This is a genomic window from Burkholderia sp. BCC1999, assembly GCF_905339975.1.
Lineage (GTDB): Bacteria > Pseudomonadota > Gammaproteobacteria > Burkholderiales > Burkholderiaceae > Burkholderia.
Genome location: NZ_CAJPHP010000008.1, coordinates 227,505 through 322,396, shown reverse-complemented (window position 1 = coordinate 322,396; position 94,892 = coordinate 227,505). Strand labels below are relative to the sequence as shown.

Genomic DNA, 94,892 nt, shown 5'->3' with positions numbered 1-94,892 from the left:
ACGGTCCTGCGTGAATGCCTTGCCGCTGGGCTCGTGCTTGTAGCGGCCCGGATAGTCGTAGCGCGCGTAGCCGCGGCCCTGGTGATCGAGGTCCGTGCCCTCACGCGGATACTCGTGCGGGTAGCGCGGGCTCTTGAACGTGTAGTCGCGCTGCACCTGGCGCGCAGTGCGCACGTTCTCGGTGTACGCGAACGTGCGCAGGCACGGATCGGACTGGTCGCCACCGGGCGTGGGGTTGTACAGCACCGGCTCACCCAGCTGGCGACCGAAGATGAACAGGCGATCGCAGTGGATCAGCCTGTGGCCGTCGGCGCGGTGCTGGAAGGCGTAGAAGAAGCCTTCCTCGCGCAGGATGCGCTCGATGAAGTCGTGGTCGGTGTCGCCAGCCTGCACGCAGTACTCGCGCGCCAGATGCTCGTTGGTGACACGCTGTTCATAGTCCAGCGTTTGATGGTGTGCCTTGAGCACGGCTGTCGCGATCTCGGGCACGCTCAGGGTCTGGAAGATGCGCCAGTCGGAGGACAGCTTCAGGCGCGCCAGGCGCGGCTCAACGACCGCGGAGTACCGGGTACGTCGAAAGCCCGTGTCACGCTGAACGAACGATGAAATGGCGCCGTGCACGTAACGCACGGGCACGCCGCCCTGCCAGATCGTGAGCAGGCCGTTGCGGTCGAGCACCTGACCGAAGTCGATGGCGGCGTTGGCGCTGGCCAGCTCCACCTGCAACAGAAAAGTTTCGGACAACCCCTCATGCAGGGTGAACTCGACGACCTCGAACGACTCGTCGCCAGCGGTAAAGGTAAAGCGCAGGTCGGATTGCGTGGGCATAGTTGAGCTTCCTGCCAAGACAAGCCTATCTCGTCATTCGTCGACGGATAGATGGCGACGACTGAACGTCCACCGCACAAACCAGCTCAGAACTATCGCCAATCCGGCCCATCGCAGGGGACACATATGGATTTCCTACCTTTCCCCGCGGAACAACTGCTCGTATCAGCTGGGAACACTCATCTCGTACCGTGCAAATTTGTGCTCATCGTCTCGCGGATCATTCGATACGCTGCTCCACATGGATACGATCAGCATCGCTAATCTTCTGGCCTGTCTCGCTTCAGCAAGCAGCGCAATCGCCGTCCTGCGAGAGTTATTGACTACGCCTGACAGCGCGCGGCGAATGTCGAGTAGCAATGGTCAGCCACTGCGGCACTCACGTCTATGGGACGAATCTGAAAATTGATTGCTATACAAAACGAAGCACTATCCAACAGCAAATGAGCCCGTAGCGAGCATTTGCAGCGTGCTGTGGCCGTGAATCGATCGAATCGTCGGGAGGGGGAATTGACTGTCGGCAGGCTATCGGGAATGGTTGATCATCGACTTACACGAAACAAGAATCCGCACCGTCAAAAAAAGCGAACCATACTCGAATATTCCGAGACATCGGATTTTTACCTGCAACCAGCACCCACGCGCGTTGTGGATGGAGCACCTTGGTGTCAGGTCGGCTGCGCAATTGCCAGATGACGCCCCCAATCCGAGCTTAGTGTTGCGCTCTCTACGCTGCTTCAGCGATTTCAGTCGCCTAAGTCAGCCGCGAGGCCGTCACTGGCCTAGCCATCACGACCGCCGCCGTTCAGCGCCCCGTCGGCGCCGGCAGACGTCTGAACAGCGTCTCGTAATCGATCACGAGCCCGTCGTCGTCGATGTCCATCTCGGCGGTGAAATTTCGGAAGATGCCTTCGTAGCGGTAGCGGCGGCCCGGCTCGATGCACGCGTAAGCCTGCTTGACCGGCGTGACCTTCAGGTCCGGCGTCAAGATGTACACGACGTCGATCGGCCGCCGCTCGCCACGCACGAGCCCCAGGCGGCCGATCGGCAGCGAATTCGTGAATGGCGTCGCCGCGATGTCGATATCGATGCAGCCGTCGAGCTCCGGCAGCGCGCGGCCCGCGCCGTCGCGCCAGTGGCCTTCGCCGTCGCCGCGCAGCTCGAGCGTGCCGCCGCCCATCACCTTCAACACCGCATACGTCACGCGCCAGTGCGGGTCGCACTCGACGCGATACGCGAGCCCGTACGCGCGGCCGTACCGCTGGCCGACCACCGCGCTTTCGACGACGATCCCGCCGCCGCTCCGGTCGAACGTCAGATGTTCGACCCCGTCGCCTTCGAGCGACGCCCATCGCACTTCTCGCATCGTTGCACCTCCTCGGTTTCCGCCATGTCGGGCATCGTCGCACAGCGGTGCCTTGCGCACGTCAACCGCGTTCGATTCGAGATCAGCCGGAGACGGGCTCATGCCATCGGGCGACGCCTTCACGCCCTCTTGATTCCGGCACGATGCCCGCGCATGGCAACCTCCGCTACCCGCATGGCATCGCCGGGCCGACCCCGGTTCGATGGGCGATGAACGACCCGTGAACCACCTGCGTTCGGCCCGCTCGCATGAAGGTACCCTTGAAATCGACTCGCCAGGCATCGGGGCCGACCGCGCGAACCTTGAAATCGGCCGCCTTTCCCGGATCGCAGCCTTTGGCATCGCATAGATAAACGCTGCCTTTCCCGGGATCGGAGCGTCCGGGCGCCGATCCGGCGTCGACTTCGGCATCCGGCCCATTCAACCACACGCTCACGCCGTCCTTCCTGGTGGACGAAATGACACCCACGGGCGCATCGTTGGGACCGCATGCTTGTCCGATCAGCCCGTCCGGCCAAACCTCCGGGGTGTCGCCGGCCGAACATCCGCATGCCAGGAGCGCAAACGCACCGATCAGGAACGACACCAGCCGACGAAACCGGCGTGAACGCGACTCGACGTCGAATGGGTCGCTCCACGGGGATTGATCGGCAATGAGGCGTGTCATGACGATTGCTCCGTGCCCAAGCGCAAACCATGGACACTGCCATGACCATCGCGCGCCGCAAGCGTGTCGGCGTCGATTCCGGTGCTGGCGCGCGATGGACGGAACACATTCACGCTCACGTATCCTTCGTTCCCGAAAAAACGCGGCTCGTCATGATGCTCGCGGCAAACGCAATCAATATGGCCAGCCCGAATCGAATCGGATAGATATTGAATTCGCCCGAGACGATGGACCAGATCGACGCGCCGACCGTCGCCGTGGAGGCGACGACGAAGACGATCGTCGCCACCACGTTGCAGACGAGTACCGTGCGTGTCGTGGATTTGACGGCGCGCGCGAGCGCGAACGCACAAAGCAGCCACGCACCGGTCACGCATGAAATCAACGGCATGCCGGTCGGAATATTGATCGCCGCATCGATCGTGACCAGCGAAACGTTCTTCAATGCTTCCCAGATCAGATCGGTCGACAGCACCCAGATGAACGGCACGAGGAACGAGATGCCTGAAATCAGGGTCCGCGCAATCCACGAGCCTCGTAGGGTCGCGACAAGCGTGCTGGCCGGGCGCATTCATTCTCCTCGAGGTTGCATGCCGACCGGCGGCAACGCATGTTCGTCTTCGGCGCCGCGTTCGATGCCGACAAGCGCGCGTTGTGCGGCAGGCAGCTTCGGGTTGAGCGCCAGCGCAAGCCACAAATAGCGCCGTGCATCGCGCGCGTTGGCCGCTACGCCGTCGCCCGCCTGATAGGCCAGCCCCAGGTACAAGCAGCTTTCGGCATCGCCCAGACCGCACCCGCGAAGGAAGATCGGTATCGCGCTTCGCGGGTCGCGCACGCCGATGCCCCGCCCCGCCTGCCGCAGTTGGCCGAGATTACCGCACGCTTCGCCATGACTGCGATTACATGCGGACCGGTAATAGGACACGGCCTGGCTCGGATCGCGCGCGACGCCCTGGCCGGTGGCATATATCACGCCGAGATTGAAGCAGCCGAGCGGATCGCCGTCACTGCACGCGCCCTTGTACAGGAAGATTGCATGCTTGCGATCGCGACGCACGCCCAGCCCCTTCATATAGGCCGTGGCAAGGTTCGAGCAACCCGATGCGCTGCCGCGGCGGCACGCCCTGTCGAACAGTTGTGCGGCCCGCCGGGTATCGCGCAGCACGCCGTTGCCAAATTCGTACGCCAGACCGAGATTCGAGCATTCCGTGCCGTCGCTCAACGCACAGGCCCGTTCGAAGGCTTGCACGGCGGCAACCCAGTCCTTATCCACACCCTCGCCGTTCATGAGCATGATCCCCAGGCGCGTACAACTCGCGACATCCGAATTGTCGCAACCCCGGCCGTAGAAATACGCCGCATGATCGGACGCCTCCTTCGCGGCAGCGACATAGTCGAGCCCGACTTTCTCGCAGCGGCTCGGATCGGTGGTCCTGCAGGCTTCGACGCGTGCCTCTTGCGACATCGGCGCCGACGACACGGCTGAAGCAGCTGCGGCGGACGACGCGTCATCACCGGCCTTCAGGCGGGGGACATCGCCTTCGAACGGATGGAGCTCGGGGCCCGGACCGGTATCCGTCTGCGCTACGGCAGGCGTGGGGCCGCTTGCGGGGGCAGCCGCGCGCAGGCCGGCCTGACACGCGCTCAGACCGACGATCGATAGCGCAACGAGGAGATGCTTCATTTCGACCACGGCCAGCCTCGCACGGCACCGAGCAAACCACGCAGCCCCCTTCGCCCGCCGGCCAGCACCCGCAATTCGTTGGTCAGTTCCGTTCGCTGCGTATCGCTCAATTGTTGCGGCGGCAGCGCGAGCAATTCGCGATACATCGCCTCCGCCTTGTCGGGCTCGCCCGCAGGCGCATAGCTACGGGCCAGGCTAATGCGCGCCCTGGTCAACTGCGCGTTGATCTGCTCGTCGGTTTCGCCGCCGCACGCCTGCAGCAACCGCTCGCACGGGTGGAGTGCATCGGCATGGCGGCCCAGCTTGCGCAGCAGGATGCCGAGGCTGACCGCCGACATCGCGGCCTGCAGCCTGACGTTCGCCTCGCCGGCACCCAGATAGAGATTCAGCGCCTCACGATATCCCGCCTCCGAGGCGCCCGGATCGCGGTCGGCCAGCGTGTATGCCTTGCCGTACATCGCGGCAGCCACGCGCAAGCGCAAATAGGCGACGTCCGCATGCCGCCAGCGCTCGATGATTTGCGTATAGGCCCGCAGTTCTTCATCGTGACGGCCCAGCCGATTCAGGTCGATGGCCCTGTTCGACATGGCCAGCGCCACGTCCCTCTCGGCGGTCGTCGACAGATCGTCGCCGTAGCGCGCAATCACTTCCTCGTTGACCGCCAGCGACGCTTCGCGCTGGCTCAGACGCGCGAGACAAAACGCCTTGTTCGTCATGGCCTTGCGGCATTGGCGGCGCAGCTCGGGGTGCAGCGACTCGACGTGTTGCGTCAGCATCTGGTCGTACAGCGCGATCGCGTCGCGATACTTGTCTTCGTCTCTCAGTGCATCGGCGCGATCCAGCATGCCGCTGATCGCGTCACGCTGTTCCGGCGTCAGGTCTTCATACTGATCCCCATAGCCCACGGACGCGCCGCCGTCCCGCATCCGGTTGATGCAGGTCAGCCGGCTGGCCGCGCCCTTGGCCAGCGTATCGCGCAGTTTGGGGCTGGTGGCGCTCGCAAAGCGCGCCATCAGTGCGTCGTACAAGGGCAACGCGTCGCCGGGACGATCCAGTTCGTTGAGGAGCAGATAGGCCTTGTTGAGATACGCGCTCGCCACACGCGGCTCGATGGCGGATTCCGTGTCCGCGGCGAAGCGCTCCAGCAGCAGGTCGTAACTCGCCATGGCCTCGTCGAACCGCAAGCGTTCGCGCTGGTGGCACGCGAACAGGTACAACGCATCGGCGACCAGCGAACGTATGGACCCGTCCGTATCCGCATGAAAGCGTTCGTCCAGCGCATGCACGGCCCGTGCGTAGGCTTGCTCGGCGGGTTCAGGCGGCAGCTTTTCCGGCGACACGCCATCGGCTTTCGGCGGGACGGCATCGGCCAGGATGTCGATGCGCAGATCCATCGCGCGCGCCACGGTACGACGAAGCAATACGTTCGCGCCGAAGTCCTCCGGCTCCGCGGCACCCTCCAGACAACCCGGCTCCAACGCCCGCAGCGCCTCCTCCGGCCGCTTCATCTGACGCAGCAAATGGCCGCGCTGGACCTGGACGCGAATCCACAGCGCGGTCAAGGCCGGCTCCGTCGTGCCGGATACGGAGCCGCCCGGCGGCAACGTCAACGCATCGAGCGCCTGCTCGGGATGCCCCAGCGCGCGCAAGGCCCAGGATTTGAGCAGCAGGATGCGCATCAACTGCGGCGACACGACCGGCATGGATCCGTCGCGCCGCAGATGCCGCAACAACTGCTCGGCCCCGTCGAGCGTCTGCTGCGGGCCCTCCACGGCCTCGAACCGCTCCAGCATCGCATCGATCAGGACGGCCTGCACCGCGGCATCGGGATGATCGCGATAACGCGTCCATTGTTCGTCGGCGACCTCGTCGGCCCCGTTCAGGTCAACCTCGTCGTCCGCTGCCTCGGCGCGCCGGCGCAGTGCGCGCGCCTTGCGGCGCAGTGCGATATTGACGAGTTCGAGCACCGACGCATCGTGACTGTCGGCGTGGCTCGCGATCAGCGCATCGCACGCGTCGATCCATGCCGAGAGATGCTCGGCGTCGTTGCCGGCCTTGCCGGCCGCCGTCTCCGCCCATTCGAGCGCATCGAACCGGGCCAACGCGAGCGTGTACCGGGTGCCCGGATGCGTACTGTGGGCATACCCGGCGATCAGCGCCTGCTGATCGGCGCGCGCCTCTTCATCGAGATCGAACGTTTTGAGCAGACGCGAGCGTTCATGCAACGCATCGGCCGCCACTTCCTGCAAATCCGGATCGTCCGCCCCCGCGAGATCGGCGTGCAAGGTCGCGTACGCCTTCAGCGCATCGGCATCGTAGTCGAGTGCGCCCAGCAGCCGGGCCTGCTGCAGACGAATCCGGCCGACCAGCACGCGCGTCGCCGGCCAGTCGTCGTTGTCGAATCGTTCGACCAGGTGATGCGCGCGGCGCACCATGTCCACGCGCGCGAAGGTCCCGCCCATCGCGGTGCGGATCTTGATCTCCTCCAGCGCGGCGAAAGCCAGCCATTCGCGCACCGCCAGCGCCCGGGTGTGCTCGAAACGCGCCTGGACGGCCTCGGCGATCTCCAGCGCGTCCGCCAGCTCGCGTTGCGAGGCCAGGGCCACGACCTTGCGGCACGCGGCTTGAACCAACCAGGGCCATGCGGCCTCCGGCGTCGCGGCGCCCTGGTCGAAATATCGCGCCAAGGCATCGGCCTCGGCCGCCGCATCGGCATGCCGGCCCAGCGTTTCCAGCGCATCGACCTTGCGGAACCACGCGGCGGCCAGATGTTCCTGCAGTTCGACCGGCGCCGAGACAACCGGGGGCGCGGCCTGCAACAGGCGAACCCGCACCGCGTCGGCATCGGCCAACGTCTTCTCGGCGTTGTCTTCCGTCAAACGCATATCTCCTCCTCGACACCGTGTTTCACGTGCATGAATCCAGCATGCCGATGGGTCGCGACGCGCCCTCGCGACGTACTCGCCGGAGCGGCACGTCGGTCCGGGTGGCCGGGATACGTCCCCCGCGAATTCTCCGCCGAGTCGATGCAAATGACGAATTGCTCGCGATTCGACGCGCTATCGGCGATCAAGGCGATCGAATATGTCGAATCGTCAGACAATGCGGCGGCCGGTGTATCGGACAAGGACGTCCTCGTGTCGATGCACATCGGCCAGCGACGAGCGACCGTCCGCATTCCCCATTTCGGGGCACCAACGACAAATCCTGACTATCCAGAATTCCCTATTCCGGTGCATCGGATTGTGTCCTATGCTCGCGGCTCGTCCTGTTCCGCCGCCATCATGCCTACCGCCCGCCCCGCTTCGCCGTCGATCGACCTGCGTATCCTGCTGCGCGGCATCGGGCAGATCGTGCTGCAGGCGAATGCACTCACCGGCGCGCTGCTGCTCGCCGCGCTGGCGCTGACCGACCTGCGGCTCGCGAGCGCTGCGCTGGTCGGCTCGGCCGCCGCCAGCATGACCGCCGTGCTGACGGGCGCCGATCGCCGCGACGTCGAACAGGGGCTGCATGGCTTCAACGGCGCGCTTGCCGCGCTGATCGCCGTACTGTTCGCGCCCCATCAACTCGCCGCCATCGCGCTGGTGCCGCTGGTCTCGATCGGCGCGGCCCTCGTGCAGCGCGCGATGCGCGGGCCGCTCGCCCGCTGGCGCCAGTGCCCGTATTCGAGCCCGTGCCTCGCCGTCACCGCCCTGTGGCTGCCATTTGTCGCGCTGCAGCATGCGAGCGGTGCGGCGGTTGCCCCGGCGTTGACGCTTGCTTCCGCCACAGACGCCCTTCTTTCAGGCGTCGCGCAGACCACCTTCGCGCAAGGCGCATGGGCTGGCGTGCTGATCGCCGCGGGCATCGCCGTCGCGTCGCGCCGCGCAGCCGCGTTCGCGCTCGGCGGTGCGATCGTGTCGACCGTGCTGCTGGTCGCGCTCGGCGCAAACGGCGCATTGTTCGCCGATGGTCTCCTTGGCTTCAATGGCGCGCTCGCCGCGCTCGCGCTGATGCCGCGCGGCCCGCGCGCGGCGCTTGCCGCCGCCGCCTTCGCCGCGCTGATCCAGTGGCTCGCGATGCGCGCGGACATCCCCGTGTTCACGGCCCCGTTCGCACTCGCATCATGGGTGACCGTCTACGTCGCGCGCCGCTTCACCCTCGGAGAACCCGATGTCGTCATTCGCACACCGTCCTGAAGCCGTGAAACCCGGCGGCCCGATCTCGGACGCCGAACGCCAGATGCGCGTCGATCTCGCCGCAGCCTACCGGCTCGTCGCGCTCAACGGCTGGGACGACCTGATCTACACGCACCTTTCCGCGACCGTGCCCGGCGAGCCCGGCCACTTCCTGATCAACCCGTTCGGCCTGACGTTCGACGAGGTTCGCGCATCGAACCTCGTGAAGATCGACCTGGCCGGCAACCGGATCGGCGACAGCGAGCACGCGGTCAACGTGACGGGCTTCGCGCTGCATGCAGCCGTGCATGCCGCGCGTGCCGATGCCGTCTGCGTGATGCATCTGCACAATACGCCCGGCATCGCCGTGTCGATCCAGCGCGACGGGCTGCTGCCCGCGTCGCAGCACGCATTGCGCTTTCATGGCGACCTCGCGTACCACGACTACGAGGCGCTCGCGTTCTCGCCGGCCGAAGGCACGCGGCTCACCACGAGCCTCGGCGCGAAATCCGCGATGCTGCTGCGCAACCACGGCACGCTGACGGTCGGCCGCACCGTGGCCGAAGCCTATGTGCTGATGGATACGCTGATCAAGGCCTGCGACATCCAGGTGCGCGCGCAGGCAGGCGGCGGGCCGCTCGTGATGCCCGCCCCGGCCGTGGCCGAGCGCACCGCCGAACAACTGCGCGACGGCGGCGCGATCGAGGGCGAACTGGAATGGCCGGCGCTGCTGCGCCGGCTCGACCGGATCGATCCGTCGTATCGCGACTGACGCCGCCTGCCTCACCCTCATCATCATCCTGCCGAATCGTTCAACCTCAACCGGAGCATTGCCATGCCGACTTTCAATATCCAGCTGTTCGAAGGCCGCACCGTCGACCAGAAGCGCGCATTCGTCGAAGCAATCACGCGCGTCACGTGCGAGACGCTCGGCTGCGAGCCGGGCTCGGTCGACATCGTCCTCACCGACGTGAAGAAGGAGAACTGGGCGACGGCCGGGAAGCTGTGGAGCGACGAGCGCTAAGCGTCAAGGGCGCCGCCGCTTCGGCACCGCCCGCCCCGCGCTGATTCACACCGACGCTGCGGCGCCCGCGACGGGCGCTGCACGCGGCCGCTTCCGGCCGCCTGCGTTGTGCGCCCGCACATCGCTTTGTCACGCAATCAGCGCCATAATGCCGGACACACGCAGCAGCCATTGGCCACCCGACGAGGAGACCGCCATGGAAGCGAAGAACGAAGAAGTCGTCGCACACCTGCTCTCCGATGTCGTCGAATTCGCGCGCGGACGCTTGCCCGAAGCCACCTTCCGGATCGTCGAACCCTTCCTGCGTCACTACTACGATTTCGTCGACGCCGACGATCTGCAGAACCGCAGCATCGCCGACCTGTACGGCGCCGCGATGGCGCACTGGCAGACCGCCCAGAAATTCGTCCCCGGCAGCGAACGGCTGCGCGTGTACAACCCGATCCTCGAACAGCACGGCTGGCATTCCGATCACACGGTGATCGAGATCGTCAACGACGACATGCCGTTCCTCGTCGACTCGGTGACGATGGCCGTCAACCGCCTCGGGCTCGCACTGCATTCGGCGCTGCACCCGGTGTTCCGCATCTGGCGCGGCGCGGGCGGCGGCATCGAGCGCGTCGATGCGGGCGGCGCGACACCCGGCGACGGCCAGTCGCAACTCGCTTCCTTCATCCATTTCGAAGTCGACCGCTGCGGCGACGCCGCGCTGCTCGACACGCTGCGCGAGGATATCGCGCACGTGCTCGGCGACGTGCGCGCATCGGTCGAGGACTGGCCGAAGATCGTCGACATCGCCCGTGCGACGATCAAGGAAATGAAGGCGCGCGAATCGACCGCAGAAGACATCGAGGCGCGCGCGTTCCTCGAATGGATGGCCGCCGATCACTTCACGTTCCTCGGCCAGCGCGACTACGCACTGGTGTCGGACGGCACGGGCTTCGGACTGCGCGGCATCGAGGGCTCGGGCTACGGCATCCTGCGCGAATCGCTGCGCACGTCGGGCGCGCCCGACGTGACGCCGCTGCCGCAGGCCGCCGCCGACATCATCACCGGCGCGTGGCCGATCTTCCTGACCAAGGCGAACTCGCGCGCGACCGTGCACCGGCCCGGCTACCTCGATTACGTCGGCGTCAAACTCGTCGGCGCCGACGGGAAAGTAACCGGCGAACGCCGCTTCATCGGGCTCTACACGTCCACCGCCTACATGGTGTCGAGCGCCGAGATCCCGATCGTGCGCCGCAAGTGCGCGAACATCGTGCGGCGTGCGGGCTTCCTGCCGAAGGGGCATCTCGGCAAGTCGCTCGTGACGGTGCTCGAAACCTATCCGCGCGACGAACTGTTCCAGGCCGACGAAGACCAGCTCTACGACATCGCGCTCGGCATCCTGCGGCTGCAGGAACACCAGCGCACGCGGCTGTTCGTGCGGCGCGACCGGTTTGACCGCTTCGTGTCGTGCCTCGTGTTCGTGCCGCGCGACAAGTACAACACCGACCTGCGCCGCCGCATCGCGAAGCTGCTCATCGACGCGTACAACGGCGTGAACGTCGAGTTCACGCCGCTGCTGTCGGAATCGGCGATCGCGCGCATTCATTTCGTCGTGCATGCGGAACCGGGCACGATGCCCGACGTCGACACGCGCGAGCTCGAAACGCGGCTCGTGCAAGTGACGCGCCGCTGGCAGGACGATCTCGCCGACGCGCTGCTCGACGCATTCGGCGAAGAGCAAGGCAACCGCCTGCTGCAGCGCTATGCCGATTCGTTCCCGGCCGGTTATCGCGACGACTACCCGGCGCGCACGGCCGTGCGCGACATCGAGCTGATCGAGCGCGTGAAGGACACGGGCCAGCTCGCGATGAACCTGTACCGGCCGATCGAGGCCGAGCCGCGCGCGTTCCGTTTCAAGGTCTATCGCGCGGGCGACCCGATCGCGCTGTCGCGCAGCCTGCCGATGCTCGAGCATCTCGGCGTGCGTGTCGACGAGGAGCGTCCGTACCGGATCCAGACGCAGGACGCCACGCACGCGTGGGTCCACGACTTCGGCCTCGAGCTCGCGGACGATACCGAGTTCGACATCGAGCGCGTGAAAGGCCTGTTCGAGGATGCGTTCGACCGGATCTGGAGCGGCCGGATCGAGAACGACGACTTCAACCGCCTCGTGCTGCGCGCGCACCTGAGCGCGCGCGAAGTGACGATCCTGCGCGCGTATGCGAAATACCTGCGGCAGGTCGGCTCGACGTTCAGCGATGCGTATATCGAACGCGCGCTGACCGGCAATCCGGCGATCGCCCGACAGCTCGTCGAGCTGTTCCTGCTGCGCTTCGATCCTGCCACCGGCGACACGCGCGACGTGCAGGCCGAACGCCTGCTGAAGGCGATCGAAGGCGCGCTCGACCAGGTGCCGAACCTCGACGAGGACCGCATCCTGCGCCAGTTCCTCGGCGTGATCAACGCAACCGAGCGCACGAACTACTTCCTCGCCGACGCCAACGGCGAATCGAAACCGTACCTGTCGTTCAAGTTCAATCCGGCCAAGGTGCCCGGCCTGCCCGAACCGAAGCCGATGTTCGAGATCTGGGTGTATTCGCCGCGTGTCGAGGGCGTGCACCTGCGCGGCGGGCGCGTCGCGCGCGGCGGCCTGCGCTGGTCGGATCGCCGCGAGGATTTCCGCACCGAGGTGCTCGGGCTGATGAAGGCGCAGATGGTGAAGAACGTCGTGATCGTGCCGGTCGGCTCGAAAGGCGGCTTCGTCGTGAAGAACCCGCCGCCGCCGAGCGATCGCGAAGCGTGGATGCGCGAAGGTATCGCGTGCTACCAGACCTTCCTGCGCGGGCTGCTCGACCTGACCGACAACCTCGTCAGCAACGCGATCGTGCCGCCGCCCGACGTGGTGCGTCATGACGCCGACGATCCGTACCTGGTCGTCGCCGCCGACAAGGGCACGGCCACCTTCTCCGACTACGCGAACGCGATCTCGCACGAATACGGCTTCTGGCTCGACGACGCATTCGCGTCCGGCGGCTCGGTCGGCTACGACCACAAGAAGATGGCGATCACCGCGCGCGGCGCGTGGGAATCGGTGAAGCGGCACTTCCGCGAGATGGGCATCGATACGCAGACGACCGACTTCACCGTGGTCGGCGTCGGCGACATGTCGGGCGACGTGTTCGGCAACGGGATGCTGCTGTCGCCGCATATCCGGCTCGTCGCCGCGTTCGATCACCGGCACGTGTTCCTCGACCCGAACCCCGATCCCGCGACGAGCTTCGCGGAGCGCGAGCGCATGTTCGCGCTCGAACGCTCGAGCTGGGCCGACTACGATCCGGCCGCGATTTCATCGGGCGGCGGTGTATATCCGCGCACCGCGAAGACGATCCCGTTGTCGCCGGCCGTGCAGGCCGCGCTCGGCATCGACGCGCACGCGTTGCCGCCGACCGAGCTGATCCGCGCGATCCTGCAGGCGCCGGTCGACCTGCTGTACAACGGCGGCATCGGCACCTACGTGAAGGCCGCGCGCGAAACCCACCTGCAGGTCGGCGACCGCGCGAACGATGCGGTGCGCGTGAACGGCGCGGACCTGCGCTGCAAGGTCGTCGGCGAAGGCGGCAACCTCGGCTGCACGCAGTTCGGCCGCATCGAGTTCGCGCAGCGCGGCGGCCGCATGAACACCGATGCGATCGACAACTCCGCCGGCGTCGATTGTTCGGATCACGAAGTCAACATCAAGATCCTGCTCGGGCTCGTCGTGTCCGACGGCGAAATGACCGAGAAGCAGCGCAACGCGCTGCTCGCGGAAATGACCGACGAAGTCGGGCTGCTCGTGCTGCGCGACAACTACTACCAGACGCAGGCGCTGTCGATCGCCGGCCGTTATGCGGTCGAGCTGCTCGACGCCGAAGCGCGCCTGATGCGCTGGCTCGAACGCGCGGGCCGCCTGAACCGCGTGATCGAATTCCTGCCGACCGACGACGAAGTCGCCGAGCGGCAAGCCGCGAAGCTCGGCCTCACGTCGCCGGAGCGTGCGGTGCTGCTCGCGTACAGCAAGATGTGGCTCTACGACGCGCTGCTCGAATCCGACGTGCCCGAGGATCCGCTGGTGGCCGCGATGCTCGTCGACTACTTCCCGAAGCCGCTGCAACAGCGCTTCAGCGAACCGATGAGCCGCCATCCGCTGCGGCGCGAGATTCTCGCGACACACCTGACCAACGCGCTGGTGAACCGCGTCGGCTGCGCGTTCGTGCACCGGCTGATGGAGGAAACGGATGCGAAGCCGGGCGACATCGTGCGCGCGTGCATCATGGCGCGCGACGTGTTCGACCTCGACGCGGTGTGGCGCGACATCGACGCGCTCGACAACCGCGTGGCCGACGACGTTCAGGCGCGCATGTTCGTCGACGTCGCGCGGCTGCTGGAGCGCGCGGCGCTGTGGTTCCTGCGCCATCTGCAATCCGGCGCCGTGGCCGACGGCGGCGTCGCCGCGCTGATCGCACGCTGCCGTGACGCAGCGGAACGGCTCGCACCGCAACTGCCGTCGCTGCTGCCGGCCGACGATCTCGATGCGCTGTCCGAACGGCAGCGCGTGCTCGTCGAAGCCGGCGTCGACAGCGCGCTCGCGGTGCGCGTCGCGAGCGGCGATATTTCAGCCGCGCTGCTCGACATCGCCGAAGTGGCCGCAACCTGCAACCGCAGCCTCGAACTCGTGGCGGGCGTCTATTTCTCGCTGGGTACGCTGCTCAATTACGGGTGGATCAGCGAACGTGCGGCGACACTGCCGACGCCGACGCACTGGGACATGCTCGCGCGCGCGGCCGCACTCGCGGAAGTCGCGCGCCTGAAGCGCACGCTGACGACGAGTGCGCTCGCGGAATCGCCGGATTCGACGACGGTGGAGACGATCGTTGGCGCGTGGCGCGAGCGCCGCGACGCCGCGCTCGCGCGTTACGAGCACCTGCTGGCGGATCTGCGCGCGTCGGGGGGCGCGAGCCTGGCGGTGCTGCTCGTGGTCGTGCGGGAAATGGCCGTGCTCGAACGCGCGTGACCGGGCTGGCGGGCGCCCAGTGGATGAGCGTCGCCGGTCGGGCGTGACCGGAGCCGGCACGCGCGCCCGCTTGCGTGCGCGCGACGCTAGACCGTCGCAACCAGCAGTTCCTCTGCGTGGTTCGGCGGCCTGAGGCCGTCCGCACGATCCGCGAAATAGCGGCGCGTCAGTTCGGCCGCCGAAATGTGCTCGGTTCTCGCGAAGCCGGCCTCGTGCGCCAGTGCCTGGATCTGCGCCGGCATGAAGAAGCTGATGAACGGCGTGCCGCTTGCGCGTGCACCCTTCGCGGCCATTTCGAGCCCGGGACGCACGTCCGGATCCGCGTTCTCCAGCGGCAGCAGGAATGTCATTGCGAGCGTCGAGCCCGGCGCGAGCGACGCAACCTCGCGCAACGCGGCCGCATTCGCTTCGCGCGTCAGGTACATGCTGACGCCGGTCGACACCACGACGGCCGGCTTGCCGGCATCGAAGCCCGCGCCGACGAGCGCATCGCGCCACGACTCTTTCGCCTCGAAATCGACCGGCACGAAATGCAGCCAGTCGGGCACACCGAAACCGAGCTCGACGAGGCGGCGTTGCTTCCAGGCCTGCGGCGCCGGCGGATCGACTTCGAACACCGTCACGCGCGACGCCATGTCGGGCCGGCGCTGCACGAAGCTGTCGAGGCCCGCGCCGAGGATCACGTACTGGCTCACGCCATGCGCGGCCTGCTCGGCCACGAGATCCTCGATGAAACGCGCCCGCGCGACGATCGACGCGCGAAACGGCCGCGTGAACTGCGGATCCATGTCGCCGCGCTGCTGCCAGCCCGGTTCCGGCGCGAGCAGTTGCAGCCCGACCTCGTCGGCGAGCACGTGCGGCGGCGCATCGAGTTCGACGTGCAGCGCGCGCCACAGCGCGACGCGCGCGGCCGTGCTGTCGGGGGCGTCTTCGCGGATATCGGTCATGCCGGCCTCACGCGCCCTGCTTGCCAGGCGCCTGCAGGCGCCACACGCGACCGTCCGGATCGCGTACGGTCATGTCGCGCGTGCCCCAGTGCGTGTCCTCGAACGGCGTGACGACATCGACGATCGGCTGCGGCTGCACCGCCTGCTCGTCGGACACCTTGAGCACGACCTGCATGTCCGGCGTCTCGCCCGGCGGCACTTCGGCGATGAACAGGAACGGACCGTCGCCGCTGCGCAGTTGGCCCGAGCTGTGATCGGTTTCAAATTCCAGCCTGAAGCCCAGCGCCTGGAAGAACTTCGCGGACTTGCCCCAGTTGTGCGTCGTCAGGTACACGGCTTCGATTCGCTCGGATGACATGTCACTTCTCCTTGGTGGACGGTTCCGCGCCTGGCGGCGGCGCGGCCAGGTACGCGCGCAACGCATCGGCCACCAGCGCGGACAGCGACTGCTCCGTTTCGATGGCGCGATGCTTGACCTGCCGGATCAGGCCGAGCGGCAGGTACACGTTGAATTGCTTCACTTCTTCGTCGGTCATGAAGGCTAGTATGCTAGCAATCTAGCAAAAGTCAATCGGAAGTGCGACGGGATGAATGGCGAAAAACGGGCGCGGCCCGCATGCGGACCGCCGCTCGGCTATCGCGTGTTCGCGCTATTGCGCGGTGCGCGCCGCCAGCCGTGCAAACAGCGCGTCGAGATCGAACCCCGCCGTATCGATGCCGATCGTGTCACGCAGGCACGCGCCCCACTCGGTCGCGTTGTCGAACGTGACGGAGCGCCCCGCGCCCGCCGCGTCGCGCAGCGTCAGCGTGGTGTTGCGCAACGCAGCGCGGCCTTCCGGCAGCACGCGGCATGCGATCAGGTCGTTCACGAAGATCGATTCCGGGTACGTCGACGTAAACCAGTTCGCGGCGTCGTAATCGATCCACTCGACCGGTTTCAGCGAGAAACGGTAGGTCGTCTGCCAGCCGTCCGGGATCTCGAACTGCAGGTCGAATTCGCCGTCGACCGGCGCGTCGACCACGCGAAACGCGCCGTGCGGCGTCGGTTGCCGCTCGCCCGGCACGAAGCGCAGCGGTGCGGTCAGCGTCGCGCTGCCGAAGCCGATGTCCGCGAGCCAGACCGCGCCGTCGAGATCGATGCGCAGCACCATGTGCGTCTGCGCGGTGACGATCTCGGGCGGCAGCATCCAGCGCACGCGCGCGATCAGCGGCGTCACGCGAAAGCCGATCACCGTGAGCGCGGTGTAGAACAGCTTGTTGAGTTCGAAGCAGTAGCCGCCGCGGCGGTGCCCGATCACCTTGTCGACGATCGCGGGCAGGTCGAGCGCGACGCGCGCACCGGTCAGCGGATTGAGGTTCTCGAACGGGATCGCCTGCGGATGCAGCAGATGCAGCCGGCGCAATACGGCAAGCGTCGGCTCGGCCGGGCCGTCGTAGCCGATGCGGGAGAAATAGCGCGAGAGGTCGAACGAGTCAGTCATGAACCGGCACCGATAAAGGGATACGCCACGATAGCATCGCGCGAAACCCCCATGTTGGGCGGGGCGATTGTCCGCCGTCGCGCGATGCCGGCACCGCATCGCGCGCACCCGCATGACGTTACGGCAGCAGCTTCAGCGCGGACGATGCGACCGACGGCACCGAAATGCCCTGGCTCGTCGCGAACTGCACGGCCTGGCTGAGCGTCGCCGCGAGCGACTGCAGCTGGCCCGGCGCGCTTTGCGCGATATACGACGCGGCCTGCATGTTCTGCGGATCAAGGCCCGACTGCAGCAGCGACGCCGCGCTCGTCGAACCGAGATTGCCGAGCCCCGACTGCAACTGCGAATACTGCGTGAGGCCCTGCCCGAGCGACGCGAGGCCATTGCTGAATGCCTGCTTGTCGACCGGGCCGTGGGTTGCCCCGCCGCTCGCGAACGCCTGGCCGAGCGCCTGCGACACCGACTGCTGCGCGCCGCCCATCTGCGACAGCGCGGCCGGCGTCAGCGCATTGCCGCCGGACAGCTGGCTCGCAGCCTGCTGTGCCTGCCCGGCCGCACCGGTCAGCCCCATCGCCGATGCAAGCGACGACTGGCCGGTCAGCACCTGCTGGTTCGCGCCGACATAGGCCTGCAGCAACTGCGCGACCCCGCCGCCCTGCGCGGGGGCTGCCTGCTGTTGCTGCCCGCCGCCGAGCAGCGATGCGCCGAGCGACTGCAGGTCGAGCTGCGCGTGCGCGGCGCTACTGATCAGGATGCCGAACGCGATGCCTGCCGAGGCCAGGTGACGGCCCGTCGCGCGAATGTGCTTCATGTGCTTTCCTCGTGCCCGAATGATTGAGGCCGATATTGTCGAAGCGCGTCGCGCGGTGCCGCAACGACTGAAACACATGGAAACGAAATCACGGCGCGCGGCCGCTTGCAATTCCGCGACCGGCAGACGTCGTCACGTGAATTCGTCCACGTTTGCCGCGCGATGTCACGCGCGTACCGGCATTCGTTCTCCGGTTGCGGCAATGCAGGCGACATCCCGTCTTTGTGCGCAGCGCAGCAAAACGCATCGCCGCCGGGCGTCAGGTTCGGCGATCAACTCAAAACGGGCAGCTCGCGCCGCCCGCTTCATCGCCCTGCTACCGGCCAACGGCCGGCCGCGACGTTACGCGGCCATCCACGCCGGCAGCCGCTGGCCGACCCAGTCGGCCGCCTGCTCGTAACCGCGCGCGAGCTGCAACACCGCGAGATCGGCACGCGGGCGCCCGATCAACTGCATCCCCATCGGCAACCCTGCATCGTTGAAGCCGACCGGCACGTTGATCACCGGGCAGCCGGCCAGCGTCCACGGCACGACCGTCTCCATCCAGCGGTGGTAGGTGTCCATCGCGCGGCCCGCGATCTCCTTCGGCCAGCGCTGGTCGACGTCGAACGGGAACACCTGCGCGGTCGGCGCCGCGATGAAGTCGTAGCGGTCGAAGAAGCTCAGCACGGCCTGATGCCACGCGGTGCGCTCGACGCTCGCGTCGAACACCGCCGCGCCCTGCATCGCGAGCAGTCCTTCGACTTCGTAGATCGCCTCGGGCTTCAGCAGCGCACGGCGCGCCGGGTCGCGATAGTGCGCGAGCAGCCCGCCGCCGGACAGCAGATGCCGGTGCGCAAGCCACAGGCGCCAGATGCGATCGGGGGCGAACGCCGGCAATGCGGCATCGACGTCGCAGCCGATCTCGCGCAGCGTCGCGAGCCCATGCTCGCACTGCGCGAGCACGCCGGCCTCGGTCGCGAGATAGCCGTTCCAGTCGCCGACCCAGGCAATGCGCTTGCCGCGCAAGTCCGCATCGAGCGGCTGCGCGAACACGGCCGGGTCTTCCGCGAGCGACAGCGGATCGTTCGCGTCGTAGCCGGACTGGATCGCGAGCAGCTGCGCGACGTCGCCGACGGTGCGGCCCATCGGCCCTTCGATCCCGAGCTGCTGCACGAACACGTCGACGCCCGGCCAGCGCGGCACGCGGCCCTGCGACGGACGGAAGCCGTAGATGTTGCAGAACGCGGCCGGGTTGCGCAGCGACCCGCCGAAATCGCTGCCGTCCGCGACCGGCAGCATCCGCGCCGCAAGCGCCGCCGCCGTGCCGCCGCTGCTGCCGCCCGCGCTCTTCGTCAGGTCGTACGGATTGCGCGTTGCGCCATAGACCTCGTTGAAGGTGTGCGAGCCGAGCCCGAACTCGGGCGTGTTGGTCTTGCCGATGAAGATCGCGCCGGCCGCGCGCATCCGCGCGACGCCGACGGAATCGGCCTGCGGCACGTTCTCGCGGAAGATCGGCGAGCCGTACGTCGTCCGCAGCCCCTTCGTCATCGCCAGATCCTTAGGCGCCTGCGGCATCCCGTGCATCCAGCCGTGATACTCGCCGCGCGCCAGTGCGGCATCCTTTTCCGCGGCTTCGGCCAGCAACGCGTCTCGGTCGCGCAGCGCGACGATCGCGTTGACCGCGCCGTTCACGCGCTCGACATGATCGAGGTACGCGCGCATCGTCTCGACACACGAGACCGCCTTGCTGCGGATCGCCGCGGCGAGCTCGCCGGCCGACAGGCGCACGATCGGATCGACGGAAATGGAAGCGGGAGCGAGAAGCTGCGGGGCGCCGTACGGCATGCGGGGTCTCCTGGAATCGGAATGGAATGGCGGGCCGCGTGGCGGCGGCGGGCGCTCCCGGACCGGCCGGGAGAGGCCGCCGCCGCGGCCGATGCTCTACTCTACGCGACGCCGGATCGGCGACCTCCGATATTTTCCGTCGCGATTCATTGCGGATCCGACTAAATCGGGGCGATGCCCGCCGGGCCGCTCACGCCATCCCGGCCGATGAAATCGTTTATGCGCATAAACTTAAATTTCTTATATTTCTAATAGGCGTGTCATGCGGCGGCGCACGTTAACGACATTTTTACGCGGCCGCCCGATCTCTTTAGATTGCCCGCTCCGGCCGCGCGCTACGCTGGAAGCATCTCGTTCCCAGGACACCGTTCATGCTCAAGTTGCTGGTTCCGGTCGGCCACTCGCCGCGTTCGCTCCAGGCCGTTCGCCACGCGACATTCCTGTATCGCGAGCGCTGCGCGTCGGAAATCGTGCTGATCAACGTTCAGGCGCCACTCGAATCGACGCGGCTCGAGGCCTATCACCCGCTGTCGCGGCTACGCTCGATCGAGGAGAAATTCGCGTCCGACGATCTGGCGATGGCGGAGCGGATCCTGCGGGAGGCCGGTGTCAAATACACCGTCGTGATGAAGGTCGGCCCGGTGGCCGATACGATCGCCACCGCCGCAGCCGAGACCGGGTGCGACGAGATCGTGGTGGTCGCGCCGCGGCACGATCCGCTGCATGCGCTGATGTCGCTATTTCGCCGCAGCGTGATGGGCCGGCTGGTGCGCATTTCGAATGTGCCGGTGACGGCCGTGCAATGACGGGCGTCAGGCACGGCGGACGGCGTAGCTGAAGCCGGCCGCCTGACCGGCCCGCGGGCTTGCACCTGCGGCCGTCGAACGCGCGACGAGGTACGTGTGCGCATCGTGCATCGCGCGCGTACCCGCCATCAGGCAGCGCTCAGTCGATGACCTTGCGCCAGAACACGAAATAGGCGGCCGCCGAAGACGCCACCAGCAGAATGGCCCACATCGGAGCAAGACTGATCAGCACGGAAGAGACGTTCAACATTTGGATTCCTCACTATTTCGACAGCGATATTCAACACGTACCGGCTTGCCGGAACCGATGCATTCACCGGCCATCGCGTTCCGTCAAATCATGCATTCATGCTATCGCCTTGAACGGTCGCGCGACCGTCTCCTCCCGCCCGTACCCTGACATTCGTCAAACTCGCGCGCATCACCGCCGTGCCGGGTTCCGATGGAAAATCGGGACAGGGTCACCGCGCCCCGCCACCGTTTTCAGCAGACGTTTACCGGGGGAAGCCCCGAGTGCTTCGTCGAACGTGTCCAGTTACGCTTGAGCGACGAGGAGACGAATCATGAGACGAGCCGTACATATCGCTGTTTTCGCGCTGCTGGCCTATCTCATCGGCGATCGGGCAATCCTGCATGCGCAGGGCCGCGACGCCAGCCCGCTCGCATGCGAGCAAGGCGCCGCGCAGGTCAGGGCCGACGCGCTCGGCCGTGGTTTCGGCGACGCCGCCGCCGGCAGCCAGAGCGAGGCCTTCATGTCGGGCTGCCTGGTGACCGGGCGGGGCAACCAGGACGTCGCGATGGCGAACCGGTGACGCGCCGGCCGCGTTCAAGCCGAAGCGGCCGAACGCAAGTCGCGTGCGTCAGTTCCCGCTGTTGACCGTCATTTTCCCGATCGACGTCGTGACGGACATCACGGTCCGGACGCCATTCACGCTGAACGTCTGCTCGCGGTCCACATCGTTGGCGGGAAGACGCATCGACAACTGCGCCATCAGGCCGTCTTTCCCGTACTGACCGAACCAGTCGATCAACCGGCCGATGTAGCACGTGCCGCCGACATGCACCGGCATGTCGCCGACGATCTCGTACGAATAGTGACCGGGGCCATAGTTCGAATACGCGTCGCGGTCATCGCCCTGCACCGACGGCGGAATCGGGCATAGCGGCTTGTCGGCGCCCGCATCGCGCGCGGCACGGTCGCTCACGTCGTGCAACGCCTGTTCGAGCGCCGCATGCAGTGTGCCGTCGAGCATCGTCGAACCGGCCTTGCCTTCCTTGTGCTGCGCGATCGGCACCGACAGGCGGTAGCGGTAATGCACGGTCAGTATCGGCACCTGGTCGATGACGGCAAACGGCCGCAGCAGGTAAAACTCGTCCACGCCATAGTGGCTGTCGCGATACAGCGCGTAGACGCGCCCGCGCAGCCGAACCCAATCGGCCGCCTGATTCGCGCCGCGGCCGTTCGTCGTGTACAGGCTGCGGTCGATCGCCTCGTTCGACTCGCCGGCCGTCTCGAACTTGCCGCCGTTGCGGCGCAGGACGTCCACCGACGACCACAACCCCGTTCCGCTCGCCGCCGATTCGATCACCAGATCGCGCTGCCCGTTGCCATCGAGATCGATCAGCGTGTAGGTCGCACTCGACTCCGTGTCACCGCCGTCGGTGTGCGACGCCTTCAACGCTTTCCATTCGTCTGGCGTCACGCCGCCGGGCCGGACCGTCGGGAACGCCGCACCCTGCCCGTCGTCGGACGCGCTGGAAAACCGTGTGACCGCCGTCCTGATCCGCAGACGCGCGATCACGTTCTCGACCGGCGAGCTTGCATCCGTCTGGCGCGCCCGGTCGACGAGCGTACGCAGGTCGTCGAGCGCGGCCTTGTCTTCGGCGTCGGGGCGATAGGCGAGCACCGCAGCCAGTTGCGATTGCAGTTCGCCGATCCGCGCCAGATAGCGTTGCCCGAGGCAACCATGATCGGCGCCGCATTGATCGCGTGTCTTCAACCAGCCTAGCTGCGCGGTGCGCAACGTGGCGCGCCGATCCGGCGGCAACGCACCGGACAGCTTCCGGTAAAAGGACGACAGCCTGTCGTCGTCCAGATGCAGGTCGTTCGACGCGCAAACGGCCTTTTCCGTCGCGCTGGTCGCCTGCGCACAGTCGAGCCCTGCCGCGACGCCCGGGAATGCGTGCGTAAGCAGCACGAGCAGCACCGTGCGCCGCAACGGGGCTTCAACATGGAATGTCATGAATGGTTTCTCGACGGTCAACGCGTGTGCCCCGGTCGTGGCTCGACCGGCCTCCAGCGCGCGATTGTCCACCCATTGACCGGCTGGGGGAATCGCCGGCAAGCATCGACGCACGCAGCCGCGCCCGCCCGCCAGCCAGCCACGGCGCACCGGATTTCCGCTACAGTGGCTTGCCCGGCCTTCGACCTCAGGCCGCCACGTCGAGACTCCGCTTCATCTACAACGACAGCCAATCAAAAGATGAGCCATCCGAACACTGAATTGATCCAGCGTTTCTACACGGCTTTCCAGCAGCGCGACATCGACGCGATGCTCGCCTGCTATGCCGACGACGTCGTCTTCAGCGATCCCGCGTTTGGCGAACTGCATGGCGACCTCGCACGCGACATGTGGCGCATGCTCGTCGCGCGGGCGCAGGAATTTTCGCTGACGTTCGGCGACGTCGCCGCGAACGAGCAGACCGGCGCCGCCGAGTGGATCGCACACTACCGGTTCACCGCGACCGGCCGGATGGTGGTCAACCGGATCGACGCGCGGTTCCGGTTTCGCGCTGGCCGCATCGTCGAGCATCGCGACAGTTTCGACCTGTGGCGCTGGGCGCGTCAGGCGCTCGGGCTGAAAGGCACGCTGCTCGGCTGGACCCCGTTCATGCAACGCGCAATCCGCGCTCAGGCGCGGAAAAATCTCGACGCTTATCGAGCGAAGCGGAAATAAGTACGCGCCGCTATGGCTTCATCGTCGCGTTGATCAGGTCGTGGGCCATGTCCGGCAACACGCCGTCCGGGTTCTTGAGGCCGTTCTCGCGATACCAGCTCTCATCGGCCTCGGGATGCGGACCGGCGAGCCCAACGCGTCCCTTGCCGTAGCGGTACGTCGCGGCTGCGATATCGCGGTTCGGGTACGTCGCCAGTACGACACCGCCGGAGCCGGCCGGCACGGCCGGGAGCATCGCGCCGTCCTGATAGTAGATCCAGCGTTTCTTCCCGCGCCATACGACCGGCGTGACCGTGTCGGCGATGCCGCGCAGCGTCGAGCCCGGCCTGCCGACTTCGGAGTCGATGTCGCCGTCGACCAGCCGGAAACCCTGATCGCCCGCCAGGTACGCGCCCATGCAGAGCCCGAGGTAACGCCCGCCGTTCGATACGTAATGCCGCACGGCCTTGATTGCATGTTTCCCGATGCTGGCTGCCGCGGCGGGCACGTCCTGCCCGCCGCCGGGCTGCACATATAACGCCGCACCGGCCAGCACTGCGGGTGTGATCTTGAGCTTTTCCGCCGGGCCGACGTAGATCACCCGGAAGTTGTAGTCCGAATCCCGCAGGCGGCTGGCGATCGCCTCGGGGCAGCCATCACATGCGGCGGGACCGCGATAGACCAGCGCGACGGGCCGGCTGGCCTCGCGGCGCGTTTCGTCGCCGGTCGTCGCCGCATGAACGGCCGACGACGCGACGAGCGACATCACCAGGAAAATCGAATCTCTGGATCGCATGTTCTTGATTACCGGCGTAAGAAGGATCGCAGCCGCCCGGGACCAATCGACGGCCACGCGCCAATTTCCGCCCCGCGTTTTTGAAACCCGATCGCAAGCTGCGTGACAGGAAGCGTAGACGCGCGAAAGCGCCGCGTGTGTACCGTTTCCTGCGAGGTTGTGCAGAAATGTGCGGCATCGGGAACCTGATCCAGCCCCGCAGACAACCCACCGGGCCACGCCAGACAAGGCCGCTTCCACCATGCAGCCACGATTCCCGCCCCTTCGCGCGCCAACTCTTATATAAGACATAAGACATTTGACGTTAAAGAGCATTGAGATTAGAATCCCGCTCAAAGCAGTGCCTGGAATAGCCCCGGAGTGCCGGCAAGGCCTTCCCCTCAAACGCAATATCAGCAGGTCTCCCCATGCTTGAAAACTTTCGTGCTCACGTGGCCGCCCGCGCCGCGCTCGGTATTCCTCCCCTGCCGCTGACGGCTCAGCAGACCGCCGAACTGGTCGAATTGCTGATCAACCCGCCGGCCGGCGAAGAGCAGACGCTCGTCGACCTGATCACCCATCGCGTACCTGCAGGCGTCGACGAAGCCGCCCGCGTGAAGGCCGGCTTCCTGGCAGCCGTGGCCAAGGGCGAGACCGCCTGCCCGCTGATCTCGCGCGCACGCGCCACCGAACTGCTCGGCACGATGCTGGGCGGCTACAACATCCAGCCGCTGATCGAGCTGCTGTCCGACGAGGCAGTCGCTGCCGTCGCCGCTGACGCACTGAAGAAAACCCTGCTGATGTTCGACCAGTTCCATGACGTGAAGGAACTCGCCGACAAGGGCAACGCGCACGCGCAGGCCGTGCTGCAGAGCTGGGCCGACGCCGAATGGTTCACGAGCCGCCCGGAAGTGCCGCAAAGCCTGACCATCACCGTGTTCAAGGTAACGGGCGAAACCAACACCGACGACCTGTCGCCGGCGCCGGACGCCACCACCCGCCCGGACATCCCGATGCACGCGCTGGCGATGCTGAAGAACGCGCGCCCGGGCATCACGCCGGAAGAAGACGGCAAGCGCGGCCCGGTCAAGTTCATCGAATCGCTGAAGGAAAAGGGTCACCTGGTCGCCTACGTGGGCGACGTGGTCGGCACCGGCTCCTCGCGCAAGTCGGCCACCAACTCGGTGCTGTGGTTCACCGGCGAAGACATCCCGTTCGTGCCGAACAAGCGCTTCGGCGGCGTGTGCCTCGGCAGCAAGATCGCCCCGATCTTCTACAACACGATGGAAGACGCCGGCGCGCTGCCGATCGAGCTCGACGTGTCGCAGATGGAAATGGGCGACGTGGTCGAACTGCGCCCGTACGAAGGCAAGGCGCTGAAGGACGGCAACGTGATCGCCGAATTCCAGGTCAAGTCCGACGTGCTGTTCGACGAAGTGCGCGCCGGCGGCCGCATTCCGCTGATCATCGGCCGTGGCCTGACCGCGAAGGCACGTGAAGCGCTCGGCCTCGCGCCGTCGACGCTGTTCCGCCTGCCGCACCAGCCGGCCGACAGCGGCAAGGGCTTCTCGCTCGCGCAGAAGATGGTCGGCCGCGCCTGCGGTTTGCCGGAAGGCCAGGGCGTGCGCCCGGGCACGTACTGCGAACCGAAGATGACCTCGGTTGGCTCGCAGGACACCACGGGCCCGATGACCCGCGACGAACTGAAGGATCTCGCCTGCCTCGGCTTCTCGGCCGACCTCGTGATGCAGTCGTTCTGCCACACCGCCGCTTATCCGAAGCCGGTCGACGTGAAAACGCACCAGACGCTGCCGAACTTCATCAGCACGCGCGGCGGTATCGCGCTGCGCCCGGGCGACGGCGTGATCCACTCGTGGCTGAACCGCATGCTGCTGCCCGACACCGTCGGCACCGGCGGCGATTCGCACACGCGCTTCCCGATCGGCATCAGCTTCCCGGCAGGTTCGGGCCTGGTCGCGTTCGCGGCCGCCACCGGCACGATGCCGCTGGACATGCCGGAATCGGTGCTGGTCCGCTTCAAGGGCAAGATGCAGCCGGGCGTCACGCTGCGTGACCTCGTCAACGCGATCCCGCTGTACGCGATCAAGCAAGGGATGCTGACGGTCGCCAAGCAAGGCAAGAAGAACATCTTCTCGGGCCGCATCCTCGAAATCGAAGGCCTGCCCGACCTGAAGGTCGAGCAAGCGTTCGAGCTGTCGGATGCGTCCGCCGAGCGTTCGGCCGCCGGTTGCTCGGTGCACCTGAACAAGGAACCGATCATCGAGTACCTGAACAGCAACATCACGCTGCTCAAGTGGATGATCGCGCAGGGCTACCAGGATCCGCGCAGCCTGCAGCGCCGTATCGCGGCGATGGAGCAGTGGCTGGCCGACCCGCAACTGCTGTCGCCGGATGCCGACGCCGAGTACGCGGCCGTCATCGAGATCGACCTCGCCGACATCCACGAGCCGATCGTTGCATGCCCGAACGACCCGGACGACGTGAAGACGCTGTCCGAAGTCGCCGGCGCCAAGATCGACGAAGTGTTCATCGGTTCGTGCATGACCAACATCGGTCACTTCCGTGCCGCGTCGAAGCTGCTGGAAGGCAAGCGCGACATCCCGGTCAAGCTGTGGGTCGCGCCGCCGACCAAGATGGACCAGAAGCAGTTGACGGAAGAAGGCCACTACGGCGTGTTCGGCACGGCCGGTGCGCGTACCGAAATGCCGGGCTGCTCGCTGTGCATGGGTAACCAGGCTCAGGTGCGCGAAGGCGCGACGGTCATGTCGACGTCGACCCGCAACTTCCCGAACCGTCTCGGCAAGAACACGAACGTGTATCTCGGCTCGGCGGAACTGGCAGCGATCTGCTCGCGTCTGGGCAAGATCCCGACCAAGGAAGAGTACATGGCCGACATGGGCGTGCTCACCGCGAACGGCGACAAGATCTACAAGTACATGAACTTCGACCAGATCGAAGACTTCAAGGAAGTGGCCGACACCGTGCAGATGTAAGCACGCAGTCGGGCTGCGGCGGGTGGTAACCGCCACAGCGCCGCGCAATGGCGCCGCAGGCTGAAAGGCCGCGGCGCCATTTTTTCATGCGTCGCCGGCACCCGGCACGCGGCGGATCACCAGCTCGTTGAAGCCGGTGCCCGCGTCGGGTTCGCGCGAGAAACGATGCGCGGGAAGCAGCGCCAGCAGGATTTCGGCCGTCGTACGCACCACGCAACCTCTCGCGACATGGCCGCCCCACACGCGGCCGTGCGCGTCGGAAACGGACATGTGCAGGTGTGCGCCGTCCGGCGACACCGAACCGGCCAGCGTCAGGATTTCGAGGTCGCCGCGCAGTTCGGCCGGCTGGTCGACGCCGGCGAAGCGCAGTTGCGCGACGCTCAGGCTGCCGATGCCCTGGATCACGAAGGCGGCATGCGATTCGTGCTGACGTAATGCCGCCTCGATGGCGCCGCGCAGATCGTCGCCGGGGGAAAGACGTAGAGGATGGGCTTGCATGGTCGAGCACCCGCTGGTGAGCCGTGATGTCGACAAAGCGTACGTTCGACTCGTGAATCCGGCAAGTCACCGGCCCTTGAGGTCATGCGCGCCCTTCCGCCTCACCCGCGCCGATCGCTCGCCAGCAACCCGTACAGCGCGCTGTCCGACACTGCGTCGCCGACGATCCAGCGTTCGCGCAGCAGCCCTTCCCGCTCGAAGCCGAGCCGTTCGAGCAGCCGTGCCGACGCGACGTTGCGCGGATCGATATCGGCTTCGAGCCGGTTCAGGCACAACGTATCGAACGCATGCTCGATCACGGCCGACGCCGCTTCGCGCATGTATCCACCATTCCAGAATTTGCGCCGCAGGCTGAATCCGATCTCGGCACGCCGGCATTGCTCGTTCGCATGGAACAGCACGCATTCACCCAGCACGTCGCCGGTTTCCCGCAGTTCGAGCACGCACACGAAATCCTGCCCGCTCGCCGACGTCCGCAGGTTGCGCTCGACGCGTTCGATTGCCTGTTCGACGTGCGTCATCGGCGAGAACGAAAAATAACGCATCGCTTCGGCGTCCGACCACAGATCGAACAGCGCATGCGCATCGGATTCGCGCGGCGGACGAAGGACGAGACGCGGCGTCTCGAGCGTGACGGTGTCGAACATCGGCATGGCAGTAGCGGCGGTCGGAAATAAATGACCGGACGATTAGACCATGCAAACCGCCGAAAGCGAAAAAAGGCCCGGACGAAATCCAGGCCTTTTTCGCTTCACCTCAACCGTTGCGGCCGGCCGCGCTTACGCCTCCAGCGCCTCCAGCACCTTCCCCTTCGTCTCGATCCCGACGAAGTGCACGGTCACTGCCGCGATCAGCGGCACGATGCCGATCAGGTAGAACGCCGGCGCGAGGTTTCCACCGATGATCGCGTGCGGCACGACCATCGGCGCGACGAACGACGCGATCTTCAGCCAGGCGCTGCCGAGCCCGCAGCCCGACGCGCGGATGCTCGTCGGATACTGCTCCGGCGTGTAGACGTACGCGGTGATGAACCCCGACGCCATCAACCCGAGCGACAGCGAACAGAAGATCGCGACGACGTACACCGACGACGCGTGATAGACGCCCGCGAACGCCAGCGAAAGCGCACACAGCACGAACGACCATACGATCACCGGCTTGCGGCCGAGCTTGTCGACCAGCAGCGCGGATGCCAGCGACCCGAGCACGCCCATCACCGAGCCGACCACCGCGAGGTCCAACGCGAGCTGCAGCGGCGCGTGATAGAAATCCTTGTAGATCGTCGGCAGCCAGGTCGAGAGCCCGTACTGGATGAACCCGCAGGTCGCCCACAACGCCGCCACCGCGAGCGTGCGCTTGCGATACGCGGCGCTGAACAGGTCGCTCATCTTGCGCTTCGGATGCTGGCGCACCATTTCGTCGAACGCCGCCACCTGCGTGACGGGCGGCAGTTCGCCGCGCACCGACGCTTCGAACACGCCGACCGCACGCCCGGCTTCCGGGAGCCGCCCGCGCGAGGCGAGCCAGCGCGGCGATTCCGGCACGAGACGCGTGAGCACGAGCGACAGGATCAGCGGCAGCCCGCCGACGAAGTACATGATTTCCCAGCCGAAGCGCGGCACGAGCCACGCACCGAGCGCCATCGACACGAGCAGGCCGATCGGGAACACGATCTCGTACAGCAGCACGAAACGGCCGCGACCATGCGCACGCGTGATCTCGTTGATGTACGTCGCGGCGACCGGCAGCTCGCCGCCAAGCCCGAGCCCTTGCAGGATCCGCAGCAGCACGAACACTGCGAAGGTCGGCGCGAAGCCGCACGCGATGCTCGTGATACCGATCACGGCCGAGCTCCACGCGATCGCCTTCACGCGGCCGTGCTTCTCCGCCAGCGCGGGAAACAGGAACGCGCCGATCAGCTGGCCGATCGCGCCGGACGCGATCAGCATGCCGATCTGCGTCGGCGACAGCCCCCATTTGTGGATCAGCAACGGCAGCGTCGCCGCGATCGTGATCACGTCGAAGCCGTCGAAGAACGTCGCGGTGCCGATCAGCACGCGCGCACGGATCTGCATCGAGTTGGCCGGAAGCCGCTCGAGCCGCGCGATGATCGCGCCGGGCGTGGAGGCGGCAGCTTCCATCGTGGCGCGACCGGCCACGACGTTGTCGAATGTGCTCATGCGGGGTGTCTCCTGGTCTTTCGCCGGTCAGGCAAGCGCTTTGGTCGTGTCTGCCAGGGCTTCCGTATCCACTGCCCGGCCCTGGTTCATCCACTTGCGCGCGAGCTTCAGCTCACGTGCGTTGTTCACGGCGATGACACCTCTCACATGCCCGTCGCCCACAAAAAACAGCGTCGCACGGCGCGCGGCGAGATCGCCGCGCACGACGAGCTGCGCATCGGCCGGCAGATCGCCGAGGATCTGCAGGTTCACGTCGTACTGATCGGACCAGAACCACGGAATCTCCGCGTACGGTGCGCGCACGCCGAGCACGGCCTTCCCCGCCGCGATCGCCTGGTTCTGCGCGTTGGCCCACGATTCGAGCCGCACGCGCCGCTTCAGCCAGCCGTTGTGATGGTTCGCGACGTCGCCGCACGCGAAGATCGCCGGGTCGCTGGTCGCGCCGAATTCGTCGACGACGATGCCGTCGTCGACCGCCAGCCCCGCATCGCTCGCGAGCGACGCGTTCAGCGCGAGGCCGATGCCGGCCACCGCGAAATCGGCGTCGATCGTCGTGCCGTCGGCGAGCGTCGCGCGTACTTTCGATGCGTCGTCAGGCTGCGCGTCGAGCGACGCGAGCGCCGCGCCCGTGCGCACGTCGACGCCATTCGAGCGATGCAGGTCGAGCAGGAAATCAGACACGATCTGCGGCACCGAGCGGCCGCACAGCCGCGGCGCGCCCTCGACCACGACCGCGTCGACGCCGAGCTTGCGCGCGGTCGCCGCGACTTCGAGGCCGATCCAGCCGCCGCCGATCACGAGCACACGCTGGCTCGCACGCAGCTTCTCGCCGAGCGCCGCCGCTTCGTCGAGCGTGCGCAGGTAATGCAGGTTCGGCGTGTTGACGATCGCATCGGGCAGGCGGCGCGACGTGCCGCCGGTCGCGATCACGAGCCGGTCGTATTCGATTTCGCGGCCGCTTTCGGTCTTCACCACGCGGCTTGCGCGGTCGATCGACGCCGCACGCTCCGGCTGCCATGCCTCGACGTTCAGCGCGTCGAATTCGTCCGGGCGCACGACGCGCACCGTTTCGATGTCGGCATCGCCGGCCAGCACGGCCTTCGACAGCGGCGGACGCTCGTACGGCAGATGCGGCTCGTCGGCGATCATCACGAGACGGCCCGTGAAGCCTTCCGCACGCAGCGTCTTCAGCACCCAGCCGGCCGCCTGACCGCCGCCGATCACGACGACGGTGCCGGGCGCGGCCTGCTCTTGCGAGTTCGCTTCGCTCACGATTTGCGCTCCGTCATGAACTTGCCTTCCGGCGCCTTCGCGTTCTTCTGCCGGCGCGTGTTGCCGTCGAGGCCGCCGTCGACGGCCCATTCGGCGAACACGGTCGGGCCCGGCTCGAATTCGCGCGGCTGCCACTCGGGCGTCAGCACGTCTTCGTCCGCGTAGTACTCGATCAGCGCGCCGGCCGGATTCTGGAAGTACCAGAAGTACGCGGACGACACCGGATGACGGCCCGGGCCGAGCTGCGTTTCCCAGCCGCAGCGGTCGATGTGCATGCCGCCGCCGAACACTTCGTGGATGTCGCGCACGGTGAACGCGACGTGGTTCAGGCCGCGCTTGCCATTGGGCAGCGCGAGCAGGAACAGGTCGTGGTGGCCGCCGTGCGGCGCGCAGCGCATGAACGCGCCACGGCCCGGGTAGCGATCCGACGTCTCGAAGCCGAGCAGCTCGTGATAGAACGTCTCCTGCGCGTCGAGGCAGTTCGTGAAGAACACCACGTGCCCGACCTCGACCGGCTCCGCGCGCGCATAGATCGGGCTCGGCTGGTCGACCCGCGCCGTCTGGCCCCACACGTTCGACGGCGAACCGGTGATGTCGAGTGCGCGCTTGCGCGTCACTTCGACGCGGATCGCCATCCCGTTCGGATCGATGCAGCCGACCGCATCGTCCTGTGCGTAATAGCCGGGCTGGCCGGCCAGCTTCGTGCGCAGCGCATCGACTTCCTGCTGCGTGGCGACGCCCCACGTGACTTCACGCAGCGTCGGACCCGCTTCGAACGCGGGCGGCAGCGACGGATCGTCGGCCTTGACGACCAGCACGGTGCAGCCGTTCATCGTTTCGAAACGGGCGCGCGTGTCGTCGTGCGCGACTTCCTTCAGGCCCCAGTCGGCGAAAAAGCGCCGGCACGTCGCGAGGTCGTCGACACCGTACGTGATCTGCTCGATACCCAAGATGCTCATTGCGTCATTCCCCTTCGCTCAGTTTGCCCACGGCAGCGGCGCGTCGTTCAAGCCCCAGTAGAGGCTCTTCTGCTGCATGTACTCGCGGATGCCGAGACGCCCTTTCTCGCGGCCCATCCCGCTCTCCTTCCAGCCGGAGAACGGCGTGGAGATCGAGAACAGCTTGTACGTGTTGATCCAGACGGTGCCCGTCTCGAGTGCGCGCGCGGTGCGCCATGCGCGCTTGTAGTCGCGCGTCCAGATGCCGGCGGCCAGGCCGAACACGCTGTCGTTCGCCTGCGCGATCAGCGACGCCTCGTCGTCGAACGGCATCGCGACCAGCACCGGCCCGAAGATTTCTTCCTGGCAGATGCGTGCGCTGTTCGGCAAGCCTTCGAGAATCGTCGGCTGATAGAAGAAGCCGTCCTCGCGCCCGTCGCCCGACGGCCGCTCGCCGCCGCACAGCAGGCGGCCGCCTTCTTCCAGCCCGAGCGCGACGTAGCGCTCCACCGATTCGCGATGCTTCGCGGTGATCAGCGGGCCCATCTGCGTGTCGGGGCGCGTCGGGTCGCCCACGCGCAGCTTGCGCGCGCCGGCCACCAGCCGCTGCATGAATGTGTCGTACACCGCGCGGTGCACGAACAGGCGCGAGCCGGCGATGCATGCCTCGCCCGACGAACTGAAGATCCCGTACAGCACGCCGTTCACCGCGTGGTCGAGATCCGCGTCGTCGAACACGATCGTCGGCGACTTGCCGCCGAGTTCCAGCGACACGGGCATCAGCTTTTCCGCCGCGATGCGCGCGATGCCGCGGCCCACTTCGGTGCCGCCCGTAAACGACACCTTCTTCACGAGCGGATGGCGCACCAGCACGTCGCCGATCACCGAGCCCTTGCCCGGCAGCACGCTCAGCACGCCCTTCGGCACGCCGGCTTCCTCGCAGATGCGGGCCAGCGCGAGCGACACGAGCGGCGTGACTTCGGCCGGCTTGAGCACCACCGCGTTGCCGCCGGCGAGCGCCGGCGCGAGCTTCTGCGCGTCGGATGCGATCGGCGAGTTCCACGGCGTGATCGCGGCGATCACGCCGATCGGCTCGTGCACGCTCATCGTCATGTAATCGCCGCGCGACGGCGTCAGTTCTTCGTCGAGCGTTTCGAGGCACGCCGCGAAATAACGGAACGTGTTGGCCGCGCTCGCGACCAGCACGCGCGTCTCGCTGATCGGCTTGCCGTTGTCGCGACGCTGCAGGTTCGCGAGCGCTTCGTGGCGCTGCATGATCAGGTCGGCGATCCGGTACAGCACCAGCGCGCGCTGGTGCGGCTTGAGCCCGGCCCAGTCGGCGCGACGCCACGCGGCGTCGGCGGCCACGACGGCGTCGGCCGCGTCTTCCGCGTTCGCCGTCGACACTTCCATGTTCAGCGACTGGTCGGCCGGATAGATGCTCGCGTAAGGCGCGCCACGGCCGCGCCGCCACTCGCCGCCGATCAGGATGTCGCCGTTGGGTACGAGGCTCGTATCGAAAGGAGTCATGTCACAAGTCCCACAAATCTGTCTGTGCGCTGCCGCCCGCGCCGTGGCGCAGGCGGGCGCTCGATGGCCCGGATGCCGGGTTGGCCTGCCGTCCCGCTCAGATCACGCAGCGGGCCGCGCGATTGCGCAGCGCGCGGATCGCGCTGTACGCGGTCAACGCGGACGTCTTCGGGTTGTCGGGCAACGGCTTGCCGCTCATTTCGAGCGACATCTCGCCGAACGCGCCGCGCGCGGTGATGCGATGCACGTTGCGCGCGACGGCCGGATCGGCGATCAGGCGCACGCGCGTCGCATCGAGGCCGAGGCCCGCGAGCGCGACGGTCGCCGCGACGTTCGCATTCTTCGGATACAGCCGGGCGGCATCGCGCGCGGTGCCTTCGAAAATCACCTTCTCTTCGGTCATCGCGCGCAGGTCGCACAGTTCCTCGGCCGGCGTGCCGAGCCAGCCGAGCGGCGGCTTGCGGCCGACGTACAGCACCTCGTCGAGGCCGCCCTGCTTCGCCGACGCCAGCGCGTCGATCCCGCCGATCGCGCCGGACAGCAGCGTGAGCGTCGCGTCGCCTTCGTCGGCGGCCTGCGACAGCACGTCGAGCAGCGCGAGATCGGACAGCGCGCCGATCGACGCCACCGCGCAGTCGGTGCCGGCCTTCAGCAGCGGCACGACGTGATCGACGAGCGCGCTGTGACCCGCGCATTCGAGCGCGAACTCGGGGCGGCGGGCCAGCGCGTCGACCGACGACACGACCTCCACCGCGCCGCCGAGCTCGCCCTGCACCGCGGCACGCTGGTGTTCGGGAACGATCACGTGCGCTACGCGCAGCAACGCATCGTGCTCGACCGCGTGATACACCGCGGCACCGATCGCGCCGAAGCCGATCATCGCGACGTCGACGGGCGCGTGCCCGTGTCCGTGGCCAGGGTGGCGTCCGTTAAGCATATTGCCGCTCCGACGGCGTTTCTTCCTTCTTGACCGGCGGGCCCGCGAAATTCGACGCGAACGAGCCGACCGACAGCATGTCGACTTCGACCATCACCGGGCCTTCCTTCGCCATCCCGTCGCGCACGATCGCTTCGGCCTGCTCGAGCGACGTGATCCGGTAGTGCGTGAGGCCGAAGCTCGCGCAGAACTGCGCGAAGTCGGGCTGGTGCAATTGCACGAAGCAGCGGCGGCCGCCGTAGTGCGCGTCCTGGATGTTGCGGATCACGCCGTAGCACTGGTCGTTCATCAGCACGATCATCACGTTCGCGTTTTCCTGCACGGCCGTCACGAGTTCGCCGACGTTGACCATCAGGCCGCCGTCGCCGACGAGGCAGACGGTCTTCGCCGCCGCGCCCGCCAGCGCCGCGCCGATGCCCATCTGGATGCCCTGGCCGATGCCGCCGCCGAGCGCATGCACGCCCGCGCGCGGTTCGAAGATCTGCAGCAGGCGGTTGCCCCACGTGCTGTTCGAGATCGTCACGTCGCGCACCCAGTTGTAGTCGCGGCCCACCGCGCCCTGCAGCGTGTCGACGAGCGTCTTGTACGGGCCGAGGCCCTCCGCCACGCTGGCGACGGCCTGCTCGCGCGCAGCGGCGAGATCGGCGGCGAATTCCGGATCGACGGACAGGCGGCCTTCGAGGCGGTCGGCCAGCTCGGCCAGCACGCGCTTCGAATCGCCGTGCACGAACAGTTCGTTGCGATAGCCGCGGTTGTCGGCGAGCGCATCGGCGTCGACGCGGAACAGCGGCTGCGGCAGCGCGAGCTTGTACTTCAGCGTCTCGTTGCCGCGCAGGCGCGAGCCGACCACGACGAGTGCGTCGCAGGTCTTGTAGAACGCTTCGACGGACGAATGCACGTTGAACGCGCCGAGCGTCGCCGGGTGATCTTCCGGCAGCACGCCGCGGCCCTGCACGCTCGTCACGACGCCGAAGCCGAGCTTCACCAGGCGTTCGACTTCCGCACGCGCATGACGCGCGCCGCCGCCGAGCCACAGCAGCGGACGGCGCTTGGCCGCCAGCGCGTCGGCGAGCTTCGCGACGCGTGCATCGTCGTGCTCGCGCACCGCGACGTGCGCCGGCGCGAGGTCTTCCGGCCATTCGATTTCGGCGGCCTGGATGTCGATCGGAATCTCGACCGACACGGGGCCCGTCGGCGCGGTCTGCGCGATGCGCACCGCTTCGCGGATCGTCGGCAGCACGGTCTCGACCGTGCGCACGCGGAACGCGGCCTTCGAGATCGCGTCGAGCATCGTGAGCTGGTCCGGCGCTTCGTGGATGTACGCCAGATCCTGGTCGAGGTACGGCGTCTCGATCTGCCCCGTGATGTGCAGCAGTGCCGTGCCGGCCGTCAGTGCCTCGACCATCGCGCCGGCCGCGTTGCCCGCCGCCGTGCCGGTGCTCGTGAACGCGACACCGAGGCCGCCCGACACGCGGGCCAGCCCGTCGGCCATGTTCACCGCGCCCGCTTCGCCGCGCGCGCCGACATACCGGATGTTGCCGCGCGAGTTGATCGCGTCGAGGATCGGCATGTTGTGGATCGAGATGACACCGAATGCGGTTTTGACGTCGCACTGCTCGAGAAAGGCGGCAATCAGCTCGCCAACCGTGGTTTTTTCAGACATGGCGTGCAAAGCCTCCAGAAACGTCGATATGGCTGCCCGTCGTGTAGGACGACAGATGCGTTGCGAGATAAAAAAGTGCCCAGGCTGCCTCGTCGGGCTTGCCGAAACGGTTCAGCGGAATGTTCTTCTTGCGGGCGAGCGTGCCCGTCCAGTCCTCCCAGCTTTCGCCGGCCGGCGCCTGCGCTTCGTAGCGGCGGCGCCACTGCCCCGACTCGACGATGCCGATCAGGATCGAGTTCACGCGGATGCGCTGCGGCGCGAGTTCGGTCGCGAGCGACTTCACGAGGCTCAGCACGCCCGCGCGCGCCGACGACGTCGCGACCATGTGCGGCTCCGGCTGCAGCGCGAGCAGCGAATTCACGCAGGTGATCGTCGGCGCCTGCGCGTCGCGCAGCAGCGGCAGGAACGCGCGAGTCGGGCGGATGATGCTGAAGTACTTCAGTTCGAGCTCTTCGCGCCATGCGTCGTCGGTCGTGTCGGCGAAGGTCGACACGCGGCCCTGGCCCGCGTTGTTGACGAGCATGTCGGCGCGGCCGAAGCGGTCGGACACGGCCTGCGCGAACGCGGTCACGTCGGCTTCGTCGAGCACGTTGCAGCGCACCGCGAGCAGCGGCGCGCCCGGATATTTCTCGCCGAGCATCGCCTCGGCACGTGCGAGGCGTTCGCCGTCGCGGCCGCAAATCGCGACCGATGCGCCCGCCTGCAGGAACCGTTCGGCAGTCGCGAGGCCGATGCCGGACGAACCGCCCGTCACCACCGCCACCTGCCCGGTCAGATCGATCTGAATCATCGCAGTCCTAAAGCTTTGAGAAACGTGTGCTCGTCATCCGAGCGGTAATTGAGCCGCCGCGACAGTTCCGCCGCCGCGCGCTGCACCTTGTCGATCAGGCCGTCGGCGATCAGCGCCGCGTCGATCTCCGGCCGCGGCACCGTCACCGTGATGCACGCGACGATCCTCTGCGTGTCGTTGCGCACCGGCGCCGTGACCACCGAGATGCCCTGTTCAAACGCCGAGTTCCCGACCGCAAAGCCGCGCCTTGCGTGCCCGCGAACCACATCAAACAAGCTATGGACAGAATCCGGAGTCGTCTTTGTTAGACGTTCTAGCTTCCCTTCTGGGTACAACGCACTCATTTCCTTCAGAGACAGATCCCCCATCAGTACATGACCATGCGTTGATGCATGCGCGGGAAGCCGCGTACCAACATTTACCCAAATAGAACCAAAACCCGGGCGGTGGCTCTGCGCCTTCGCGACGAACACCACGTCGCGGCCGTCGCGGATCACGATGTGCGTCGTGAAGCCGGTCGCATCGCGCAGGCTCTCGATCACCGGCAATCCAAGATCCGTCAACTCGAGCGAGCTCAGATATTCGAAGCCGAGTCGCAATACGGCTATTCCCAATCTGAAATTTCGTTCCTTATCGACCCGCTCCAAAAAGTCAAGCGACTCGAGCGTCTGTAGTAGTCGATAAACTGTCGTGCGCGGAATGCCAAGCCGTTTCGACAGCTCCGGCGCGCCCAGCACCGGTTCCCGCGGCGAGAATTCGGCGAGGATCCGCAATCCGCGTTCGAGGCCAGGCACCAAATAGCTTGCTTCACCTTTCTCGCCATCGGTCTCATCTATCAACGGCTCGGTCATACAGTCTCCCGTCATCTGACCCATGGCAGCTGTCACCTTGGTCGACGACATCCGCCGAACCCGGACACCCGAGTCTTTCATATCGCGCCCTATTCCCGGTCACACTGGCGGCAGAACGTGTCGATCAGCGACGAATAAACCGCCGGCGCTTCCACGTAACCCGCATGACCGGCCTGCGGAATCACCTGCAGCCCGACGTGCGCGGCAGCGGCGATCCGCTCGCAGGCAGCCGGTGGCGTGATCGCGTCGTTCGCACCGACGGCCACGGCCGTGCGGCCGCGGAAGCCCGCAAGATCGGACGCGAGATCGGCGTTCGCGAGCAGATGCGTGGCCTGCGTGTAGCCGGCCGGCACGATGCGCGCCATGTTCCAGCGCACCCACGCACGTGCCTCCTCGTTCGCGAAACCGGACAGCATGTTGCCGCTGCGCTGCTCGGCGAGCCCGGCCGGGCCGAGTTCGTCGAGCATCGCGAGGCGTGCGTCGCGGCGCGATTCGCGCGTTTCGGCCGGTGCGCTGCCGTAGCCGCCCGCGGGCGACACCAGCAGCAGGCCGGCGATCCGCGCGGGCATCACGCGGGCGAGGCCGCCCGCGACGATCGCGCCGAGCGAATGGCCGACCAGCACGCAGCGTTCGATGCCGAGTGCCTCGAGCCACGCGTTCAGCGATGCCGCGTAATCGGCGGCCGCCGGCGACGCGCCGTGCACGGGCGTCGACACGCCGTAGCCCGGCGCATCCCACGCGAGCACGCGGCGCGACGCGCCGAGCGAGTCGAGCTGGCACACCCACGATGCGGCGCCCGAGCCGATCCCGTGCAGCAGCACGACGGGCAGCGCGTGGCCCGCATGCTGCGCGCCGGCCTCGCGATAACCGATCGTGCCCGCCGCGCCTGCTGCGCAACGCTGTTCGGGAAACTGCCCGAGCAGCGCGGCGAACGCCGCGGTGCGATCGCGTTCACGTTTGTCGATGACACGCATTGCTTGCTCCGCCCCGTCTCAGCGCTTGATCTTCGCGAGCGGCGAATCCGGCGGATACGTCGGCGTGACGGGCTTCGGCGAACCGAGCATCACGCACATCAGCGCGTCTTCCTCGCCGATGTTGATTTCCGTGCGGTACACGCCCGGCGGCACCGAGATCAGGTCGCGCTCGCCGAGGATCGCTTCCCAGGTCTCGCCGTCGCGCTCGCAGATCACCTTCATCTTGCCGCGCAGCACGAAGAAGATTTCCTCGACGTCCATGTGGATGTGGCTCGGGCCGATGTTGCCGGCCGGAATGACCATCGTCGAAAACGTGAAGCCGCCGGCCGGCACCGTATTGACGTCCTTCGCGACGCCCGTGCCGCCCGTGCCGACATAGCGCATCTGCGCACGGCGGTACTTCGGGTCGTAGTCGGCCTGGAACTTCAGTGCGTCCCAGTCGTAGCGCCGCGTCGCGTAGCGCGCGACACGCCCTTCCATCCAGTCGCCGAAGCTTGCATCTTCCGGCTGGTCCCACGACTTGCGTTCGAGATCGGCGTCCGCCATCGTCCTCTCCTTCATCAGAGTGAAAACTTCAATTCAATTCATTACGAAGCCGCCGTTTACCGGCAGCAGTTGACCCGTCACGAAGCGCGCGCCGTCCGACAGCAGGAACAGCACGGGACCCGTCACGTCATCGGGCACCTGCGTGCGCGTCAGCGCGCGGCCCTGCATGTAGAACGCGTGCCGCTCAGCCGGTACGTAGGCCGTCGCCTCGACTTCGGTCAGCCCCGGCGCGATCGCGTTGACCGTCACGCCGTGCGCACCGAACTCGCGCGCCTGCGCATGCGTCATCGCGATCACCGCGCCCTTGCTGGCGACGTACGCGAGCAGCTTCGGCGCGCCCCACAACGCGGTGTCCGACGCGAGGTTCACGATCGCGCCGCGACCCGACCGTGCGAGGTGCGGCAGCGCCGCATTGCTGACGAGCCACACGCCGCGCACGTTCACGTTCATCACGGCATCCCACGTCGACACGTCGAGTTCCGTCGACAGCTTGCCGCCCGAGTTCGTGATCGCCGCGTTGTTGATCAGCGCATCGAGGCCGCCGAGCACCGCCGCGCCCTGCGCGACGAAGGCATCGATGCTCGCCAGGTCGGCCAGGTCGAGCGTGAAGAAATGCGCGGTGTGGCCGGCTTGCGTGAGCTGCGCGGCCAGCGCGCGGCCCTCTTCGGCGAGCACGTCGCCGAACGCGACCTGCGCGCCCGCTTCGACGAGCGCCTTCACGAATGCGGCGCCGAGACCGCGCGCGCCGCCCGTGACGAGCACGCGGCGCCCCGGCAGCGCCACGACCGGTGCGAACTCAGCCATTCGCGGGCTCCGCCGCGGCGTGCGCCGCACGATGCGCGTCGAGCGCGGACAGATGCTCCTGCGCGCGCTGGCGCAGCATCCGGCGCACGCGCGTGATGCCGACGTCGTGCTGGTACAGATATTCGTGATCGCGCGCGTGCGGCGCGAGGCTTTCGAGGACGTAGCGGTCCTGCTCGAGCACATCCCAGTGCAGGCCCTCGAGGCGGTTGCGGTACATGAAGCGCCACACGTCGCGCTGCCAGCCGCTGACCTTGCGGGTACGCCAGAAGTAGACCTGGCAGTTGTCGCCGTCGACCGGCGTCGCGAAGCCGATGATCCCGAAGTTGCCGCCCGGGCCGAACTTCTGCTTGTACGGAATCGCGAGGCGCATCCACAGGCAGCCGGTTTCGCCGAGCTCGACCCAGTCGAAGTTCACGTCACGCTGGCCGATCTTCTCGAACATCAGGCCCGTTTCCGTCTTGCGCACGCGCATGTCGGCCTGCTTGTCGCCTTCGGCCATCGAGTGCGACGTCGCGTGCAGGTACGCGCCGTGCATCGGGTCCATCACGTTGTCGATCGCGTACTGGTAATTGCACTTCCAGTTCGACACGCACAGGAAGTGGCCGTATTCGTCGGCGACCAGTTCTTCCGGCAGGTTCAGCGGTGCCGGCTCGCCGTGCGCTTCGTCGCCGAACCACAGGAAGATCGCGCCGGCCTTCTCCTCGACCGGATACGACTTCACGCACTTCGTGCCTTCGAGCGGACAGTTCGCGACCGCCGGCACGCGATTGACCGTGCCGCCGCCGTCGACCTCGATGCCGTGATACCAGCAGGCGATGTTGCCGCCGAGGTTCCAGCCGAGCGACAGGCGCGCGCCGCGGTGCGGGCAGCGATCTTCCAGCGCGTGGACCTTGCCCTCGTGATCGCGCCACAGCACGATCTGCTCGGACAGGCGCGTGAGGCCGACCGGCGCGTTCGACACCTGCCAGCTCGGGGCGACGGGATACCAGTAGTTCTTGATGCCGCGGTCGAGGTAGTCGCGGACCGGGTCGTGTTGTATTTCGTGTTGTGCGGGGGACGTCATCAGTGTGCTCCGGATGCGGTTGTCGGGTCGGCGCTCAGGCGTGCGGCGCGGTCGGTGCGCTCATTCCGCCAGCGAGGCCATTTCGGCGCGGAAGCGCTCGGCCGTCCACGCCGTGCCGTCCGGCGCGCGGAAGCCGATGCGGTTCAGGCCCGCGACGACATCGTCCAGCTCGGTCGCGCCGCTCTCGAACACGCGTTCGAGCGCATCGCCCAGATCGTTCTCGTACTGCGTCGGCTCGGCCTTGCGGTTTTGCCAGATGCGGTTCTCGACCTGGCCCGGGATCTCGATCTGCCCCTTGCCGGCGACGTTGTTCGGCTGCGGCGCCACCCACGGCTTCAGGAAGGGATTGAAGTTGACGGTCGCTTCTTTCATGTCATTCCACCTTGATCTGGATTTCCTCGCCGGCCAGGCGCACCGCGTACTGCTTCAGCGCGCGCCCGCCCGGGCCCTTCAGGCATTCGCCCGTCTTGATGTCGAACACGGCCTCGTGCAGCGGGCATTCGACCGTGCCTTCGTCGACGAACCCCTGCGTCAGCAGCGCATACGCATGCGGGCACACGTTCTCGAGCGCATACACCTCGTCGCCGACGCGGTAGATCCCGATTTCGACGCCGTCGGTCCGCTTGAACTCGATCGGCGTGTCTTCCGACAGCGCGCCGGCGTGCCCGGCACAAACCCATTGTTCAGACATCTCACACCCTTCCTTCTGATCGACTCACGGTTCGCTCCGATTTTTCCTATACTCGAAACATCAATTCACGGATATTGATTGCAAATACCAAAATACACATAAGAACGACATTTCCAACTAGTTACCCATCAAAGCAAATTTAACTCAACATCGACGAAAAATTTATTTTTATCAACCCTCGCACTCCAGACATCATTAAAGCTCATCAATAAATTATTCGAATAATTTGCTCGCCATTTCACCCATTACAAACAACTCCGTTTATATGACATTCCCGCAGGCATCTATACGATAAGAATATGCAGCAAAGTGACGTGATCTGAACGACCGGGCAAGAACGTCGCCTATAGGCGCGGAATGTAGCATCTACTAATGGCGTTACTGAGAACGGCTCTCATGGCAAGACACGTCTGAGCACTGTCACGCCCCCAACCCGACACGTTGCACACCCTTATAAATCACCTACCCAACTTTGCGTTATTCCGCCTACTTTTCAGCTCGATCGCTTTATAGAAAAGGCTACGATCCCTGGAGAAAAAGCACGATCCTGTTATCGAATAAGAATCAATGAGATCACGCAACCGCCCTAAAAACTCCGTGCGGATCGATAACAAACTTCTTCGGCACACCGGCATCGAATTCCGCGTATCCGGCCGGCGCGTCGTCCAGATCGATCACATTGACATTCACGACGTTCGCGATATCGAGACGGTCCCAGAGAATGGCCTGCATCAGACTTCGGTTGTACTTCATCACCGGCGTTTGCCCAGTGAAGAACGAATGCGATTTCGCCCATCCGAGCCCGAACCGAACCGACAGGCTACCCTTCTGGGCCGCGGCATCGTCCGCACCCGGATCGTCGGTAACGTACAAACCCGGAATACCGATCTTGCCGGCGACACGTGTCACTTCCATCAACGAGTTCAGCACCGTCGCGGGGGCTTCGACCTGCGAACCGGCGTGCCCGTGTCCACGTGCCTCGAAACCGACGCAATCGATCGCACAATCAACTTCCGGCTCGCCAAGCAAGTTGGCAATCTGGTCGGCGAGCGACGCGTCCTCGGACAGATCGACGGTCTCGAACCCGACTCGCCGCGCATGCTCAAGCCGCTTCGGATTCACGTCGCCAATGATGGTGACCGCTGCGCCAAGGAGACGCGCCGAAGCCGCCGCGGCCAGCCCGACCGGGCCAGCACCCGCGATATACACCGTGCTGCCTGGCGCAACGCCGGCCGTAACGGCGCCGTGGTATCCGGTCGGCAGGATGTCCGACAGACAGGCAAGATCGCGAATTTTCGTCATCGCGCGATCACGGTCGGGGAACTTCAGCAAGTTAAAGTCCGCATACGGCACCATCACGAATTCCGCTTGCCCGCCGATCCAGCCGCCCATGTCGACGTAGCCATATGCACCGCCGGCACGCGCAGGATTCACGCTAAGGCACACACCCGTGTTCTGCGCCTTACACATCGGACAGCGCCCGCACGCAACGTTGAACGGTACCGAGACGAGATCGCCCTTCTTGAGCGTCAGGACATCCGAACCGACTTCGATTACTTCACCCGTGATTTCGTGCCCCAGCACGAGCCCGGTCGGCGCAGTGGTCCTACCTCGCACCATGTGCTGGTCGGAGCCGCAAATGTTAGTTGCCACGACACGGAGGATGACCCCGTGGTTGGCCTTACGACCGGCCGGGTCCGAAAGCTCCGGAAAGGCGATGTTACGTACCTCGACTTTTCCAGGCCCGACATAAACGACTCCACGATTTCCTGACATGACGTCTCCGAGTTCTATTGCTGCTTGATATCGAGAGCCGTCACCGCTACGACGACCCTGAGTCACAGCGATTGCGAAAGCACTGCGATTCCACCAACGTTCCGCATCATCCGAGTCGAGAAATCAGCCGTCAAAGCAGTTTTTCTGATCTATCGCATGCGGATTTGCATACACGTCTCCACTGGCCCTTCAACTCGGGTGCCTCCGTGTCGCATGTTGAGATGTATGAAATTGCGCATGATGGCAAGTGCATTCGGGCCTCCCGTGAACGAGCTACAGGAACGTTTCGTCAACGATTCGTCGCCAGCGCGACGTCGGTTGGAAAGCCATACGCTGGTACACAGCACCACTTCGCCACCCTCATGAGAATCTAAACTGGGGCCAATATAGGGCCCCCCATGCACCTCAAAAACTCATGCAGAACATCAGTTTTCATGGCTTGCACACCTTCGTGCAAGGAGGTCAAATCGGTTCGTCCATCCGTTCGCTTATTGCTCTAGAACCTAACTGATCACCACTATGCTGACGAACAGTCAACTCAACGCTCTTATCGAGTCTCGCGTGGCCGGCCGGTCGTTGCCTCAGCCGTTCTATACCGACAAGGCCGTATACGAACGCGACCTCGAACTTATCTGGGAGCGCCAATGGATCTTCGCTGGCGTTACCGCCCAAATTCCGAAATCGGGCAACTGGTTCACGCTGGAGATCGGATCCAGTTCGATCGTCGTGATCCGGGACCGTAGCAAAGCGATCCGCGCGTTCTACAACACGTGCCGTCACCGCGGTTCGCGAATCTGCGCCGGCGACAAAGGTTCGTCCGGCACGCTCGTGTGTCCGTACCACCAATGGACCTACGGCCTGGACGGCAAACTGATGTTCGCCAAAGAGATGGGCGTCGAGTTTGACGCATCGCAATACTCGCTCAAACCGGTGCACTGCGAATCGGTCGAAGGCTACATATTCATCTCGCTTGCGGCCACACCCGCCCCGTTTGACGAATTCCGCAAGCAGGTGTCGCCGTATATCAGGCCTCACGGGCTTGATAACGCAAAGGTTGCGTACGAATCCACTATTGTCGAGAAAGGCAACTGGAAACTTGTTCTCGAGAACAATCGCGAGTGCTACCACTGCTCCGGAAGCCACCCGGAACTCTTGCGCACGATTTCCGAGTTCGATGGACCGACGGACCCTCGATTCGGTGGCGAATATGCCGAAAAATGTGAGAAAGACGAGGCTCGATGGACTGCGGCCGGATTGCCTTTCAAACCTATTGAAACTTCCGAGGGCTATCGGATGGTGCGGGCCGCAATGGAGCGCGGCCTCTCCTTTACGATGAATGGCGAACTCGCCTGCAAGAAGCTGCTCGGTACCAATAGGGACGAAGACGTCGGTTCATTGCGCCTGCTGCGCTTCCCGAATACGTGGAATCACGTTCTCTCCGATCATGCCATCGCGTTCCGGCTACTTCCGTTGAGTGCTACAGAGACTCAGGTCACGACCTGGTGGCTGGTAAACGAGGGTGCCGTCGAAGGCGAAGACTATGACCTCGACAATCTCACCGCCGTCTGGAAGGCCACAAATGCGCAGGACCAGCGACTCGTCGAAGCCAATCAGCAAGGCATCAACTCGAAGGGATATCAGCCGGGGCCCTACTCCCCGCTTGTAGAGCGCGGCGTGACCGAGTTCATCGACTGGTATCTGGCCACGCTGAAGTCGGAGCTGACCAGCGCACCGAAGACTATTCCCGTGGAGTGCATTGCATAATGAACGGCGGCGCTTTCACTGACGCGGTTTGCGTCGATATTGCCCGCGAGAATTGGAACGTCAAGACCTTCCGGTTTTCGCTCGCGCAACCTCACGAGTCAGTCAGGTTCGAGCCAGGCCAGTATGTCACGATGGGTATCGATACCGGGCGTGAGCAGTTGTACCGGTGCTATACGATCTCGTCAGCGCCGGATGATCACGGCAACGCGACCTTTGAGATCACGGTTAAGCGCTCGCCTACGGGCGCCGTCTCGACCTGGCTTCACGATCGATTGACTGTCGGCGACCGCTTGCATGTCTCACGGCCTGCCGGCGACTTCGTATTGCCTGCCGATCCTGCCGAACCACTATTGTTCGTCGCGGGCGGCGTTGGCATCACACCGCTCATTTCAATGGCGCGTGCGGTCTACGCTCGAGGCGGGTACACCGACATCCAGTTCCTGCAATTCGCCCGAACGCCCGGCGATATGCTCTTTCACGATGAGCTACTGCGCATGGGTCATGCGTCTCGCGGCATCACACCGCATTTCTACACAGCGGATGAGGCCAATGCGGATTTCGAGCTCGGGATGCTTTCCACGGACGTGCTTGACCGCTCGGTCCCAGACTGGACGTCACGGCAAGTGTTTTGCTGCGGGCCTGACGCATTCATGTCGGTGATGCACAACCTGTTTCTGGAAAATGGGGGCGCCGAATCCAGCTTCCACCAGGAGCGATTTCAACTGCCGGAGCAAGCACCTGTACAGGTGCCAAGCACTGTCGGAGTATCGCGGCTCCGCTTATCGCAGTCGCTGGTCGAGCTTGACTGCGCGCCCGGAACAGCCATTCTCGACGCGGTCCACGCACTGCCGAATGGCCCCAGGATTCCCAATGCATGCCGATCCGGCGTATGCGGAACATGCAAACTTCGCAAACTGGACGGACAAGTCGAGATGAATCACGGCGGTGGGATCACCGATGAAGAGATCGGTGAAGGCTACATCCTTCCTTGCTGCTCCGTGCCGTTATCGGACGTCACCATCGAGTTCTGATTAAACGGCTGCCTCGTCAACACACCGTTTCAAGGCGTACTGCTAGACATGATCTTCGGATCTCTCACTCACACGTACGTCCTTAATGAAGTAGGAGCTGGCAACCGTTCGAGTTCCACGACTACCAGAACAGCTGGCCAGCGTCCCATATTCGGACATGGCCTAGTGTCCTGTTCCGCTGATTCGCGAACAAAGTCGGTGTAGCTTTTCGAGGATGGAATCGGCAGACGCGGTCCAGACGAATGGCTTGCAGTTTTGGTTGTAGTGGGAGACGAATTGATCGATACGCTTGATCAGTTGTTTGACCGGGCCGAACGAGCCTCTGCGGATCGCTTTGTTGGTGATCAACGCAAAGAAGCGTTCGACCTGATTGAGCCACGAACTGTAGGTGGGAATGAAATGCATGTGCCAGCGGGGGCGTGCAGCCAACCATGCCTTGACCTTCGGATGCTTGTGACTGCCATAGTTGTCGACGATACAGTGCACGTCGAGTTCGGCTGGCACGGCTTTGTCGATTTCGCGCAGGAACGACAGGAATTCCTGGTGTCGATGACGTGGCTTGCAGGTAGCGAGCACGGCGCCATTGAGCACATTCAGGGCGGCAAACAACGTAGTGGTGCCGTGACGGACGTAATCATGAGTGACGCCTTCGACGTAACCAAAACCCATCGGCAGCATGGGTTGCGTGCGCTCGAGCGCCTGACACTGGCTCTCCTCGTCCACGCACAGCACCAGGGCATTCTCCGGTGGGCTCAAGTACAAGCCGACCACATCGCGCAGCTTCTCGATGAAGAACTGATCGGTCGAGAGCTTGAAGCTTTCGCTGCGATGCGGCTGCAGACCCAGCAGCTTGAAGTAACGGTGCACGCTCGTTGGCGAGATGGCAGTTTCGGCGGCGATCGTGCGCACGCTCCAGTGGGAGGAGCCATCTGCCGGCTTCGTGTGCAGGGTCTTGTGAATCAGTTGAGCCAGTCGTTCGTCGTCGATCGCGCGTGGCTTGCCCGGACGTACTTCGTCATAGAGTCCGTTGATTCGCTGCTCCAGAAACCGCAGACGCCACTTTCCCACCGTGGCGCGCGTGAGTTGCAGGCGTTGCGCGATCGCGCTGTTGGGTTCGCCGTCAGCATCCGCCAGCACGATGCGCGCCCGCGCGACCAGCGCAGCCGAAATCGAACGAGAACGTGCTATCGACATCAGCTGCGAGCGCTCGTCTGCGCTCAGCACCAGTTCCGCCTTCGGTCGTCCCATCACCATGCTGACGTCTCCCGTTCCGTTGACGTCAACATGCTACGTGAACATAGATCGGTTAACAACGGAACAGGACACTAGTACGCCGCCGCGATTATCACCTCCAAGATCCAGTCCGGCTTCGCGTCTGCAGCAAGGGCTATCCTAAACATCCAAGCAAGGAAGCGTCTACGCCCAGACGCTTTCGTTCGCGAAGTTGATCAACCAGCTCAAGAATATCTTTGCGGGTGCACTAAGTTCCTCAGTGTCCGCATAGACGATGTACTCGCACAACCCCGTCTTGATGGAAACGTCAAGCGGCCGGACGAGGAGCGCCCCTCGATCTTCTAGAGGAACACCGTAGGCCCAAGCCAGCGCCACCCCTTTCCCGCTGCACGCGGCCCTGTACACGAGGTCGTAGTTTGACAGCGTCAGATTCTTTCTCACGGCGCCATGCTTAATTCCGGCCCGTTCCAGCCAACTATCCCACGAATTGGAATCCGCACTGTCTGAGTCGTATTCGATCAGTTCGCAATCCATTAGGTCCTGCACCGTCTTGATCTCATGTTCTCGCTGATAAGATGGCGCGCAAACAGGAAAGATCTCCTCTTCGAACAGCTTGACCTTCGCAAGGTTCGGCCAGTGTCCGTCGCCATATCGAATCGCGAGGTCGACTGGCTCATTCCACGGATCAACCGGCGAATTACTCGCAAGAACTCGGATATCGATGTTTGGGTGCTGCACGCGAAACTCGAATATCGCAGGCATCAACCAGAAATTGGCCATCGCATTGCTTGCCGCGATGGTTACCGTACTGGTATCAAGACTTTCGATCATCGTCACGGCCCGGCGGATGGTATTCAAGCTCTGCGCGATAGCCTGCTGAAATATAAGACCAGCACGCGTTAGTTGAATCTCTTTGTGCCGTCGCGTGAAGAGCGGCACCCCCATCCGCTCCTCCAACACCTGAATCTGTCGACTAACCGCCCCCTGGGAAAGGTGGAGCTCCTCGGCTGCCTTCGTGAAGCTCATCAACCTCGCCGAAGCTTCAAAAGCGGAAATTGTATTGAGCGGCGGCAGCCGCTTTCGGGGCGTAGACAACTTGAACTCTCCGGGGCGCACTTTGAGACAACTAGGCTCGAAAGCCTACGCTGGAGACTGTACTGCATTCAAAATTCGATGGCTATGGGTTCGACAACTAGTTAGAATAGGGCATACCCTAGATGCCAATGCCCCAACATGTATATGAGGTACGGGGGGCACCCTGCTGTTCACCCCCTAGTTCTTACAGTCCTTGATGCATTAGTAATCGCATGCATACTCATGGCAGCGCTGCGCGGAGACTGTGTATGAGCGGCAACTGACCGTGACGATCTCGCTGCGCTCACAAGGCGAAGACAAAGGGTTCAATCGGACTAGATCTGATGGGTATATGCGGCGAATGGAGCACGACGATGAACGCCGAACAGCTCAATCGCACCAGGTCTAGCGAGACGACGAGCCGACACTTCGCTCGGTTCGTTGCAGACGACGGAGAACAGCGCAGCCGCGCGATTTACGCTCAAATAAATCAGGCGATTGAGGCGAAGATGTTTCAGGCAATCCCGCACTAGCGCATCCGAGCGCGGTTCGGTGTGCATGGCGGAAAGCTCTCGGCTGGTTCAGCAGGAAAGACAGCAGCTTATCGTACTGGAGATCAGCGGTAGCGATGAATGCCGCCATGTATGCTGCACCAATGCTGGCAGCGCTATTTCAATCGATCTGGTCCTCGTCGCAGCGAGGCAGGCCAAATTCCGCGTGGTGATTGTGCTACCGAGCGCCGAGTGGAACTGCACTTTTGCCGTTAGCTTCGTCGCGCTGCGATATCGATCATGAAAGGTGCGCTGCATAGAGGCGCACCGCTCCACCTGTTCACATCGAGTCGAACGTATAGTCGCAGGCGACCCACTCGAAGTACGTCTTCAACGCCTGAACCAACGACACATGCGCGGGATGCGGCAAGTAGCGCTCGAGATCGTCCCGGCTGTCGAACGACGATTCCAGCACGTAGTCCCAGCAGATCGGCCGATCCAGCTCGTTTGCCGACACGCACCACTCGCGCACGAAGTCGATCTCGGCATCGAGCGTCGCCATGCGTGCAACGAGTTGCTGTTCGAGCTCCGGTTGCCGTGCGACGTCCGGCAGCTTCCGGAACAACACTATGTGCTTCATCATGACGAGAGTCCCCCGTGATTGGCTGAGATCGCCCATGCCGGCGCGTCCTGCATCGCCACCGGGCGCAGGAAGCGTTCGATTGCGGCATAGCCGACCGAAGTTGCCTGCGGGCTGGTGGACGCAGGCCACGGGCCGCCATGATGCTGCGCGTGCGCGACCGCCACTCCGGTCGGGACGCCGCCGAGCAGCACGCGCCCGCCGATCCGCTGCGCCACCCGCACCAATGCACGGTTGTCGCGCGTATCGGCACCGGCACCCCACAAGGTCACCGTCAGCGAACCCTCGACCGCATCGAGCACCGCGATCACTTGCTCGATCGAATTCACGCGCACGACAAGTGCTGCCGGACCGAACACTTCTTCATGCAGGCGCCCATCGCGGATGAACGTATCGGCCCCCACCTCGAACAGCCGCGGCGCAGGCCCTGCGCCAGTCGACGGCCGCTCGATCAACGGCCTTGTGTCCGCATGCGCGGCAAACCGCTCGACGCCGTCTTCGTACGCTCGCCGGATGCCTTCCGTCAGCATCCGATGCGGAGTCTGCGTGCCCAGCGCTTCCGCCAACTGTGCAACGAAGCGGTCTCCGGCCGCATCGTCGAAGACGCAGATGATGCCCGGGCTCGTACAGAATTGACCGCTCCCGAGCGCGATCGATGCAGCTAGCATCTGCGCCGGCTCCGCTTCCCCGTCCGACAGCGCTGCCGGAAGGACGACCAGTGGATTGGTCGAGCCGAGTTCGCCGTAAAACGGAATAGGCCGCGGCCGATCGTTGACCGCGCGCCACAGTGCGACACCGCCCTGATACGAGCCAGTGAAAGCAACGGCTGCAACATGCGGATGCCGCACGAGATACGCATTCGCATCGCGCGACGTGTTGTCGATGAAGCACAGGACGCCTGCCGGCAGCTTTTGTTGCTCGACGACTCCGGCCGCGATCTCGTATACCATGCGTGACAGTGCCGCGTGCCCGGCATGCGCCTTCACGATCACCGGACAACCTGCAGCCAGCGCCGATGCCGTATCGCCGCCGAGCACGGAGAAAGCAAACGGGAAGTTGCTCGCGGAAAACATCACGACGGGACCCAGCGGGACGCTGATACGCGTCAGGTGCGGCCGGCCAATCGGCGGCGCGCCTGCCAGCGCGGGATCGTCTACGGTACGGTACGGCACACCCGCCTGCACTTCGTCCGCGAACCCCTTCAGCTGAAACACGGTACGCGCCAGCTCACCATTCAGACGGGCTGCGCCCAGGCCCGTCTCGCAGTCCGCGAGATCGACGAGCGCGGCAGCATTCACGTCCAGCGCATCGGCCAGGCTCGCGAGCAATGCCGCCCTCTCTTCCGCCGATGATTGCGCCCATGCCGGTGCCGCCGCATGCGCCTGCTCTGCGACATGGTCCACCGCATCGAACGACTTGTCGGGTGCCGTCCTCATGCGGTCACCGCCTTCAGGTGATAGCCGCGACCGGCGTAGTCGAAATCGACCAGCTCGTTGATCGCAACCTCCTTGTCGGCCGGTGACGCGTAGTACGCACGAATCTCGCGAATCAAACCGGACTGCTGGTCGAACACATACCATTCGTCGCCGCGAAGCGCGGTACCGATCTTGTTCTTCCAGTGCGTCCACTCAATGACGGCCTCATGGCTGTCGTGGCTGACGAGAATCTTTTCGATCGTCCATTGCGAACCCAGGTTCTCGACACACCAGATCCACTTTCTCGCGATCGTGTCGGCCGTTCGCCACGGAACATCCGGCAGGCCACTCGGGAAGTAATGCACGGCGTCGGGCGTGAAGCAGGACACGAGCTCGTCGTAATCCGCCACGTTGCAGGCGTCGAAATATCGACGAATCAGTGCTGCGTACTTCGCTTGGTCCACGGCTGCCATCTGTCATGCCCCCCGCTGCTCGATGATCGACGGAATCGCCGGGCGGCCGTCGGCCACCCACTTCTCATAGCCTTCGTACGCTTGCTGGCTCGGCGGATACACGCCCCACAGCGGCTCTCCGCCCGCGATGCGCATCGCCAGGTAATGCTCGATGTCGTCCTGCCGTGCGCAGAACTGGGCCAGCTCTTCCGCGAGATGCGGCGGAATGACCGTCACGCCGTCGGCGTCGCCCACGATGACGTCACCGGGATAGACCGCGACGCCCGCACAGCCGATCGGCACCTGCAGATCGGCGACGTGGTGATACGAAATGCGGGTCGTGGCCGTCACCTCGCGGCAGTAAGCTGGCAACGGCAGGTTCGCGATTTCCGAGCCGTCGCGCAGCGCGCCGTCGGTAATGATCGCGCGCGCGCCACGCGCAAGCAGGCGGGTCACGAGAATGTTTCCGGCCGACGCGGCACGCGGATCGTTACGGCTGTCGATCACGAGCACGTCCCCCGGCTGGACCTGTTCGATCCCCTGCCACTGGAGGTTGTCGATGTTCGGCTTCGTCGTCATGGTGCCGTACGTATCGATGTCTTCACGTGCCGGGATGAAGCGCATGGTGTAGGCACGCCCTGCGAACGGCTTGACGTTCCTGTTCAGTGCGCGCAGCCCAACCAGCGCAGGCTGGCGATAGCCATGCTTGAAGAGCTGGGTGGTCAACGATCCGCTGCTGAGTCGGGCGAGCTTGTCCAGCGTCTCGTCGCTCACGGTCACGTCGCGTTCGATCGACGATTGCAGCGAGTCGGAATAGTTGTGTATCTTCATGACGACTTCCCAAAAGAAAGAAACCCATCAGAGTTCCAGCATATGGTTTTTTGAAGCCCACACACGTTCTGATGCGATGAAGTAATGCTAGTTGGAAACCGCGCTGCACGAACACCGGTGGTATCCTCGTTTCACCGGTTGGGTTCCAAGGGATGGGAATATGGGATTGGGCGAAGGAACGGCATCGTTGGACAAGGCGCTCGGCGTCCTCGAACTGATCGGCGGCGCGCCGGACGGCTTGAGCAACGCAGACCTGCTGGAAGTCGCCGGACTGCCGAAGACGACGCTCTACCGGATTCTCGCGACCCTCGTCGAGCGCGGCCTCGTGCGGCGCGATCCCGTCAAGCGCGTGTACAGGCTCGGGTTCCGGTACCTTGAACTGGTCCGGAATGCTTATCTTCAACCCGATCTCGTCGCGGCGGCCAGTTCCGAATTGCGCGCGTTGCGCGACCTGACCGGCGAAACGGCCTATCTCGCGGTGCTCGACGGTGCGTCGGTCCTGTCGCTCGAGCGATGCGACGGCGCGCATTCCAGGCGCTCGGCCGCAGCGCTTGGCCAAAGCAAGCCGCTGCACTGCACGGGCCAGGGCAAGGCCATCCTGTCCCGCCTGCCGATCCATGAGCGAGATGCCTTGCTGCGGACCATCGACTACCCGGCACTGACCCGTTACACCATCACCGACCGGCGCCGCCTGCAGATCGAGCTCGGCATCACGGCCGCGCGAGGCTACGCGATCGATGACGAAGAAATCGTCGAAGGTGTCCGATGCGTCGCGGCCCCCATCATCGATCCGGCCGGCAAGGTACGTGGCGCGCTGAGCGTTGCCGGTCCGGCCTTTCGGCTGAGTCTGGCGCGACTGGAGCTGCTCGGGCCCGAGCTGGCGGACGCCGGCCGACGCGTGGGTTCCCAGCTCGCAGGAAATCGTACACGCATCGACAGCAACGACATCGAGCCGGTCTGCGAGACCTGGGCATTCCATGGCGCATTCCCGTGCTGGTCTGCCGCCCACGACCGCCTCTACTGGGCCGACACGATGGCACCCGCGATCCGGTGTTTCGACGGGCGCGACGACCGAATCGTTGCGCGGCTCGACAGTCCGATCGTCGGGATGCTGCTGTTCGGCGACCGGCTGTTCGTTGATCTGGGCAGCGAGCGGATCTGGGTAGGGCTGCAGGGCGACATCGAGCCGATCGCAGGCGCGTCGGCATGGAGCGACCCGTCCATCGGCATCCTCTGCGTCGACGATGCGCAACGGGCCTGGGCATGTCAACGCAGCGACGCCGAGGCCGGATGTCGCGTGGGCCCCATTCGCGAAGACGGCCGATTCATGACGCAATGGCGCGTCGGTGAGGCGATCGAGGCGATGGCGATGACCCGAGACGGCATGGACGCCTATGCGATCGCGCCGGAATCGGGCACGCTGTACCTGCTGAAATCTGCGGAATCGGGCGGCAAGGCCATCGTTCGACGCGTTGCTTCGATGCCCAAAGGATCGGGCCGCCTGAGCGGTCTGGCGCTCGACGCCGAAGGTGGCATCTGGACCAGCCTGAAAGACGGATGGAGTCTGGTGCGGTTCACGGAAGACGGCAACGTCGACACACTCAAGAGCCTTCCGGTCGCCGCGCCTACAGGGATCGCAATTGCGTCGCTGCTGGACGGACCGTTCCTCTACATCACGAGCGACCGCCACCTGCAATCGCTCGAATTGCTCAACAGCGCGCCCTGGTCCGGAATGCTCCTGCGGGTTCGGTTGCGAGCGCATGACTCGACTGCGGAAAAGTGAAATACCGCCGCGGCGATCCCCGGCGGCCGTGGCACCACACTGCCGCGCATCGCCTCGCTCGCTCGTGCCGACGCAGGACCGCGCGCGGGCATGGGCGTCTTCCCAGCCCGTGCGCGCGCGACGCGATGGACCCGTCGCAACTTAGACAGTGATGCCGAGCGGCCAGGGGACGAATTCGTTCGCGCCGACGCCGAGCGCTTCGCTTTTCGTCGGCTCGCCCGATGCATGCCGGACGAGCTGCTCGAAAATTGCCCCCCCCATTTCAGCCACGCTCGCTTCGCCGTCGATCACCGGTCCGCAGTTGATGTCCATGTCCGCCTCCATGCGGACGAACATCGGCGTGTTGCTGGCGAGCTTTATCGTCGGCGCGGGAACCGACCCGAAGCACGAGCCCCGCCCGGTCGTGAAGCAGATCATGTTCGCGCCGCCCGCGATCTGGCCCGTCGCGGAAACCGGATCGTAGCCCGGCGTGTCCATGAAGACGAGCCCGTGCTGCGTCACGCACTCGCCGTATTCGTACACTTCCATCAGCGGCGCATTCCCGCCCTTCTTCGCGCCGCCCAGCGATTTCTCGAGCACGTTCGCGAGACCGCCCGCGTTGTTCCCCGGACTGACCTGCCCGTTGATCTGCGTGTCCCGCCCCTCGTTGTAGTTGAGCCACCAATCGATCCGCGCGACGAGACGCTTGCCCACCTCCGGCGTACGGGCGCGCGCGGTGAGCGTGTGCTCGACACCGTAGATTTCCGACGTTTCGGAGAGGATCGCCGTGCCTCCGTTGCGAATCAGGATTTCCATCGCGACGCCGAGTGCCGGATTCGCGGACAAACCGGAAAATCCGTCCGACCCGCCGCACTGCAATCCCACCTTGATGTGCTCGACCGACACCGGCTCGCGTTCGACCTGGTCGACGGCCGGCAACATCGCACGCACGATCTCGATACCGCGCGAAACGGCCGCGCGCGTGCCGCCCGCCTCGCCGATATCGAGAATCTGCAACCGATCGCCCGCCGCGAGCCGCTGATCCGCGAACAGCGCGTCGACCCCGTTGTCCTCACCGTCCGCGGTAATGATCAGCGCGGCCGCGGTGTTGGGATGAGCGACATAGCCACCGATCGTTCTACGCAGCAACTGCATCGGCTCGCCGCTGAGCTCCATCCCCGCACCGTGCTCATGCGTGAACGGCGCAACACCGTCGACGCGAGGAAACGCGGTCAGTTCGTCGGCATCGAAGAACGACGCGATTTTCCGCGCGATGGAAGCACCCCGATGGCTCAACGCGAACACACCGACATAGTTCCGGGTGGCAACGCGCCCATCCGGGCGGACATACCCCATGAACCGGACGCGCTCGGCTTCCGGCAATACGTCGACCGCGACGTAATCCTCGCCATGCCGGTAATCCTTGACCAGCTCGCCGAAACTTATGTTGTGGCTGTGCATCCAGGTTCCCGCAAGAACATCGTCACTCGCGAAGCCGATCGTCGTGTTGTACTTCAGGATGGCTTCCCCGCGCCGGATGCCGCGCGTCGCCACCTTGTGTCCAGCCGGCACCTGCTGCAACGTGACGATGCCTTCGCTCACCACCGCCGTACCGGGCGGCACATCGATACGCGCGACCGCCACGTTATCGTTCGGGTCGAGGCGAATGAACGGGTTGCTCAATACCTGATGCGACGGTACGACCGTCGATGTGATGTTGAGCGCCTTGGGTCCGACTGTCGTTGCTGTCATGTTCGTGGATTTCCTGTTATGCAAGCACACCGATTGACCACGGGACGAACTCGCACGCTCCGATCCCCAGTTCTTCACTGCGCGTCTGCGCGCCGGATGCGCACGACAGCCAGCGCTCGAAAATCGCGTCGCCCAATGCCGCGACGCTTGCCGCCCTCGTCGCCACGACGCTGCCGTCGATATCGAGATCGTCGGCGTAGCGTGCGAATTGCGCGGCACTGACCGCCACCTTGACGGTCGGCACGCCAGCCGCGCCGAAAGTCGTCATGTCTCGCGATGCCGTCGCGACAAGCGTTGCGCCCGATGCAACCAGCCCCGAGGACGCCACCGCTTCATGGCCCGGACAATCCATCAGCACGAGGCCTCTCGCAGAGACCGGTTGCCCATAGGAATACACCGCACGCAACGGCGTGGAACCGCTATGCGCCAGTGACGACGGCGCTTCGCGTCCCGATTCGAGACGCGACATCGGCGTGTCGCGACGCGCGGTGTATTGCGCCCACCAGTCGATCCGCTGCTCGAGCGCGTCTCGCACGTCGCCCGACACGCTGCGCGCGATCAGTCCGGGCGCGCTCCGTGCCGTATCCGTCACGATCGCCGTGCCGCCTTCGGCGACCAGTCGATCGACCGCATGGCCCAGCGCCGCATGTATCTCGTGCGCATCCGGATCCGGCTGCGCGAGCAGGCCGATCGCAAGATGTTCGACCGATGCCGGGGTTCGCGTGAACCGGTTGGTCGCAACGAACATGCTTTCGACTGCGGCGATACCGCTGTCGATCGCAGCTCGCGTGCCGCCGACTTCCTGCAGCACGACCGTCTTCAGCATCGGACCGGGTTCGAGCCCCTCCTGCTCGAGAAATCCGTAGATATTGTTGCGCTCGCACCCAAGCGCCATCACGACTGCGCCAGCCAAGTTCGGGTTGCAGACCGAGCCGCCCAGCGTACGCCGCAGCAGGTCCATCGGCTCGCCGCTCTTTTCCATCCCGCAACCGAGTTCGTGGACAAACGGCACGACACCATCGATGTTCGGATACGCGGCCAGCCGTTTCGGCGTGAACCATGCGGCGACCTGGCGTGCCGCCGTTGCCGCGCAGTTGCCGACGACCAGCACGCCGATGTAGTTGCGCGTGCCAATCCGTCCGTCATCGCGCACGTATCCGTTGAAGGTAGAAGGAGGTAGTGAAGCGTTCATCGGGCATTGTCCAGATTTCCTGATGAACGATTCTCTGCTTCCGACGCCGCGGCGACAACGGAGGACATCCGTTCTACCTGACATCAGTTCCAGCATATGGAACCTCTCGATGCCGGCTGACCGCCCGCCGGCGGTTACGCGGTCCCGCGCGGCACGATCTCGAAGCCGACGTCGACGGACCTTTCGGCGTCGGCATCCGCCTGGTCGCTACCGAAACGGCGCAACAGGATGGTGGCGGCACAAGCGCCGATCTTCCGGGCGTCGACCCGCACCGTCGTGAGCGGCGGCTCGAGATCCGCCGACAGTTCCAGATCGCCGAAGCCCATGACGCCCAATCCTTGCGGCACCGAAATTCCCCGGTGCTGCGCTTCGATTAGCGCGCCGTGTGCGAGCGGATCGATACTGCAGATCACGGCGTCCGGCTTCCTACGCGCGTCGAGCAATCGCGCGCAGGCCTGGCGCCCGTTTCGCACAGTCACCGGAGCCGGTGCGATCTCGGTTCCGACGACCTTGACGCCCGCGCTCGCCAGTGCCGCCGTGCACCCCTTGCGGCGCAGTTGCGCTCGGGCGTCCTCACTCCAAATCAGCCCGACGGCCCGGTAGCCTTTCCGTGCGATGTAATCCCCCATCGCGTGCCCCGCCGCGACATGATCGAACCCCACCTGCGAATCGACCGGACGCTCGTGCAACTGCCACGTTTCGACCACGGGTATCCCGCGTTGCCGCAGCATCGTCTTCAACGGCTTGTGCTGCAGCGGCGTTGTCAGCACGATCGCGTCCGGACGGCGCATCAGCATGGACTCCAGCAAAGCGGACTCGTTTTCACCGGAGTACCCAGACTGACATACCAGCAACTGATAGCCCTCCTTTTCGAGCGCGAGCCCCAGCTCGGTCAGCGTGTTGATGAAGGGACGGTGCGCAAACGTCGGGATGACCGCGATCACGAGCCGGCTGCGCTGCATGACCAGGCCGCCCGCCAGCAGGTTCGGCACGTAGCCGGTCTTCTTGATGGCCGCGCGCACGCGCTTCGCGGTGCGCTCGGACACCTTTTCAGGATGGTTGAGTACGCGGGACACCGTCACGAACGATACGCGGGCGAGTTCTGCAACGTCGCGCAAGGTCGCGGGGCGCGTGCCCGGCTTCGCAAGTGCAGCGGGATTGTCGAGGGTGTCAGCCATGAGGTTTTGTCGCCGCGTAAGCCCGGCACTGCGCCGGATTTCCATCATGTGGGTCTTGCCGCCCCGATCGGGCCGCAGCGCACATATCTGTCGTTGACTTGAGATTACCGCATTTCTACGCTGTGTAAACGCTGTCATATGTAAGCGTTGTCATCATATTTTTTGCATCGAGATGGCAATGGCACCTCCGTCCGCCTCCCCGGCGTGGTATTCGAAAATAATCATGGAGACGTTCTATGAGCGGTAACGAAAGAACCTGGCCGCACGCGGCCGACACCGCAGGTGTGGCCTCCGCCGGCGCGCCGGCCGACGTTGACGTGAGGCGCGGCCGGTGGCGCTTCGGCATGCTTGCGCTGATCACGATCGTGCTCGCGTTGAGCAGCGGCGATCGGGCGGCTCTCTCGGTCGCGGGAACGGATATGGGGCGCGAGCTCGGCATCACGACCATCGAGATCGGCTACCTGTTCTCGGCATTCAGCTGGGCCTATGTGCTGTTTATGATTCCGTCCGGATGGCTGTCGGACACGATCGGCTCGAAGAAATCCATGCTCTGGGCGGTCGCCATCTGGTCCGCGTTCACCGTCTGCATGGGACTCGTCGAATTCGTCGGCGTGATCTTCCCGTTGCTGCTGGGGTTGCGATTTTTGCTCGGTGTGGCTGAATCACCTGTCGGCCCGGCCTCGACACGTGTGATTGCATCGTGGTTCCCGTCGTCGGAACGCGGTATTGCCGGCGCGATCTTCAATAGCGCGCAGTATTTCTCGCTCGCGGTGTTCACGCCGTTCATGGGCTGGGTCTGTTACGCGTTCGGCTGGCAATACGTGTTCATCGCGATGGGTTGCGTGGGGTTCGTCATCGCGGCGCTATGGGCGCGCTACTACTACCTGCCGACCGACCATCCTCGCCTGACGGAAAGCGAGCTTTCGTACATTCGCGACGGCGGCGGCCTGGTCGACTTGCGCAGCCGCAACCGCGCCGCCGCGCAGGAAACACGACGCTCGCAACTCGCGGAGATCGGGCTCCTGTTCCGCAGCCGGATGCTCCTCGGCATGTTTCTCGGCCAGTACTGCGTGTCGGCGATTACCTGGTTCTACGTGACGTGGTTCCCGATCTATCTGGTCAAGCAGCGCGGCTTCGACATCCTGCAGGCCGGCTTCGTGTCGTCGATTCCGGCACTCTGCGGCCTGATCGGCGCTATCGCGTCCGGCTTCGCATCCGACGCTCTGCTCAAGCGCAGCGGTTCGCTCACTTTCGCACGCAAGGCGCCGATCGTCACCGGCGTGCTGCTCAGTTCGTCGATGATCCTGTGCAACTACATCGACACGCCGTGGATCGTCGTGGCCGTCATGAGCATGGCATTTTTCGGCAAAGGTTTCGGCAACCTGGGATTCAGCGTGGTGGCCGATACGGCGCCGCGCGAAATGGTCGGCGTGACGGGCGGCGTGTTCAACGCAATCGGCAACATCGCCGGCATCGTGACGCCGGTCATCATCGGCTACCTGCTGCACGCGAGCGGCTCGTTCAATTCCGCGCTGCTGTATGTCGGCGCGCACGGCCTCATCGCGGCTTTTTCGTATCTCGCCATCGTCCCCAAGATTCATCGGCTCAGCCTCGACGAGCTGAGCCGATAAGTTCCCGTCAGGAGAAACCGGATGTCCAAAGAAACACAAGCAATCTACTCCGATGCGCTTGCGGCACTGCAGCCGGGCGAAGCTACCACCGATCGCATCTCGTGGGTCAAGGTATCGCTCGTCTTCCTCCCGCTCGCGGCCCCGATCAGCGATGCGAAGGTGCTGACCGGCAGGCAGAAGCCGCTGACCGAAATCGCGTTCGTCTTCGCCGAGATTCGCAGCGAGCAAGGACATACCGGCATCGGTTTCGGCTACTCGAAGCGAGCCGGCGGCCAGGGCATGTTCGCCCATGCGAAGGAGCTTGCGCCTGCTCTGATCGGCGAGGATCCGAACGACATCGCGAAAATTTTCAACAAGCTGCAGTGGGCCGGCGCATCGATGGGGCGAAGCGGTCTGACGACGCAGGCCATCGCGCCGTTCGATATCGCGCTCTGGGATCTGAAGGCCAAGCGCGCGAATTTGCCGCTCGCCAAGCTGCTGGGCGCGCACCGTGACTCCGTCCAGTGCTACAACACGTCAGGCGGCTATCTATCGATGCCGCTCGAGCGCGTGCTGGAAAACGTCGGGCGCTCCCGTGAAAACGGCATCGGCGGTATCAAGATCAAGGTCGGGCAGCCCGATACGCGCGAAGACTTCCGGCGCGTATCAGCCGTGCGCGACCTCCTCGGGCCCGATTTTCCGCTGATGGTCGATGCCAACCAGCAATGGGACCGCCTGAAGGCACAGCGGGCATGCCGCGCGTTCGAGGAGTTCGACCTGACCTGGATCGAGGAACCGCTCGACGCATACGACTTCGCCGGTCACGCCGCGCTCGCGGCATCCCTCGACACAGCGATCGCCACGGGCGAAATGTTGACGAGCTTCGGCGAGCATGCGCAACTGATCGACGCGGGCGGCGCGGACTTCATCCAGCCTGACGCGCCGCGGGTCGGCGGCATTACACCATTCCTGCGGATCATGCAGTTCGCCAATCTGAAGGGCCTGAAACTCGCACCTCATTTCGCGATGGAAATCCACCTGCATCTGGCTGCTGCATTCGAATCCGAACCGTGGCTCGAGCACTTCGAATGGCTTGAGCCGATGTTCAACGAACGGCTTGTGCTGCGCGGCGGACGGATGTTCGTTCCGAACCGCCCTGGCCTCGGCTTCAGCCTAAGCGAGCAGGCGCTCGCATGGACGGCCGGCAGCGAGGAGTTCAAGGCCGCCTGAGCATCGCCTTGCCGAGAACCGATCGCCCCTCCGAGAGCGCACCCGTAAGCGCATCGGGTTCCCAGCCGCGTGGGGCCGCCTCAAGCGCGTGTTGTTCCGCCGCGTGTGCGTTTTCACACCTATTCATCGAGAGTCAAAAGCCTTGAACCGTCCCATCACGAACGCAATCCTACATCGCCGCGACCTGCTCAAGTTGGGCGCATGTTCTCTGGCGCTGGCGGCAACCGGCAGCATTGGTCGAGCCGCGCCGGTCAGCGCGCCCACCGTCAGGGTTCCTGTCAACTTTCCCGTTCCTGTGCACGCTTGCGATGCGCATTGTCACGTATTCGACCCGGCACGGTTTCCGTACGTCACTCGTCGCTCGTACACTGCACCACCGGCCACCGCGACGGACCTGCGCAACCTGCACACGGCGCTGGGCATCGAGCGCACGGTGATCGTCACGCCGTCACCGTACGGCACCGACAACCGGGTAACCGTCGACGCAATCAAGCAGTTGGGCATCGACCGCGCCCGCGGTGTCGCGCTCATCGACGACAGCACCTCGCGTGAGGAAATCGAGCGGCTCGACGCCAGCGGGATCCGTGCGGTGCGCGTGTTCCTCGGCTTGACGGCCGACGTCGATCCGCATGAGGCGATTCGGCGATTCGCGACAACGACGCGCCAGATCGACGGTCTCGGCTGGCACCTGCAGACCTATGCACGCCTGCCGGTACTCAACGCGCTGAAGGCACAGCTGTCGGACCTTCCCGTTCCGCTTGTCCTCGATCACTTTGCAGGGCTGGACGCGTCGGCGGGCACGGATCAACCGGGATTCCCAATGGTTCTGGACCTGCTGCGGTCCGGCCGGGTATACGTCAAGATTTCCGGGCCCTACTACTCGTCGAATGACAAGCCCGACTTCGCCGACATTGCACCCTTCGCCCGCGCGCTCGTCGAAGCCAATCCAGCGCGGATTCTGTGGGGCAGCGACTGGCCGCATCCTAACAGTGCGCCCGTCCCCGGCCGAAAGCCGACCGACGTAGCGCCGCCGCAAGACATCGACGATGGTCGCGGATTCAATAGGCTTGCCGATTGGATATCGGACGCATCCACGCGCCGGTTAATTCTTGTCGACAATCCACAGCGCCTGTTCGGCTTCTGACACCCAACGATCGGTGGACGGCGCACGAGGCCCAAGAGATCGGAGCGACCGCATTATCGCTGGCGCCGCCCCGCTTCAATCAAACTGTTGCTGCCGTTGTCCAGGAGGCAAGATCGCATCGGAGTTTGCGCTCGCGACTCGTCAGCCAAATTTGACCAATTCCTCAAAAATCAGTTGACCCCATCTATTTCCGCGCGCTTGCAGAAGCAGTCCACCTTCCGAAAGCCCACCAAGCTTGATCGGCGAGAAACCGAGATTTTCTGCAAGCGTGCCAATCTCCGCTGCGGCGCCTTCGTCATCGCTCGCCAGGAACACGACTCTCCTGCCACCATTTACCGCCGGATCCTGGTCAAGGACGGCCGCCGGCAAATGATTGAAGCCCTTGACCAACCTGCCGTCAGTGAACGCCCGCGCGACGGCCCTGGAAGAAGGTTGCCCTTCCAGTTGCTCGGGCGGCACGCCGTAGGCATTGGTCACGTCGACAATAGTCTTCCCCTTCCAGGTGGACAGCGTCTTCGCGACATCCTGGTGTGACTCGAAACGGACAGCCAGAAAAACGACGTCAGCCTTGACAGCTTCCGCCAGCTTTTTGGGAACAATCGTGGGTCCAATCGCGGCCGCGACGGATGCGAAGCTTTCCGGGTCGCGCGTGGTTGCAACGAATACTTCGACGCCGCTTCGGGCGAACGCCCGGGCAAGCGCTTGGCCGATCTTGCCGAAGCCAACGATTGCGTAGCTCATATCTTCCCCTTCCGTTTATCAAGCCCCGCGGACTCCGAATATCGAATGGAGTAACCGGCCGGGCGTAGCGTGTCAGAGTTGCGCCAGGCCGCCGTCGACGGCGACCTCGCTGGCGGTCATGAAGCTGCTGTCCGGCGACGCGAGAAAGGCCGCCACCGCGCCGATCTCCGCCGGATCGGCCATACGCTGGAGCGGCGTCATCGCACCGTAGGCCCTCTGACCCTCTTCGCCCAGCGCCTCCTTGGCCAGTTCGGTCGCCGTCGCCCCGGGCGACAGCACGTTGACCCGGATGCCGGTGCCCTTCAGGTCCTCCGCCCAGGTCCGGGCGAGGTTGCGCACCGCGGCCTTGCTCGCGCTGTAGGCCGTGAATCCGGCGGCGCCCGTGGTGCCGGCGCTCGACCCGGTCAGGATGATCGACCCGCCCGGGCCCATCAGCGGCAACGCCTTCTGGACCGTCAAGATGGTCCCTTTCACATTGGTGTCGAAGGTGGCGTCGATGTGCTCGACGGTGATCTGGCCGAGCGGAAGCGGGCTTCCCGCGCCGGCGTTGGCGAAGACGATGTCGAGGGTTCCGCGCTCCGCCTTCACCGCCGCGTAGAGCCGGTCGAGGTCGGCCGGATCGGACACCGAGCCCTTCACCGCGCGGGCATGGGGCCCAAGCTCGGCCACCGCGGCGTCGAGCGCCTCCTGCCGGCGGCCGAAGAGGAACACGAAAGCGCCTTCCTCGATGAAGCGCTTTGCTGCGGCGCGACCGATGCCGGTTGCGCCACCGGTGATCACGGCGGTCTTTCCATTCAGTCTGTTCATGTCATGCACCCTTCGAAACAAAAGCGACAAAGTTGATTCTGGCGCGCTTGATTCATGAAGCCAATTGACTGAATATCTATAGATAGCATCTACTTTCTAGATATATGCTGGACAACGTCACCATCAACCAGCTTCGCGCGTTCGTCGCGGTGTGCGACCAGGGGAGCTTTTCCGGCGCCGCACGTCAGTTGAGGCGTGCACAGTCGGCGATCAGCCACGCGATCAGCGCGCTCGAGAGCGCATTCGACGTAGTGCTGTTCGAGCGCAACACGCGCAAGGCGACGCTCACGGCCGCGGGTCGCAGCCTCCTGCCGGACGCGCGCGGGGTGATCTCACGCACCGAGGAAATGAAGATGCGTGCGGTTGCGATTGCCGAAACCGGCGTCCCGCAGGTCTCGATCGCCGTGGACACCTATTTTTCGCGTGCGCACCTGATTGAATGCCTGCGCACGCTGCAGACGGAGTTTCCGACGGTTGCCATCAATCTGCGCATGACCACCATGCAGGGCGGCGAACGGTTGGTCCTCCAGGGCACGTGTGCATTGGCGGTGACGATCACGGACGTGCCCGAGCTGAACCCGGGCACCATCGAACGGCATCATTTATGTGATGCGCAAATGGTGACCGTATGCGGGCCATCGCATCCGCTGGCCGCCATGGCGGGGCCGATCCCACGCGAGGAATTCGGCCGGCACATCCAGCTCGTCGTCACCGACAATCAGCCCGATGCGGAAAAGACCCAGCAAGGGGTCGCCAGTGAACGCCAGTGGTGGGTGAATGATCTCGGCGCGAAGCACGACCTGCTCAGAGGCAGCTTGTGCTGGGGGCACATGCCACGCCATATGGTCGAGCAAGACCTCGCGAAGGGAACACTTGTCGAGCTCCAACGGCGCGCATGGCACATGCGGCCGCTTACGTTCATGATCTCGCAGCGGCGCGGGTACGCGCTTTCCGAATGCGAGACACGACTAGTCGAGCGCCTTGGCGATCCTCAGCGTCGGCCAAAGAATGTCAACCATCGCTCCGTCTCACGCAAAGGCAAAAAAATCACGAAAATCGACCAGACGTAAACAACTGTCAGTCTGGTCTGCTGCTCCTGAACGGATCCGCAAAGTAAACTTTGGAATCTTCAATGCCTGTAACGGGCAGGTAACTGCCAATTCGGAAACCCGTCAGCGTAGCTACGGATCGATCTCGAACTCGCCTGCCCCCCAAAGCATGCTGAGAAACCTCCCATTCTCGATTCGCAGAGGAACCGGTTCGAGTTTTTGCCCGAGACATGGGCCCAGTATGCAGAGACCGTCGTCCAGCGTGAATTTCGCGCCATGTCCATGGCAGACGATGTGCTCCATCGAACGATCGAGATAGGCATCCTTGCGCCACGGAAGCGTCGAGCCCGGCCAGTGCGGGCACGAATTCCGGTAACCGCGAATCAGCCAGTCCCGGCGAATGACGAAGAGGTCGTCGACGCCGCGCCCCTGCAGATCAAACCCGCGCGCCCCAGAAACCGGGAGCGCGCTCAATTCACAAAGACGCATCCAGCGCAACGAGCCGGCGGCCTGCATCGGCTGTCATACCTGTCGCGGTTCGGACGACGGCGGCGGGCCACCCGGCGCCCACTTTTCACGCCACTGGAGCAGGAACTCCTGAGCGCGGTCCGCATGCGCAGGTGCGATACGCGGCACCCACGTATCGTCGTGCAGGTCCATGTCCGCGTCGTACTCGATGTGGCAGCCAAACGGCGAGTTGAAATACCAGAACCAGTTCGAGCCGAATTGATGACGGCCTGGGCCCCAATACGATTCATAGCCTTTGGCCGCGAAAGCGCTGCCGGCACGCATCACCTCTGTCGGGCCGCCGAGGTGAAACGTGAAGTGCTCGCAACCCTGCATGACCGGCGGCGTCTGGATCAGGAAAAGCGTATGGTGATCGAGCGTGCCGGCAGGGCGCAGGAACGGCCCCATGCCGATGAACTTGTCGCTGAGCCGGAATTTAAGCCGGTTGACGTAGAACGCTTCTGCCTTGTCCGTGTCCGGCACGAAATACACGACGTGCGACAGCGTCCTCGGGCGCGGCGGCTGCTCGTTCTCACCGGTCAACGCACCCGTCACGTTGACCCCGCGACGGCCATCGCCCGGCGCGTTCACCCACTCGGCCGGAAGCCGCAATTCGCGGCGCACGGTGACCTGAAACCCGAGCATGAACCCCGCATCGTCCACCGCTTCGATCGAACCGTCGGGCAGCAACATCACCTCGCGGTCCTTTTCGAGTTCGCTGGCGATCTCATTGAGCGTCGCCTCGTCGGCCACCCCATAGATGGTCTTGCGCAACTGATTGGCCGTCGCAAACGGCCACGCCGGCAGCGACGGATCGTCTTTGGGGCGAATGACGATCCCGGTTCCGTCCAGGGCTTCGAATCTGTCTTCGCCCTGTCGCGTGAGACCGTAGTCGAGAAGAAACTGTGTGCAGCTTTCAACGTCTTCGACACCGAAGACGAGTGTGTCAGGTCCGAGGATTTTCATTGTCATCGTCCAGTTGGATGAAGCCGTCTCAACACGTGAGACGCGTTGGTTACCGTCGCATCGCAAATACGTTCGGGCGGCGAGCGCCGGCCCCTGACGACCGCATGGTCCGGAAGGTTTTGTCGTATGGCGCCTAGATGGGTTGGCCGAGATATCGGTACGTCTCCAGCAGCAGGGCGGCCGACCGATCCTTGTTGCCGATCGAATCCTCCTGTTCGTTCAGGCAGAGCTGTAGTGAAGCGTCGTAGATTCTCTTCACGCGCTCGCAGCGGCGCTGGTCGTAGCCGGCAAGCGCTTCCTCGGCCGACGCGCTGCCGTCGAGGCACTCCGCCAGCACCACGGCATCCTCGACCGCCATGCCCGCGCCGGAGGTCATCTGCGGTGTGGGCGCATGTGCGGCATCGCCCAGCAGCACCACGCGCCCGCGATGCCACGGCGTGGGCACCAACGTGATGTCGAGCGGACGGAAAATCACTTGGGACGATTCAGTGATCAAGTCGAGCGCGTCGCGAATGGCCGGCGCGTCGAACTCGGCCAGCCGCTCGCGGATGAGCGCATGCGACTGTTCCGCCGCGATGCGTAGCGGTTCGCGGCTGCTTTCGAGATAAAACATGTAGCAGTTCTCTCGCGAGGTCGGGAAAATTCCCAGGACCTTTCCGGTCGGCGTGCGGTACAGACAGAAGCCGTCGGCTTGTTCGGGGCGCGGAGCGTTGAACCGCCAGACGCTCTGGCCGGCGAACTGCGGCTCGTAGTCAGCGCCGAAGACGCGCTTGCGCAACCCCGAATACACACCATCTGCCGCGACCACCAGGTCGTACGATGCCAGTCGGCCATCCGAAAACTGCACGTCGACGCGATCCCCGCGGTCCGTCAGATCCTGGACCGTCACACCCTTTTCCAGCACCGCACCGCTGTCCTCCGCCGCCGTCTCGAGGATCCGTGCAAGTTCCGGCCGACGGATACCGCAGCTCGGCGGCGCGGGATGGACGTGCTGCAGCTGACCTGACGCATCGAACTCTCGAAAAACGTCGAACGCCATTCCGCTTTCGCGACATGCATCCGCAAGGCCAAGCGTTTCGAGCGCACGCATCGTGTTGTGGAGCAGACAAATGCCCGCTCCTGCCGTCGGTCTTTCCGGCTTGATATCGATGCAGTGGACATCGAATCCTTGCCTGGCCAGCGTGACGGCGGCAGTGGCGCCGCCAATCCCGGTGCCCACGATCAGCACGCGTTTGACCTTCATTGTCTGTCTCCTTTCTCCACTCCGATGGCGAATTGGTTTTTTGGCCACCAGTGAAACCGATGGACACCCCGGACTGATCCGGCGTGTCCCCCGACGATTCTAGGCTTGTGCCGTGACGAAGCCTGCGCGCGCGAAGCCCCTTTTACATGAAAGGCGTGCGCCGCTGCGGCCACCATGTTTCCTGCGGTTGCTGCGCGATGCGATTGCGCAGCACACCCACGCCCTTCACGTCGAGCTCGATCACGTCGCCGGGTTTCACGCTGCGTCCGAGCTCGAGCGCCGAACCGTTGCCCATCGTGCCCGAACCGATCACGTCGCCCGGTTGGGCGTAGTCGCCGAGCGATACGTACGCAATGAGCTCTTCCGGCGTCCAGAGCATTTCCGACGTGTCACCCTCGCCCCACGTCTCGCCATTCACGCGCACCGACATCCGGATATTGTCGAGTCGCTCGAACTCGTCGATCGTCGTGATCCACGGGCCGATACCGTACGCAAAGTCCTTGCTCTTCGTCGGCCCCATGCCGATCGCGAACTCGTTGCCCTGCAGATCGCGCGCGCTGAAGTCGTTGAAAATCGTCACGCCGAAGAGATACGAACGCGCCACGTCAGGCGTGATGTTGTGCGCCTGACGACCGACAACCCAGCCGAGCTCCAGCTCATAGTCCAGACGCTCGGAGCGTGCAGGCCAGGGCACCTCGGCTTCGTGCCCGATCACCGTCCACGGCGAGCCCTTGAAGTAACCGGGCACTTCGAGCAGGGCCGGCGTCGGGCTGATGTTCATCCGCTCATGGAACTGGCGGATATGCTTCGTGAAAGTGAGCCCATCGCGCACCACGGACGGGTCACACGCCGCGCCCCACTGCAGCCCGTCGAGCGCAAGCGACGCGTCATCGCCGTGTTTCGCGGCTGCTTCGGTCGCGGTGTCGAGAAAGCGTTGCCCGAGCGCGATGGCGGCCGACATGCTTTCCGGGAACACGACGGATGCGTAACGCAGTGCAGCGTCGCGGGTTGCCCCTTGCGCCTGCAGCCGCAACGCTTCTGCCGCACGCAGATCGATGACCCGCCCCTGCTCCGGCTGCACCAGACAGATGCGGTGAACCGGCCCGTCCAGACCGTCGACTACAAATCGCCCCAGCTTCATATGCCGTCTCCATGTGATGAAATTGAGATGAATTATAATGAAACTGAACGTATCGTTTTGTCAACGGCATAAAAGCTAGGGTATTTCCCGGCAACCTTCGCCGTTGCTGCACAGGAACATTAGTATACGATTCGTATCGTTTATTAATGAGACCTCATGCAACACCCGGGAAAACCAGAGGTCGACCGTCGGCTCGCCAAGAACGGAACCACGGCACTCGTTTCACGAACCACGCAGCAAGTGAAGGCGGACGATAGCTACGCAATCCGTCAACACCGTCGCGCCTGCCTCCTCGATCAGCCCGAGTCTCACCGTAACTCCGGAGCGTTCATGCGTCGCAAAGTAATCGCTTTCCACCACTACTACCCGTGGTTCCTCGTGTTCATCCTGTTCAGCACGAGCGTCGTGTCATATCTCGACCGAAACATCATTTCCCTTTTCGTCGGACCAATCCGGCACGACATCGGGCTGTCGGACGTGCAGATCAGCCTGCTCCAAGGGGTGGCCTTCGCATTGTTCTATTCCGTGATGGGATTGCCGTTCGGTCGTCTGGTCGACCGTCACACGCGCAGGAACCTGATTGCGGCGGGCGTCTTGCTGTGGAGCGTCATGACGATCTGCTGCGGCCTGAGCACCGGCTTCTGGCAGCTCTTCCTCTCCCGGATGGGCGTCGGCATCGGCGAAGCTTGCTTGGGGCCCGCGGCGTTTTCGATGATTGCCGACTGTTTCGTGCCGGCGCAGCGCGGACGAGCCATCGCCACCTACAACATGTCCAACTACGTCGGCGTCGGCGCGTCGCTGCTGTTCGGCGGTGCGGTCATTTCGCTGCTCACGCGCTTCTCCGGCTTCTGCCTGCTCGGGTTTTCCGGCATGCCGATATGGCGGCTCGCCTTCATCGTTTCAGGCTTGCCCGGCATCCTGATGGCGTTCGTCGTTCTCGCACTGAAGGAACCGGTGCGCCGCGAAGTCAAGCAGGCGACCGATGGAAACAGTGAGAAGCTCGGATTGTGGTCGTATCTGTCGCGTCGCAAATGCGCGTTCACGTCCGTCTATGCCGTCTATACGCTGACTGCGATGATCGGCTACATCATCGTGGCGTGGGCGCCGTCCTTTTATATCCGTCACCACCACATGCAGTCCGCTCACGTCGGTCTCACGATGGGCGCAATGACGATAGCCAGTGGCGTCGCGGGATGTATCTGCGGCGGGTATCTGACCGACGCACTGGCGTCGAGTCGAATTCGCGGCGGCCGTTTCAGGCTTCCGCTCGCCTGGTGGCCGATCGCGTTCGGATCGGTCATCGGCATGGTGCGCGTTTCCGGTCCGACGTTGAGCCTTCTTTTCCTCGGTCTGCTCACCTTCGGCAGCGCACTCTCCTTTTCGGGCGCAGCAGCCGTCATTCAGGACATCGTGCCGAATCAGCTCAGAGGTCAAGCCGCGGCGCTGAACTATATCTGGACGGGAATCATCGGCCTGTCGCTGGGGCCTACGTCCATTGCGCTCGTGACGCAATACGTGCTGAAAGACAACGCATTGCTCGGTAGTTCGCTCGCCATCGTCATCGTTCCGCTCTCCGTGATCGGTTTTATCACGTGCTGGCTGGGCCAGGAGAGCTACCAGAATGCCCGCGACGATCTGCTGGCATCGCTCGCGAGAGGCTCGCATCGTCTCGCCACACCAGAACCGGCGCTGACCGGCAATAGCACGGACGTGGGGAAGACCGCCGCCTAGCGTCATCGATTCGAATAACAAAAATTTCACGAAGAAGAAGTCAAAAATGGAGAAGGAGACATGAGAACACCGCTACTGGTGCTCGCCGTCACGGCGACTGCCCTATCCCACGGTATTGCCTCGGCACAATCGAGCGTCACCCTGTATGGCACCCTGGCCACCGGCGTGGTGTATTCGCCCAATGTCAGAGGTGGTGCCTACGCGGGAGAACTCGATAACGACCATTGGAATTCCACCGTCGGCTTGAAAGGCAAGGAAGAGCTCGGCGGCGGACTTTCCGCAGTGTTCAACCTGCAGATGGCCATCCGGCCTTCCAACGGCGCCCTGTCCGGAGCGGGAGGCTGCACGCAGATCTTCTGCAAAGCATACGTCGGGCTGGCCGACGCGCGACTGGGCACCTTCACCATCGGCCGGCAGCAAGACTACATGGCGGAGTTGCTACCCTACGAGGCGAACTACTACTCGACGACCATGGCCGCCCATCCGGGCGGCATCGATCGCTTCAACTTCCCGGGCGTAAATAACGCAATCAAATACCGAAACGAACTGGGGCCGTTGACCGTCGGCTTCATGTACGCGCTGCCGGACCACGCTGCAACGGGGCAAGCGTTCTCCGGCAGGACGCTCAGCGCGCTGCTCGCATGGTCGAAAAACGGGTTTGATGCGGCGCTCGCATGGTCCAGCTTCTCCGATTACGCGCTGAAGCCTTGGTCACCAACGAGCGGACTGGGGCTGCCGGGAGGCACGTTCTGGGGCGTGAACGGGACGCCCGGCAGTGCCACGGTCGTTCCGCTGGAGAGCCTAGACATGGCCGGCGCAGGTGCTGGCTATACGTGGGGGCACGCAAGGTTCGCAATCGGCGCATTCGACGTTCACTTCAAGGGCCACGATGGCCGATCCGCATCGATGCCGATCGTAAACGCTAACGTGGGTTCCTACGTGCGACCGGACGTTGCGCTCGGTTTTGGCTACTGGCACGCGAACTTCCGCGCAGCTCAGACGTACTACGACAACGTCAACGTTTCGGCCGACTACTACCTCTCGAAGAGTACCGACGTGTTCATTTCGCCGGTCTACGCGCACACGTCAGGTCGGGGCCTCGCGCAACTGTTCCAGCTCGGTTCCGCATCGGGCGGCAACCAGTTCGCCGTCGACATCGGGATTCGTCACAACTTCTAGGTCGGGCCGGCAGGTCGCCGGCCCGCGTCCGCCATGGCCGGACAGGCTTGCCGCGCGTGCGGCGGGGCTGCCACCGCCGCACCGCGAGTCGGTCAACGTGGCAGCCCCCTTCCTTGCCCTCAACCGCGCACGTCGAATACGGCGAACGACGCGGTCGCATTGGCCACGCAGCGCACGCGCGCCCCGTCATACAGGTCCGCCTCGAGGAATGCGATGCGGTTGCCGAGCCGCGTCACGCGCGCTTCGACCGCAAACTTCCCGACAAACCCCGGCTCGAGCATGTTTACCGTGAGACTGACGGTTGCGCACGTGCGGCCGTGCGGGAGTTGCGAGAGCAGGGCAAGCGCCATCGCCAGATCCAGCATCGATGCCAGCGCGCCGCCGGAGACGACGCCGTTGCCCTGGACAGAGTCGGCGGGCGCGGTAAACCCGATCGACAGCGCGCCCTTGCTCCCCCCCAGCAACGTCGCGCCGAGCCACTGCAATGCCGGATTCATCGTGAGTGCGACGTTGCCGACGCCGGCCGCAAGGGTCTGCTGGATAAACGCGCGGTCGAGGTTGTCGGGCCGCACGTTGGCTTCCGCTTCGAACGCCTCAGCCATTGCGCCGCTCCGTGCAGATCTGGCGCTGACGCCCGAGCCCTTCGATCTCCGCCTCCATGACGTCGCCGTCGCGCAGGAAGCGGTTGTAGTGCGTGCCGTTTCCGGCGGGCGAACCCGTACAGATGATGTCGCCCGGCAAGAGCCGCGCGTACCGCGAGATGTATTCAATCTGCTGCTCGATACCGAACAGCATGTCGGCGGTCGTTTCGTCCTGCATGACCTGACCGGACACGGTCAGGCGCATCCTGAGCCGGTGCGGATCCGGCACGAACGCGCTGGGAACGAAGTACGGGCCGAGCGGAAGAAATCCCGGCTGTCCTTTCGAACGCAGCCAGTCGGTACCCAGCATCTTGTAATCCGTCCGCGGAATGAGATCGCGGGCGGAGATGTCGTTGACGATGGTATAACCCGCCACGTACTCGAACGCATCCTCCCGTTTGATTCGATACCCCCCGCGGCCGATCACGACCGCCAACTCGAGTTCCCAGTCGGGCTGCGTCGTCGTGTCGGGCAACACCAACGGATCGAACGCGCCGGAGATCGCAGACACCGGTTTGGTGAATGCGTAAGGCTCTCCATGCGCCACACGTTCGTCGAGCATGTTTTCTGCCCACTCCCGAAGTTCCATGTCGTTCAGGCCGTCGGGCCCCACCTTCGCGTCAACGGTCAGGTCGACTACATGCTTGCGGTAGTTGGCGCCGGTACAAAACACCTGTCGGGGCAGGTCGATCGCCGGGTGGGTATGCAGGTCGGACAGACGGTACCAATCCCCTTCCAGGGCGATGACTTTGTTCGCGAGGCGCTCCAGCGCCGGGCGGCTCAGATCCCAGTTTTCGAGTAGCCCGAGAACCGTAGGCGACCCTGCCAGCATCGCGTCGCCATGTCGAGCCGCGAGCTCGGCAAGCGGCATCACGCGTTCGTCCACGACGAAGCCAACGAATCGCGCACCATCGCCTGCGGAAAATGTTCCAAGTGAATACGGCGTCATGCCATGTCTCCGATATGTTTTCGAACCAGCGAATCGTCGACGATTGCCGAATAGTCGCTGTCAGCGCCCGCCAGGCCCAGCGCCCGACGATGCGCAACGAGAAGCGCGACCCCGTCCGACGCCGGCAACAGCGACCGGGGGGACAGCGCGATCATTCCGTCGGCCGCGGCCAGCGGCAGCGATGCCGCGACCACCGCGTCCCGGGCCAGCGCCGGCTGATCGCGAACCGTCTGCCGCGCTCTTTCGAGATCCTCCAGCCACGCACCCACGCGCGCTTGCGCGCCGCCGGTGCGCATGACGATTCCCTGCCCCGGAAAATGCGGCCAGATATCCTGGACGCTCGCCACCCTGACGAATCCGGCCTTGATCGCCATCGCATCGAACGGCGGGCCGAGCAGCGTGGCGACGCCCTGCCGCGCCAGCAGCGCTTCCAGACGCTCCTGCACACCGCCCGCGGTCACGAGGCGATAGGCATCGCCGTCGAGCCCCGCCTCGTCGAGCATCGCCCGCAACGCCGTGACAAAGCCGTTGTCGGGTGCGTCGATGAGAATGTCCGCGCCGCGAAGCGAGCCTACGCTCGACCGGCCGGCCCGCGCCACCAGCGTCAGCGGCGTGGTCCGCTCGATCTGGGCGACGACGCGGAAATCGGCCGGCCCGGCACGCCGGTTCCATCCGATGACATTGTCCATCGCGGTGACGACGGCATCGACCTCGCCCGCCACCAGTGCGTCGAACTGCTCGTCCGACGAGCGGTTGCGCACCGCCTGCGTAGTCACCGCGGCGTGCGGATCTCCGCCCGCGACCATGGCCAGCAGCGGCGGCACGAACCACATCACCCGGATCGCTTGTGTCTCCATCACGTCGTTTCCTCATGGTTGGCTATCGTCAATTACAGAACGCATCGTTCCGTTTTGTCAAGAAATGTTTTCGAGATCCAAATTCATTGACCAGTCATTTCCCTATTGACACTAAAACTCCGACAGTTAACGATACGAAACGACTCGACTCGTTAATGGAGAAAAAATGGACACTACGGTACACAGAGATAGCGCGCAGCCCGTGGAGGGAAACGGTTATCGGCCCGTGCGTCGACTCATCACGGACACCAACGCCGACGGGAAGTCGTACTTTGTATCGGATGGGCCGGCCCCGAACAGGACGGCACGCGCGGGCCTGCCGGTCGCGCATGTTCTGTGGGCGACCGGGGAAGCCCGCGCACCCGGTGCGGAGCCCGCGCCGGCCGGCCACGCATTCGAGTTCCATTCGCACGGCGGCTCGCTGCTGCGGATCGTCGACTTTCCGCCCGACGAAACCTACGACGAGGCTACGCTGCAACAGTTTCTCGACGCCAACGGCGTGCGGGACAAAAGCAATCCCCGGCATTTCTGGTTCCACAAAACCGAGTCGCTCGACTACGCGTTCGTTCTGGAGGGAGAAATCTGGGCCCTGCTCGACGAAGGCGAGAAGCTCATGCGCGCCGGCGACGTGCTGATCCAGCGGGCGACCAACCATAGCTGGGCAAACCGGTCGGGAAAACCGTGCCGCATGGCGTTCGTGCTGCTCGACCTCGTTGACGGAGAGCCGCTGTGAGCAAGGCAATCATTACGTGCGCCGTGACTGGGGGCGCCCACACCCCGTCGATGTCCGAGTTCCTGCCCGTTACGCCGGAGCAGATCGCGGCCGAATCGATCGCAGCAGTCGAGGCCGGCGCCGCCATCGTGCACCTTCACGCGCGCAACCCCGAGGACGGCCGCCCCACCGGCGACCCGGAGATCTTCAGGCGTTTCGTGAGCCCGATCAAATCGGCGACTGATGCGATCATCAACATCTCGACGGGCGGCGGCGGTCCACACATGTCGATCGAGGATCGCGCGGCTGCGGGCCGTGCCCTGAGGCCCGAAATGTGCTCGCTCAACATGGGATCCATCAATCTCGTGCTGGCCGAAATGGCCGAGCGGAAACGGGACTGGAAGCATGACTGGGAAGTGCCGTTCTTGAAGGGCACGCGCGGGCTGATCTTCCGCAATACCTACGACGACATCGAGTGGATCCTGGAAAACGTCGGCCGGCTCGGCGGTACGCGCTTCGAATTCGAATGCTACGACGTCAGCCACCTGTACACGCTTCAGTATTTCCTCGAAAAGGGGCTCGTGAAGCCGCCGCTGTTCGTGCAGACCGTGTTCGGACTGCGCGGCGCGATGGGCGCGCACGTCGAGGATCTGCTCCACCAGAAGCGAACGGCCGACCGGCTGTTCGGCAGCGACTATCACTGGTCGGTGCTCGCGGCCGGCAAACACCAGATGCCGCTTGCGACGATGTCGAGCCTGATGGGCGGCAACGTGCGCGTCGGCCTGGAGGACAGCCTTTACATCGGCCGCGGCGAGCTCGCGCAGAGCAATGCCGATCAGGTCCGCAAGATTCGTCGGATTCTCGAGGAACTGGGCATCGAGATCGCGTCTCCTGACGAAGCGCGCCGGATTCTCGACCTGAAAGGCGCCGATCAGGTGAACTTCTAGGCAGGCTCCGCCGCCCCACCCGGCATCCGCCGGTGCGAAACGGCTGCCGCACGTCAGCGCGCGGCAGCCGTCCTGACCTGAGGCGCACCGCGCCTGGCGACCTCCAGTTCCGCGACGTTCGGGATGTCTGCGCCGAGGAGCGCATAGGTGTAGTCGATGTGTTCCTGCGCGAACCGGTCGTCCAGCGCGCCAACGCCCGTCATCAGTCGCATATAGACGGGCGCGTACAGCAGTTCCGCCAGCATCTCCACGTTTTCCGGCGCACGGATGCGCTCGGCAACGCGCCACTCTTCCAGCATTTCGCGGACAAGCGCGCGTCGGCCGTAATGGAACCGTTCACGAAAGACCCTGAGCACGGCAGGATCGGCCTGCCCTTCGGCGATGATCTGCGCGACGATGCGCCCCGACCACCCCGCATATTCGTGGATCAGCGACACCAGGTGCGTGGCGATCGCCTTGCCGGGAGGCAGGTTACGCGGCATCGGCGTCTTGACCAAATGATGCTCCATGAAGGCATCGATCACCACGAGCGCCTTGGCGTCCCACCAGCGGTAGATCGTCGCCTTGCCGACGCCCGCCTCTCTAGCGATGGCCTCGATCGAAAGCGACTGGACCGTGCGGGTCTCGAGCAGGCGAGCGGTTGCCGCAAGAATCTGCATGCGCGTGCCTTCGCTGCGGGGGCGACCAACCCCTCGCGGAAGCGCCACCGCAGCGGCACCCTGGATATCTGTTTTCATCGGCTAGCCAATTGAATGGTGAACGGCGAGCGTCGCGCCACGTCGCGTGGCTATCCGGCAATGGGTCGCATAGCCGACAACGCAAATTGCAATACACGCCGTATACAAATTATCGCCATCGTTTCCGACATGATTCCAGATCCGATCGATCGACACGAGAACCTGGAGAACGGTGAATTTTTAGCGTCTCTTTCTCATATTTCAGCACTCGGCATCGTCGAGGCGCGCCGCGGGTTTGACCCAATGTCGTCGAACGACATCACGGTTACTATATCACGAACGATACACTCCGTTTCGTATATAAACTAAGGGCACTGCCCTACCGGAGACATGATGAGCAGATCCATTGACGGGTTGAAAAGCCGGATATCGCTTGTGCTGGGCCACTGCGCCGGCATGATCGATGTCGTTGGATTGCCGGTGTGGGTCGGGATCGTCCTGATCCGACAGGACGGACTCGATCCGCAACGGGCCGGCGCACTCGCCACTGCCTTCCTCGGCGCAGTGGTCGCAAGCAGCCTGTCGATCGCGCCACGAATCGACCGCATCCGCGGCACGATCGCCGTGCCCGCCGGCTTCGCCGTCGCAACGGCCGCATTCTTCGCGATGGCGCTGACGCGGGACTATGCGACGCTTCTGGCGCTGCATGTCGTCGGCGGTCTGGCGGTCGGCTGCGGCCTGTCGCTTACCCATTCCGCGATTGGCGCGAGCCCCAATCCGCACCGCCTGATCGCGACGGGTTTCACCGTGCTCAGCCTGCTGTCGCTGGGGTTCCTCGGTGCGGTGCCGCACGCGATCGCGGCGTTCGGGGGGCAGGTGGCGTTCGTCGTTCTCGGCGCCATCATGCTCACGGCCGCGCTTGCCGCGCTCACGGGTTTTCCGGAGCGCCGGGCAGCGGCCTTGCCCGACGGCGCGTCGCGCGAGCTTCCCAAGCTGTCCCGACGCGTATGGTTTGCAATGGTGGGGACCAGCCTGCTCACCGTCAGTCACTCGATGATGTTGAGCTTCCTCGAGCCGATCGGTCTTGCGCACGGCTTCGGCACCGGCCAGGTCATGAACGTGCTGCTCGGCATCGGCCTCGTGAACATGTTGCCCGGGGTGCTCGCCGCGCTGCTCGAACGCAAGGTGTCGAGCCGCGCCGTGATGATTGCCGGCCCGGTGCTCCAGGCTGTCCTCGGCTTCACGCTCGCCCGGTCGACCTTGTTCGGTGCTTACGCGTTTGCGGGCGTGATCTTCCCGACCGTGATGATCTTCACGCATACGTTCATCTTCGCGTTCCTTGCGCGCAACGACCCGTCGACTCGAGCCGTCGCCGCCACCCCCGTCATGGCCATGACGGGATCGGCCATCGGCCCGATTCTCGGCGGCACCGTGGCGGACCATTTCGGATACGGCAGCATCGGGTGGACCATCGTCGTGGCGGCGACAGTCAGCGCTTTTTTCTTCTACCAAGCCGGTCGTCGTACACAGTCCACGCCGATCGCTAACGCAGAAGTCGCGCACTGATGTCCTCGCCGTTTTGAAGGTGCCTCAAGGGTCAGTGGTTTGTTCTTTGCCTATCAGCATTGCGGAAATTCATCCAGGAGAACATGATGCCGAGAATTAGTACTGCAGGTCTTACTTCCTTTTACCGCGACGAAGGGGATCCAGCACTCCCTGTACTCGTCTTGGCGCACCCGGTTGGCACTGACCACGGGATTTGGGACTCTCTTGTCCCGATGCTTCTCGGTCAATTCCGAGTGATTCGTTACGATCTGCACGGACATGGCGCCACCGATGTTGTGGACGAACAATACACACTGCGACGTTTGGCAGACGATGCATTGTCCCTGCTTAGCGCGATTGAGGTCGACGAATTCTCCTTTTGTGGGATCTCGCTCGGTGGTCTTACTGGACTGGAAATCGCGTCGCGTGGTGAACGCCGACTGCAACGACTTCTGGTAGCAAACACCGCGGCCAGGCTTCCACTCAGCTATGACCAGTGGAACGAAGGAATTGCCATCGTTAAGACGAAAGGAACGAAGGAGTTGGTTAATGGGATGAAACAGCGAATGTTCTCCGAATCATTCCGAGAGAAAGCCGGCGCTTCGTTCCACAGCACGATCCGCACATTTCTCCGAACGTCGTCGACCGGTTACGCCGCAGGCCTAACTGTTCTTCGGGATTTGGACATCCACACCAGGCTTGGAGAAATCACGTGCAAGACCAAAATTGTCGGGTCGGTCGAGGATCTGGCTGTTCCCCAAGATTCAGCTTCCAGAATGGCTGAGCTGATTCCCGGCGCGTCCGTGACTATGCTCCCCGGCGGACATTTTTCAGCGCTCGAGAATCCTAGCGGATTCGCGAAAGAGATCTTCGACCTCCATGGACTTTTCTAAATAATCTGAAATACATGGAAAAAGTTGATGCCTGGAAATCGAGCGAACAAGCTTGGGGGGCGTTGAACCGATACTGGAGGGGCGTGCATATTCGGATCATGCTTTTCGTCCGTGCAAAAAAGTTCCATTCGAGCATGGCATGTGTCGACATGCCCCCGTCTAACTCCTTGGCTAACTAGTCAAGCTTTACAGACGTTCAGCAAGGTCGACTACGCCGTTCTTTCGTCTTAGCCTCCCAAAGACCAATCTCGGACTGTCGACAACTCAACAACCTTTTTGGGTACGTTTCACCTTGGGACACGCCACTTGCCTTGCCACGAACCGGCTCGCCCCCCCTTCCGATATTCGACATGGGCCCTTTCGACAGCAAGGGGGCACTCATGACAGCAGTGTAGTTTTATCGCCAATATCCTACAGGAGACGAAAAATGAAATTTCTTCGGAATACTTGGTACTGCGCCGGATGGGGTGCTGACCTCGGTCAGACCGATCTTATTGATCGCACCATTTTGAACGAGTCCGTACTGCTATACCGGAAGGAGGATGGCTCAGCGGTCGCAATTGGTAACCGCTGCCCGCATCGCTTTGCACCGTTGAGCTCTGGTTGCAAAAAGGGCGACAACGTTGCATGTCCCTACCACGGCCTTACCTTTGGCCCAAGCGGTGAGTGCGTACTGAACCCGCACGGTGACGGGGCAATCCCGAAAGCAGCAAAGGTCCCACACTATCCCCTTGTGGAACGCTACGAGGCGCTGTGGATCTGGATGGGCAACCCAGATTTTGCGGATGAAGCGCAAATACCGGATTTCAGCGAATCGTCGAAACAGCAAGGCTGGGGTCACATTCGTGGTCATCTGGAGGTCCCCACGCATTATGAAATGCTGACCGATAATCTTCTGGACTTGAGTCACGTCCCCTACCTCCATCCATTCCTGTCAGCGCAAGGCCCTCAACCCGAGGGGTTTCGCGAGGAACGCGAACTCAGACAAGATGGAAACACTATCTGGTCAATGCACCGAAATCTGAACACAGTCACAACCCCCCTGTTCAAGTTGCTTTGGGAAGACGCCCCTGATGTTATCGAGGGCTATTTTGACATGCGTTGGAGCGCACCGTCGAACCTGCTGCTACAGGCGGGCATCTCGGCTATGGATGGGCGCCGCGAAGATGGCGCTCGTATCCCGATGGCCCACTTGCTTACACCGGCCAGCGATACTCATACCCATTACTTTTGGTGCCAAGCACGCAACCGAAAAGGAGAGGATCCTGCAATTGACCAGGAGTTGAAAGCAGGAATTGATCATGTATTTCGCAACGAAGACGAGGCAATGCTCATCAAATGCCAAGCATTGATGGGTACGACCGATCTGATGAGCCTGAAACCCGTATTACTCCCAGGTGATGGACCTGCCGTGCGCGCCCGCCGAATCCTTGCAGCCCAAATTGATGCCGAGGAAAAATTCAGCACTTAATCTGCTGACATGAATCTAGGAGCACCCCGCCTCGGACGTACTTAGCCGAGGCGGCCGTTGACGAATAGCCCGTTGAATGGCCAGAAACTCACCGGAGCTCGCTTCTAGACTGCGATGGATCGACGCCACAGGCGCGCAAAACCGTGCCAAGCCCCGGCCCGATGCCGTATCCCTGTTCCTGTAGACGGTAGGCATCGAACTTTTTGTACAAACCCATACCCCGCCCCTCCTGACACATATAAAGCAAAATGCCCCCTCGTCGTGGAACAAGCGCAGCGATTCTTGAAGCTGTGGGCCACAGTCACATCGCATTGATCCCAACACGTCCCCTGTCATGCACTCGGAATGCATACGTACAAGAGGCGTCTCGGCAATATTTCCAAAACCGAAAATGCTCCTTCCCGTCAACGAGGCCATCGAAGCTGTGGTACATCACTAGTGCTTCTCGGCCATCAGCCAGGAAGATAGGAAGTCGTGCCGTAGCACGGACCGACGGGGCTGTCTTGATGGCAACAGTGCAACTCATTGGACGGATCTTCTTGAATATCGAGGCCCTCAGGAATCACCTGAGACACGGACTCTAAGCATGTCACGCGGAAGAGACTTCTCAGTAGCGAGATGCGATCGGGGCCTTTCGCGTACGTCCCCACAGAATGAAAGCGCAAAGCGCCAGCAACGCGAGGTTCAGCGGAGTGACAACTGCTTCGCCACGCGAAACATGGAAGACGATTGCTGAAATTTGTAGCACGACACATCCCAGCGCCGCCCAAACCGTCAGTCGCGGCCGGATACGCGTCAAGGCCGGCAATAGCACGCCGATGCCGCCCGCCGCGTCGATCAAGCCCATGAACCGCAAGAAGGCCGGCGGCACTTGACCAGGCCAACCCCACATGGCTGCCAGATGATCGATCGGCATGAAAAGTTTCATTCCACCAAAAACGACGAAGGCCACAAAAATCAGCCACTGAGCAACCCAGAGAGAAATGCTGAGGACAGAATTCGGCCTTTTACCTTCGCGGATGATTGACTCGGATGACATAGCAGCTTTCCTTGAAGAAATGAAAGTCGGAGAGCTGAACGCGGCACGCCCAACTCGTAGTGTTCGGAACTTCACCTTGCGGAGAACCAAGGTCCCAACGACACAGACAGGAGCGGACATAGACGCGCAGCCGCTCCGTGCAGTACGATAGGTTTCGTTATCGCTCAAACGATACGATAGACTATATTATCGAATAAACCTAGAGGTCAAGTACCTATGAAGTCGTGGTCCGACGATCATCCCAAGGCCAAACTCATGGCGGCCAAGCGCGCAGCCATTCTGGCCGCAGCTCACGACACGTTTTTGCGTTGCGGCTATGAAGGCACAAGCATGGAAGGCATTGCCTCGGCAGCTGGTGTCTCGATCATGACGCTGTATCGCCATGCCAAGCGCAAGGAGGATCTGTTCGCGGCGGTCATCGTGAACGCCTGCGACTATTCCGAAGAGCACAAGCAGGCGGATCACGAAAAGCTGATGGATCTGCCCCTCCAAGACGTCCTAACTCAAGTCGGTGAGCAGTTTCAAGACAAGCTCACCCGTCCACAAACCGTTGCACTATTGCGCATTGTCATGGTCGAGACGGGCAGGTTCCCACAACTCGGGGACGCCGCCTACAAGGGATTCGTCGGCGTGTGGCAAGACAATCTTGGCGATTTCCTTGCGCAGCGCACGGAATTCAGTGCAGTGTCGCAATCCACACGGCGGGTGCTGGTGGCGGATTTCCTGAACGACCTCATCGGCACCGACATTCTGCGCGTGCTGTTGGGGCTTGATGGAACAGACAAGAAGCAATGCAAGCGCCGCGCAGTTTTTGCAGCGCGGAAGCTTTTGGCAACTTTAATGCAGTAGGTGCTCTCAAGTGCACGCCGAACGATCCGAGGACTGTCGTCAGCCACGGTGATCACAGCCAGCTCCGCGATTGCGTACGCGGTCAAGGTCATCGCCAAAACCGCACCGGCATGCTGGTCACGCCATCGAGATCACTGAGTATCGCTAGGTATCTCGTGCCAGTTGCGGTGACCGCGACCACAATCTCGACGTTAATCGGTGACGTGCCGTCATTCACCGATGGCCCCATCAAAACCGCTGGCAACGCGATGTCGTCGATGCTGTTGTTGACGACCATCTGGCCGACCGGTGCGCCTATGCCATGACCACGGCGGCGGTCGCGTCGTCGCTTCGCCGGCTGCGCGTGAGCGCGGATGCGCAAAGCCAGGAACATCAGGAGGGTGTAGGTTGGAACGAACATCATTTCGGAACAAGTTGCGACAATAGCGAACGACGCTCCAGCCGCGGCAACGGAAAATGGTGACGCGGTCAGCCACGTGTCGCCGATCTGACGGACCACGAACTGCGGGTTTCGTCTACCTCTGATTCACAAAACCATAACCAGCGTCTCGACGGCCGCCATCTGTGAGGCGTGCGCGTGCACTGCCAGTCCCAGCGAGATCGTCAACTGGACGAGCTTGAATACGAAGGGTTACTTGCCCCCCTGCGACTTGCGGAGTAAGTGGGCAGGGCCTAGGAAATCATTCTAGACGACACTGTGGTCGCCAGTTCCACTTTCCGATGTGCTTGAACATCGCAATGCAGATCGTCAACCCAGGATGCCCGACCAATGCCGGTGAACCGTGGTTTTCAGGCTCGACGCGTGGCAGCCGGCGCTTTCTTCGTGGCAGGTTTTGGCTTTTTATCGCGCGCGCCTACTTTGAAGATTTTCGGCACTTCGACGCCAAGCAACGTGTAGACATAGCTGATGTGCTCGCGCGCGAAATGCTCGTCGAGAGGGCCGTTGCCGACCAGCAGACGCATGTAGACCGGCGCATACAAAAGCTCGGCTAGGGTCTCGATATTGGGCGGCACCGGAATACGCGACGAACTGCGCCATGCATCGAGCATTTCCCTCACAAGCGCTCGACGCCCGTAGTGGAACCGCTCGCGGAACTCGCGCAGGACGGCGGGATCGGCCTGCCCTTCCGCGATGATCTGTGCGACGATCCAGCCAGACCATCCCGAATACTCGCGAATCAGCGACATCAGATGCGCTGCAATCGCTTCACCGGGCGGCAGATCATGCGGCATCGGTGTCTTGACGATGTGATGCTCCATGAACGCATCGATCACGACCAGTGCCTTGGAGTCCCACCAGCGGTAGATGGTCGCCTTTCCAACGCCCGCTTCCCTGGCGATCGCTTCAATGGAAATCGACTGAATGGTGTTGTTCTGGAGCAGACGGACCGTCGCCGCTAGAATCTGTGTGCGGGTTTCCTCGCTGCGTGGTCTGCCCACACCGCGCTCAACGGCCGGTGCAGGAACGGAAAGCTGGGTATTTGTCTTCATTGGCGTCCCGTGTTGACGTATGCCGCGAACGGTATCGCCCAATTATAAGACAGCTCGTACCTTAATTCGCGGCTGCGACGGAAACAGGTCGTAATGGAACGAGGCGGCCGTCGCTGAGCGACGGCCGCCTCGTTCTTTGCCGGGATGGTCAATGTCGAGGGCTCAATCGACGGCGTGGCGAGGCGCCGTTCAGCAACCGAAACCGTATCGCCGCCAACGCCGTGACGACGGCGGCGCACCACAGGCACCGGGCGCTTCGCTCAAAGGCCACCCAGCGCCACGTACTTGATCTCGAGGTAGTCGTCGACCCCATACTTCGACCCCTCGCGCCCCAGTCCGGACGCCTTGACACCACCGAACGGCGCCACCTCGGTCGAGATCAGCCCTTCATTGACCCCCACCATGCCGAATTCGAGTTGATCGACCACGCGGAAGATCCGGCCCACATCGCGCGCGAACACATACGATGCCAGGCCGAACGGCGTGTCGTTGGCGAGCGCAATTGCCTCTTCTTCGGTTTCGAACCGGAACAGCGGCGCAATCGGGCCGAAGGTCTCGTCACGGAAAATTAACGCGTTCGTCGGAACGTTGGCCAGCACGGTCGGCTCGAAGAAGAATCCGCCCAGCGCGTGACGCTTGCCGCCCGCCAGCACGCGGGCCCCCTTCGACAGCGCATCGCAGATATGCTCTTCGACCTTTCGGACGGCTTCCTCATTGATGAGGGGCCCCTGGACCACGCCCGCCTCCATGCCGTTGCCAACCGTCAGTTCCGCGGACGCGGCAGCGAGCTTCGCGGCGAACGCATCGTACACGCCGGCTTGCACGAGGATCCGGTTCGCCGCGACACAGGCCTGGCCGGCATTGCGATACTTCGCGGCAAGGGCCCCCTTCACCGCGGCATCGAGGTCGGCATCGTCGAAAACGATCAGCGGCGCATTCCCGCCGAGCTCCATGCTCGTCTTCTTGATGGTCGGCGCGCATTGCGCCAGCAGTTGCGCCCCGACCTCGGTCGAACCCGTGAACGAGACCTTGCGGACCACCGGGTTCGACGTCAGCTCGCCGCCGATCGCGCGAGCCGAGCCGGTGACGACGTTGCACACGCCCCGCGGCAAGCCGGCGCGCTCCGCCAGCACAGCCAGCGCCAGCGCGGAAAGCGGCGTCTGGCTGGCCGGCTTGATCACGCCAGCGCAGCCGACGGCCCAGCCGGGGCCTGCCTTGCGCGTAATCATGGCCGACGGGAAATTCCACGGCGTGATCGCCGCAAAAACGCCGATCGGTGCCTTCTGGGCGAGGATCCGCCGGCCATCGACGTTCTGCGGAATGATGTCGCCGTACACGCGCTTCGCTTCTTCCGAGAACCACTCGATGAAGCCTGCGGCATACAGGATCTCGCCGCGCGATTCGACCAGCGGCTTGCCCTGTTCGGCCGTCATAATGAGCGCGAGGTCGTCGACGTTGGCCAGCATCAGGTCGTACAGGGTACGCAGCAGCTTCGCGCGTTCCTTCGCGAGCGTCTTGCGCCAACCGTTCATCGCGCGTTCGGCCGCGGCAATGGCTCGCCGCGTCTCGGCCGCGCCGCCGTTCGGCACGCGCGCGACCAATTCGCCGGTCGCAGGATTGCGCACCTCCAGGGTCTGGCCGCTGTCGGCCTGCACCCATTCGCCGTCGATCAGCATCGCCTGGCGCAGCAGGCCGGCGTCTTTCAGCGGAAGCTTGACAGGTTCGTTCATGAAGCCTCCTTTACGCAGGGTTGCGGCCGACGAAGAACGCTTCGTCCGGGTCGCTCGTCGGGTTCAGGCCGGCCACCTCCTGGCCCTTGCGCAGCGATGCCATGTCCCGCTGATAGATGCGCTGCGTCGGGTGCGGCAGCGGCCCGCCGTTGTACCCTTGCAGCCACCCTTGGTATTTCCACGCCATACGGTTGAGCAGGCCATTCGGCGCCATCGGCAGGCCAGCGAACGCCTTGCGTGCCGGATCGATCTTGTACCAAAGCTGGGTGGCCGCGTCGAATGCCCCCTCCCTGATCAGCTTGAAGATTTGCGGCATGACGGGACCGTAATAGGCCGTGTAGTTGGTGCCGCAGAACGGGATGTCCATCACCTGCGCAAGCGGCACGAACTCGTGCTCGAGCGGCGACGAGATCACCACCTCCTTGTGGAACTCGCGATGGACCTCAATGGCGGACATGAAGTTCGGATACCCACCTTCGGCCTTGATTGCGACGACGTTGGGGATTTCGTCCACCACGCGGCGCAGCACCGGCACCGGGATGTCGGCCGGATGCAGGCGCGAGAAACCCCACGCCGGCAGCGGAAAAATGATCACGCCGAGGTTGGTGGCCTCGCAGATCTTCCGCGTGTACTCGAACACTTCGTCGTAAGACTTCGGATAGAAGTACGGCGGGTAACCGAGCAGCACAAGGTCGGCACCCGCCGCCTCTACCCGGCGAATCGCCTCGATGTTGTCCTCAAGCGTGTTGAACACCGCATGATGGACGACCACGAGGCGGCCGGATGCCTGGTCGGCCATGATGTCGCAGAACTCGCCGTACTGTTCCAGCGTGATGGCGACTTCCGAACATGACAGCGAACCGACGAAGCCGTGCTGGATCGCCAGCTCAACATCGTGGCGTACGGCCTTTTCGTTGATGCGCTTGAAGTCCGACGTCATCGTCGGGAGGGTCACGTTGGCAACGCCAACGAGATGCTCACGCGCCCATTCGCGTGCTTCCTTTTTGGTGTAGCGGGCCATGCAGTGCTCCTTGTAGTCTGCGGGGTATCCGGTGTCGCGTCAGGCACGCGCCTAGCGCTTGGTTTCGAATTCGATCGGCAACGTCGTGGCAAGTCCCGCCTCGATCGCCTTGTCGAGGATCAGCCCGGCAACCACGATGTCCTGCAGGCCGCCGCCGACCGACTTGTACATTCGGGTCCGCACATCCTTCAGACGGTCGTCGAGCGCGCCCGCGAGCAACTCCGCGAGACTGAACGACTTGTCGTGAAACGCGATGCCCGCCTTGTGCGCGGCGAGCATGTCGCCGGTCTCCTCCAGCACTTCCTCCAGCATGTCGCACACGATGATGTCGCTTCGCGCAACGACCGACACGTCAATCTCGCGCTGCTCGGGAATCGTCGAGCCAATGGAGACAACGGTCGCGCCAGGCTGCAACCAGTCGCCAAACAGGATCGGCTGCTCATCCCGCGAGCGGGCCGCGGCCAGCACCAGGTCGGCCGCTTCGACCGCTTCCTGCGCGGATGCCACGCCGCGCGCGGGCACGCCGAGGTCGCGTGTCACGGCTTCCGCGAAGGCGGCCCGGCGTTCTGGCGTCGGGCTGAACACGACGACCTCGGTCAAATCCCGCACCGCGGCAATCGCGCGGGTGTGCATCGACGCTTCGAGGCCGCTGCCCAGTACCGCCAAACGGGCGGATTTCGCAGGCGCAAGTCGGTCGAGCGCCGCAGCGGAAGTGGCTGCCGTGCGAAAACCCGTGACGAGGTTGCCATCGACGAACGCCGCGATGCGGCTCGTTTCCTGGTCGAACAGCACGATCACGTATTCGACACCGGGCACAGCCGAACCCATCGCCATCCCCATGACCTTGGCCCCGTAGTAGCGGCTCCCCACGGGAACGGCCGGCAGTGTGCGCAGCCACGTCTTGCCGGCGACTGCGACCGTTCGCGGCGGCGTGCTCTTGGGCGGAATGGATTGGGCGTAGGCCGCCTGAAGGGCATGGATCGCGTCCTTCCAGACGAAAACGGCGCGCGCGGCCTCGCTGGACACGAACACGGGTGCAAACGAAGAAATGGTCATATGCAGAACCGGAAGTTGACTTGAAGGGCTCGGCCGGCCGCGCAGCAGACTATCGATGTGCGACAGGCTCGAGAGCGATGAACGGGTACCGGGTCGCGGAGTCGCTGCATGTGATGCGAGCGCTCCGTGGCGTCCGGATCACATCTCCCGTGTGATTTCTGTCGCGATCGTCAGCTGTACGTTGTCGGACAGCGCGTGAGGAATCGCATCCATGCCGTAAGCACTGCGACTGATGTTCGCCGTCGCCTCGAATCCGACCACGGGATGTCGCGTCCACGGATTCACCGCGCGATCGATCAGCGTCGCGTCGAATAGGGCCGGCAGCGTGACGCCACGGATCGTGAGGTCGCCGTCGATCGCGTACTGGCAACCGTCGAGCAGCCGCACCGAACGGGAGACGAAGACGACCTTCGGATGTGCGTCAACGTACAGCCAGTCAGCGCCGCGCAAGTGTTCGTCACGCAGGTCGAACGCCGTGTCGATGGACGCGGCATCGATTTCGAACGACACCCGCGATGCCTCGATGCACGCGTCGTCGAACGCCAATCGCGCATCGAAGCGCCTGAATATCCCCGGCGTACGCGTCAGCCCGAGATGACAGACCGAGAAGCCGACGTGGGTATGTGCGGCTTCGAATGACCATGCCTGGCGTGCCACCGAGTCCGGCTCGACGACAGCGGCGTTACGTAGGAACGGCAGCAGGAAGTTCAACATGCGGAGTCTCCAGCCCGGTTACACCGAGCTATTCATCTTGACGCCATGCTAACCGCGAGAAAACATCAATGCAACGATTGCGATGCATCATTTTTATAATTGATTCGCCATTTTCGCGTATACCCGGAGCTCAATAGCGGCTTGAAGGCCAATCAGGCATAATGAGTCGTCGATTGATGCGTTCAATCACGCACCAATCCGCTGACATGAACCTCGTTCCACCGCCTGCCGATTGGCAGGAACGGGGATGCGGACCATGCACGAATCAATAGCCATCACCTGACCAAAGAGCCTTCCCGCGCGGGGCGGCCGAGAATATGTCTGTACAAACGAACCTGATCGATGACGATGTGCTGCGGCTGCGTGAGTACATCGAGGGCCACGTCGCCACGAGCGGCGACCTGCGCCTGCCCCCGGAACCGAAGCTCAGCGAGGCATTGGGCGTTTCGCGCGGAAGGCTGCGCACGGTGCTGAAAAGGCTCGAGGACGAAGGCGTCATCTGGCGACATGTCGGCAAGGGCACTTTCGTCGGCCCGAAGCAGGTCACGCCCGACGACGAGACCTGGTCCTCGTCCATCAGCGTCGACGACATCATGGATGCGCGGCTCGTGCTCGAGCCGCAGCTCGCCGCGCAGGCAGCCGTGCACGCGACGGCCGCCGACGTCGCGGCGATGACGCAGTGCCTCGCCGACATGGCCGAAACGACGCCGTTTATGCCGTGGAAACGTCTGGACGAGCACCTGCATCGCCTCATCGCGCAATCGACGCACAACGCGCTGCTGCTGCTGGTGTACGACACGATGCGGGTGCAGGTGCGCCTCAATCTGGACGCACGCATGGAAGAGGTGTTCTCTTCGCAGACGGGCCCTCGGCACGATACCGACGACGAACACCGACAGCTCGTCGATGCGATCCGCACGCACAATCCGACACGCGCGGAGCAATTGATGCGCGAACATCTTCGCTCGGTGAGAACCCGGTTGTTCGGCTTGCGCTAGTACGCGCTTCGAGGGGCGGCGTAATTTGCCCGTCTGCGACGCGAATCGTTCCGCCCGGATGACGCACCTCCTGGCGCCGGCCCGTCCTGGATGCGCATCGCAAGAACCCTTTGCCGGCCCGCCGTTTCCGGGAGCTCCAGTGGCTCCGGCACGATCACTCGCCGGAGCCACCGTGCGCGCGGCCCGTTACGCCGTCGTCTCGCTCTTTTGCTCAGCGGCCGCGCGCTCTTCTTCGAGTCGCTGATTCACGGCCCAGCGGAACTGCGAGAGCGCGGCATCGATGCCGAAGGGCATCATCTTGAAGCCGGGATCGAGCTCAAGATTGCGGTGCTGCGCACTGATCATTTCGCGATCCTCATCGAAGGCGTCCACCACCGACTGATGGATCGACCGCGTCACCTCCGGCTTGTCGAGCGAGAAATTGTGCGGATGCGCGAAGAAGTAGTGTGTCGAGCCCCCCGTCTCCGGCGTCAGCGCCTGGCAACCGTGGAATTCCGCCGCGTCCACGCGGGTCCCCTCCGGCGCACCGGTCCCCACGGGCGCCATGCCCGAATCCATGCGAAGGATCGCGGGAATCGTGAAGTCGTAAATGTTCCAGCGATCGACCTTGCCCGGCCAGTCACGCACCGCTTTCACGAACGGCGGCGGCTCGGTGTTCAGCGTCCAGCGCGTAATGCGCACGCCGTCCTTGATCCGCTCCACTTTCGGCCGCACCGTCGCGTAATCCTCTCCACCGCCCAGCGTCGTGGGATGGACATAGGGCAGATGCGAAAAGTCCAGCAGGTTATCGCAGATCAACAGATAGTTGACGTCGTAGTGGATGTAGCCGGGCAGCGAACGCCACTGTGGATCGTCGACCCAGTGCGTGTCGGGAATCGCGGACGGATCGGCCAGTTCGGGCTCTCCCATCCAGATCCAGATCCAGCGGTGCCGCTCCACCAGCGGAAACTGCCTCACCTTCGCGTGCGGCGGGATTCGCTCCTGCGCCGGCGCCTCGACACATGCGCCCTGACTGTCGAATTTCAGTCCGTGATACATGCACCGCACGCAGTCGCCTTCGCGTCGGCCGTGCGACAACGGCGCGCCACGATGGCAGCAGCGATCCGCGAGCGCGATCACCTCGCCGGACTCCTTGCGGTAGAGCATCACCGGTGTATTGATGATGGTGCGGGAAAACAGCTTGTCGCCTTCCACTTCATGCGACCAAGCAGCTACGTACCATGTATTGCGGATGAACATCGCTCGTCTCCAGTTTGTTGTAGGGCATGCTGTCGCACGTCGCGCCATAACGATAGAATCCGATCCGTGATGCAGCAATCTAATGGAATTAATTCAACCTATGCATGCCGCGCATATACGTGATCTCGATCTGAATCTGTTGGTGCTGTTCGATGCGATGCTTCGCGAGCGAAGTGTCACGCGCGCGGCGGCGGAAGTCGGCCTGTCCCAGGGCGCCATGAGCCATGCGCTCAATCGTCTGAGGACGTTTTTCGAGGATCCGCTGTTCGTCAAGACGCCCGCAGGCATGGAGCCTACGCAAAAGGCCGCGCAACTGGGCGCGACGATCACCGAAGTGATGACGGCATTAAGGGAGCGGGTTCTCTCGCAGGCGAGCTTCGATCCCGCGACGGCGCGCCGCATGTTCGTGATATGCATGACGGACATGGGGGAGCTCGTCTTCCTGCCGCCGCTCGTGCGGCGCCTGCGGGAGGTCGCGCCCCACTGTTCGGTGCGCTCGGTGCAGGTACCGCTGGAGGACATCGAGGCCACGCTTGCCGCGGGCGACGCCGATCTCGCGCTCGGCTCCGTGCATGCCGCGCCTGACGGCCTGTATCAGCAGCAACTGTTTCTGCACACGTTCGTCACGATGGTCAGCGTGCACAACAAGGCCATTGGCAGAACGATCAGCCGCGCGCAATTCGAGCGCGCACCGCAGATCGTTGTGTCGCTAACGGGCCGCGCGAGCGCCGCCTACGATAGTGCGTTCGAGGAATACGGCATCAAACGGAATGTGTTTCTGACCACACCGCACTTCCTCGTGGTGCCGCACCTGATCCACGCGCAGCCAGACCTGATTGCCACGGTTCCACTCGAACTGGGAAACGTCTTCGCCAAATTAGGCACCGTCAGAATCATGCCGCCACCCGTGCCCTTACCACCCTTCGCACTTCGTCAGCATTGGCACCGGCGATTTCATGACGATCCCGCGAATATCTGGCTACGCCGACTCGTCAAACAAACGTTCGACGGCTATCCGGACATCGACGACGGATCTTGATTCCCGACAGTCAAGCACTTCACACACCAATGGCCGGCCACCCCAAAGCGAGAGATGTCCGACCACTGGCCGACGCGATCAGAACAGATGCATAATCCCGATGGTCGCACCGGTTGTGGTCCCCGTAGGGGCAAGCAGTGAAGTCAAACCGACAGCGGGGGTCAAGCCGAGATTCGCCTTACCATGGTTGTTCACGATGCCGACCTGAGCATACAGTCCGGTTGACTTCGACATGAAATATGTAGCACCCAGGGCACCCATCAGCGAGTGGCTCGAGCTATCGTTGCGATTAGTCACATACCAGACCCCGCCGTTCAGATCGAGTTGAGGCAATGCGAAATAATCTAAGCCGCCGCCAAACACGTTATTGGTTGGCCCACCTGCTACTTTGTAACTCGTGAATGTCGCCTTGGCCGTAACGGGACCGAACTTGTAGGCTGCAGCGAGCAGACGCCCCACAAATCCGATATTGGTTGGCGGTACGGTAACGGCCGCGCCACCGGGGTTTCCGTCATAGAAGGCGGCGTTAAGCGTCAATCCATTCCACTCATAGTTCAGGCTCGCGGAATACTGGCGACCAGATTGAAAGTTACCGGGCACGCCGCCAAGCGCGAACATCACGCTGCCTTTCAACCCTCCGATCACCGGGCTGGTATAGGAAATGGCATTCGAATTGAACGCGCCTGTAGCACTCACGTTATTGGCTTGAATGGCAATGCTGCTGCCGAATTCGGAAAAGCCGCGTGGATCGAGCGACCAGATCGACAGGAAAAATGGGGAAAACTGGAGCCCCGCCTTGACTTCACCGAAGTTCCCCTTTAATCCGACGTAGGCTTGACGACCAAAGAGGTTGCCGTTCGAATTATTGAAACCACCATTGCTGATATCGATGCCACTCTCGAGCACGAACTCAGCCTTGAGACCGCCACCAAGGTCCTCGGTGCCCCTCAGACCGAAGATCGACGGCGCAATTCCGCTGTTCTGAAAGCCAACGAATTTACCCCCGTTACCACCATTGGCATTCTGCGTTTTGCTCAAATACAGAAGACCCGCATCCGCAATTCCGTATAAGGTCACGCTGCTTTGTGCGCTGGCTACCACCGAGAACAACAGGCCCGACGCCAACACAGTCGTCGCCTTGACAACACACCGCCGATACATACACGTCTCCTTGATGTCTTCCTTACGATCTAAAATATAATTCGGATATCGAAATATCTGATTTATACCTACGCCATACGTACACATTGCAAACAACTATTAGAGGCCAGTTCAAAAAGAGCCCGGAAGGGCTGTTTACTTTCCGACGAAACGGTTAACCTTGGATGCCTGAACAACGGATCAAGGAATGCCGGCACCTATCATCGATGACGAGCTGTGGGCACTGATCGAACCACTACTTCCACCGCCCAAGCCGCGACGCAAGCGATACCCTGGGCGTCTGCCCGTCTCGGACCGTGCAGCACTCAATGGCATCCTGCTCGTGCTGAAGACAGGGATGCGATGGAACCATCTGCCGACCGGCTTGGGTTTCGGCTCGGGAGCGACTTGCTGGCGTCGGTTGCACGACTGGCAGCAGGCCGGGGTGTGGGACAAGCTGCACGGACTGCTGCTCGACAAGCTGCGCGAATCGGGCCAGCTCGATTTCTCATATGCGGCTGTCGATTCATCGTCAGTGCGAGCCGTTGGGGCAGGCCAAAAACTGGGCCAAACCCCACCGATCGCGCACGACCAGGGTCCAAACACCACGTCCTCGTAGACGCGAACGGCGTTCCTGTCAGCGCGATCCTGACTGGCGCGAACCGCAACGATGTCACGCAACTGCTTCCGCTGGTCGACGCGATCCCGCCGATTCGCGGCACTCGCGGCCGACCGCTTCGCAAGCCCAAGGTCATCTACGCCGACCGTGGCTACGATTCCGACTCGCATCGCCGCCGACTTCGCGAGCGCGGCATCAGACCGGTCATCGCCAGGCGCCGCACCGAACACGGCAGCGGCCTCGGCAAATTCCGTTGGGTCGTCGAACGGACTCATTCGTGGCTCCATGGTTTCCGTCGTCTTCGCATTCGCTTCGAACGCCGACCTGACATTCACGAAGCATTCCTCAAACTAGCCTGCTCACTCGTCTGCTGGAACATCTTCAGCCGATCTGAGCGGCCTTTTTGAACTGGCCTCTTACAACCAGACATCTCCGGCCACTGCCTCTGCATCACCGCAATGCGCGAGATTGTCGAGCTCCAAATCGTCCAACCCAGCTCTTTTCTAACTTGCGTTCAGCGAGGTGGAAGCAGTAGGCGGGCGTGGTGCTCGATGTGATCCTTGATGAAGCTCTGGATGAAGTAGAACCCGTGATCGTAGTTTTCGTGACGGCGTAGCGTCAGCGGCTGCCCTGCCCCACGACATGCCTGTTCGAATACATCAGGATTCAACTGTCTAGCGAGGAACTGGTCGGCCATACCCTGATCGACGAGGATCCCTTCTTCAAACTTGCGAGCCGCCCGCACAACAAGCTCACTCGCGTCGTACTGCTTCCATGCCTCACGATCATCGCCAAGGTAGCCACTAAAGGCCTCTTCTCCCCACGGACATAGCGTTGGTGCGGCAATCGGCGCAAACGCCGACATCGATTGATAAAGATCCCAGTTTCGCAACGCAAGCACGAGCGCGCCATGCCCACCCATTGAGTGCCCGAAAATACCGAGCCGAGCACCATCGATGGGCAAGCTCGACGTGGCGGCCTGACGTAACTCATCACGCACGTATGAATACATGCGCCAGTGCTTCGACCACGGCTCAATCGTCGCGTCGACGTAAAATCCCGCCCCGATGCCAAAGTCCCACGCCTCTGCTTCACCTGGGAAGTTAGCGCCACACGGGCTCGTGTCGGGAGAAATCAGTGCGACGCCGTATCGAGCCGCATAATGCTGTGCCTCCGCCTTGATCGCGAACTTCTCCTTCGTACAGGTCGGGCCGGCGAGAAAAAATAG

The 94,892-nt window shown here is 63.8% G+C and carries 86 protein-coding genes and 1 pseudogene (1 of these 87 only partly in view); 26 read left to right on the top strand and 61 right to left on the bottom strand.

Going from position 1 to position 94,892, the window contains the following annotated elements:
- The 6 genes from tssI to U5809_RS14380 form a co-directional block, all read right to left on the bottom strand.
- A partial coding sequence (tssI, locus tag U5809_RS14405) for a type VI secretion system tip protein TssI/VgrG (protein ID WP_322087000.1) occupies nucleotides 1-828 on the bottom strand: 828 nt, incomplete at its 3' end.
- Nucleotides 829-1,633: 805 nt separating this feature from the next.
- Nucleotides 1,634-2,194, bottom strand: a complete 561-nt coding sequence (locus U5809_RS14400; RefSeq protein ID WP_322086999.1) for a putative glycolipid-binding domain-containing protein — start codon at nucleotides 2,192-2,194, stop codon at nucleotides 1,634-1,636.
- A gap of 166 nt (nucleotides 2,195-2,360) precedes the next feature.
- Entirely contained in the window at nucleotides 2,361-2,861 is a 501-nt protein-coding gene (locus tag U5809_RS14395) for a hypothetical protein (protein ID WP_322086998.1), read from the bottom strand.
- 115 nt (nucleotides 2,862-2,976) lie between these two features.
- Nucleotides 2,977-3,432 carry a hypothetical protein gene (locus tag U5809_RS14390; RefSeq protein WP_322086997.1) on the bottom strand — a complete coding sequence of 152 codons (456 nt, stop codon included), beginning with the start codon at nucleotides 3,430-3,432 and terminating at the stop codon, nucleotides 2,977-2,979.
- Nucleotides 3,433-4,545: a tetratricopeptide repeat protein gene (locus tag U5809_RS14385; RefSeq protein ID WP_322086996.1), complete on the bottom strand. Its 1,113-nt coding sequence runs from the start codon at nucleotides 4,543-4,545 to the stop codon at nucleotides 3,433-3,435. It lies immediately after the preceding gene.
- Nucleotides 4,542-7,397 (bottom strand): hypothetical protein, encoded by a 2,856-nt coding sequence (locus U5809_RS14380; RefSeq protein ID WP_322086995.1) that lies wholly within the window; start codon nucleotides 7,395-7,397, stop codon nucleotides 4,542-4,544. Before U5809_RS14380 ends, U5809_RS14385 begins: the two co-directional genes overlap by 4 nt.
- Before the next feature lie 432 nt (nucleotides 7,398-7,829).
- Between U5809_RS14380 and U5809_RS14375 the strand changes: the two genes are divergently transcribed.
- The 4 genes from U5809_RS14375 (at nucleotide 7,830) to U5809_RS14360 (ending at nucleotide 14,764) form a co-directional block, all read left to right on the top strand.
- Nucleotides 7,830-8,723 carry an urea transporter gene (locus tag U5809_RS14375; RefSeq protein WP_322087008.1) on the top strand — a complete coding sequence of 298 codons (894 nt, stop codon included), beginning with the start codon at nucleotides 7,830-7,832 and terminating at the stop codon, nucleotides 8,721-8,723.
- On the top strand, nucleotides 8,698-9,474 hold the full coding sequence (locus U5809_RS14370) for a class II aldolase/adducin family protein (protein ID WP_322086994.1): 777 nt from the start codon (nucleotides 8,698-8,700) through the stop codon (nucleotides 9,472-9,474). The genes U5809_RS14375 and U5809_RS14370 overlap by 26 nt, the downstream gene beginning before the upstream one ends.
- 63 nt (nucleotides 9,475-9,537) lie before the next feature.
- Nucleotides 9,538-9,726 (top strand): 4-oxalocrotonate tautomerase, encoded by a 189-nt coding sequence (locus U5809_RS14365; RefSeq protein WP_322081440.1) that lies wholly within the window; start codon nucleotides 9,538-9,540, stop codon nucleotides 9,724-9,726.
- Nucleotides 9,727-9,922: 196 nt separating this feature from the next.
- Entirely contained in the window at nucleotides 9,923-14,764 is a 4,842-nt protein-coding gene (locus tag U5809_RS14360) for an NAD-glutamate dehydrogenase (RefSeq protein ID WP_322086993.1), read from the top strand.
- A gap of 86 nt (nucleotides 14,765-14,850) precedes the next feature.
- Here the strand turns inward: U5809_RS14360 and U5809_RS14355 are convergent, their stop codons facing one another.
- The 6 genes from U5809_RS14355 to U5809_RS14330 form a co-directional block, all read right to left on the bottom strand.
- Nucleotides 14,851-15,711, bottom strand: coding sequence for a class I SAM-dependent methyltransferase (locus U5809_RS14355; RefSeq protein ID WP_322086992.1), 861 nt, complete (start codon nucleotides 15,709-15,711; stop codon nucleotides 14,851-14,853).
- 7 nt (nucleotides 15,712-15,718) lie between these two features.
- Nucleotides 15,719-16,069: a VOC family protein gene (locus U5809_RS14350; protein ID WP_322086991.1), complete on the bottom strand. Its 351-nt coding sequence runs from the start codon at nucleotides 16,067-16,069 to the stop codon at nucleotides 15,719-15,721.
- 1 nt (nucleotide 16,070) lies between these two features.
- Entirely contained in the window at nucleotides 16,071-16,247 is a 177-nt protein-coding gene (locus U5809_RS14345; protein WP_322086990.1) for a ribbon-helix-helix protein, CopG family, read from the bottom strand.
- A gap of 114 nt (nucleotides 16,248-16,361) precedes the next feature.
- Nucleotides 16,362-17,192, bottom strand: a complete 831-nt coding sequence (locus U5809_RS14340; RefSeq protein ID WP_322086989.1) for an arylamine N-acetyltransferase — start codon at nucleotides 17,190-17,192, stop codon at nucleotides 16,362-16,364.
- Nucleotides 17,193-17,310: 118 nt separating this feature from the next.
- The gene (locus U5809_RS14335) at nucleotides 17,311-18,003 is read right to left on the bottom strand and encodes a hypothetical protein (RefSeq protein ID WP_322086988.1); all 693 of its coding nucleotides are present in this window, start codon (nucleotides 18,001-18,003) and stop codon (nucleotides 17,311-17,313) included.
- A 342-nt stretch (nucleotides 18,004-18,345) separates the two neighbouring features.
- Nucleotides 18,346-19,830 (bottom strand): amidase, encoded by a 1,485-nt coding sequence (locus tag U5809_RS14330; protein WP_322086987.1) that lies wholly within the window; start codon nucleotides 19,828-19,830, stop codon nucleotides 18,346-18,348.
- A 371-nt stretch (nucleotides 19,831-20,201) separates the two neighbouring features.
- Between U5809_RS14330 and U5809_RS14325 the strand changes: the two genes are divergently transcribed.
- Nucleotides 20,202-20,636, top strand: a complete 435-nt coding sequence (locus U5809_RS14325; RefSeq protein WP_322086986.1) for a universal stress protein — start codon at nucleotides 20,202-20,204, stop codon at nucleotides 20,634-20,636.
- A gap of 563 nt (nucleotides 20,637-21,199) precedes the next feature.
- On the top strand, nucleotides 21,200-21,448 hold the full coding sequence (locus tag U5809_RS14320; protein WP_322086985.1) for an adhesin: 249 nt from the start codon (nucleotides 21,200-21,202) through the stop codon (nucleotides 21,446-21,448).
- Between the two features lie 48 nt (nucleotides 21,449-21,496).
- Here the strand turns inward: U5809_RS14320 and U5809_RS14315 are convergent, their stop codons facing one another.
- On the bottom strand, nucleotides 21,497-22,879 hold the full coding sequence (locus U5809_RS14315) for a lysozyme inhibitor LprI family protein (RefSeq protein ID WP_322086984.1): 1,383 nt from the start codon (nucleotides 22,877-22,879) through the stop codon (nucleotides 21,497-21,499).
- Nucleotides 22,880-23,119: 240 nt separating this feature from the next.
- Here U5809_RS14315 and U5809_RS14310 point away from each other — a divergent pair, with 240 nt between their 5' ends.
- Nucleotides 23,120-23,593, top strand: coding sequence for a nuclear transport factor 2 family protein (locus U5809_RS14310; protein WP_322087007.1), 474 nt, complete (start codon nucleotides 23,120-23,122; stop codon nucleotides 23,591-23,593).
- Between the two features lie 10 nt (nucleotides 23,594-23,603).
- On the opposite strand, the gene U5809_RS14305 is transcribed toward U5809_RS14310, so the two are convergent.
- Entirely contained in the window at nucleotides 23,604-24,425 is an 822-nt protein-coding gene (locus tag U5809_RS14305; protein WP_322086983.1) for a BPL-N domain-containing protein, read from the bottom strand.
- Nucleotides 24,426-24,775: 350 nt separating this feature from the next.
- On the opposite strand from U5809_RS14305, the gene acnB reads away from it, so the two are divergent.
- Complete coding sequence (gene acnB / locus U5809_RS14300; RefSeq protein ID WP_322086982.1) at nucleotides 24,776-27,361, top strand: bifunctional aconitate hydratase 2/2-methylisocitrate dehydratase; 2,586 nt, start codon at nucleotides 24,776-24,778, stop codon at nucleotides 27,359-27,361.
- An 84-nt stretch (nucleotides 27,362-27,445) separates the two neighbouring features.
- Here the strand turns inward: acnB and U5809_RS14295 are convergent, their stop codons facing one another.
- The 17 genes from U5809_RS14295 to fdhA all read right to left on the bottom strand — a co-directional run bounded on the left by U5809_RS14295 (nucleotide 27,446) and on the right by fdhA (nucleotide 43,874).
- Nucleotides 27,446-27,859: a PPC domain-containing DNA-binding protein gene (locus U5809_RS14295; protein WP_322086981.1), complete on the bottom strand. Its 414-nt coding sequence runs from the start codon at nucleotides 27,857-27,859 to the stop codon at nucleotides 27,446-27,448.
- A 101-nt stretch (nucleotides 27,860-27,960) separates the two neighbouring features.
- Entirely contained in the window at nucleotides 27,961-28,512 is a 552-nt protein-coding gene (locus U5809_RS14290; RefSeq protein WP_322086980.1) for a GNAT family N-acetyltransferase, read from the bottom strand.
- Nucleotides 28,513-28,638: 126 nt separating this feature from the next.
- Nucleotides 28,639-30,039 carry an MFS transporter gene (locus tag U5809_RS14285; RefSeq protein WP_322086979.1) on the bottom strand — a complete coding sequence of 467 codons (1,401 nt, stop codon included), beginning with the start codon at nucleotides 30,037-30,039 and terminating at the stop codon, nucleotides 28,639-28,641.
- Between the two features lie 27 nt (nucleotides 30,040-30,066).
- A complete protein-coding gene (locus U5809_RS14280) occupies nucleotides 30,067-31,311 on the bottom strand; it encodes an NAD(P)/FAD-dependent oxidoreductase (RefSeq protein WP_322086978.1) in 1,245 nt (414 codons plus the stop codon).
- A complete protein-coding gene (locus tag U5809_RS14275; protein WP_322086977.1) occupies nucleotides 31,308-32,270 on the bottom strand; it encodes a VOC family protein in 963 nt (320 codons plus the stop codon). The genes U5809_RS14280 and U5809_RS14275 overlap by 4 nt, the downstream gene beginning before the upstream one ends.
- Nucleotides 32,271-32,288: 18 nt before the next feature.
- Nucleotides 32,289-33,779, bottom strand: a complete 1,491-nt coding sequence (locus U5809_RS14270; RefSeq protein ID WP_322086976.1) for an aldehyde dehydrogenase — start codon at nucleotides 33,777-33,779, stop codon at nucleotides 32,289-32,291.
- A 97-nt stretch (nucleotides 33,780-33,876) separates the two neighbouring features.
- Nucleotides 33,877-34,716 (bottom strand): aspartate dehydrogenase, encoded by an 840-nt coding sequence (locus tag U5809_RS14265; protein WP_175688266.1) that lies wholly within the window; start codon nucleotides 34,714-34,716, stop codon nucleotides 33,877-33,879.
- Nucleotides 34,709-36,379, bottom strand: a complete 1,671-nt coding sequence (locus tag U5809_RS14260) for a thiamine pyrophosphate-binding protein (RefSeq protein WP_322086975.1) — start codon at nucleotides 36,377-36,379, stop codon at nucleotides 34,709-34,711. The genes U5809_RS14265 and U5809_RS14260 overlap by 8 nt, the downstream gene beginning before the upstream one ends.
- Nucleotides 36,372-37,169 carry an SDR family oxidoreductase gene (locus tag U5809_RS14255; RefSeq protein ID WP_322086974.1) on the bottom strand — a complete coding sequence of 266 codons (798 nt, stop codon included), beginning with the start codon at nucleotides 37,167-37,169 and terminating at the stop codon, nucleotides 36,372-36,374. The genes U5809_RS14260 and U5809_RS14255 overlap by 8 nt, the downstream gene beginning before the upstream one ends.
- Nucleotides 37,166-38,020, bottom strand: a complete 855-nt coding sequence (locus U5809_RS14250) for an IclR family transcriptional regulator (RefSeq protein ID WP_321896579.1) — start codon at nucleotides 38,018-38,020, stop codon at nucleotides 37,166-37,168. Before U5809_RS14250 ends, U5809_RS14255 begins: the two co-directional genes overlap by 4 nt.
- A gap of 89 nt (nucleotides 38,021-38,109) precedes the next feature.
- The gene (locus U5809_RS14245; protein WP_322086973.1) at nucleotides 38,110-38,994 is read right to left on the bottom strand and encodes an alpha/beta fold hydrolase; all 885 of its coding nucleotides are present in this window, start codon (nucleotides 38,992-38,994) and stop codon (nucleotides 38,110-38,112) included.
- An 18-nt stretch (nucleotides 38,995-39,012) separates the two neighbouring features.
- The gene (locus U5809_RS14240; protein WP_322086972.1) at nucleotides 39,013-39,540 is read right to left on the bottom strand and encodes a cupin domain-containing protein; all 528 of its coding nucleotides are present in this window, start codon (nucleotides 39,538-39,540) and stop codon (nucleotides 39,013-39,015) included.
- Between the two features lie 33 nt (nucleotides 39,541-39,573).
- On the bottom strand, nucleotides 39,574-40,344 hold the full coding sequence (locus U5809_RS14235) for an SDR family oxidoreductase (RefSeq protein ID WP_322086971.1): 771 nt from the start codon (nucleotides 40,342-40,344) through the stop codon (nucleotides 39,574-39,576).
- The gene (locus U5809_RS14230) at nucleotides 40,337-41,407 is read right to left on the bottom strand and encodes an aromatic ring-hydroxylating dioxygenase subunit alpha (protein WP_322086970.1); all 1,071 of its coding nucleotides are present in this window, start codon (nucleotides 41,405-41,407) and stop codon (nucleotides 40,337-40,339) included. The genes U5809_RS14235 and U5809_RS14230 overlap by 8 nt, the downstream gene beginning before the upstream one ends.
- A gap of 60 nt (nucleotides 41,408-41,467) precedes the next feature.
- Nucleotides 41,468-41,779 (bottom strand): recombinase-like helix-turn-helix domain-containing protein, encoded by a 312-nt coding sequence (locus U5809_RS14225; RefSeq protein WP_039321045.1) that lies wholly within the window; start codon nucleotides 41,777-41,779, stop codon nucleotides 41,468-41,470.
- 1 nt (nucleotide 41,780) lies between these two features.
- Nucleotides 41,781-42,098: a non-heme iron oxygenase ferredoxin subunit gene (locus U5809_RS14220; RefSeq protein ID WP_006758060.1), complete on the bottom strand. Its 318-nt coding sequence runs from the start codon at nucleotides 42,096-42,098 to the stop codon at nucleotides 41,781-41,783.
- Nucleotides 42,099-42,671: 573 nt separating this feature from the next.
- Nucleotides 42,672-43,874: a formaldehyde dehydrogenase, glutathione-independent gene (fdhA, locus tag U5809_RS14215; RefSeq protein ID WP_321896585.1), complete on the bottom strand. Its 1,203-nt coding sequence runs from the start codon at nucleotides 43,872-43,874 to the stop codon at nucleotides 42,672-42,674.
- Nucleotides 43,875-44,393: 519 nt separating this feature from the next.
- Here fdhA and U5809_RS14210 point away from each other — a divergent pair.
- Both U5809_RS14210 and U5809_RS14205 read left to right on the top strand, forming a co-directional pair.
- Complete coding sequence (locus U5809_RS14210) at nucleotides 44,394-45,638, top strand: aromatic ring-hydroxylating dioxygenase subunit alpha (protein ID WP_321896587.1); 1,245 nt, start codon at nucleotides 44,394-44,396, stop codon at nucleotides 45,636-45,638.
- Nucleotides 45,638-46,669: an iron-sulfur cluster-binding domain-containing protein gene (locus tag U5809_RS14205; protein WP_321896588.1), complete on the top strand. Its 1,032-nt coding sequence runs from the start codon at nucleotides 45,638-45,640 to the stop codon at nucleotides 46,667-46,669. Before U5809_RS14210 ends, U5809_RS14205 begins: the two co-directional genes overlap by 1 nt.
- Nucleotides 46,670-46,831: 162 nt before the next feature.
- On the opposite strand, the gene U5809_RS14200 is transcribed toward U5809_RS14205, so the two are convergent.
- From U5809_RS14200 to U5809_RS14175, 6 genes are all read right to left on the bottom strand, one after another.
- On the bottom strand, nucleotides 46,832-47,923 hold the full coding sequence (locus tag U5809_RS14200; protein ID WP_322086969.1) for an IS630 family transposase: 1,092 nt from the start codon (nucleotides 47,921-47,923) through the stop codon (nucleotides 46,832-46,834).
- A gap of 162 nt (nucleotides 47,924-48,085) precedes the next feature.
- Nucleotides 48,086-49,018: a LysR substrate-binding domain-containing protein gene (locus U5809_RS14195; protein ID WP_321896591.1), complete on the bottom strand. Its 933-nt coding sequence runs from the start codon at nucleotides 49,016-49,018 to the stop codon at nucleotides 48,086-48,088.
- A 789-nt stretch (nucleotides 49,019-49,807) separates the two neighbouring features.
- Nucleotides 49,808-50,110 carry a Dabb family protein gene (locus U5809_RS14190; protein WP_321896592.1) on the bottom strand — a complete coding sequence of 101 codons (303 nt, stop codon included), beginning with the start codon at nucleotides 50,108-50,110 and terminating at the stop codon, nucleotides 49,808-49,810.
- On the bottom strand, nucleotides 50,107-51,543 hold the full coding sequence (locus U5809_RS14185) for an aldehyde dehydrogenase (NADP(+)) (protein ID WP_321896593.1): 1,437 nt from the start codon (nucleotides 51,541-51,543) through the stop codon (nucleotides 50,107-50,109). The genes U5809_RS14190 and U5809_RS14185 overlap by 4 nt, the downstream gene beginning before the upstream one ends.
- Nucleotides 51,540-51,995: a nuclear transport factor 2 family protein gene (locus U5809_RS14180; RefSeq protein ID WP_321896595.1), complete on the bottom strand. Its 456-nt coding sequence runs from the start codon at nucleotides 51,993-51,995 to the stop codon at nucleotides 51,540-51,542. The genes U5809_RS14185 and U5809_RS14180 overlap by 4 nt, the downstream gene beginning before the upstream one ends.
- Nucleotides 51,996-51,998: 3 nt before the next feature.
- Nucleotides 51,999-52,754 carry a ribonuclease activity regulator RraA gene (locus U5809_RS14175; protein WP_322086968.1) on the bottom strand — a complete coding sequence of 252 codons (756 nt, stop codon included), beginning with the start codon at nucleotides 52,752-52,754 and terminating at the stop codon, nucleotides 51,999-52,001.
- Nucleotides 52,755-52,992: 238 nt separating this feature from the next.
- Between U5809_RS14175 and U5809_RS14170 the strand changes: the two genes are divergently transcribed.
- On the top strand, nucleotides 52,993-54,588 hold the full coding sequence (locus U5809_RS14170; RefSeq protein WP_321896598.1) for an IclR family transcriptional regulator domain-containing protein: 1,596 nt from the start codon (nucleotides 52,993-52,995) through the stop codon (nucleotides 54,586-54,588).
- A gap of 141 nt (nucleotides 54,589-54,729) precedes the next feature.
- Here the strand turns inward: U5809_RS14170 and U5809_RS14165 are convergent, their stop codons facing one another.
- Genes U5809_RS14165 through U5809_RS14155 form a run of 3 tightly spaced genes read right to left on the bottom strand, consistent with a single transcriptional unit; the run spans nucleotide 54,730 to nucleotide 58,689 of the window.
- Complete coding sequence (locus tag U5809_RS14165) at nucleotides 54,730-56,319, bottom strand: altronate dehydratase family protein (protein WP_321896600.1); 1,590 nt, start codon at nucleotides 56,317-56,319, stop codon at nucleotides 54,730-54,732.
- Between the two features lie 16 nt (nucleotides 56,320-56,335).
- A complete protein-coding gene (locus U5809_RS14160; RefSeq protein ID WP_322021662.1) occupies nucleotides 56,336-57,607 on the bottom strand; it encodes a UxaA family hydrolase in 1,272 nt (423 codons plus the stop codon).
- Between the two features lie 38 nt (nucleotides 57,608-57,645).
- On the bottom strand, nucleotides 57,646-58,689 hold the full coding sequence (locus tag U5809_RS14155) for a LacI family DNA-binding transcriptional regulator (RefSeq protein WP_322086967.1): 1,044 nt from the start codon (nucleotides 58,687-58,689) through the stop codon (nucleotides 57,646-57,648).
- 236 nt (nucleotides 58,690-58,925) lie between these two features.
- Between U5809_RS14155 and U5809_RS14150 the strand changes: the two genes are divergently transcribed.
- The 3 genes from U5809_RS14150 (at nucleotide 58,926) to U5809_RS14140 (ending at nucleotide 62,673) form a co-directional block, all read left to right on the top strand.
- Nucleotides 58,926-60,320: an MFS transporter gene (locus U5809_RS14150; protein ID WP_321896605.1), complete on the top strand. Its 1,395-nt coding sequence runs from the start codon at nucleotides 58,926-58,928 to the stop codon at nucleotides 60,318-60,320.
- Nucleotides 60,321-60,341: 21 nt separating this feature from the next.
- The gene (locus U5809_RS14145) at nucleotides 60,342-61,529 is read left to right on the top strand and encodes an L-talarate/galactarate dehydratase (protein WP_321896606.1); all 1,188 of its coding nucleotides are present in this window, start codon (nucleotides 60,342-60,344) and stop codon (nucleotides 61,527-61,529) included.
- A 142-nt stretch (nucleotides 61,530-61,671) separates the two neighbouring features.
- On the top strand, nucleotides 61,672-62,673 hold the full coding sequence (locus U5809_RS14140) for an amidohydrolase family protein (RefSeq protein ID WP_321896608.1): 1,002 nt from the start codon (nucleotides 61,672-61,674) through the stop codon (nucleotides 62,671-62,673).
- A 141-nt stretch (nucleotides 62,674-62,814) separates the two neighbouring features.
- On the opposite strand, the gene U5809_RS14135 is transcribed toward U5809_RS14140, so the two are convergent.
- Together U5809_RS14135 and U5809_RS14130 are read right to left on the bottom strand one after the other, a co-directional pair.
- A complete protein-coding gene (locus tag U5809_RS14135) occupies nucleotides 62,815-63,414 on the bottom strand; it encodes an NADPH-dependent F420 reductase (RefSeq protein ID WP_322086966.1) in 600 nt (199 codons plus the stop codon).
- Nucleotides 63,415-63,486: 72 nt separating this feature from the next.
- The gene (locus U5809_RS14130) at nucleotides 63,487-64,221 is read right to left on the bottom strand and encodes an SDR family oxidoreductase (protein ID WP_321896611.1); all 735 of its coding nucleotides are present in this window, start codon (nucleotides 64,219-64,221) and stop codon (nucleotides 63,487-63,489) included.
- 104 nt (nucleotides 64,222-64,325) lie between these two features.
- Here U5809_RS14130 and U5809_RS14125 point away from each other — a divergent pair, with 104 nt between their 5' ends.
- Nucleotides 64,326-65,291 (top strand): LysR family transcriptional regulator, encoded by a 966-nt coding sequence (locus U5809_RS14125; protein ID WP_321896613.1) that lies wholly within the window; start codon nucleotides 64,326-64,328, stop codon nucleotides 65,289-65,291.
- Between the two features lie 111 nt (nucleotides 65,292-65,402).
- Here U5809_RS14125 and U5809_RS14120 read toward each other — a convergent pair whose 3' ends face one another.
- From U5809_RS14120 to U5809_RS14105, 4 genes are all read right to left on the bottom strand, one after another.
- On the bottom strand, nucleotides 65,403-65,786 hold the full coding sequence (locus tag U5809_RS14120; RefSeq protein ID WP_321896614.1) for a Rieske (2Fe-2S) protein: 384 nt from the start codon (nucleotides 65,784-65,786) through the stop codon (nucleotides 65,403-65,405).
- Nucleotides 65,787-65,792: 6 nt separating this feature from the next.
- Complete coding sequence (locus tag U5809_RS14115) at nucleotides 65,793-66,743, bottom strand: VOC family protein (RefSeq protein WP_322086965.1); 951 nt, start codon at nucleotides 66,741-66,743, stop codon at nucleotides 65,793-65,795.
- 133 nt (nucleotides 66,744-66,876) lie between these two features.
- Nucleotides 66,877-67,986, bottom strand: coding sequence for an FAD-dependent oxidoreductase (locus U5809_RS14110; protein WP_322086964.1), 1,110 nt, complete (start codon nucleotides 67,984-67,986; stop codon nucleotides 66,877-66,879).
- Between the two features lie 142 nt (nucleotides 67,987-68,128).
- Nucleotides 68,129-69,127 carry a fumarylacetoacetate hydrolase family protein gene (locus tag U5809_RS14105; protein WP_321896619.1) on the bottom strand — a complete coding sequence of 333 codons (999 nt, stop codon included), beginning with the start codon at nucleotides 69,125-69,127 and terminating at the stop codon, nucleotides 68,129-68,131.
- Nucleotides 69,128-69,457: 330 nt separating this feature from the next.
- Between U5809_RS14105 and U5809_RS14100 the strand changes: the two genes are divergently transcribed.
- Complete coding sequence (locus U5809_RS14100) at nucleotides 69,458-70,858, top strand: MFS transporter (protein ID WP_322086963.1); 1,401 nt, start codon at nucleotides 69,458-69,460, stop codon at nucleotides 70,856-70,858.
- Nucleotides 70,859-70,918: 60 nt separating this feature from the next.
- On the top strand, nucleotides 70,919-72,037 hold the full coding sequence (locus tag U5809_RS14095) for a porin (RefSeq protein ID WP_321896622.1): 1,119 nt from the start codon (nucleotides 70,919-70,921) through the stop codon (nucleotides 72,035-72,037).
- Between the two features lie 119 nt (nucleotides 72,038-72,156).
- Here the strand turns inward: U5809_RS14095 and U5809_RS14090 are convergent, their stop codons facing one another.
- The 3 genes from U5809_RS14090 to U5809_RS14080 are packed head-to-tail and all read right to left on the bottom strand — an operon-like array spanning nucleotide 72,157 to nucleotide 74,484.
- Nucleotides 72,157-72,609 carry a PaaI family thioesterase gene (locus tag U5809_RS14090; RefSeq protein WP_322086962.1) on the bottom strand — a complete coding sequence of 151 codons (453 nt, stop codon included), beginning with the start codon at nucleotides 72,607-72,609 and terminating at the stop codon, nucleotides 72,157-72,159.
- 22 nt (nucleotides 72,610-72,631) lie between these two features.
- Nucleotides 72,632-73,627, bottom strand: coding sequence for a fumarylacetoacetate hydrolase family protein (locus U5809_RS14085; protein WP_322086961.1), 996 nt, complete (start codon nucleotides 73,625-73,627; stop codon nucleotides 72,632-72,634).
- Nucleotides 73,624-74,484 (bottom strand): ABC transporter substrate-binding protein, encoded by an 861-nt coding sequence (locus U5809_RS14080; RefSeq protein WP_322086960.1) that lies wholly within the window; start codon nucleotides 74,482-74,484, stop codon nucleotides 73,624-73,626. The genes U5809_RS14085 and U5809_RS14080 overlap by 4 nt, the downstream gene beginning before the upstream one ends.
- A 226-nt stretch (nucleotides 74,485-74,710) precedes the next feature.
- Here U5809_RS14080 and U5809_RS14075 point away from each other — a divergent pair, with 226 nt between their 5' ends.
- Both U5809_RS14075 and U5809_RS14070 read left to right on the top strand, forming a co-directional pair.
- Nucleotides 74,711-75,217: a cupin domain-containing protein gene (locus U5809_RS14075; RefSeq protein ID WP_322086959.1), complete on the top strand. Its 507-nt coding sequence runs from the start codon at nucleotides 74,711-74,713 to the stop codon at nucleotides 75,215-75,217.
- Nucleotides 75,214-76,143, top strand: coding sequence for a 3-keto-5-aminohexanoate cleavage protein (locus U5809_RS14070; RefSeq protein ID WP_322086958.1), 930 nt, complete (start codon nucleotides 75,214-75,216; stop codon nucleotides 76,141-76,143). The genes U5809_RS14075 and U5809_RS14070 overlap by 4 nt, the downstream gene beginning before the upstream one ends.
- 53 nt (nucleotides 76,144-76,196) lie before the next feature.
- Here the strand turns inward: U5809_RS14070 and U5809_RS14065 are convergent, their stop codons facing one another.
- Nucleotides 76,197-76,880, bottom strand: a complete 684-nt coding sequence (locus tag U5809_RS14065) for a TetR/AcrR family transcriptional regulator (protein WP_269506967.1) — start codon at nucleotides 76,878-76,880, stop codon at nucleotides 76,197-76,199.
- A 333-nt stretch (nucleotides 76,881-77,213) separates the two neighbouring features.
- On the opposite strand from U5809_RS14065, the gene U5809_RS14060 reads away from it, so the two are divergent.
- The 3 genes from U5809_RS14060 to U5809_RS14050 all read left to right on the top strand — a co-directional run bounded on the left by U5809_RS14060 (nucleotide 77,214) and on the right by U5809_RS14050 (nucleotide 80,729).
- Nucleotides 77,214-78,386 carry an MFS transporter gene (locus U5809_RS14060; protein ID WP_322086957.1) on the top strand — a complete coding sequence of 391 codons (1,173 nt, stop codon included), beginning with the start codon at nucleotides 77,214-77,216 and terminating at the stop codon, nucleotides 78,384-78,386.
- A gap of 83 nt (nucleotides 78,387-78,469) precedes the next feature.
- Nucleotides 78,470-79,258, top strand: a complete 789-nt coding sequence (locus U5809_RS14055) for an alpha/beta fold hydrolase (RefSeq protein WP_322086956.1) — start codon at nucleotides 78,470-78,472, stop codon at nucleotides 79,256-79,258.
- Between the two features lie 427 nt (nucleotides 79,259-79,685).
- A complete protein-coding gene (locus tag U5809_RS14050; RefSeq protein ID WP_322086955.1) occupies nucleotides 79,686-80,729 on the top strand; it encodes an aromatic ring-hydroxylating dioxygenase subunit alpha in 1,044 nt (347 codons plus the stop codon).
- Nucleotides 80,730-80,871: 142 nt separating this feature from the next.
- On the opposite strand, the pseudogene U5809_RS14045 reads toward U5809_RS14050, so the two are convergent.
- Nucleotides 80,872-81,146 (bottom strand): annotated as a pseudogene (locus U5809_RS14045) (hypothetical protein); the annotation flags it as partial.
- 190 nt (nucleotides 81,147-81,336) lie between these two features.
- Nucleotides 81,337-81,768, bottom strand: a complete 432-nt coding sequence (locus tag U5809_RS14040; RefSeq protein ID WP_322086954.1) for a DoxX family protein — start codon at nucleotides 81,766-81,768, stop codon at nucleotides 81,337-81,339.
- Nucleotides 81,769-81,984: 216 nt separating this feature from the next.
- Here U5809_RS14040 and U5809_RS14035 point away from each other — a divergent pair, with 216 nt between their 5' ends.
- Nucleotides 81,985-82,617 (top strand): TetR/AcrR family transcriptional regulator, encoded by a 633-nt coding sequence (locus U5809_RS14035; RefSeq protein ID WP_322086953.1) that lies wholly within the window; start codon nucleotides 81,985-81,987, stop codon nucleotides 82,615-82,617.
- Nucleotides 82,618-82,705: 88 nt separating this feature from the next.
- On the opposite strand, the gene U5809_RS14030 is transcribed toward U5809_RS14035, so the two are convergent.
- The 6 genes from U5809_RS14030 to U5809_RS14005 form a co-directional block, all read right to left on the bottom strand.
- Complete coding sequence (locus U5809_RS14030; RefSeq protein ID WP_322086952.1) at nucleotides 82,706-83,116, bottom strand: hypothetical protein; 411 nt, start codon at nucleotides 83,114-83,116, stop codon at nucleotides 82,706-82,708.
- Nucleotides 83,117-83,406: 290 nt separating this feature from the next.
- Complete coding sequence (locus U5809_RS14025; protein ID WP_322086951.1) at nucleotides 83,407-84,108, bottom strand: TetR/AcrR family transcriptional regulator; 702 nt, start codon at nucleotides 84,106-84,108, stop codon at nucleotides 83,407-83,409.
- 260 nt (nucleotides 84,109-84,368) lie between these two features.
- Nucleotides 84,369-85,838, bottom strand: a complete 1,470-nt coding sequence (locus tag U5809_RS14020) for an NAD-dependent succinate-semialdehyde dehydrogenase (protein ID WP_322086950.1) — start codon at nucleotides 85,836-85,838, stop codon at nucleotides 84,369-84,371.
- Between the two features lie 10 nt (nucleotides 85,839-85,848).
- Nucleotides 85,849-86,859 carry a dihydrodipicolinate synthase family protein gene (locus U5809_RS14015; protein WP_322086949.1) on the bottom strand — a complete coding sequence of 337 codons (1,011 nt, stop codon included), beginning with the start codon at nucleotides 86,857-86,859 and terminating at the stop codon, nucleotides 85,849-85,851.
- 51 nt (nucleotides 86,860-86,910) lie between these two features.
- Nucleotides 86,911-87,915 (bottom strand): ornithine cyclodeaminase family protein, encoded by a 1,005-nt coding sequence (locus U5809_RS14010; RefSeq protein WP_322086948.1) that lies wholly within the window; start codon nucleotides 87,913-87,915, stop codon nucleotides 86,911-86,913.
- A 138-nt stretch (nucleotides 87,916-88,053) separates the two neighbouring features.
- On the bottom strand, nucleotides 88,054-88,629 hold the full coding sequence (locus U5809_RS14005) for a YceI family protein (protein WP_322086947.1): 576 nt from the start codon (nucleotides 88,627-88,629) through the stop codon (nucleotides 88,054-88,056).
- Between the two features lie 350 nt (nucleotides 88,630-88,979).
- On the opposite strand from U5809_RS14005, the gene U5809_RS14000 reads away from it, so the two are divergent.
- Complete coding sequence (locus U5809_RS14000) at nucleotides 88,980-89,627, top strand: FadR/GntR family transcriptional regulator (protein ID WP_322086946.1); 648 nt, start codon at nucleotides 88,980-88,982, stop codon at nucleotides 89,625-89,627.
- 186 nt (nucleotides 89,628-89,813) lie between these two features.
- Here the strand turns inward: U5809_RS14000 and U5809_RS13995 are convergent, their stop codons facing one another.
- Nucleotides 89,814-90,866, bottom strand: coding sequence for an aromatic ring-hydroxylating dioxygenase subunit alpha (locus tag U5809_RS13995; RefSeq protein ID WP_322086945.1), 1,053 nt, complete (start codon nucleotides 90,864-90,866; stop codon nucleotides 89,814-89,816).
- 82 nt (nucleotides 90,867-90,948) lie between these two features.
- Here U5809_RS13995 and U5809_RS13990 point away from each other — a divergent pair, with 82 nt between their 5' ends.
- A complete protein-coding gene (locus tag U5809_RS13990) occupies nucleotides 90,949-91,905 on the top strand; it encodes a LysR family transcriptional regulator (protein ID WP_322086944.1) in 957 nt (318 codons plus the stop codon).
- Between the two features lie 78 nt (nucleotides 91,906-91,983).
- On the opposite strand, the gene U5809_RS13985 is transcribed toward U5809_RS13990, so the two are convergent.
- Nucleotides 91,984-93,066 (bottom strand): porin, encoded by a 1,083-nt coding sequence (locus tag U5809_RS13985; RefSeq protein ID WP_322086943.1) that lies wholly within the window; start codon nucleotides 93,064-93,066, stop codon nucleotides 91,984-91,986.
- A 187-nt stretch (nucleotides 93,067-93,253) separates the two neighbouring features.
- Between U5809_RS13985 and U5809_RS13980 the strand changes: the two genes are divergently transcribed.
- Nucleotides 93,254-94,071, top strand: a protein-coding gene (locus tag U5809_RS13980; protein ID WP_322086942.1) for an IS5 family transposase whose coding sequence is annotated in 2 segments (ribosomal slippage) — nucleotides 93,254-93,584 and nucleotides 93,584-94,071 — 819 coding nt in all. Because the reading frame shifts where the segments join, the coding sequence is not laid out codon by codon here.
- 107 nt (nucleotides 94,072-94,178) lie between these two features.
- Here the strand turns inward: U5809_RS13980 and fghA are convergent.
- Nucleotides 94,179-94,892, bottom strand: the 3' portion of a protein-coding gene (gene fghA / locus U5809_RS13975) for an S-formylglutathione hydrolase (protein ID WP_322086941.1). The gene runs 132 nt beyond the window's last position; 714 of the gene's 846 nt are visible here — the last part of the coding sequence; its start codon lies beyond the right edge, outside the window; its stop codon occupies nucleotides 94,179-94,181.

Excerpts from the sequence above, each read along its gene's own strand:
- U5809_RS14005 (WP_322086947.1), bottom strand. The coding sequence starts at position 88,629 with ATGTTGAACTTCCTGCTGCCGTTCCTACGTAACGCCGCTGTCGTCGAG.
- U5809_RS14025 (WP_322086951.1), bottom strand. The coding sequence starts at position 84,108 with ATGAAGACAAATACCCAGCTTTCCGTTCCTGCACCGGCCGTTGAGCGC.
- U5809_RS14095 (WP_321896622.1), top strand. The coding sequence starts at position 70,919 with ATGAGAACACCGCTACTGGTGCTCGCCGTCACGGCGACTGCCCTATCC.
- U5809_RS14020 (WP_322086950.1), bottom strand. The coding sequence starts at position 85,838 with ATGAACGAACCTGTCAAGCTTCCGCTGAAAGACGCCGGCCTGCTGCGC.
- U5809_RS14220 (WP_006758060.1), bottom strand. The coding sequence starts at position 42,098 with ATGTCTGAACAATGGGTTTGTGCCGGGCACGCCGGCGCGCTGTCGGAA.
- U5809_RS14160 (WP_322021662.1), bottom strand. The coding sequence starts at position 57,607 with ATGCTGGAACTGATGTCAGGTAGAACGGATGTCCTCCGTTGTCGCCGC.
- U5809_RS14255 (WP_322086974.1), bottom strand. The coding sequence starts at position 37,169 with ATGATTCAGATCGATCTGACCGGGCAGGTGGCGGTGGTGACGGGCGGT.
- U5809_RS14275 (WP_322086977.1), bottom strand. The coding sequence starts at position 32,270 with ATGAGCATCTTGGGTATCGAGCAGATCACGTACGGTGTCGACGACCTC.
- U5809_RS14250 (WP_321896579.1), bottom strand. The coding sequence starts at position 38,020 with ATGACCGAGCCGTTGATAGATGAGACCGATGGCGAGAAAGGTGAAGCA.
- U5809_RS14055 (WP_322086956.1), top strand. The coding sequence starts at position 78,470 with ATGATGCCGAGAATTAGTACTGCAGGTCTTACTTCCTTTTACCGCGAC.
- U5809_RS14240 (WP_322086972.1), bottom strand. The coding sequence starts at position 39,540 with ATGGCGGACGCCGATCTCGAACGCAAGTCGTGGGACCAGCCGGAAGAT.
- U5809_RS14290 (WP_322086980.1), bottom strand. The coding sequence starts at position 28,512 with ATGCCGATGTTCGACACCGTCACGCTCGAGACGCCGCGTCTCGTCCTT.
- U5809_RS14080 (WP_322086960.1), bottom strand. The coding sequence starts at position 74,484 with ATGGAGACACAAGCGATCCGGGTGATGTGGTTCGTGCCGCCGCTGCTG.
- U5809_RS14330 (WP_322086987.1), bottom strand. The coding sequence starts at position 19,830 with ATGCCGTACGGCGCCCCGCAGCTTCTCGCTCCCGCTTCCATTTCCGTC.
- U5809_RS14345 (WP_322086990.1), bottom strand. The coding sequence starts at position 16,247 with ATGACCGACGAAGAAGTGAAGCAATTCAACGTGTACCTGCCGCTCGGC.
- U5809_RS14370 (WP_322086994.1), top strand. The coding sequence starts at position 8,698 with ATGTCGTCATTCGCACACCGTCCTGAAGCCGTGAAACCCGGCGGCCCG.
- U5809_RS14385 (WP_322086996.1), bottom strand. The coding sequence starts at position 4,545 with ATGAAGCATCTCCTCGTTGCGCTATCGATCGTCGGTCTGAGCGCGTGT.
- U5809_RS14375 (WP_322087008.1), top strand. The coding sequence starts at position 7,830 with ATGCCTACCGCCCGCCCCGCTTCGCCGTCGATCGACCTGCGTATCCTG.
- U5809_RS14015 (WP_322086949.1), bottom strand. The coding sequence starts at position 86,859 with ATGGCCCGCTACACCAAAAAGGAAGCACGCGAATGGGCGCGTGAGCAT.
- U5809_RS14335 (WP_322086988.1), bottom strand. The coding sequence starts at position 18,003 with ATGAAGCACATTCGCGCGACGGGCCGTCACCTGGCCTCGGCAGGCATC.
- U5809_RS14185 (WP_321896593.1), bottom strand. The coding sequence starts at position 51,543 with ATGAGGACGGCACCCGACAAGTCGTTCGATGCGGTGGACCATGTCGCA.
- U5809_RS14145 (WP_321896606.1), top strand. The coding sequence starts at position 60,342 with ATGTCCAAAGAAACACAAGCAATCTACTCCGATGCGCTTGCGGCACTG.
- U5809_RS14350 (WP_322086991.1), bottom strand. The coding sequence starts at position 16,069 with ATGTCATCCGAGCGAATCGAAGCCGTGTACCTGACGACGCACAACTGG.
- U5809_RS14010 (WP_322086948.1), bottom strand. The coding sequence starts at position 87,915 with ATGACCATTTCTTCGTTTGCACCCGTGTTCGTGTCCAGCGAGGCCGCG.
- U5809_RS14235 (WP_322086971.1), bottom strand. The coding sequence starts at position 40,344 with ATGGCTGAGTTCGCACCGGTCGTGGCGCTGCCGGGGCGCCGCGTGCTC.
- U5809_RS14110 (WP_322086964.1), bottom strand. The coding sequence starts at position 67,986 with ATGAAGGTCAAACGCGTGCTGATCGTGGGCACCGGGATTGGCGGCGCC.
- U5809_RS14135 (WP_322086966.1), bottom strand. The coding sequence starts at position 63,414 with ATGAGCTACGCAATCGTTGGCTTCGGCAAGATCGGCCAAGCGCTTGCC.
- U5809_RS14295 (WP_322086981.1), bottom strand. The coding sequence starts at position 27,859 with ATGCAAGCCCATCCTCTACGTCTTTCCCCCGGCGACGATCTGCGCGGC.
- U5809_RS14355 (WP_322086992.1), bottom strand. The coding sequence starts at position 15,711 with ATGACCGATATCCGCGAAGACGCCCCCGACAGCACGGCCGCGCGCGTC.
- U5809_RS14365 (WP_322081440.1), top strand. The coding sequence starts at position 9,538 with ATGCCGACTTTCAATATCCAGCTGTTCGAAGGCCGCACCGTCGACCAG.
- U5809_RS14230 (WP_322086970.1), bottom strand. The coding sequence starts at position 41,407 with ATGACGTCCCCCGCACAACACGAAATACAACACGACCCGGTCCGCGAC.
- U5809_RS14085 (WP_322086961.1), bottom strand. The coding sequence starts at position 73,627 with ATGACGCCGTATTCACTTGGAACATTTTCCGCAGGCGATGGTGCGCGA.
- U5809_RS14225 (WP_039321045.1), bottom strand. The coding sequence starts at position 41,779 with ATGAAAGAAGCGACCGTCAACTTCAATCCCTTCCTGAAGCCGTGGGTG.
- U5809_RS14310 (WP_322087007.1), top strand. The coding sequence starts at position 23,120 with ATGAGCCATCCGAACACTGAATTGATCCAGCGTTTCTACACGGCTTTC.
- U5809_RS14065 (WP_269506967.1), bottom strand. The coding sequence starts at position 76,880 with ATGAAAACAGATATCCAGGGTGCCGCTGCGGTGGCGCTTCCGCGAGGG.
- U5809_RS14210 (WP_321896587.1), top strand. The coding sequence starts at position 44,394 with ATGCTGACGAACAGTCAACTCAACGCTCTTATCGAGTCTCGCGTGGCC.
- U5809_RS14270 (WP_322086976.1), bottom strand. The coding sequence starts at position 33,779 with ATGACTCCTTTCGATACGAGCCTCGTACCCAACGGCGACATCCTGATC.
- U5809_RS14115 (WP_322086965.1), bottom strand. The coding sequence starts at position 66,743 with ATGAAAATCCTCGGACCTGACACACTCGTCTTCGGTGTCGAAGACGTT.
- U5809_RS14320 (WP_322086985.1), top strand. The coding sequence starts at position 21,200 with ATGAGACGAGCCGTACATATCGCTGTTTTCGCGCTGCTGGCCTATCTC.
- U5809_RS14390 (WP_322086997.1), bottom strand. The coding sequence starts at position 3,432 with ATGCGCCCGGCCAGCACGCTTGTCGCGACCCTACGAGGCTCGTGGATT.
- U5809_RS14395 (WP_322086998.1), bottom strand. The coding sequence starts at position 2,861 with ATGACACGCCTCATTGCCGATCAATCCCCGTGGAGCGACCCATTCGAC.
- U5809_RS14125 (WP_321896613.1), top strand. The coding sequence starts at position 64,326 with ATGCTGGACAACGTCACCATCAACCAGCTTCGCGCGTTCGTCGCGGTG.
- U5809_RS14245 (WP_322086973.1), bottom strand. The coding sequence starts at position 38,994 with ATGCGTGTCATCGACAAACGTGAACGCGATCGCACCGCGGCGTTCGCC.
- U5809_RS14040 (WP_322086954.1), bottom strand. The coding sequence starts at position 81,768 with ATGTCATCCGAGTCAATCATCCGCGAAGGTAAAAGGCCGAATTCTGTC.
- acnB (WP_322086982.1), top strand. The coding sequence starts at position 24,776 with ATGCTTGAAAACTTTCGTGCTCACGTGGCCGCCCGCGCCGCGCTCGGT.
- U5809_RS14155 (WP_322086967.1), bottom strand. The coding sequence starts at position 58,689 with ATGGCTGACACCCTCGACAATCCCGCTGCACTTGCGAAGCCGGGCACG.
- U5809_RS14360 (WP_322086993.1), top strand. The coding sequence starts at position 9,923 with ATGGAAGCGAAGAACGAAGAAGTCGTCGCACACCTGCTCTCCGATGTC.
- U5809_RS14120 (WP_321896614.1), bottom strand. The coding sequence starts at position 65,786 with ATGCAGGCCGCCGGCTCGTTGCGCTGGATGCGTCTTTGTGAATTGAGC.
- U5809_RS14260 (WP_322086975.1), bottom strand. The coding sequence starts at position 36,379 with ATGTCTGAAAAAACCACGGTTGGCGAGCTGATTGCCGCCTTTCTCGAG.
- U5809_RS14130 (WP_321896611.1), bottom strand. The coding sequence starts at position 64,221 with ATGAACAGACTGAATGGAAAGACCGCCGTGATCACCGGTGGCGCAACC.
- U5809_RS14100 (WP_322086963.1), top strand. The coding sequence starts at position 69,458 with ATGCGTCGCAAAGTAATCGCTTTCCACCACTACTACCCGTGGTTCCTC.
- U5809_RS14400 (WP_322086999.1), bottom strand. The coding sequence starts at position 2,194 with ATGCGAGAAGTGCGATGGGCGTCGCTCGAAGGCGACGGGGTCGAACAT.
- U5809_RS14165 (WP_321896600.1), bottom strand. The coding sequence starts at position 56,319 with ATGACAGCAACGACAGTCGGACCCAAGGCGCTCAACATCACATCGACG.
- U5809_RS14105 (WP_321896619.1), bottom strand. The coding sequence starts at position 69,127 with ATGAAGCTGGGGCGATTTGTAGTCGACGGTCTGGACGGGCCGGTTCAC.
- U5809_RS14285 (WP_322086979.1), bottom strand. The coding sequence starts at position 30,039 with ATGAGCACATTCGACAACGTCGTGGCCGGTCGCGCCACGATGGAAGCT.
- U5809_RS14050 (WP_322086955.1), top strand. The coding sequence starts at position 79,686 with ATGAAATTTCTTCGGAATACTTGGTACTGCGCCGGATGGGGTGCTGAC.
- U5809_RS13990 (WP_322086944.1), top strand. The coding sequence starts at position 90,949 with ATGGAATTAATTCAACCTATGCATGCCGCGCATATACGTGATCTCGAT.
- U5809_RS14340 (WP_322086989.1), bottom strand. The coding sequence starts at position 17,192 with ATGACTGACTCGTTCGACCTCTCGCGCTATTTCTCCCGCATCGGCTAC.
- U5809_RS14035 (WP_322086953.1), top strand. The coding sequence starts at position 81,985 with ATGAAGTCGTGGTCCGACGATCATCCCAAGGCCAAACTCATGGCGGCC.
- U5809_RS14150 (WP_321896605.1), top strand. The coding sequence starts at position 58,926 with ATGAGCGGTAACGAAAGAACCTGGCCGCACGCGGCCGACACCGCAGGT.
- U5809_RS14265 (WP_175688266.1), bottom strand. The coding sequence starts at position 34,716 with ATGCTTAACGGACGCCACCCTGGCCACGGACACGGGCACGCGCCCGTC.
- U5809_RS14325 (WP_322086986.1), top strand. The coding sequence starts at position 20,202 with ATGCTCAAGTTGCTGGTTCCGGTCGGCCACTCGCCGCGTTCGCTCCAG.
- U5809_RS14315 (WP_322086984.1), bottom strand. The coding sequence starts at position 22,879 with ATGACATTCCATGTTGAAGCCCCGTTGCGGCGCACGGTGCTGCTCGTG.
- U5809_RS14205 (WP_321896588.1), top strand. The coding sequence starts at position 45,638 with ATGAACGGCGGCGCTTTCACTGACGCGGTTTGCGTCGATATTGCCCGC.
- fdhA (WP_321896585.1), bottom strand. The coding sequence starts at position 43,874 with ATGTCAGGAAATCGTGGAGTCGTTTATGTCGGGCCTGGAAAAGTCGAG.
- U5809_RS14190 (WP_321896592.1), bottom strand. The coding sequence starts at position 50,110 with ATGATGAAGCACATAGTGTTGTTCCGGAAGCTGCCGGACGTCGCACGG.
- U5809_RS13985 (WP_322086943.1), bottom strand. The coding sequence starts at position 93,066 with ATGTATCGGCGGTGTGTTGTCAAGGCGACGACTGTGTTGGCGTCGGGC.
- U5809_RS14200 (WP_322086969.1), bottom strand. The coding sequence starts at position 47,923 with ATGGTGATGGGACGACCGAAGGCGGAACTGGTGCTGAGCGCAGACGAG.
- U5809_RS14060 (WP_322086957.1), top strand. The coding sequence starts at position 77,214 with ATGAGCAGATCCATTGACGGGTTGAAAAGCCGGATATCGCTTGTGCTG.
- U5809_RS14180 (WP_321896595.1), bottom strand. The coding sequence starts at position 51,995 with ATGGCAGCCGTGGACCAAGCGAAGTACGCAGCACTGATTCGTCGATAT.
- U5809_RS13995 (WP_322086945.1), bottom strand. The coding sequence starts at position 90,866 with ATGTTCATCCGCAATACATGGTACGTAGCTGCTTGGTCGCATGAAGTG.